This window comes from Cellulomonas humilata (assembly GCF_030814415.1).
GTDB classification, from domain to species: Bacteria; Actinomycetota; Actinomycetes; order Actinomycetales; family Cellulomonadaceae; genus Cellulomonas; species Cellulomonas humilata_A.
The window spans coordinates 282,586-393,868 of the sequence record NZ_JAUSVB010000004.1; the positions used below are offsets into that span (position 1 = coordinate 282,586).

The following is a 111,283-nucleotide window of genomic DNA, read 5'->3' on the forward strand; positions in this document are numbered from 1 at the left end:
CGAGGACCCGCTCGGGTTCCCCTACGAGTTCTTCCACGACGTCCAGCACGTCGAGCGGCTCGCGTGGCGCTACGACCTGTACACGCCGGGCACCCTCGTGCGCCTCGACCACTTCAACCAGGTCACCCCCGACGTGCCGCGCGCCGTGGCCTACATGGAGGACCTCGGGTTCCGGGTGACCGAGGACATCCAGGACGAGGCCGGCACCACGTACGCCGCGTGGATGCGTCGCAAGCCCACCGTGCACGACACCGCGATGACCGGCGGCAACGGCCCGCGCCTGCACCACATCGCCTTCGCGACCCACGAGAAGCACAACATCCTCGCGATCTGCGACAAGCTCGGCGCTCTGCGGCTGTCGGACCGGATCGAGCGCGGCCCCGGCCGGCACGGCGTGTCCAACGCGTTCTACCTGTACCTGCGCGACCCCGACGGCCACCGCATCGAGATCTACACGCAGGACTACTACACCGGCGACCCCGACAACCCGGTGGTCACCTGGGACGTCCACGACAACCAGCGTCGCGACTGGTGGGGCAACCCGGTCGTGCCGTCCTGGTACACGGAGGCGTCCCTCGTGCTCGACCTCGACGGCGTCCCGCAGCCGGTCGTCGCGCGCACGGACACCAGCGAGATGGAGGTCACCATCGGCGCGGACGGGTTCTCCTACACGCGCAAGGGGGACGCCCCCGACGAGCTCCCGAGCTGGAAGCAGGGCGAGTACAAGCTGGGGCACCAGCTGTGACGCTCCCCGCAGAGACCCTGGCAGCGATCGCCGACGAGCTGGCCGCCGCCGAGCGAGACCGGACCACGGTGCCCCTTCTCACCGCCCGCCACCCCGGCATGACCGTCGAGGACGCGTACGCGGTGCAGCGCGAGTGGCGGCGCCGGGGTGTGGCCGCCGGCCGGCGACCCGTCGGCCGCAAGATCGGCCTGACGTCGAAGGTCATGCAGGTGGCGACCGGCATCGACGAGCCCGACTACGGGGCGATCTTCGCCGACATGGTCTACGAGGACGACTCGGTGATCGAGCACGGCCGGTTCTCGAACGTGCGCATCGAGGTCGAGCTCGCGTTCCGGCTGGCCGAGCCCGTCGAGGGTCCCGGCGCGACGCTCGAGGACGTCCTGCGCGCGACCGACCACGTGGTGCCGGCCCTCGAGATCCTGGCCTCCCGCATCCAGCTGGAGGGCCGCACGATCGTCGACACCATCAGCGACAACGCGGCGATGGGCGCGATGGTCGTGGGCGGCACGCCCGTCCGGCCCGACGACGTCGACCTGCGCTGGGTCGCCGCGATGCTGTACCGGAACGGGACCGTCGAGGAGTCCGGCGTGGCGGGTGCCGTGCTCGACCATCCCGCCCGGGGCGTCGCCTGGCTGGCGAACAAGCTCGCCCAGCACGGCGACCGGCTCGAGGCCGGCGAGATCGTGCTCGCGGGCTCCTTCACCCGCCCGATGTGGGTGCACCCGGGCGACACCGTGCTGGCCGACTACCGCGACCTGGGGACGATCACATGCCGCTTCACCTGACACCGACGTTCCGCGACGCGCTCGCGGCGTCCCCACGACCGCTGGTCGGCATGTGGGTCTGCACGGGCAGCCCGCTGGTCGCGGAGATCTGCGCGGGCTCCGGGCTGGACTGGCTGCTGGTCGACATGGAGCACTCGCCCAACGGGCTGGAGTCCGTGCTCGCCCAGCTCCAGGCGCTCGCCGCGTACCCGGTCACGCCGGTCGTGCGGGTGCCGGTCGGCGACGTCGTCACGATCAAGCAGGTCCTGGACCTCGGGGCGCAGAACCTCCTCGTGCCCATGGTGTCCTCCGCGGACGAGGCGAGGGCGGTCGTCGAGGCCGTGCGCTACCCACCCCGAGGTCGCCGGGGCGTCGGCTCGGCGCTCTCCCGCTCGGCCCGGTGGAACCGGGTCGAGGGGTACCTCGACCGCGCCGACGAGCACGTGTCGTTGTTCGTGCAGATCGAGACGGTCGAGGGTGTCGCCGCAGCCGGCGCGATCGCGGCGGTCGACGGCGTCGACGGTGTCTTCGTGGGGCCGTCCGACCTCGCTGCGTCCATGGAGCTGCTCGGCCGGCAGACCCACCCGGACGTCGTCGCCGCGGTCCACCGCACGTTCGAGGCCGTGCGCGGCGCGGGCAAGCCGGTCGGGGTGAACGCGTTCGACCCGGCCCTCGCGCGCTCGTACGCCGACGCCGGCGCCGCGTTCGTGCTCGTCGGCGCCGACGTGACGCTCCTGGCGCACGGGTCCGAGGCGCTCGCCGGCCGACTCGCTCCGTCGGCCGTCGACGCCGACCCGGCGGATTCCTGACAGGGCGCTCTCGGTAGGGTCAGGTATGAGCGTCGTCGACCACCTCACCCCGATGCTGGGCCGCTGGCAGGGCACGAACCGCTTCCGGCTCATGCCCACCGACGAGTACACGTCCTCGATCGCGACCGCGACGGTCGCCATCACCGCCGTCCGCTTCGTCTCGATCGCCTACGCCTGGTCCGACGGGGACACCTCGCACGACGGGCTCCTCCTGCTCGGCGGGGAGGCGGATGCCGACGGCGCCTCGGGGGTGTGGGTCGACTCGTTCCACACCGGTCCGACGTGGATGACCTTCGCCGGCGGGACCCGGGCGGACGGCGAGCTGCAGCTCCGGGGCTCCTACCCGGCGGAGTCGGGGCCGGACTGGGGCTGGCACATCCACCTGCGGCCGCGGGACGCCGTCATCACCATGCACAACCTCGTGCCCGGCTACGACCCGTACCAGGTGGTCGAGCTCGCACTGGCGCCCGCCTGAGCCATTGTCGGACGTGTGTGCCACGCTGGACCGATGGCAGAGATCCTGCTCCTGCACCACGTCCTCGGGCTCACCGACGGCGTCCGCGCACTGGCCGACCGGTTCCGCGCCGCCGGGCACACCGTGCACACACCCGACCTGTTCGAGGGCCGCACGTTCGACAGCATCCCGGCGGGCATGGCGCACGAGGAGGACGACCTCGGCTGGGACGAGATGACGGCTCGCACCCGGCGAGCGGCCGCCGACCTGCCGTCGGAGCTGGTGTACATGGGCATCTCGATGGGTGTCGTGTACTCCCACCTGCTCGTGCAGTCCCGGCCGGGTGCTCTCGGGGCGGTCTTCCTCGAGTCGGCCACGAGCCTGGACGACTTCGGCGACTGGCCGGCCGGTGTCCCCCTGCAGGTGCACGGCCACGCCGACGACGAGTTCTTCGGCGCCGACGGGGCGGACAACGCCCGCGCGCTGGTCGCCGCCGCCGGTGCCGGCGACGTGTTCGTCTACCCGGGCAGCACGCACCTCTTCGTCGACGACACGCTGCCGACGTTCGACGCCGGGCAGACGGCCGAGGTCGTCGACCGGATCCTCGCGTTCGCACCGCTCCGGTAGACGACCGGCGACACCGTCAGCCGCGCGGCAGGACGGCGTCGATGCCAGCGATCGCCTCCGTGAGCGCGCGCGCCTCGGGCGGGAAGTCGGCGTCGTGGTCCGGGCTGTACTGCGGGAGGTTCCCGATGGGCAGCTCGACGAACTCGAGGTCGTCGTGGCTGGCTCACCACGGTAGGACCGGCGCCGACGTCGTGCGACCGAAGTCGGACAAACCGCCGGCGGGTTCGGCGGCGAATCGCGAACCCGCTGGTCAGGGCCGCGGTACGCTCACCGCAGGTCCGCACGGTGCTGACCTCCCGTAGGCGCCAGCTCCCACTTCGTCGTTGTGCCCCAGGAGGCTCGATGGCTGTCCGAGCGGAACGGACCCGCAGGGGCGTGGGCGGACTCGTGCGGGTCTGGTCGTCCGCGGCGGGCGCCCCCCGCCTCCGTCGACCGACCGACATCCTCCTGCTCGTCGGCTCGATCGTCGCCCTGGGACTGCTCGCGCTCGCGGCACCGGGACCGACCGGTGCCGACGATGCGCTGGCCACGCTGCTCGCCTGGCTGCAGCCGTTGTTCGGCTGGCTGTGGAGCGTCGTCTACGCCGTCATGACGCTGTGGGCGTTCGGGGTCGTCCTGCTCGCTGCCGCGAGCCGGGGTCGGCGCCGGCTCCTCGTCGACCAGGCGACCGCCTCGGCGCTCGCGTTCGGCGCCTCGGTCGGGGTCGGTGCCCTGGCCGGGACCCACCCGTCGGACATCGTCACCGGGCTGGTGTCGTCCGGCCCGCCGGTCGTCTACGTCGCGAGCCGGGTCGCCGTCCTCACCGCCATCATCGTCACGGCCTCGCCGCACCTCGCCCGGCCGTGGCGGTACGCGAGCCGCGTCGTCATCGCTCTGGGCGCGCTGGCGGCGATCGGCCTGAACGCGACGAACCTCCTCGGGGCGAGCGCCGGCATCGCCGTCGGGATCGCGGCCGCGGCCATCACCCACCTCGTCCTGGGGTCACCGCAGGGGCGGCTGACCGACGCGCAGGTGCAGGTGGCGCTCGCCGACCTCGGCGTGCCGACCACCGGGGTGTCGGCGTCCCCGGACCCGCAGGCGGTGGACCTGCTGGTCGCCCGCACGGAGCAGGACACCGAGCTGCGGGTCACGGTCTACGGGCGCGACGCGTGGGACAGCCAGCTCGTCGGATCGCTGTGGACGGCCCTGACCCGCCGCGGCGAGCGCGCGCAGATCTGGGGTACGCGGCGGTCCCGGGTCGAGCACGAGGCTCTCTTCACGCTGCTGGCGTCGGAGGCGGGTGTCCCGACGCTCGACGTCGTCGCGGTCGGCGTGGCGGACCAGGGCGACGCCCTGCTGGTGACGTCCAGCCCGCGCGCGTCGCTGGACGACCTGGACGCCGAGACGCTGGACGACGAGCTGCTCGCCGGGATGTGGCGGGCGGTCGTCGGGCTGAACCGCGCCGGGATCGCGCACGGGCGGATCGACGGGAGCCGGGTGGTCGTCCGGCTCGACGGCACCCCCGCGCTGGCCGACTTCGACGCCGCCGGCCGCGCGTCCGACGAGGGTGACGTGCCGACGGACCAGGCCCGGCTCCTCGTCTGCACGGCACTGGTCGTCGGACCGGACCGGGCACTCGCCGCGGCGATCCGTGCCGTCGGAGCCGAGGGCCTCGCCGATCTCCTGCCCTATCTGCAGTCGGCCGCGCTCGGTCGAGGGACGCGCGCCGAGGTGCGCACGGCGAGCTGGACGGTCGACGAGCTGCGCGCCGCAGCGGTCGCGGCCGCCGGGGTCGAGGAACCACCGCTGGAACGTCTGCGGCGCGTGACGCCGAAGTCGATCGGCACCCTCCTGCTGTCCGCGCTCATCATCTACGTCGTCGTCACGATGCTCGCCGGGGTCGACCTCGCCAGCGTCGCCGCCGCCCTCGCGTCCGCGGACTGGGTCTGGCTCGTCGCCGCGCTGCTGCTCTCCCCGTTCATCCAGACGGCGCTCGCCGGAGCGACCCTGGGCGCCGCCCTCGCCCGGCTGCGGTACTTCCCGGTCCTGATGCTGCAGTACTCCATCCAGTTCATCTCGCTCGTGCTCCCGTCGTCCGCCGCCCGCCTCGCGCTCGAGGTCCGCTTCTTCCAGAAGTTCGGGATCCCCGCCGGGTCCGCCCTGTCGTTCGGGCTCATCGACAGCGTCACGGGGTTCGTCGTGCAGGCGTCCCTGATCCTGCTCATCGTGGTGAGCGGACTGCCGGGATTCACCTCGAGCCTCTCCACCGGGTCGAGCAGCGACGACTCCGGCTCGTCGAGCCCGTCCCTCATCGCGGTGCTGGTCGCCGTGCTCGTCCTCACCGCGGTCGTCACCCTGGCCGTCCCCCGGCTGCGCCACCGGGTCACCGCACGGATCCCGAAGATCCGCGCCGCGATCGCGGAGCAGGCGCGCTCGGCGCAGTCCGCGCTCGGCGTGCTGCGCAAGCCCGCGAAGGTGTCCGCGATGCTCGGTGGCAACCTCGGGGCGCAGCTGCTCCAGGCCGGGGTCCTGGCGCTGTGCCTGCAGGCGTTCGGGCAGACCGCGCACTTCTCGCAGCTGATCCTCATCAACACCGCGGTGAGCCTGTTCGCAGGCCTGATGCCCGTCCCCGGCGGCATGGGGGTCACCGAGGCGGGCTTCACGGTCGGCCTGCAGGCCATCGGGGTGCCCAGCGCGATCGCCGTCTCGACGGCCATCACCTACCGGCTCGTCACGTTCTACATCCCCCCGATCTGGGGGGCGGCGGCGATGCGCTGGCTGCGGCGCCAGGAGTACGTGTAGCGGCTCCTACTCGGGCTTGTACTTGAACGACAGCTGGATTCGGGTGCGGTAGAGCAGCTCCCCGGTCTCGCCGACGACGACGTCCTGCTTCGTCACCTCGGCCACCCGGAGGTCGTGCAACGATCCCCCGGCCGTGCTGATCGCCTCGGCCGCGGCCGCCTCCCAGGACGACGCGCTCGTCCCGATGACGTCGATCACTCGGTACACGCTCATGGTGCTGGCCTCTCCTCGCTCGGAATCGACGACTCCATACTGGTCGCGGCCGGTCGACGGCACCACCGTGCAGCCCCGGACGACAGGAGATCGCTGATGCGCCACACACCCCGGTTCCTCATGACCGACCCGGACGACGTCAGAAGGCTCGTCCGGGAGAACCCGTGGGCAACGTTCGTCTCACCGGCTTCGACCGGGCTCGTCGCGTCCCACTACCCGGTCATGGTCGAGGACGGCGACGACATCACGATCGTCAGCCACTTCGGCCGCCCCGACGAGACGCTGCACGAGCTGGGGCAGCACGAGATCCTCGTGATCGTCCAGGGTCCGCACGACTACGTCTCCCCCAGCTGGTACGCGCCGGGCGACCTGGTCCCCACCTGGAACCACGTCACCGCGCACCTCTACGGCACGCCGGAGCTCCTCAGCAACGACGAGAACTACGCCGTGCTCACGCGCCTCACCGACCACTTCGAGCACGGACGGCCCGGTGGTCGGAGCCTCGACGAGGACGAGGAGGGCACTCGCCGCATCGCGCGCGGAACCGTCGGGCTCCGCCTGCGCGTGACGCGGTTCGACGCCCGCGCGAAGCTCAGCCAGAACAAGCAGCCCGACGTCGCCCAGCACGTGATCGCCCAGCTCGAGCCCACCAACCCCGCCCTCGCGGACGAGATGCGCCGGGTGCACGGGAGCTGACGTCCCGTCCGACGGTGCGGGCAGCCGGGACAGGGCTAGCCTGGACGTCGAGGTGAGCGACGATGCACGCAGAGGTCGGTGACAAGGTCGTCATCCATGGCCGGACGGTCGGGACGGCGGATCGCGGTGGCACGGTGGTCGAGGCCCGAGGGACGGAAGGCCCCTACGTCGTGCGGTTCGACGACGGGCACGAGTCACTCGTGTACCCCGGGCCGGACCTGACGGTGGTGCGGTCGACCGCCTGACCGCCCTGCCGCGAGAGCTCAGCGGACACCAGGGAGATCGGCGCGCCCGTCGGGCGTCGTGGTGAACGACACGACCTCGAGACCGAGGTCGAAGAGCTGGTGCAGCACGCCCTGGACGTGGGCCTGGTCGGTGAGCGTCCCGACGAGCTCGGTGCGGCCGTCCGCCGCGGTGAGCGTCATCCCCTCGACGGCGTCGCCGAAGCGGGAGTCGAGCTCACCGGCGACGACGATCGTGCAGAGGATCATCCCGACATCGTTCATGTCGGGACGCCGGCGACGGACCACCCGCGGGACTGCTCACCCGGGTGGTCAGTGCGGTGCGGTCGCGGCGTCCAGCTGGTGCAGGCGCACGATCGCCGCGTCCCGGGACGTGACTCCCAGCTTGCGGTAGGCGGCCTTCAGGTGGGACTTCACGGTGTTGTAGGAGATGAAGAGCTGGTCGGCGATCTCGCGCTGCTGGAGCCCGTCCGCGGCGAGCCGGAGCACGACGACCTCCCGCTCGGACAGCTCCTCGCCGAACTCCGTGGCGTGCCGCGACGGCGCCGTCAGCGCGGCACGCAGGGCCGCCGCGCGCGCGACCAGCCCGCCCGCGTCAGGGACCCGGTCGAGGACCTCCTGTGCCCGGTCGACGGCCTCGAGCGCGCCGGGACCGTGCCCGACGAGTCGCTCGGTCGCGGCGAGCAGGAGGAACGCGTCGGCGAGCCAGGTGCTGCGCGGCATGTCCGCCAGGATGTCGATCGCCAGGCGCAGCTCGACCAGCGCGCCCTGCGGGTCGCCCCGTCGGCGCGCGCGCTCCCCTCCCGCGAGGAGCAGGACGGCGGCGGCCACCGACCGGTCCGCACCCACGTTGCGGAGCACGTCGGCACGACGGTCCAGCAGCGGGTCGGCGTGGGACGGGGCTCCGGCCGACGCCTCCGCCAGGCCGAGGGTCCCGACGGCCAGCGCGAGCATGATCGGGTGGGCGTCGGAGATCTCCCCCACCGCGTGCCGCAGCGTGACGGTGGCCTCCGCACCCTGCCCCGCCAGGTACTGCGCCTGCCCGAGACAGGCCAGCGCGATGCCGTGCCAGGTGGAGTTCGGCGCGGCGGCGACCGCGCCCTGCGCCGACGCCAGCGCCCGCCCCACGTCGTTGACCCCCGTGACGCTCTCCAGGAAGTCGACCCGGAACCCCAGCGGGAGCCCGGTCGCGTCCAGGGCGCCCAGGTCGCCCGTGCGCGCGACGTCGAGCCAGTCCGCCGCGTCGTCGAGCTGGTTCGCCAGGCTCGCCGCCACGGCCCGGACGAACGCGAGCTCCGGATCGCGCAGAGCCTCCGGCCACGAGAGCGCCGCGAGCCAGCGCCCGATGTTCGCCCCGCGCCCGCTCACGGACATCGGCTGGACCTGCCCCGCCACCAGGCGTGACGCGAGGTGCACGTCGCGCGACGCGATCGCGTGGTCCGTCGCGGCCTCGAGATCACCGGCCGCCTCGAGCCACCGGGCGGCCCGCGCGTGCAGCACCGGCACGAGGGTCGGCTTCGACCTCGTCAGCTCGACCCGCAAGGCCTCCGTGAACAGCTGGTGAGGGTGGTACCACTCGCCCGCGCTGTCCACCGAGATGAACAGGTTCGCCCGCTCGAGGTCGGCCAGCAGGGCGCCCGAGCCGGTGGTCCCCGTGACCGCGTCGCACAGCGACCCGGTGAAGCGACCGAGGATCGAGACCTGGAGCAGGAAGTCCCGGGTCTCCGGATCGAGCAGGTCGAGCACGTCCTGCGCGAGGTAGTCGACGACGTGGCGGCTCGCGCCGGAGAACTGCTCGATGAAGGTGGCGCGCCCGCGCTCCGGCATGAGCAGCGAGGCCAGCCGCAGCGGGGCGGGCCAGCCGCCCGTGCGCTCCGCCAGCTGGTGGCCCTCCGTCGGCGTCAGCTCGGGGAGCCCGATGCCGTCGAAGAAGCTCGCCACCTCGGCCTCGTCGAACCGCAGCGCATCGGCCCGGACCTCGACCAGGTCGCCGCCGGCGCGCAATCGCGCCACGCCGAGGGCTGGGTCCGACCGGGTCGAGACCACCAGCTGGACCCGCTCCGGGCGGTAGCGCATGAACTCGGCGAGCAGCGCACTGATCTCGGGCGTCTCCGCGCGGTGGTAGTCGTCGAGGACGAGCACCACGTCGTCGGTGCCGGCGGACAGCGCGTCGAGCAGCCGCGGCAGCGCCAGGTCGCCGATCCGGCGGGGCCGCGCGCGCATCGCGCTCACCGTGACCTCGGTGACGTCGGGCTCCACGCCGGACAGGGCCGCGGCCACGTGCGTCCAGAACCGTCCCGGCTCACAGTCCCCGGCGTCGAGCGACACCCAGGCGAACCGGCCGGGACCGTCGGTCTGCACCCACTCGGCCAGCAAGGTGGTCTTGCCGAACCCGGCCGGGGCGGAGACGAGCGTCAGGCTCCGGTGCCCGCCCGCGCGCAGGGCCCCCAGCAGCCCCGAACGACTCACGGAACCACGGGGCAGACGCGGGGGGACCAGCTTGGCCCGGACCACGCCCCGCTCTGCCGTCTGCCGGAGCGGACGTGCCTGTTCAGAGCCGATGCCGTGCGTCACGAAACTCTCCCCAGGGCTACGTGAATCGCACCCTAGTCCCCGCGGCACCGATGCGGACACACAGGTCATCCAGGACACGCTCACCCGGGTGATCCGTGCCGGGGGTGATCCCGCGACCTGCCCGGCCGCCGCACGATCGCACGGAGGCCCGCACCGTGGGTCTCGCGACCTCGCGGGCGTCAGCTCGACGGTCACGCCACGACGAAGGAGACCGCCATGGGCTTGACGACGACGTTCGGGAGCGGAGACATCCTGCTCTTCATGCTCGAGTTCTTCCTGTTCATCATCTGGTTCTGGCTGCTGATCGCCATCTTCGGGGACCTCTTCCGCGACGACGAGACCGGCGGTGGCGCCAAGGCCCTGTGGGTCGTCTTCCTGATCCTGCTGCCGTTCCTCGGGATCCTGCTGTACCTGATCGTGCGCGGGAAGGGCATGGGCACCCGCCAGGCAGCCCAGATGCAGGCCGCACAGTCCGCGTTCGACGACCGGATCAGGAGCGCGACCTCGTCGTCGGCACCCGCCGACCAGATCGCCAAGGCCAAGGCGCTGCTCGACTCCGGCGCGATCGACGAGGCCGAGTTCGCCAAGCTCAAGGCCTCGGCCCTCGCCTGAGGCCCTGGCACGACAGAGGGATGATCCGATGACAGACACACCGCTGGACCAGCTGGGACCTGTCGACTACGTGGTGGTCGAGTTCCCCGCTGGGCAGAGCAGCTTCACCGGCGAGATGATCGACGAGCTGATCTCGCTCGTCGACGCGGGAACCATCCGCGTGATCGACGTGCTGATCCTCACCAAGAACGAGGACGGGTCGGTCGACGCCCTCGAGCTGTCCGACCTCCCGCAGCTGGGTGAGCTGGAGAAGCTCGAGGCCCAGCTGGCCGAGCTCCTCGCGGCCGACGACGTCGAGCACCTCGCGGCCGCGATGGACCCCGGGAGCACGGCCGGCGTCCTCATCTGGGAGAACCTGTGGGCCGCTGGGTTCGCGTCGGCGGCGCGCCGGTCCGGCGGGCAGCTCATCGCCGACGGCCGCATCCCGATCCAGGCGATCCTCGCCTCGATCGAGGCCGACCTCGCCCTCGACGCACAGGAGGTCTGACATGCCGCTGAGACCAGCACGCATCGGCCGGGTCGGCGTGATCGGCCACCCCGTCGCCAAGACGGCCGTCGTCGCCAAGGCCGTCACACCGGGACCTGCCCCGGTCGCCAAGACCGCGGTGGTGGCCGCCGCGGTCACGCCCGGCCGACGGCGACGCATCTAGGTCCGCCGCACCCGTCCCGCGGTGGCGGCGGCGACGGGCGCAGAACCGTGGCGGCCCGGCGACCAGATCGTCGGGCCGCCACGGCACGGACCGGCCCCGCACACCCCCGATCCGACACCTGGTGGGACCGGTGTCCGCCCAGTGACCCACCGCGGTTGCGGCCCGTCCGAGCGGGTGAAGACTGGGCCGTTCGGCAGGGGCAGCCGAACGGCAACGAGGCTCGCAGGCACCTCTGCACTGCTAGGGGGTGTTCCATGCGTTCTCGTCGTCACCTTGCGATGTCCCGCTCCGCGCACACGTCTGCGTTCGTCGCGCTCTGCGCCCTTGCGCTCGCCGTCCCCGCCGGCGCCGCCTCGGCTGCCCCGGACGATCCCGACGGCGAGGCCGCCGTCACGCAACAGCTCCAGGAGGTGCAGTCGCTCCCGTCGCAGTGGTGGTGGGACGAGTCCGGTCCGGACACCCGGCGGGCGAGGGCGCTGCTGCGGCAGATGACCCTCGACGAGAAGGTGGACATGCTCCACGGGGAGCTGAACAACTTCTACGGCTTCTACAACGGCCCGATCGAGCGCCTGGGCATCCCCGCCCTCACGATGGCCGACGGCCCGGCCGGGGTGCGCATCGCGAACCCCGCCGTGAACGACCAGGAAGCCACCCAGCTGCCCTCCCCGATCGCGCTGGCGGCCACGTGGGACACCGCGCTCGCCGAGCAGTACGGGCAGGTCGCCGGCGACGAGGCCTTCCGCACGGGCCACAACGTCCTGCTCTCCCCCGCCGTCGACATTGCCCGCGTAGCGCAGGCCGGCCGCGCGTTCGAGGCTCTCGGCGAGGACCCGCTGCTGTCCGGGACGATGGGTGCCGCCGAGATCCGGGGCATCCAGTCGCACCCCGTCGTGGCGGACATCAAGCACTACAACGTGTACACGCAGGAGACCAACCGCCTCAGCGGCGGGAACGCCGTGGTCGACGAGCGGGCGCTGCAGGAGATCTACACGCGACCGTTCGCGATCGGCGTCGAGCAGGGCCGACCGGGGTCCGCGATGTGCGCGTTCAACAAGGTCAACGGTGTGTACGCGTGCGAGAGCGACGAGCTGCTCAACCGCATCCTCAAGGCGCAGCTCGACTTCGAGGGCTGGGTGATGAGCGACTACGGCGCCACGCACAGCACCACGCAGGCGATCCTCGGCGGCCTGGACCAGGAGATGCCGGGCAACACCACCCCGCAGACCGGTCCCGGCGCCTGCTTCTTCTGCGGACCGCTCCTCGACGCCGTCCGCGCCGGGCAGGTGCCGGTCTCCCGGATCGACGACGCGGTCCTGCGGATCCTGCGGCCCATGTTCGCGCTCGGGCTCTTCGACAACCCGCCCGTCGTGTCGGCTCTGCCCGAGGCCGAGCACGGCGCGTTCGCGCGACAGGTGGCCGAACGGTCGGCCGTGCTGCTCAAGAACGACTCCGCGGCCCTTCCCTTGCAGGCGAACGTCGGGTCGATCGCCGTCATCGGCGCCGATGCCGACTCGGTCGTCGCCGGAGGGGGCAGCTCGCTGGTCAAGCCGACGTACACAGTGAGCCCGCTCGAAGGAATCCAGGCGCGTGCGGGTGCGGGGGTCCTCGTCCGGCACGTCGCCGGTGCCGACCCCGTGACGTCCGCGTCGCTCATCCCCGGTCCGGACCCCATCCCGTCGGACTTCCTGTCGACGGGCGCGGAGAACGGTCTGCGGGCCGAGTACTTCACCGAGCCGGACTTCACCGGGCCGATCGCCGACCGCACCGACCCCTACGCCGCCATCAACGCGGGGTTCTTCCTGTTCCAGGGGTTCAACGCGCAGTCGCCGCACTTCCCGCTGCAGACGCGGGACATGGCGGGGTCCATCCGCTGGACCGGCACGCTCACCGCTCCGGTCGACGGGACCTACGGCATCGCGGTCACCACGACGGGGAGCGCGACGGTCACCCTGGACGGTGCCGCAGTGCTCATCGCCGAGCCGACCGGTGAGGTGTCCACGACGAGCGTCGACGTGGACCTCGTCGCCGGCGTCGAGCACGAGCTGCTGGTCGAGTACGTCAACGACGGACCCGGCGGCACCGACGCGGGAGCCGTGTTCCAGCTCGGCTGGACCACCCCCGACGGCGTCGTCGCACCGCAGGCGCTCGCGGCGGCGGACCTCGCGCGCTCGTCGCAGGCCGCCGTCGTCCTGGTCCGCGACTACTCCAGCGAGGGTGGCGACAAGCCCGACCTCGACCTGCCCAACGGTCAGGCCGAGCTCATCCGCCAGGTCGCCGCGGCCAACCCCCGCACGGTCGTCGTGCTCGTCGCCGGGGGTGCCGTACAGACCTCCGACTGGGAGTCCGGCGTCCCGGCCATCATCCACTCCTGGTTCGGCGGTCAGGAGCAGGGCAACGCGCTCGCGGGCATCCTGTTCGGCGACGTCAACCCGTCCGGCCGGCTGCCGATCAGCCTGCCCGTCGACGAGGACAGCACCCCGGTGAGCACCCCGGAGCAGTACCCCGGCGTCGGGCTGGACCAGCTGTTCACAGAGGGCATCTACGTGGGCTACCGCGGGTACGAGGAGTTCGACATCACGCCGCAGTACTCGTTCGGGCACGGGCTCTCGTACACGACGTACGACTACCGCAACCTGCGCACCGCGCCGTCCGCGCAGGGGCTCCAGGTCAAGGTCGCCGTGCGGAACACCGGGGCGGTGACCGGCACCGAGACGGTGCAGGTGTACGTGGGCAACCTGCCGACCCGGCAGGTGCAGAGCGCCCCGAAGGTGCTGGCCGGATGGGCGACCGTGACGCTGCAGCCGGGTGAGCGACAGCAGGTCACCGTCGCGCTCAGCCCCGAGTCGGTGTCCTACTGGGACGTGGACCGTGACCGCTGGCGTACGCCGCGCGGTGACATCCCCGTGTACGTCGGGTCGTCGTCGACCGACATCCGCCTCACCGGCACGCTCCGGACCACGGGCCGCCCCGCGCGGTGACCCTGGTGAGAGGGCCCGGTCGTCCTGCAGTGCTCAGCGCAGGAACGACCGGGTCCGCCTCGCGGTCGTCTCCACGGCGCGCAGGCCGCGTGAACCCAGCGTCGGGTGCTCCTGGCGGCGCTCGACCCGCTCGGCCAGCCGACGGGCGATCGACGCCACGACGGGGAGCAGCACGATCACCACGACCATCAGTCGAATGCGACGGAACAGCAGAGCCCACATCGTTCCTCCGGTGATCCGGTGGGTCACCGACGCACGCTGCCCGACGCCGGGCTCCATGGTCCGCCCGGACGCACCCCGTCGCATCTCGGTCAGGAGCGCCGTCCCTCGGCGAGGAACGCCAGCCGGCGCAGCGCCTCGGTGTTGCGCGGGACCAGCGCGGCCGTGCGCAGGGGTCGCGGAACGAGGGTCCCAGGTCCGCGCACGGCGTCCTCGGCCATCTCCACGGTGCAGCCCCCGAGGCGTGGCCGGACCTGGATCCTGACGCGAGCCTCCCCGGCCGGCCACCCGCGTGCCTGCAGGTCGATGCCTCGCTCCGGGTCCCACCCGCGCGCCACCGTGACGTCGTCGAGCAGCGCCGGCCAGATGCCGACCGAGTGCGCGATCCGCGTCCCGGCGGCGGGCCACGCCGGGTCGACAGCCCGGATGCGCGACGTGCCGACGACCCACGTGGCGTAGCTCCAGCCGTCGGCCAGCACGTCCAGGACTGCCGACGGCGGACAGCTGAGGTCGCGGGTGACGGTGGCCATGGCTCGACGGTAGCCACGGTGCCCGCATCGGCAACCCGGCCGCGTCCGACGCGCGCGGGCACGGGGACAGCGGGACACTCGGCACGTGCCCGACTCCGAGCGCCTCGCCGCGTACCGGGCGAAGCGCGACCCCGCGCGGACGCCGGAACCGGTGCCCGACACGGACCCCGACCCATCGACGGCCGAGGGCCGGACGTTCGTCATCCAGGAGCACCACGCCCGCGCCCTGCACTGGGACTTCCGGCTCGAGCGCGACGGCGTCCTGGTGTCCTGGGCGGTGCCCAAGGGGCTCCCGCCGGACCCGAAGGCGAACCACCTGGCGGTCCACACTGAGGATCACCCCCTCGAGTACGCCACGTTCGAGGGCACGATCGGCGAGGGCGAGTACGGCGGTGGCCAGGTCACCGTCTGGGACCACGGCACCTACGAGGAGCTGAAGTGGACGGACCGGGAGGTCCAGGTCGTGCTCCACGGCGAACGGGTCCAGGGCAGGTACGTGCTGTTCGCGACGCGCTCGAAGGGCGCTCCCGACGACGGCCGGAGCTGGATGGTCCACCGGATGGACCCGCCGACGGACCCGGACTGGACGCCGCTGCCGACGCATGTCCTCCCGATGCTCGCGCGGCCGGGTGACCTGCCGCCGGACGACGGGACATGGGCGTACGAGATGGCCTGGGATGGGGTGCGCGTGCTCGCGCTCGTCGACGGTGGCCGCGTCCGGCTGCGCTCCGGCGACGACGATCTCACCGGCGCGTACCCCGAACTGGCCGGGCTGGGCGAGCAGCTCGGCTCCACGGTCGTGGCGCTCGATGGCGAGCTCGTCGCGCTCGACGCCTCCGGCGCACCCGATCACGGTCGGCTGCGCGAGCGGGAGGGCCTCACGGGAAGCGCCGCGCGGCACCTCGCCCGGACGCAGCCGGTGACCTACCTCGTCTACGACGTGCTGCACCTGGATGGGCATCCGACCGTGGAGCGGCCCTACGACGACCGGCGAGCCCTGCTGGACGGGCTCGGGATCGAGGGCCGGTCGTGGCGGGTGCCCCCGACGTTCGACGGGCCGGGTGCGGCGGTGCTGGCCGCCGCTGCGGCGAACGGGTTCGACGGGATCGTGGCGAAGCGGCGCTCGTCGACGTACCGGCCCGGTGTCAGCTCCTCGGACTGGTGCCGCGTGTCCTCGACCTGACGACCCGGACGGGCGGCAGGGGCGCGGGGTCGGCTCGCCCGCACAGGGCGTCCCGAGCGTCCCGAGCGTGCTCTCGCACCGCGCGCGCCCCCGCCGTCCTTCGTCAGGAGCCGGTGCCTGCCTCGGACGTGATCTGGGCGGTGTCGCCCGCGTGCTGGACCTCGATGCGCCGCGGCTTGGCCTCCTCGGCGACGGGGATGCTGAGCGTGAGCACGCCGTCCGCGTAGGTGGCCGAGATCGCGTCGAGGGCGAGGCCGCGGCTCACCGCGAGCTGTCGCGCGTACGTGCCGACGGGCCGTTCCTTCGCCAGCCACTGCACGTCCTGCTCCGTGTGCGGCGTGCGCTGCGCGCGGATGGTGAGCGTGCGGTCCTCGACGTTCACGTCGATGGTGCCCGGGTCGGCGCCCGGCAGGTCCACGTGCAGCACGTAGTGGTCCCCGGAGCGGTACAGGTCCATCGGCATGGTCGTGGACGCGCGCTCGGCGGACACGACCTGGGCGAACAGGCGGTCGAACTCCTGGAACGGGTCGAATCGCGTAGCCATGACCGTCACCTCCTTCACGGCGAGGCGCCGGACCGTCCGGGCCTCGGGTGCTGTCCGACCCCCGTGGCCGGACTGGCTACAACACAAAGAATTAGCACTCTCGAAGTGAGAGTGCCAGCCGTGCTCGGGCGGCGTTCGCGTGCGGCGAACGAGTCGTCCCGGCCGTGGCACGGCGCGCGTGCGGATCGGCGGCGGCGTAGCGTCGGGACGTCATGCGTGAGGCAGCCGCGCTGATCGACGAGCCGTCCACGATCCACACGCCGCGCCGGCGGAGTCCTCCGACGCGCGTGGTCGGACCGTCCGCGGTGGCCCCGGAAGGACACCCCCATGAGCGAGACAACCCTGAGCGGCTACCGAGTCCTGGCGATCGTCACCAACTACGGCGTCGAGCAGGACGAGCTCGTCGTGCCGGTCGAGCACCTGCGTGGGCGCGGCGCCACGGTTGTGGTCGCGGCCGCGTCGAGGGACGCGGTCCAGACCCTCGTCGGCGACAAGGACCCCGGCCGGACCGTGCAGCCGGACGCGACGTACGGCGACGCGGGGTCGGACTTCGACCTGCTCCTCATCCCTGGCGGCACACTGAACGCCGACGCCCTGCGGCTGGAGAGCGGCGCGCTCGACACGGTCCGCGCCTTCGCGTCGTCCGGCCGCCCGATCGCGGCGATCTGCCACGGCCCGTGGGCGCTGGCCGAGGCGGGCGTGGTCGAGGGACGGACGGTGACGTCGTACGCGTCGCTGCGTACCGACCTGCGCAACGCCGGGGCGACGTGGGTGGACCAGCCGGTCTCGATCGACGACGGCGGCCCGTTCACCCTGGTCACCTCGCGCACACCGGACGACCTGGACGACTTCCTGCCCGCCGTCGAGAAGGCGCTCGCCAGCAGCCACGAGGGGTGAGCCCGCCCGCTCCTGTCGCACGGTGGAGGATACGGACGACGAGCTGACCCGACGAACCGCAGAGGGCCGACCGATGCCGAGCCCCGTGCACGCGCTGCACGCGCGGGTCGAGCTGCGGATCCCCGACGCCGGACGTCGGCGGGAGGCACTGGACGTCCTGCACGATCACGAGGACCTCTTCCGTGCACCGGCCCGGCCGACACTCACGCTCGACGACCTCCACCACGCCAACCTCCTGCTCCGGCGGGGCACCAGCGGCTGGACCCTGGCCGGGCACGCCGCACGGCTCCCGAAGGGCGGGTCGGGCAGACTCGGTCCATGGGCTCGCACGCCTGGGTGCTGCACGTCGACCTCGACCAGTTCGTCGCGGCCGTCGAGGTGCTGCGCCGCCCGGACCTCGCCGGCAAGCCGGTCGTCGTCGGCGGCCGTGGTGACCCGACCGAGCGGGGTGTCGTCTCCACCGCGTCCTACGAGGCACGGGTCTTCGGGGTGCGTTCCGGGATGCCGTTGCGCATCGCTGCCCGCAAGCTGCCCGACGCCGTGTTCCTTCCCGTGGACGCCCCGGAGTACGAGGCCGCCTCCGACCGGGTGATGGCGACCTTGCGCACGCTCGACGTCGTCGTCGAGGTGCTCGGCTGGGACGAGGCGTTCCTCGGTGCGCAGACCGACGACCCGGAGGGGCTGGCCCGGGACGCGCAGGCGGCCGTCCTGCGCGAGACGCGGCTGCACTGCTCGGTGGGCATCGGTGACAACAAGGTCCGCGCGAAGATCGCCACCGAGTTCGGCAAGCCGGCCGGGGTGTTCCGGCTGACCGCCGAGAACTGGTTCGACGTCATGGGTCACCGCCCCACGATCGACCTGTGGGGCGTCGGGACGAAGGTGTCGCGCCGCCTCACGACGCTCGGCGTCACCACCGTGCAGGAGCTGGCCGACGCTCCGGCCGACGCCCTGGTCGCCGAGTTCGGGCCGAAGATGGGTGTCTGGTACCACGAGCTCGGGCAGGGCCTCGGGCCGACGACCGTGGACGACGCCCCCTGGGTGCCGCGCGGGCACAGCCGCGAGACGACGTTCCAGCAGAACCTCACGGATGCGGAGCAGGTACGGGACGCGGTCCGGACGATGGCGCGCGAGGTGGTCGACGACACGGCGCAGGACGGCCGACCGGTCGTGCGGGTCGGCCTGAAGGTGCGCTACGCGCCGTTCGTCACCACGACCATGAGCCGCAAGCTCCCCGCCGCCACGCGTGACCCCGAGACGATCGTCGACGCTGTCCTGGCGCTCGCCGACAAGGTCGAGGACCGGGAGATCCGGCTGCTCGGCGTCCGGGCAGAGATGGCGATGCCCGACGACGCGGACCCGGCCGACCGCACTCCGGTGCGCGGCCGGATCTAGGCACGTCCACCATGCGAGAGTCCCGGCCGAACTCTTGACCGTGGCGGACGGCGCGTGCTCGTCTGTGCCCGCCGCGACCGAGCCGACCTGGGAGGAGCCTTCGATGACCGCTGTCCGCGTCACCGCGCTCCCGTCCCGTCGCGCCGCCCTCGCGCTGCGTTCCTGTCCGGCCTGCTGTCAGCAGCACTGACGCTCCCACCCGGCCCGCGCCGGGAGCAGGCCCGTCCGACCCACGCCTCGACGCGTCCGGGTCGGCCCGCAGACGCACCCCCGAGAGGCACCACCATGAGCATCGACCTGTCCCCCCGTCCCGACACCGTCGCCGCCCCGCTCGACGTCGACCAGCTCAGCGCGCTGACCCGTGCGCTCGCCGCGCAGCCCGACCTGTGGCAGCCCCTGGTCCAGTTCCAGGAGAGCGGCCGCTGGTGGACCCGGCTGGACGCCCCGCCCGGGGTCGACGTCTGGCTGCTCACCTGGCTCCCGTCCCAGGGCACCGAGCTGCACGACCACGGCACCTCGGCCGCGGCGTTCACGATCGTCGCCGGCACCCTCACGGAGGTCCGTCCGACCTCCGACGGTGACCTCGTACCGCAGCAGTTCCCCGCCGACCGGACCCAGACGGTCGACCCGGGTGACCGTCACGACGTGCTCAACACCGGGACCGAGGCGGCTGTGAGCATCCACGCCTACTCCCCGCCCCTGACCCGGATGACGTACTGGGCGACTGCCCCGGACGGCACGCTCGTCCCCTCGCGCACGGTCGAGACCGACGAGCCGGAGTCGGACAAGTGACCCGCCGTCGGACCATCGACGACGTCCTGGCGGAGGCCCGGGCAGGGCTGCACCGGCTCGACCCGACCGACGCGTGGGACGCCCTGGCGGCGGGCGCGCTGCTCATCGACATCCGCCCGGCGGCCCAGCGCGCGACCGAGGGCGAGGTGCCGCAGGCGGTCGTGATCGAGCGGAACGTGCTCGAGTGGCGGCTCGATCCGGCCAGCGACCACCGCATCCCGGCCGCGACCGGCTACGACGTCCAGGTCGTCGTGCTCTGCTCGGAGGGCTACACGTCCAGCCTGGCTGCCGCCGCGCTCGCGGACCTCGGGCTGCACCGCGCGACCGACGTCGTGGGCGGCTTCCACGCGTGGGCCGCAGCAGGGCTCCCCGTCGTCGGAGGGACACGCGGCCCGCTCGTCGTGTCGGGAGTGCACGCGCCACGCCTCTGAGAGGAAGGGCTGGGCACCGGCACGGACGAGTGATAGACCGGGTGACAACCGTGACACCCGCTCTCTCGTCCGAGGAGATCTCATGCGATCGTCCAGGCCGACCGGCTCGCTGGTGGCGCTCGTCGCCGCCGTCGCCCTCGCACTGGGGGTGGGCGTCGCGCCCGCCTCGGCTCACCCTCCGCACCCCGGCCAGGGCGACAAGGTGCCGGTGGCCACCGGCACCGGCGGGGCCGTCACCACCGTCGACGCCGACGCGACCCGCGTCGGCCTGGACGTGCTGCGCCGGGGCGGGAACGCGGTGGATGCCGCGGTCGCGGCGGCGGCGACGCTCGGTGTCACCGAGCCGTTCTCGTCGGGCATCGGCGGCGGTGGCTTCTTCGTCTACTACGAGGCGGCGACCGGTCAGGTCCACACCATCGACGGCCGCGAGACCGCCCCGATGGCGATGCAGAGCAACGCATTCGTCGAGAACGGCGTGCCGATCCCGTTCGCCGACGCCGTCACGTCGGGACTGTCCGTCGGCGTGCCCGGCACGCCGCGGACGTGGGCGACCGCTCTCGACCAGTGGGGGTCCATCGATCTCCGCACCGCGCTGCGCGGGGCCACCGACGTGGCGCGTCGCGGGTTCGTGGTCGACCAGACGTTCGTCGACCAGACGACCGCGAACGTCGCGCGGTTCTCCGCCTTCCGGTCCTCGTCGGACCTCTTCCTGCGCCGGGGCGCCCCACCGGCGGTCGGGTCGGTCTTCCGCAACCGCGACCTGGCCGACACCTACGACCTGTTGGCCCGCAAGGGTGTCGACGCGCTCTACACCGGCCGGCTCGCCCAGGAGATCGTCCGGACGGTCCAGGACCCACCCGTCGGTCGCCGCAGCACGCTCGTCGTGCGCCCCGGACTGCTGGAGCTCGGCGACCTCGCGTCCTACCAGTCGCCGCTGCGGGCTCCGACGCTCGTCTCCTACCGCGGCCTCGACGTCTACGGGATGGCGCCGCCGTCGTCCGGCGGCTCCACCGTCGGCGAGGCGCTGAACATCCTGGAGGCCTCCGACCTCGGCGACCCGACGCAGACGCTCCACCACTACCTGGAGGCCAGCGCCCTGGCGTTCGCCGACCGCAACCGGTACGTCGGCGACCCCGCGTTCGTGGACGTGCCGCTCGAGCAGCTGCTGTCCGACGGCTTCGCCGCGGAGCGCGCCTGCCTCATCAACCCCACGGCGGCGCTGACCAAGCCGGTCGCTCCTGGGGTCCCCGACGGCGACTACGCGTCGTGCGCGACCGCCGCCGCGGGCACCGAGGGCACCGACGGCCAGTCCACGACGCACCTGACCACCGCAGACCGCTGGGGCAACGTGGTGGCGTACACGCTCACCATCGAGTCGCTCGGCGGCAACGGCATCGTCGTGCCGGGGCGTGGCTTCCTGCTCAACAACGAGCTGACCGACTTCAACTTCACCGACACCCAGGGCGGCAACGACCCGAACCTGCCCGGCCCCGGCAAGCGGCCGCGCAGCTCGATGTCGCCGACGATCATCCTGGCCGACGGCGCACCGTTCCTGGCGCTGGGCTCCCCCGGTGGGTCGACCATCATCACGACGGTGCTGCAGGTCCTGGTGAACCGAGTGGACCTCGGCATGGACCTGCCGGCCGCCGTCGCGGCGCCGCGCGCGACCCAGCGCAACACCGTCGCGGTCCAGGCCGAGCCCGGCTTCGACCGGGCACCGCTGCAGGCTCTCGGCCACACGTTCGTGGACAACCCGGAGATCGGGGCGGTGACGGCAATCGAGTTCCTCGACGGCGGCGCGCTGCTGGCGGTCGCGGAACCGGTCCGGCGCGGCGGTGGCAGCGCCGCGGTGGTGCACGACAGCTGACATCACGCCGGCTCATTCGTCCGGCATGCAAGAAAGTTGACTAAACCCTCTGGTCAAGTCGGGATTATTGTTATACCCGGTGCATCGAACCCGCGCGGACTGTGCGGCGGGTTCATGAGAACCGAGATCGAGGACCCCGCCATGACCCATCAGACGTCGTCGCATCACCCCGGAGCACGAGTGGTGGTGCTGTCGGGCAACCCACGGGCGGGCTCGCGCACCACGGCCGCCGCGGTGCGCATCGGCGAGGAGACGGCACGGTTCCTCGGGTCCGAGCAGCCGGTCGAGACGATCGAGCTCGCGCGGTTCGCCGCCGAGATCCTGGCCGACGTGCACGCGACTGCCGACGAAGCGCTGCGCACGGTCGCCGAGGCCACGGTGCTCGTCGTCGCGACTCCCGTCTACAAGGCGTCATACACCGGTCTTCTGAAGGCGTTCCTCGACCTCTACGGCCCGGGCGGGCTGAGCGGCGTGGTCGCGGTGCCCGTCGTCGTCTCGGGCAACCCCGCGCACGCGCTCGTCGGCGAGGTGCACCTGCGGCCCCTGCTCGTCGAGCTCGGCGCCGTCGTCCCCACCCGGGCGCTGACCCTGGTCGAGTCGCAGCTCACGGACCTCGACCCCGTGGTCGAGCGCTGGTGGAACGACGGTGGCCGTGCTCTCGCGGCGCAGGTCGCGTCGGTCCCCGCCGACCTCACGGCGGCCCGCGCATGACCGCCGAGACGTTGCACGCCTTGGACCGCCTGCTCCGGGACCAGGACGAGCCGCAGCTGTCGCCCCAGCAGTACAAGGAGGTATTCCGCCTGCACCCCGCGGGGGTCGCGGTCGTCGCGCTGCGCGACGGCGAGCGCCGGATCGGGTTCACGGCGACCTCGGTCATCTCCGTCTCCGCCGCTCCCCCGCTGCTCGCGTTCTCGCTGGCGTCGACGTCCTCGTCGTGGGACGCCCTGTCCCGCGCACGCACCCTCACGGTGAGCTTCCTGTCGGCCGACCAGGACGACGTGTCGGCACGCTTCGCGACGAGCGGCATCGACCGGTTCGCCGCGGGCGGCTGGTACGACCTGGGCAGCGGCGAGCCCGTCATCGAGGGAGCGGTCTCCTGGGTCCGCGGTCGGGTGCTCCAGCGCACCCCGGTCGGCGACAGCTACCTCGTCTCGCTGCGGGCGCTCGAGCACGGCACGTCCGACGACACGACGCCGCTGGTCTACCACGACCGCAGCTACCACCGGATCGGGTCGCACACGGCGATCTGAGACCCAGCCTGCCCCGCACACAAGAGGAGCCCCCCGCCGCAGCGGGGGGCTCCTCTCCGTCTCAGTCGACCGCGGTGAACCCCGCGGGGCGCCGGGCGTCGGCCGGACCCCACAGGTCGGTCTTCACCTCGGCCTTGACCAGCGGGACCACCTCCTCCGCGAACCGCCGCAGGACGTCGTCCTGGTGGGCGGGCTCGAGGACGTGGTTGATCGAGACGGACTGCAGGTCGTGCCGGTAGCTGGCGTGGTAGTCGAGGATCTTCTCCGCGACGCGCTCGGGCGACCCGACGAGCGCCGGACCGCGCTCGACGGCCTCCTCGATGGTCCGGAAGCTGGTCACCTTGCCCACCGCGGCGGGGTCGTGCTTGCGCAGGTCCTGCCGCGCGACCGCCCCTTCGTAGAACGGGCGGTACTGCGCGATGGCCTGCTCGGTGGTGTCCGCCAGGAACAGCCCGCCCGAGCCGGAGCCGACGAACGCGTACGCCGGGTCGTGACCGTGCGCCGCGTACTGCTCCCGGTACCGGTCGATGAGCACCTGGTAGTTCTCGCGGGACTGCAGGGCGTTCGCGCTGACGATCGGGTCGCCGTGCTTGGCGGCAAGGTCGACCGCGAACTGCGAGGTCGCGGAGCCGTGCCAGATCCGGAACGGGCCCGAGAACGGCCGCGGCAGGGTGGTCGCGCCGTGCAGGTCGGGGCGGTGCCGGCCGACCCACTCGACGTCCTCGCGGCTGAGCAGCAGGCTGAGCAGCTCGTAGTTCTCCTCGAGGTACTCGTACTGCTTGTCGAGGTCGAGCCCGAGCAGCGGGTACTGCAGCGCCTCGTTGCCCTTGCCGATGACGATCTCGAGCCGGCCGCGACTGAGCTGGTCGATCGTGGCGTAGTCCTCGGCGACCCGGATCGGGTCCAGCAGGGACAGCACGGTCACCCCGGTGCTGAGCAGGATGCGGGAGGTGCTCGCGGCGAGCGCACCGAGCAGCACGGTGGGCGACGACGAGAGCACCTCGCCGGCGTGCCGCTCTCCCACCGCGAAGGCGTCGATGCCGAGCTGCTCGGCGAGCACGGCCGTCTCGACCACCCGTGCGAGCCGGTCGGCCGGCGGGACCGCCTCACCCGTGACGGGGTGCGGCGGGTTGAAGACGATGTCGAGAACCTGGAAACGCATGCTCTGTCCCTCCTCAGGCCGCGGTTCGCGCGGCGTCGCGGGCGGCGACCTCGTCGCGGACCAGCGGGATGACGTAGCGGCCGAAGTCGATGGCGTCGTCGAGCAGGTCGTACCCGCGGGCGGAGATCACGCTCACGCCCAGGTCGTAGTACGCCAGGAGCGCCTCCGCGACCTGCTCCGGCGTCCCGACCAGCGCGTTGGAGTTGCCGGCTCCCCCGGTGGCCTTCGCCGTCGCCGTCCAGAGGACCGAGTCGAACCGGTCCCCCTGCGCGGCGATCTCCAGAAGCCGCTGCGAGCCGGCGTTCTCGGGCTTGTCGATCGAGTGGCGTCGGCTCAGGACGCCACCGGCGGCCGCCTTGCGGGCCTCGATCGCGCCGAGGATCCGGTGCGCCTTCTCCCAGGCCAGCTCCTCGGTAGGCGCGATGATCGGCCGGAAGGCGGCGTGGATGCGCGGGGGCGTGGTCCGTCCCGCGGCGGCGGCCTCACGACGGATCCGCGCGATCTGCTCGGCGGTCCGGTCCAGCGGCTCGCCCCACACGGCGTAGATGTCCGCCTCGGCGGCACCGACCCGGTACGCGGCGTCGGACGACCCCCCGAAGGAGATCGTGGGCGAACGGCCGTCGACCGCCTTGGCGTCGAGCACGAAGTCGCGGAACTGATAGAACTCCCCGTCGTGGTCGAAGGGCTCGGCGCTGGTCCAGGCCCGCTTGACGATCTGGATGTACTCCTGGGTGCGCGCGTACCGCTGGTCCTTGGTGAGCGTGTCGCCCTCGCGCTGCTGCTCGTGGTCGTTGCCGCCGGTGATGAAGTGCACCGAGAGGCGACCGCCGGAGAGCTGGTCCAGCGTCGCGAACGACTTGGCGGCGAACGTGGGGTACGAGACATTCGGGCGGTGCGCGAGCAGCAGCTCGATCGAGTCGAGGCGCGCTGCCGCGTGGGCGGCCAGCACCGACGGCTCGGGGCCGCTGGAGCCGTACGCGAACAGCACGCGGGTCCAGCCGTTGTCCTCGTGGGCGCGCACGATCCGCTCCAGGTAGCGCAGGTCGAGCGGCGCCGTGGTGGGGACCTGCGTCTCCGAGGCGTTGCTGGTGGTGGCGATGCCGAGGAAGTCGACAGGCACGGTGGGGCTCCTTCTGGTGGTGGGGATCAGGCGCCCGAGGGCACCAGGTCGTGGGCGTCGGCAGACGCGTCGGCAGCTGCCGCGTCGGACATGTCGGCGTGCAGACCCCAGTCGGCCGCGAGCAGCTCGAACGAGCGGACGCGGTCGCGCGGGTCGTGGGTCTCGGTGGTGACCAGGAGCTCGTCGGCCCCGGTCACGCGCTGCAGGGTGGCCAGGCGGGCGACGACCTCGTCGGGCGTGCCGACGATGCGGGTGTCGATCCGGTCGCGCAGCACGTCCTGGTCGGCGGCGCTGCGCTGCTCCCACGGCGTCGTGGTCCCCGGCTCCGGGTACGCGATCGCCCCCTGGGCGCCACGCCGGATCGAGAGCACCCACTCCGCGAACGGGTCCGCGAGGTGCTGCGCCCGCTCGGTCGTCTCGGCGGCCAGCACGTCGGCGGAGACCACGACGTACGGCTCGGCCAGCACGCCCGGCCGGAAGGCAGCGCGGTACGCCTCGACGGTGCCGAGCACGTTCGACGGGCTGACGTGGTAGTTCGCCGCGAGCGGGAGACCGAGGGCGCCGGCGACACGCGCGCTCTCGCCCCCGCTCGAGGCCAGCACCCACAGGTCGAACGCCGCGCCGGCGACGGGCGGGCTGACGTAGGCGTTGCCGGCGCTGTCGACGTAGTCGTCGGCGAGCAGGCCGAGGACCAGCTCGAGCTCGGCGCGGAAGTCGTGGCCGGTGCGGCTGGCGCCGATGACCTCCTTCTGCGCGAGGATGCGGGCCCGCAGGGAGGAGTCCGTGAAGTCGATCGGCGGCGTGCCCGGGACGTGCAGGCCGTGGACGTCGCGCGCCTGGGTGGGCGGCGGCGGGGCGTTCCCCTCCGGGGGCGGTGTGAACGCGCGACCCAGCCCCAGGTCGACGCGGCCGGGGTGCAGTGCCGCGATGGTGCCGAACTGCTCGGCCGCGATCAGCGGGCTCGTCGTCCCCAGCAGCACGGCCCCCGAGCCCACCTTCAGGCGACGGGTGCGCTCGGCGGCGAGGGCTGCGAGGACCGCGGGAGAGGCGGACGCTACGCCAGGCGCAAGGTGGTGCTCCGCGAACCAGAGCCGGCGGTACCCGAGCCGGTCGGCCGCGACGGCGAGGTCGAGCGTGGCGCGCAAGGCGTCGGCGCCCGTCTGGCCGACGCCGACGGTCGCCAGCTCGAGGATGGACAGGGGCACGTTCGTGGTCATGGAAGGTCCTCCGTGGGGGTCGGGGTCAGGCCGGCAGGGCCGCGAACCGGGCGGCAGCGAAGGCGGGGTGCGTCGAGTAGGCGGGCTCGGACGCCAGGTCGGCGAGCACGCGTCCGAGGGCCGGCGCGAACTTGAAGCCGTGCCCCGAGAACCCGGCCGCGACGACCACGCGTCCGCGGCGGTCGAGGACGAAGTCGTGGTCCGGCGTCGTGGTGTACGTGCAGGAGATCGGGACGAGGTGGTCGGGGTCGGCGCCCGGCACCCACTGCGCCACGTAGTCGCGCAGCTGCCGCAGCTGGTGCGGCTCGGGGGTGAACGTCCGCCGGTCGGGATCGGTGCGAGGTCCGACGCCGTGGAAACCCACCTTGATCCCCTCGCCCGGGGTCGCCAGGCCGTAGACGCCGCTGGGCCAGGGGTGCGGGGCGGGCGGGTCGTGCGTGAACGACGGCCACAGATCCGCGGCGGGCGCGTCCAGTCGCAGCGCGAAGTGCGCAGGCTGCTCCTGGGTCACCACCAGCCGGTCGGCCAGCTCGGGGATGCCGGCGAGCAGCCCGGAGGTCCAGGCACCGACCGCCACGACGACGCTCGTCGCCTGCCACGTGCCGGTGTCGGTGACCACCCGCACCCCGTCGCCGGTCTGCTCGACCGCGCGCACGGGTGTCTCGTGCAGCACCCGGGCACCCGCGGCAGCGGCGGCCTGGAGGAACGCCTCGACGGCGCGGTCGGCGTGCACCCGGCCCGCCGTGCTCGTCTCGTGCAGGACGTCACCCTCGAACGCGAGGCCCGGCCAGCGCGCGTGAGCCTCGGCGGCGGACAGCCACTCGTGCGGGATGCCCCGCGCGACGAACGCGTCCGCCACCTGACGGGACGCCACGGAGCCCTGGCTCACGCCGCCGGTGATCGTCAGCAGCTCCCCGACCGCGGGTGCCTCGTCCTCGAGCACCCGCCACAGGTCGAACGCCTCCTGCACCAGGTCCAGGTACTCGGCGCGGGCGTAGGTGTTCCGGTAGATCCGGGACGCACCGTGCGACGCGCCCCACGTGTGCCCGCGCCCGAACCGTTCGAGCAGGACGACCTGCCGTCCGCGCCTGGCCAGCTGCCACGCGGCCGCGGCACCCATGACCCCGCCGCCGACGACGACGTGGTCCACGTGCTCGCTCATCTGCTCCTCCTGCTCGTGTGGGTCGGCCGGCTGGGCGACCCCCGTCCACCCAGCCGGCCGTGTGAGGCGACTCCCCCAGCCGCCTCGTCTGTGGGGTCAGTCCGTCTTGGGCAGACCGGGCGGGTTCGTCTCGGACTGCTCGATGGCCTCGTCCTGCAGGCCCCACCGCTCCAGCACCTCGGTGTAGGTGCCGTCCTCGAACGCGTGGTTGAGCGCCGCGGTGATGGCCGGTGCCAGCCCGTTGCCCTTGAGGGTGCCGACGGCGATCTGCGCGGTCGCGGGCCAGCCGCCGTTGAGCGTGCCGATCACCTTGAAGTCCTGCGGGGACACGGCGGCCTTGTACGCGGCCGTCGCGTTCGGGCCGAACGAGACGTCGATGCGGCCCGACTGCAGCGCGAGGATCGTGTCGCCGTCGTTCTCGAAGTACTCGACCTTGGCGGCCTCGAGCCCGGCCGCCTGGTTCTCCTCGTCCCAGGCGAGCAGGATCTTCTCCTGGTTGGTGCCCGAGCCCACTGCGACCGTCAGGCCGGCGATGTCCTTCGGCTCGGAGATCTCCGTGAGGTCGTCGTTGTCGGCGCGCACGAGCCAGCCCAGCTGGTCGTTGCGGTAGGACGAGAAGTCGTAGAGCTCCTTGCGCTCCTCGGTGACCGTGACGTTCGAGATGACCGCGTCCACGGCGCCGGACTGCACGGCGAGCGGCCAGTCGGCCCACGCCTTGACCTCGTGCTTCAGCTGCAGACCGAGTGCGTCGGCCACCAGCTGTGCGATGTCGGTCTCGTTGCCGATGGGCGTCTTCTCGTCGTCGGCAAGGAACGCGAGCGGGGCCACGTAGGCGCTCACGGCAACCGTCAGCGTGCCCTTCTCCTTGACCCCCGCCGGCAGGAGCGCGATCGCCTCGGCCGACTCGGTCGCGTGGATGCGGTCCTGGTCCGCGGTGGTGTTGACGGTGAGCCCGGCCGCCTGCGCGGCCTCCTGGAGGTCGCCGCCACCGGGCTCGGCCTCGGCGCTCGAGGAGCAGGCCGCGAGCCCTGCGAGCAGAGGCGTCAGGACGAGCGCGGCGAGCAGCCGGGTGCGGGACGAGCGGGCGGTGGTGGTGGTGGACATCATCTTCTCTCTTCGGGGTGGGGTGGTCAGAGGACCTTGTCGAGGAACGAACGGGTGCGGGCGTGCTGGGGGTGGTCGAGCACCTGCGCGGGCGGGCCCTGCTCGACGATCCGGCCGCTGTCCATGAACACGACCGTGTCGGCCAGCTCGCGGGCGAAGGCGATCTCGTGCGTGACGACGACGAGGGTCGTGCCGCTGTGCGCGAGGTCCTTGATGACGTCGAGGACCTCGCCCACGAGCTCCGGGTCCAGCGCGGACGTCGGCTCGTCGAAGAGGAGGACCTCGGGCTTGGTGGCGAGCGCCCGGGCGATGGCGACGCGCTGCTGCTGACCGCCCGACAGCTGCCGGGGTCGGGCGTCGGCCTTGTCGGACAGCCCGACGCGTTCGAGCAGCTCGCGCGCCTCGGCCTCGACCTCGCGCCGCGGGCGGCCCTGGGCGTGCACCGGCGCCTCGACCAGGTTCTCCAGCACGGTCAGGTGCGGGAACAGGTTGAAGCTCTGGAACACGAAGCCGATCCGGGTGCGCTGCCGCAGGACGTCCTTCTCGCGCAGCTCGCGCAGGGTGTCACCGCGGCGCTCGTAGCCGACGACCTCGCCGCCGACCGCCACGAACCCGCGGTCCACGCGCTCGAGGTGGTTGATGATCCGCAGCAGCGTCGACTTGCCGGAGCCCGACGGGCCGATGACGACCGTGACCTCTCCCGGCTGGACCACGAGGTCGATGCCGGCGAGCACCTCGAGCGTGCCGTAGGACTTGTGCACGCCGTGCACCTCGACCAGACCCGCGCTCATCGGTCGCCCCCCGTCCGGAACAGGTGGCCGGCGCCGAGCGTCGAGCGCACCGCGTAGCTGGGCGGGACGCTCGCCGGCAGCGGACGCCCGGTCACCTTGCTCGCGGCGGCCAGCACCGACCAGCGCAGCCGCTGCACCGGCGTCGGCGGCAGCGTGCGCAGGGCACCCTTCGCGTAGTGCCGCTCCAGGTAGTACTGCCCGACGGTGAGCACCGTGGTGACGATCAAGTACCAGATCGCCGCGACCAGCAGCAGCGGGACCACCTTGAGGTTGCGGCCGTAGATCACGCCGACCGTGTAGAACAGCTCGCCGTACGCCAGCACGTAGACCACCGACGTGCCCTTGACCAAGCCGATGATCTCGTTGATCGACGTCGGCACGATCGTCCGCATGGCCTGCGGGAGCACGATGCGCAGCTGCTGGCGGGAGCGCGGGATGCCGAGCGCGGCAGCGGCCTCGTGCTGGCCCTGGTCGACGCCGAGGATGCCGGCGCGGACGATCTCGGCGGAGTACGCGGCCTGCGAGAGCCCGAGACCGAGCACGGCGGCGCCGAACTTGCCGACGATCGACAGGGTGTCCACCTCGGTGAACGCCGGTCCGAACGGGATGCCGAACGAGATCTCCGGGTACAGGTACGCGAGGTTGTACCAGAGCAGGAGCTGGAGGATCAGCGGCACCGAGCGGAACACCCAGGTGTATCCCCACGCGACGCTGCGCAGCAGCGGAGAGCGCGACAGCCGCATCAGGGCGAGCACGGTCCCCAGACCGAACCCGATGACGGCGGCGGCGAACGTCAGGCGCAGGGTCCCCCACAGGCCGGACAGGACCGACGGCCAGGTCAGGTACTGCGTCACCACCGACCACTGCCACCGGTCGTTGGTCACCAACGAGCTGACGACCATCGCGAGCAGCACCGCGACGACGGCCGTGGCGAGCCAGCGCCCCGGGTGCCTGCTCGGGACGACGCGCAGGCCGGCGAGCGTCGCCGCGTCACCGCTGCGCTCGGGCTGGACCGGCGGCGGTGCCAGCAGGCGGGACTCGTCCTGGAAGACGCTCATGAGGTCGCCTCCAGCCACTTCTCGAACGGCAGCGGTCCGGTCGCCTCGGCCGCCGGGTCGAACAGCGGCGTGTACCCGGCGCGCAGGTACAGGCCGACGGCCTCCGGCTGCCGCGGCCCGGTGGTCAGGTACAGCCGCGGGTAGCCCAGGTCCGAGGCGCGCTGCTCGAGCTCGGCGACGACCCGCGCGGCAAGGCCACGGCGGCGGTGCGCGTGATGCGTCCAGATCCGCTTGAGCTCGGCGGTGGGGACCGTCGGGAGCCCGGCCTCGTCACGCCCCTCGGCCCGAGGTCGACGCGCTGAGTCGCCCAGCTCGGGCTCGACGCGGCGACGGAACGCCCCGCCCGCCACCGGCTCCCCGTCCTCGAGCAGCAGGACGAGCGCGCCGTCGGGCGCCGCGAACTCGGCCGCCGGGTAGTGCTCCAGCTCGTCGCGGATCTGGTCGACGGCCAGGATGCCCTGGTACCGGGTGGCGTACTCGTACGCCAGCTCGTCCAGCAGCGGGCGCACCAGCGGGTCGGCGAGGTCGGTCCAGCGGACCGTCAGGGTGGAGGCCGGCGCGGTCACGACGCACGCCCGCGCGGGTCGCGCTCGCCGGCGGTCACCGCGAACGGCAGGTGGTTGCCCTCGACGGGTGCCGGGCACGTCCCGAAGTCGCTGAACGCGTACGGCAGGTTGACCGTGCGGTTGAGGTCGACCCGCAGCGTGCCGGCTGCGCGGTCGGCCACGTCGACGCTGACCACGCGCCACGGCGCCAGGTCCTCGGCCTCGTCGCTGAACAGGACGGTGACCGACCCCGGGTTGTGGCCACCGGACACCCGCAAGGTGTGCTGCACACCGTCGCGCTCGACGTCGATCTCGCCCACGAGCCGCACGTGGTGCACGAGCCCGTGCTGCGCCGCACCGACCGTCACCTCGACGGGCTCGTCGTACCAGCGCACCGGCACGTCGACCACCCAGGAGGGGTCGTACGGGTGCGTCGGGACGCCGTTGAAGCCCGTGCGCGCCGCGGCGCGCGGGTCGCGGACCCGCAGGTACAGCCGGCCGGTCCGGCGGACCAGCTCGACGACGAGGCGGTCCTCGTCGTCGCGGCCTGCCGGCACGTACGCCGCCACCAGCGTCGACAGGCCCTCGCCGACCGTCCGCCGCCAGCTCCCCACGAGCGCCTCGCGCGACTGCGGGTCGGTCACGGCGTCGGCGGCGTCGGTCTCGACCAGCGCGTCGGCGCCGTCGGTCGACCACTGGCCCGGGAACCCCGGGATCGAGCGCGGTGTCGCGGTCAGCGCGTACAGACCGACCGGGCTGAGCCAGCCGTGCGGCTGGCGCAGGACGTCCTCGCGGTCGCTGCGCCAGCGCAGCAGGTCGGCGGTCGGGTCGATGGCGAGCGTGGTCATCGGGTGCTCCTCTCGAGCGGTGCGGCGGTGAGGACGGGAAGATCGGCACGCCGGCCGGGGATCGCCCCGACCAGCTCGGCGGTGTACGGGTCCTGCGGGTGGTCGAACACGTCGGCGGTAGGCCCGACCTCGACCAACCGGCCGTCGTGCAGGACCCCGACCCGGTCGGCCACCTGGCGCACGACGGCGAGGTCGTGCGAGATGAACAGGTAGGTCAGCGCGCGGTCGCGTCGCAGCCGGTCGAGCAGCGCCAGGATCTGCGCCTGGACGGAGACGTCCAGCGCGCTGGTCGGCTCGTCGAGCACCAGCAGGTCCGGCTCGAGCGCCAGCGCACGGGCGATCGCCACCCGCTGCCGCTGGCCGCCCGACAGCTCGCCGGGACGACGCGACGCGTACGCCGCACCGAGGGCGACCTGCTCGAGCAGCTCGACCACGCGGTCCCGCCGCTGCGAGCGGGAACCCACGCGGTGCGACCGCAGGGGCTCGTCGATGATCTTCGCGACCGTGAACCGCGGGTCCAGCGACGCGAACGGGTTCTGGTGCACCAGCTGCGACCGGCGGCGCAGGAGCGCGCGGCCGGCGGCGTCCACGACCGGTGCGCCGTCCAGCAGCACGGTCCCGGAGTCCGGCGTGGTGAGCTGCAGCACCAGCCGGGCGATCGTCGACTTGCCCGAGCCGGACTCGCCCACCAGGCCGAACGCGCCTCCGCGCGGCACCGAGAAACTCACGTCGTCGACGGCCTGGACCGTGCGACCGGCGTGACCGGGCAGGCGGAACGTCTTGCTGACCGACAGGACGTCGAGCAGCGGCGATGCCCCCACGGACGGCGCCCGCGGAGCAACCCGCTCGCGGACCGCGAGCTGCGGAGCGGCCGCCAGCAGGGACCGGGTGTACGGGTGGCTGGGCGCGCCGAGCACCTGCGCGGTGAGCCCCTCCTCGACGATCTCGCCGTCCTTCATGACCACGACCCGGTCGGCGCGGTCAGCCGCCACCGCCAGGTCGTGCGTGATGAACAGGACGGCCGACCCGGTGCGCGCGGTGAGGTCGTCGAAGAGGTCGAGCACACGGCTCTGCACCGTGACGTCGAGCGCGCTGGTGGGCTCGTCGGCGATCACCAGGGACGGTTCGAGAGCGAGCGCGATGCCGATGAGCACGCGCTGCCGCATGCCGCCGGACAGCTCGTGCGGGTACTGGCGGGCACGCGCCTCGGGGTCGCTCAGCCCGACCGACCGCAGGATCTCGACGGCCTGCTGCGCAGCGGCGGCCCGACGCACCCGGCCGTGGATGCGCAGCACCTCCGCCACCTGGTCACCGATCCGGGCCACGGGGTTGAGCGCGATGCCCGGGTCCTGCGGCACCAGGCCGATCCGCGCGCCACGCACCTGCTGCCACGCCTTGGGGGGCAGACCGACCAGCTCGCCGTCGTGCAGCCGGACGCTGCCACCGACCACGCGACCGCCGCCGGCGAGCAGGCCGACCACCGCGTGCGCGGTCGTCGACTTGCCGGAGCCGGACTCGCCGACCAGCGCGACGACCTCGCCGGCGTGCACGTCGAAGCTCACGCCGCGCACGGCCTGGACGGCATGGCCCCGACCCTCGTACTCGACGACCAGGTCGCGAACCTGCAGGACAGGAGCGCTCATCGGTGCGTCCTCCCTTCGAGGAGGCGACCGAGCCGGTTGGCGGCCAGGACGAGGGCGGCGATGACGAGACCGGGCAGGGTGGTGAACCACCACGCGACGGAGAGGTAGTTGCGCCCCTCGGCAACCAGGGAGCCCCACTCGGGCGTGGGCGGCACGGCGCCGAACCCGAGGAAGCTGAGCGACGACACGGCCAGCACGATCACGCCGAGCTGCACGGTGGCCAGCACCAGGATCGGAGCGGCCGCGTTCGGCAGCACGTGCCGGGCGAGCACCGCCGAGCGGCGCGCACCGGCGAGGACGGCCGCCTCGACGTAGGTCGTCGTGCGCACCCGCAGGACCTCGGAACGCATGACGCGGGCGAACGTCGCCACCTCCGCGACCCCGACGGCGATCGCGACCTTGAGCGTCCCGAACCCGAGCGCGGTGACGACCGCGAGCGAGAGCAGCAGGCCGGGGATCGCCAGGAGCACGTCGGTGGTCCGCATGAGCACGGCGTCGACCGCTCCCCCGAGGTAGCCGGCGACGAGCCCGACCAGAGCACCCACGGCGAGGCCCAGACCGAGCGCCAGCAGCGCGGCCTGCAACGAGAGTCCGGTGCCGTGCACGGTGCGGGCGTACAGGTCGCGGCCCAGGTTGTCGGTGCCGAACCAGTGCTCCGCGCTCGGTGCGCTGAGCTTGTCGGCGGGCACGCCCACGAGCGGGTCCGCCGCCGTGAACAGGCCCGGCACGAGCGCCCAGCCCAGGATGACGAGCACGACGGCGAACGACGCGAGCACCCCGGGCGTCGCCAGGGGGTGGCGTCGGCGGCGGCCCGGTACCGGACGTGCCAGGACCACGCTGGGCGCCGCGACGGCGGCCGGAGCCTGCGAGACGAGTGTCATGACGGTTCCTTCCCTGGTCAGGCCGTGGCGGGGATTCGGGCGATCCGCGGGTCGAGTGCCGGGTAGGCGAGGTCGACGACGAGGTTGACGACGACGAACACGAGCGCGCCCACGACGACGACGCCCTGCACGACGGGGATGTCCTGCGCGCGGACCGCCTTCTCCACCAGCCCGCCGAACCCGGCCCGCGAGAACACCGTCTCGACCACCACGGCGCCGGCCAGCAGGTTGCCGACGGCGATGCCGAGCAGCGTCAGTGCCGGCAGGGCCGCGTTGCGGGTGACGTGCCGCCACTGCACCCGCCCCCGGCTGGCGCCCTTGGCCAGCGCGGTCTCCACGTAGGGCGCGTCCCAGGCGGTCCGCATGGACCGGGCCAGGACCTGCGCGACGACCGCGGAGAGCGGGATCGCGAGCGTGACCGCCGGCAGCACCAGGCTCGGGAAGCCCTGGTTGCCGACCGCAGGGAACAGCGGGAGCCGGAACGAGAACAGCTGCAGGAGCAGCAGGCCGATCCAGAACGTCGGCATCGAGACGCCCAGAGGCGGCAGCGCGAGCAACGCACCGCGCAGTCGCGTCGACCGCGACCACGAGGAGACCGCCGCGATCGTGCCCCCGAGCAGCAGCGCGATCCCCAGGGCGAAGCTGGTCAGCGCGAGCGTCTGCGGGAACGCGTCGGCGAGCAGCTGCGACACGGGGGCGCCGGAGCTCACCGAGACGCCCAGGTCACCGGTCACCGCCCGCCCGAGCAGCACCAGGTACTGCTCGAGCGGCGGGCGGTCGAACCCGTAGCGGGCGCTCAGCTCGGCCACCTGCGCCGGGTCGACGGTGCCGCCCGGGTTGGCCGCGTCGAGCATGATGCTCACCGGGTCGCTCGGCAGCAGGTAGAGCACCGCGAACGAGACCGTGAACGCCGCCCAGAGCACCAGGACCGCGGCGCCGAGCCGGCGCAGGACGTACCCCGTCACTGGTCGGCACCGATCCAGGTGTCGTGGAACAGCAGCCGGGACGACGCGTCGAACGCGAGGCCGTGCACGTCGGCGCCGATGCCGATGGACTGCGCGAGCTCGAACAGCGGGATCGCCAGACCCTCGTCGAGGATCGTCTGCTGTGCGGTCGCCAGGTCGTCGTTGCGCTTCGCCGGGTCGCCCTGCGCCAGCTGGGCGTCGAGCAGCGGGTCCAGGACGGTGTCCGCGGGCCGCTTGTTGATGTTGCGGAACTTCGACGAGAACTGCGTCCGCAGGATGTCGCCGTCGGCGCGCGTGACGTTGTAGTAGTAGGTGTCGTAGTCGCCGGCCGCGAGAGCCGCCTGCTGCTCCGCGGGCGTCTGCTGTCGCACCTGGAGGTCGACGCCGACGGCCTTGAGCTGCTGCTGCGTGAGCTCGAGCACCGCCTGGCTGCCCGTGAACAGCGGCGCGTAGACGACGTCGAACGACAGCCTCTCGCCGCCCTTCTCCCGGATCCCGTCCGCACCGAGCGTCCAGCCGGCGTCGTCGAGCGCGTCCGCGGCACCGTCCTGGTCGAACGCCAGCTCGTCGGACAGGTCCACGTAGCCGGGCGTCGTGCTGGCGAGCACGCTGGTGGCCGGCTTGAACGCCTCGCTGAGCACGGTGTCCACCAGCTCCTGGCGGTTGATCGCCACCTGCACGGCGGCCCGCACGTCCGGGTCGGCCAGCGGGCCGGCGGTCACGTTCGGCTGGAGCACGAAGGCGACACCCGGGTTGGTGCGCGTCAGCACCGCACCGCCCGAACCCTCGACCTGCGGCACGTCCTGCGGCAGCACGTCGCCCACGGCGTCGAACTGGTCGGAGGCCAGCCCGCCGGACCGCACCCCGGACTCGGGCACGATCGAGAAGTCGATCTGGTCGAGGTACGCCTCACCGGGGTTCTCGGAGACGTCCGACGGCCACGCGTACCCGTCGCGGCGCACGATCGTCGCGCCCTGGTCCTGCGTGTACTCCTCCAGCTCGAAGGGTCCCGAGCCGACGACCGCGCCCTGGAGACGCGCCGCCGGGTCCGTCGTGGCGGTCGCGTCGGACAGGATCGCCAGCGACACGGTCGAGGACGCCTGCAGGAACTGCGCGTTGGGCGTCGCGAAGGCCACCGTGACCGTGTGCTCGTCGTCGACGGTCGTCGCCTGGTAGCCCGAGAGGTAGGACCCGGCCAGCGGTGCGGAAGCGGCGAGAGGGCCGACGAGGGCGTCGAAGTTTGCCTTCACGGTCGTCGCGGTCAGCGGCGTGCCGTCCGAGAACGTCACGTCGTCGCGCAGGTGGAAGGTGAAGTGCGTCAGGTCGTCGCTGACCTCCCAGCTCTCCGCGAGCCACGGCACGATCTCGCCGGTCTCGGGGTCCTGGTCGGTCAGGGAGTCGGCCAGCTGGCGGGCGATGTAGATGCTCACGTTGGAGCCGACCTGGTGCGGGTCGACACCGCTGGGCGAGGCGCCGAGCGCGAAGCGCAGCGTGCCACCGGGCGTCGCGACTGCCTCCTCGGCGGTGGCAGACCCGGTCGGGTCCGCGGCCGGCGGGTTGCCCGAGCTGCAGGCGGTCAGCAGGAGTGCGGGGACGACGAGCGTGGTCAGGAGCGCGGAGCGGGCACGGGTCGAGCGGAGCATCGCGAAAGGTCCTTCGTTCAGGGGTGGGTGAGGGTAGGGGGACGATCAGCCGACGAGGGCGCGGTCGGCGTGCGAGCCGGTGGCGCGGGGTGCCGGGCGGGTCAGGCCGAGGTGGTCGCGCAGCGTGGAGCCCTCGTACTCGGTGCGGAACGAGCCGCGCTCCTGGAGCAGCGGGACCACCTGGTCGAACACGTCGTCCAGGCCGGCGGGCGTCAGGTGCGGCACGAGGATGAAGCCGTCCGACGCGTCCTCCTGGACGTGCCGGTCGATGGCGTCCGCGACCTGCGTGGCCGTGCCGACGAACCCGCCGCGCGACGTCACCTCGATGACGAGCCGACGGATCGACCAGCCGTTCGCGTCGGCCTGCTCGCGCCACGCCGCCGCGATCGTGCGCGGGTCCTTGACGTGCCGCACCCGGCCCCGGGTGATGTCGAGGTTGTCGACGTCCGGCTCGATCCGCGGCAGCGGACCCTCAGGGTCGTGGTCGGTGAGGTCCCTGCCCCAGACCTGCTCGAGGAACGCGATCGCCGTGGGTCCGGGCACCTGCTGGAGCCGGATCTCGTGCGACCGCTCGGCCGCCTCCTGCGCGGTCGCGCCGAGCACGACCGTGGTCGCGGGAAGGATGAGCAGCTCGTCCGCGGTCCGGCGGTGGGCCGCGAGGCGACCCTTCACGTCGGCGAAGAACGCCTGCCCCGCCTCGAACGTCGAGTGCGCCGAGAAGACGACGTCCGCGGTGGCCGCCGCGAAGTCGCGACCGTCCGCCGAGTCGCCGGCCTGGAACAGCACCGGGTGACCCTGCGGTCCGCGCGGCGTGGTGAACTCGCCGCGCACCTGGAAGTGCGGGCCGTCGTGGCGCACCTCGCGCACGGATCCGGGCCGCACGAACTGCCCGGTGCTCGCGTGCGCGATCACCGCGTCGTCGTCCCACGAGTCCCACAGCGCCCGGGCCACCTCGACCAGCTCGGCGGCCCGCTCGTAGCGCTGCTCGTACGGCAGGAACCCGCCGCGGCGGAAGTTCTCCCCGGTGAACGCGTCCGAGCTGGTCACCAGGTTCCACGCGGCGCGCCCGCCGGACAGGATGTCGAGCGTCGCGAACTGGCGGGCCAGCTCCCACGGCTCGTTGAACGTGGTGTTGATCGTGCCCGCCAGCCCGATCCGGTCCGTGACCGCGGCGAGCGCGGCGAGCACGGGCAGCGTGTCGGGCCGGCCGACGACGTCGAGGTCGTGGATCTGCCCCTTGTGCTCGCGCAGGCGCAGGCCCTCGGCGAGGAAGAAGAAGTCGAACCGGGCGGCCTCGGCGCGGCGTGCGAGGTGCTCGAACGACGCGAAGTCGATCTGGCTTCCGGAGCGGGGGTCGCTCCAGACGGTGGTGTTGTTGACGCCGGGGAAGTGTGCGCCGAGGTGGACCTGCTTGCGGGGGGTGGTCATCGCGCGGCTCAGGCGATCGCGGCGTAGCGGTTGGCCGGGTGGACGAGGCCCAGCTGGTCGCGGAGCGTCGGCCCGTTGTACTGCTCGCGGAACGCCCGCGCGGTGCGCAGCATCGGGACGACATCGTCGACCAGCACGTCCAGGTCGGTGTGCAGCGAGGAGGGCCGCACGACGAACCCGTCGACGGCGCCGATCTCCCACCAGGCCAGGAACGTGTCGGTCAGCTCGCGGGCGGTACCGACGTGGGTGAGCGAGTCGGTGTCCCACCGGACGCCCTCGAGCTCCGTGAGCAGGTCGAGGCGGGCGCGCGCGCTCGCCTGGTCCGGACCTGTCACGACGAACGCGTCGGCGAGGACCCGCAGGTCGCCGGGCTCGCGGCCGGCCGCGGCGGCAGCGGCACGCAGCCGCAGTCGCAGGTCGAGCGCCTCGTCACGGCTCGTGGCGCTGATCCGCACCACGTCGGCGTGCCGGGCGGCGAGGCCGAACGACTCGTCGGAGCCGACCCGCACCACGATCGGCGGCTGACCCTGCGGGGGTCGCGGGGTGATCGACGGGCCCTTGACGGCGAAGTGCACGCCGTCGTGCTCGACGTAGTGGAGCTTCGCGCGGTCGACGTAGCGGTGCGTCGCCTCGTCGCGGATCTCCGCGTCGTCCTCCCAGCTGTCCCAGAGCGCCGAGACCACCTCGACGGCCTCCTCGGCCTCGGCCACCGCAGCGGCCTCGGACGGCGCCGCCCCGCGACCGAAGTGGCTCGCGTCCTGCTCGCCGTGCTCGGCCGAGGACCAGCCGAGCTGCCAGCCCGCGCGTCCGCCGCTGACGTGGTCGATCGTCGCGATCGCCTTGGACACGTGGAACGGCTCGGTGTGCGTCGTCGCGACGGTCGGCACCAGTCCGATGCCCTGGGACCGGGGCGCCAGCCGCGCCGCGACGAGTGCGGCGTCGAGCCGACCCCGCAAGGTCGTGGACCGGGTGGGCTGCAGCGAGAACGAGTCGTCGATGACGACGAGGTCCAGCGTCCCTCGCTGGGCGGTGTCGACCAGGTGCTGGAGCCGTTCGGCGTCGAACGGGCGCTGGGCCTGGGAGCCATGGGTGCGCCAGGCGGCGGGGTGGGCGCCGGCGTCGCTGAGGTCGACGCCGAGGTGCAGGGGCCGGGGGGAAGACGTGGGGCGTGCCATGGGAGTCCGTTCATGAGTCGCGGACGCGCCGCGCGCACAGAGGTGCGACGGACGGTGCGTGGGGGTGCGTGCGGGGTCGAGCGCGCGAGACGGCGGGGCCGTCGATCGCGTGGCCCGTCAGCGGCCGGTCAGGCCGTGGGACGTGTCAGCGACAACAGGTGCCGAGCGCGCCGGAACCGGCGCCGGGACAGCCGGAGGACAGGCGAGAGAGGCCGCCGGGTACCGCAGCGGGCTGTCCGTCCGTGCTCATCGTGCGTCCCTTCATGCCCGCCTGGCGGGCGCTGCGTCGTTGTCGGGCACGAGCTGCTGCTCGTGCAGGACCAGGTCGTCACCCGGGGCACCCCACACGCAGGAGGGTTGCCATCCAGCGAGCCGGGGCTTGTCGCTGGAATTCATGACCTAACAGGTCGGGAAAGTAAACATAAACAGCGGGCGCGTCAACGTTCCGACGAGAAAGTCCAGATGGTGGGACTGGGCGTCCCGCCAGGTGGTGGAAGAATGGGCGGGTGCCTCTGACGATCACCCGCGACGACCCGACCGCACCCGACGTGCTGGCCCTGCTCGGTGAGCACCTCACGGACATGTACGCGACCTCGCCCGCCGAGTCGGTGCACGCGCTCGACCCGACGGCGCTCGCCGCACCCGGCATCATGTTCTGGTCCGCCCGCGACGACGCCGGCGTGCTGCTCGGGTGCGTGGCGCTCAAGGAGCTCGGACCGGCGGACGGCGAGCTCAAGTCGATGCGGACCACCACCGCGGCCCGCGGCCAGGGGGTCGGCGCCGCGATGCTCGCGCACGTCCTCACCGACGCGGCCGAACGAGGCACCCGCACCGTGCACCTGGAGACCGGCACCGAGGACTACTTCGCCCCCGCCCGCCACCTGTACGAACGCGCCGGGTTCGTCGAGTGCCCACCGTTCGCCGACTACGTCCTCGACCCGCACAGCGTCTTCTACCGGTTGACGCTCAGCGCGCCAGCCGCGCCCGCCACCGCTCCCACGGCGGCGCAACCCGCCAGTTGAGCCGCAGCGTGCGCCACGCACGGTCGAACCTGCGGACCCTCTGCGCATGCCCGCGCAGGGAGCGAGCGGACACCCCCACCCGCAGCGACGGGTCGAACCGGATCCGCCGCCCGGGTCCGAGGGCGAATGCGAGGTCGAGGTCGTCGTGCACCTCCGGGTCGAGCCGGCTCACGCGCGAGCGGACGGCCAGCCACGCGTCCCGGCGCATCGCCATCGACGACCCCCACAGCGCGGTGTGGCCCAGGGCGAGGTGCGCCAGGACGTAGTAGGCGCCCAGGTACGCGCCCGAGACACCCGCCCGCAGCACCACCGGGAGATCGAAGAACTGCCCCGAGCCCGTCACGGCGTCGAGGTGCGGGTCCGCGCCCATCGCGGCGACGATCCGCTCCACCCACCGCTCGTCCGGTCGCGAGTCGGCGTCGAGCCGCGCGATCACGTCACCGCGAGCGCTGTCGTACCCGGTCGCCGCGGCGGCGGGGATGCCGATCCGCGGTTCGGGGACCACCCGCGCGCCCCATGCTGCGGCGACCGCGGCGGAGTCGTCGGCCGAGCCGTTGTCGACGACGACCACCTCCCAGGGCGCGACCGTCTGCCGGCTGAGCCGCGCGAGACAGGCTGCCAGCTCGACCGCGTCGTCGCGGACGGGGATGACCACCGAGACGGTCGTCGCGGGCGCGGTGCTCATGGACGTCCGGCCACGACGACGGCTGCCACGGCACTGCCGGCCAGGCCTGCGAGGAGGTCCCCCATGGTGTCGGGGTACCCCACCTGGATGTTCCGGTCGAGCCACGCGTTGCCCGCCCACTCCCCCACCTCCCAGAGCACCGACAGCACCGCTCCGATGCCGACGACGAGCACCGCGGTCTCGCCGCGTGGGCGGCCCGTGCCGATGACGCGCCAGGTCTGCAGGGCCCGGAGGCTGAGCACCGCGATGAGGCCCGTCGCGACGGCGTGCACGACGACGTCCAGCCAGCCGACGGCCACGTACCAGTCGAGCTGCGCGGCCCAGGCGGCGAACAGGATCGTGCTGCAGTACGCGACGTCGAGCACCGCCGGGGCGCCGATCGCCCGCGGCACCATCGTCCCGCCGAGCACGAGCAAGAAGAGCGCTGTCGCGACGGAGCCGGACCACCAGGTGCCGACGACGACGCTGACGAGCGCGAGCACGCGCACGACGTCGCCCGGCACCAGCGGCACGCCGTGCACGGTCGCGGCTGTCATGAGGGGGTGACGAAGCCGATCGCCTTGTGGCTGCCGTCGCAGAACGGTGCGATGGCCGACGTCCCGCACCGGCACAGCGCGACGGTCCGCCGGTGCCGCTCGATGGGCTTGCCGTCGGCGTCCACCAGCTCCACGTCCCCACGCACGAGGAGCGGACCGTTCGGGCACGCCTCGATCGTGGCCGGCTGCGGCGAGCGGCCGGTCACGGCGCACGCAGCGAGGAGGCGCCGGCCGACCACGCGTCGAGCAGGTGCCGTCCCACGAGCTCGTCGAGGTAGAGGCAGGCGGCGGCACCGAAGAGGATGTCGCCCACCAGGTCGGGCTCCTGCTCCGCGAGCCGTCCCGCCAGGTCCCGGCCGGCGATCTGCTCGTGCACCGCGTCGGCCTCGACGTGCTCGTCGAAGTAGTCGGTGGTGCCCTCGTCGTGCCCGAGCCGGCGGAACCCGTCCCCGTAGAGGCGGTTCGGCAGCGACGACGTCATCTCGAAGGCCGCGAGGTGCCCGGCGATCGCCCCGCGCCAGCGACGGTGCAGGCCGAACAGCGACATGACGTTGAGGGCTGCGATCGTGACGGCCGGAAGCCGGTCGACGTAGTACCCGTACTCGTCGACGAGCCCGGCGCCGCGCATCGTGCAGGCGAACAGCGCGCTGTGCATGCGGTCGGGCCGACCGCCGCCGTACTCGTCGGACTGGACCTCGACCATCGCCGCCTTCGGCGCCCCGGTCAGCCGCGGGATGGCCCACGTGTGCGGGTCGGCCTCCATGAGCGTGTACAGCGACCGGTGGACGAGGAACTCCTCGGCCTGCGTCGCGTCGGCCGACCTGCTGACGTAGCGGGCGACGCTCGGCCCGGGCACCGGGGCCGTCATCGCGAACAGTGCGGCCGCGACAGCCTCGAGCTCAGGAGCCGTCGGCGCCGGGACCGGCACCTGGTCGAGGAGGGCCGACTCGAACGCGTCCTCCAGCACGCGCCGGAGGCGGAGCAGGTCCGGGTCCCACTCCCACGCGTCGTCCACGCCGTCGAACCCGCGGTAGTGCAGGGCGTAGAGCGTCCAGAGCGTCAGCTGCAGGTCGTCGTCCGTGATCGGGTCGGTGGTCGTCGCGGCGTCGCGCCAGCGGGTGAGCACCTCCTCGTCGACCGCGTCCGTGTCTCGCGGTGGGTGGACGAGGAGGTCGGTCAGGGACGCCCCGAGGGGGCCCCGTGGTGCGGGCAGCTTCATGGTCGAGATCCGTCCTGGTGCGTGCACCCGCCCGGTTCTGGAGCAAGCCGTCGGGTTCACGGTCGCACGCGTCGGCCGATGCGCAACCGGAGGGCGGTGCCGCTGCGGCTCAGGTCCGGGACAGGCTGTCCAGGGTCACGTCGTCGAGCTGCCCACCGGCGACCGTCGCCGTCAGGAAGGTCGCGAACGGCTGGCGTCGGCGGTCCGTGGGCGAGCCCGGGTTGAGCAGCCGCATCCCGCGCGGGGTGACGGAGTCCCACGGGATGTGACTGTGCCCGAACACGAGCACGTCCAGGTCCGGGTGCTCGGCGTCGCACCTGCGCTCGCGCCCGCCGGCCGGTCCGGTCTCGTGCACGACGCCCAGCCGCAGCCCGTCGAGCTCAACCCGCGCGACCCGGGGCAGCCGCGCACGCAGCCCCGGACCGTCGTTGTTGCCGTAGCAGCCGACGAGCCGGCGCGATCGCTTGTCCAGCACGTCGAGCATCTCTTCCGAGACCCAGTCCCCGGCGTGCACGACGACGTCCGCCTCGTCGACCGCCGCCCAGACGGCGGCCGGGAGGTCCCGGGCGCGGCGCGGGACGTGGGTGTCCGCCAGCAGGACGAGTCGCACGGATCCTCCTCGTGGTCGATCCACCCGACCGTAGGACGTCCCTCCCGCCGGCGCGCGGCGGATAAGTCTCGTATTCCGACCAGCCTTGTCCACAATAAGAGACGGTCCTGTCGCCGACGCCCGCGGACGGCCATCCTCGTCTCATGCAGACCTGCCGCGCCGCCTCGACGTGCTGTCACGCCGTCCTGGCTTCCGCGCGCCCCTGCTGTCCGCGGAACGTCTGAACGCGGCCCGTCCCCCGGCCGCGCGTCCGACGCCCGGCCCTCGTCGATCCCCACGACGACTCGGTGCGACGCGCGTGCCTCCACCCCCGTCCCCCGCGGAGGACCCACCCCATGGCGTCCAGCCAGCCTCACCTCGTTCAGCACCCGCGCACCGAGCCCGCGCGGCGATGTCGTCGATGACGACCGCCCGCCCACTCGACCCGCGACCCCCAAGGACCTGACATGACCGCCCGTCCCGCCCGCCTGACCGCCGCCCTCGTCGCCGCCGGCCTCCTCGCCTCCCTCGCCGCCTGCTCCTCCTCCGCGGCCGAGGAGCCCGGTGCCGAGTCCAGCGCCGACGCGTCCACCGCACCGGCCGAGCTCGCGGAGGCGCCTGAGCTCCGCCTCGGCTACTTCGCCAACCTGACGCACGCCGTCGCCCTCGTCGGTGTCGACGACGGCACCTACCAGGAGGCGCTGGGCGACACCACGCTCACCACCTCGATCTTCAACGCCGGCCCGGCCGCGGTCGAGGCGCTCTTCGGCGGTGCGATCGACGCGACGTTCATCGGCCCCAACCCGGCCATCAACGCGTTCGCGCAGTCGAACGGCGAGGCGGTCCGCATCGTCTCCGGTGCCACCTCGGGCGGTGCGCAGCTCGTCGTCCGCGAGGGCATCGACTCTCCGGAAGACCTGGTCGGCACCACGCTCGCGACCCCGCAGCTGGGCAACACGCAGGACGTCGCGCTGCGCGCCTGGCTCGCCGACGAGGGTCTGGAGACGTCGCTGACCGGCGGCGCCAGCGACGTGACCATCACGCCGCAGGAGAACTCGCAGACGCTCGACCTGTTCAAGGCCGGGCAGCTGGACGGCGCGTGGCTGCCGGAGCCGTGGGCGTCGCGGCTCGTGGTCGACGCCGGCGCGCACGTGCTGCTCGACGAGAAGGAGCTGTGGCCCGAGGGCGACTTCGTCACCACGCACCTGATCGTCGCCACCGAGTACCTGTCCAAGTACCCCGGCACCGTCAAGAAGCTGCTCGAGGCGGAGTACGCGACGTCCGAGTGGATCGCGGCGAACCCCGACGAGGCCAAGACCCTGTCGAACACCGTGATCGAGAAGCTCAGCGGCAAGCCGCTCTCGGCGGAGGTGCTGGACCGCGCGTGGGGGAACCTGCGGATCACGCTCGACCCGATCGCATCCAGTCTCCAGACGTCCGCCGACCACGCCGTGGCCGCAGGCACCTCCAAGGAGACCGACCTGCACGGCATCTACGACCTGACCCTGCTCAACGAGGTGCTCGCCGCGAACGACCAGGAGCCCGTCTCCGACGGCGGCCTCGGGGCGTCGGGCAAGTGACCACCACCGTGACGGCGGTCGGCGGCCAGGGCTCCACGGCCCCGGCCGCCGTCGCGGCGCGCCTGACCGGGGTGACGCACCACTTCGGCGAGGCGTCCCGACCCCCGGTGCTCGACCGCATCGACCTGACCGTGGCGCCGGGCGAGTTCGTCTGCCTGCTCGGGGCGTCCGGCTGCGGCAAGTCGACCCTGCTCTCCCTGGTCGCGGGGCTGGACGAGCCCGTCTCCGGCACTGTCGAGGTGCCGGGCGGCCGGCCCGCGCTCATGTTCCAGGAGCCCGCGCTCTACCCGTGGCTCACCGCTGCGGGGAACGTCGAGCTCGCGCTGCGGCTGCGGGGCATCGACCGCGCGGAGCGACGCGAGGAGGCCCAGCGCCTGCTCACCCTCGTCCGGCTCGAGGGTGCCGGCCCCAAGCGCGTGCACGAGCTGTCGGGGGGCATGCGGCAGCGCGTCGCCCTGGCCCGGGCCCTGGCGCAGGAGGGCGACCTCCTGCTCATGGACGAGCCGTTCGCGGCGCTCGACGCCATCACGCGGGACGTGCTCCACGAGGAGCTCACCCGCATCTGGACGGAGACCGGTCGAGCCGTCATCTTCGTCACGCACAACGTGCGCGAAGCGGTGCGGCTCGGGCAGCGGGTCGTCCTGCTCTCGTCGCGGCCCGGACGCGTCGCCCGCGAGTGGGCGGTGGACATCCCCCAGCCACGCCGCATCGAAGACCCCGCGGTGTCCCGGCTCAGCGCCGAGATCACCGAGGACCTGCGACAGGAGATCGCCCGCCATGGCCACTGACACGACGGCACCTCCTGCACGGAGGACCACCGACGACGACCTCGCCGCGGGCCTCGACGCGCTCGAGACCCCGGTCGCCGCACCCCGCGGCTCCGCCTGGCGCGGCGCGTGGCGGGCGATCTGGCCCGTGCTCGCCGCCCTCGGCGCCCTGCTCGTCGTGTGGCAGGTCGCGTACCTGCTCGAGCTCAAGCCGCCGTACGCGCTGCCCAGCCCTGCGGACACGTGGCAGACCCTCCTGGGGACCATCCAGGACGGCTCGGCGTGGCGCGCGGTCTCCCTCAGCGTGCAGCGCGCGGCGGTCGGCTTCTCGATGTCGGTCGTCGTCGGCGTGGCGATCGGGATCGCGCTCGCCGCCTCCCCGCTGCTGCGCCGCGCGTTCGGCCCGATCATCACCGGTCTCCAGTCGCTGCCGTCGGTCGCCTGGGTGCCGGCCGCGATCATCTGGTTCCAGCTCACCGACGCGACGATGTACGCGGTGATCCTGCTCGGCGCGGTGCCGTCGATCGTCAACGGGCTGCTCGCCGGGACCGACCAGGTGCCGCCGCTGTACCTGCGCGTCGGCCAGGTGCTCGGCGCCACGGGGTGGACGCGGATCCGCTTCGTGCTGCTGCCCGCCGCGCTGCCCGGGTTCCTCGGCGGTCTGAAGCAGGGCTGGGCGTTCGCGTGGCGCTCGCTCATGGCCGCCGAGCTCATCGTCCAGACGGGTCTCGGCACCGGGCTCGGGCAGATCCTCGACCTCGGCCGGGTCACCAGCGACATGTCCCTGGTGATCGCGTCGATCGGGCTCATCTTCCTCGTGGGCATCGTCATCGAGCTCGTCGTGTTCGCGCCGCTGGAGCGCCACGTCCTGCACTCCCGCGGCCTCACCGGGCAGGCCTCGACCCGCTAACCGTCCGCCCGGCTCGGGAAGCACACGTCGCACCAGTGGTACCCGGCCGGCCGCGCGCCGACGGGCCACCGGTTGCGCGCCGCGATCCTCGACACCCACACGCACGGGTGGTCCAAGGAGTGCGTCTCGCGCGTGCGGCGGTTGGCGAGCAGGCGCTCGGTGTCGGACGACACCGTCACCCCGCACTGCGGCTTGCCACCCAGGCGGTGGAAGCCACCGAGGAACCCGCCGGCGAAGAACTCCTGCTCCGGCGTGAGGTCCAGCTCGGGCGGCACCAGCGACGACGGCACCTCGACCGCGAGGTTGGTCGCCAGCTCGGGCGGCAGGTAGCGGGCGAAGAACATGGTCACCAGGTCCGCCGTCGCGCCGGCGATCTCCGTGCACGCGCCGGGACCCGGACGGCACGGGAGGTCCGCGTTGCCGAGGTAGTCCCAGTGGGTGCCCTCGTCGAACACGACGCGATGCCGTGGCCGGCGCATCGCCTGCCACTGCGCCTCCGTGAGCTGGCTGAACAGGTCCAGGTCCAGGCCCCACAGCAGCAGCGTCGGGAGGTCCAGCAGCGGCAACGGGAAGGGTGACCCGCCGAACCAGTCCTGCCAGCCGCCGCTCAGCCCGGCGAAGGCGCTGATCTCCCGCCCGAGCGCGAACCGGGCACCCAGCATCGCGCCGAAGCTGTGCCCGACGACGCCCGTCGCCGGAGGCGGGAGGAGCACGTCCGCGTGCTCCCACCCCGTGCGCACCCAGTCGAGCACCGCGTCCAGGGTGGCCTCGTCGGGGTGCTCAGGCACGGACGGGTTCTGGCCGCCCTCGATCCCGGCCAGGCGCGGGACGACCACCACGTACCCGCTGCGCGCGAGCATCGCCGGGACGAGGAACCAGCGCCGGTAGTGGTCGGTGTCCTGGTGGCAGTGCCCGTGCGCGAACAGCACCACCGGGTACCGCCCGCACCCCTCGAGCAGCGGCGCGGTCTCGACGGCACCGTCGAGGCTCGGGAAGAAGATCCGCAGGTCGACCGGCGCACCGTCGGCCGGCCCGAGTGAGCGGACGCCCCAGAAGACGGGCGCGAGCGCTTGCGGCTGCCACCCGATCGGGCAGCTGGCTGGTGGTGGGACCGCGCTGTCGACCACGCGACCAGTGTGGCCCGGCCGATAGCATGCGTCGATGCGCAGCTCACTCTTGCAGAACGCGGAACTGTCCACCGAGCCCGGTAGCTTCGTGCTCCAGAACGGGCGGATGCTCAAGGTCGATCTCGCCGGCACCGGCGGCTTCTTCTACGCCAAGCAGGGGTCGATGGTTGCCTACCAGGGCGAGGTCGACTTCAACTACCAGGGCAGCGGCGGCGTCGCCAAGATGTTCAAGAAGGCCTTCACCGGCGAGGGCATGTCCCTCATGAAGGTCTCGGGCAGCGGCGACGTCTTCCTGGCCCAGGAGGCGGACGAGATCTTCATCGTCCACCTCGAGGGCGAGAGCGTGACGGTCAGCGGCTCCGCGATCCTCGCGTTCGAGAGCACCCTGACCTGGGACATCAACCGGGTCGAGGGCGCCTCCATGCTCAGCGGCGGACTCTTCAACACGACGTTCACCGGGACCGGTGCACTGGCCGTGACCGCGTTCGGGACCCCGGTGGTCCTGCAGGTCGACGTGCCGACCTACGTCGACATGCAGGCGGCGGTGCTCTGGTCGACCTCGCTGAAGTCGACGGTGCGCAAGACCGCCAAGCTCGGAGCCGCCATCGGCCGCGGCTCCGGCGAGGCCTACCAGCTCGGACTGAGCGGCCAGGGGTTCGTGGTCGTGCAGGCGTCCGAGGGCCACCCCGTCGTGAACCAGGGCTAGAAGACCGGCTTGCCGCCGGTGACCCCGAGCACGGTCCCGGACACGTAGGACGCGGTCGCACCGGCTGCCAGGAACACGAACGCGGGCGCGACCTCGGCCGGCTGCCCCGCTCGTCCGAGCGGGGTGTCCGAGCCGAACTTCTGGACCTTCTCCGTGAACTGCGTGGCGGGCTGCAGCGGCGTCCAGATCGGACCGGGGGCCACCGCGTTCACGCGGATCCCGCGCGGGCCCAGCTCGGCGGCCAGGTTGACGGTCACGTTGTTGATCGCGGCTTTCGTCGATGCGTAGTCGAGCAACGTCTCGGACGGCTGGTACGCCTGGATCGAGGAGTTGTTGAGGATGACGCCGCCCTCCCCCATGTGCTCCAGGGCGGTCTGCGTGACCCAGAACAGCGCGTACAGGTTCGTCTTGAAGGTCCGGTCCAGGTCCTGCGACGTGATGTCCGCGATCGACTCCCGACGTGCCATCTGGAATCCCGCGTTGTTCACCAGGATGTCGAGGCCGCCCAGCTCGGTCACAGCCCTCTCCACGGCACCGCGTGCGGCGTGCTCGTCCGTCAGGTCGGTCGGGATCTGAACGCAGCGACGCCCGGCCCGCTCGACCCACCGCGCGGTCTCGTCGGCGTCCGCCTGCTCCTCGGGGAGGTACACGATCGCGACGTCGGCACCCTCCCGGGCGTACGCGATGGCGACCGCGCGCCCGATGCCCGAGTCACCGCCGGTGATCAGCGCTCGCCGGCCGGCCAGGAGTTCGTGGCCCTCGTAGCTCGACTCGCCGTGGTCCGGGGTCGGGGTCATCGGCTCCGTGAGCCCGGGTGGTTGCTGCTGCTGTGCGGGGAATGACACGACTGCTCCTGCGGGTCCGTCCATCTCCAGCCGGCTGCTTCGGCTGCTTCATCGTCGGTCCCGAGAACGCGGCGCGCATCCCGACATGACGGGAGCGGCCCACCGGCCGGTGGACCGCTCCCGTTGGACGCCGTCGGGTCAGCGACGACGACCCGAGCCCGCGACGATCGCCACACCGATCGCGGCGAGGACCACCTGGAACAGCAGCTCGATCCAGTCGATGCCGTCGGTCGTCTGGACACCGACCAGGCCGGCGAGCCAGGTGCCCAGGAGCGCGGCGACGATGCCGACGATGATCGTCACGAGGATGGAGATGTTCTGCTTTCCGCGGACGACCAGGCGGCCGAGGACGCCGATGATGGCGCCGATGATGATCGCGGAGATGATGCCTGCGGGGGTCATGGTGGGGCTCCTCGGGGGGTGAAGGTGCGCCGGGTACGGCGACGAGTGAATCTAGGGGTGATTCGTCCGGACCGCGCGCTGAAACGAGAAGGCCCTGGGTTGAGCATCCGCATCGGCACCTCCGGATGGTCGTACGACCACTGGGAGCACGTCCTCTACCCGCCCGGGCTCCCGTCGTGGGAGCGGCTGGGGCGGTACGTCCAGGAGTTCGACACCGTCGAGCTCAACGCGAGCTTCTACCGCTGGCCCCGGGACGCGACCTTCGCCGGCTGGCGGCGGCGGCTCCCCGACGGCTTCCGCATGTCCGTGAAGGCGTCGCGCGGGCTCACCCACGCCAAGCGCCTCTACGCACCGGAGGGCTGGTCGGACCGCATGGCTCGCTCGTGGCACGAGCTCGGCGACCGGCGCGAGTCGCTGCTGGTCCAGCTCCGGCCGGACCAGGAGCGCGACGACGCCCGGCTGGACTGGTTCCTGGGCTCGTTGCCCGACTGGGTCCGGGTCGCCGTCGAGCTCCGGCACCCGTCGTGGCAGCAGGACGAGGTGTTCACGCTCCTGGAGCGGCACGGCGCGGCGAACGTGGTGATGAGCGGCGCCCACCTGCCGTGCGTCCTGCGGGCGACGGCGCGGACCGTCTACGTGCGGATGCACGGGCCGGACCACCAGCACCTCTACGGCGGCTCGTACTCCGACGACGACCTGCGCTGGTGGGCGGACCGCGTCCGTGAGTGGTCGCAGGGCGGCCACGACGTCCTCGTCTACTTCAACAACGACGGCGGCGGCAACGCCGTGCACAACGCCCGCACGCTGCGTCGGCTCGTGGGCGCCTGACCTGGAGGTCCGCCGCTCGACGCGCGCCGGCGTCGTGCCGGACCTACGCTCGCCTCCCGCACGAAAGGCTGAACGACGAGGAGGTCGAGATGCACAGCGACGACAGGATCGTCCACGACACCGGCGACGACGCCCCGGTGGTCCGCGACGTCGAGGCAGAAGCCGAGGCGCAGCTGACCGACGCCGAGAAGATCAAGGCCGACGGGATCGACGAGCAGAACGTCGAGCCCCGCTAGGACCCGCACCGCACGGAGGCGCCGCAGCCCTGGGGCTCGGCGCCTCGCGCCTGCTCCCCCTGAGCGCGACGGCTCCCGCGGTGTCGGACAATCGTCCCCGTGATCGCACCGGACGAGCCGACCGCACCCCAGCCGACCCGCCCCCGACGAGATCGCCCGTCACGTGCCGCGCTGGCGCTCGGCCTGGTGCTCGCACCCCTGCTGCTGGCGGCAGTCGTCGGGATGATCCTGACGTGGCCGCACGACGACGGGGGCACCGGGCAGCGGGCCGGGCTCGTCGACGTCGGCGTCGAGCACGTCACCGCGGAGGTCACCGGGACCCGTACCGAGCAGTGCGAGTCGACCGTCGAGGACCGCCTCCCGGACGGGTCGCAGCCGGACCAGGTCCCGTGCCTCCAGGTCCTCGCCACCGTCACGTCCGGTGCACAGGCCGGGACGGAGATCGAGGTGTGGGCGACGGCGACGCTCACGGCATCCGACGTCCCGGACGGGACCCGGATCGTCGTCCAGCACTACCCGGCGGCGGACGGCGCCCCGGAGGTCTGGGCGTGGTCCGACTTCGCCCGGGGCGTCCCGCTGGCCACCCTCGCGCTCGCGTTCGTGCTGGTCACCGCCCTGGTCGCCGGGTGGCGAGGCCTGCGCGCCATCGTCGGCCTGGCCCTCGCGTTCGTGGTCCTGTGGCAGTACGTCCTGCCCGGGCTGATCGCCGGGGAGAACGCCGTCGTCCTGGCGCTGTGCGGGTCGGCGGTGATCATGGCCGTCGTGCTGTACCTGGCGCACGGGTTCTCCCTGCGCACCAGCACGGCGCTGCTCGGCACGCTCACCGGGCTCCTGCTCGTCGGCGTGCTCGGCACCGTCGGGGCGGACGCGGCCCACCTGACCGGCGCGACGACGGAGGAGGACTACCGGCTGGCGGCGCTCCTCGGCGACAACGGGGCGGCGGCGCTGCGGGGTGTCTTCCTGTGCGGCGTCGTGCTCGCCGGTCTCGGCGTGCTGAACGACGTCACCATCACTCAGGCCTCGGCGGTGTGGGAGCTGCGCGCCGTCGACCCCCGCGCGACGTGGCGTGGCCTGTTCACCGGTGGGATGCGGATCGGCCGGGACCACATCGCGTCGACGATCTACACCATCGCCTTCGCGTACGCCGGCGCCTCGCTGCCGGTCCTCCTGCTGCTGCAGATCTACGAGCTGCCGCTGGGCCAGACCCTGACCAGCGGGCAGTTCGCCCAGGAGATCGTCCGCACCCTGGCGGGCGCCATCGGCCTCATCCTCGCGATCCCGTTCACCACGGCGATCGCGGCCGTCGTGGCGCACGCGCAGGCTCCGGCGGAGCTGCGGCGGGCCTCAGGGCACTCCCACGTCCACTAGCTCGGGCTCCACCGCGGTGGTCGGAGCCGGCCGCCCGGAGCGCACCACCCACGCGGCGATCGCCGTCGTGAGCGGGATGGCCAGCACCAGGCCGATCGACCCGACGAGCGTCCGGGCGACCTCCTCGGCAAGCTCCCCGCTGGTCAGGGCGTCGAGCATCCCGCGGTCGGAGATGCTGACCAGCAGGACGAGCGGCAGGGTGGCACCCACGTAGGCGAACACGATCGTGTAGACGGTCGAGGCGATGTGGTCGCGGCCGATCCGCATGCCCCGCCCGAACAGCTCGCGCCAGCCGGCGTCCGGGGAGCTGCCGTGCAGCTCCCACACCGCGGACGCCTGCGTGATCGTCACGTCGTTCAGCACGCCGAGCCCGGCGATCACCATGCCGCACAGGAGGATCGCGCTCATCCGCGCCTGCGGGGCGTACGACAGCAGGTCGAGGGCGTACTCCCCCGACAGCCCGGTCAGGTGCGCCGCGCCGCTCGCCCACGTCGCCAGGAACCCGGTGGCGAGCAGCCCGAGCAGGGTGCCGACGAGCGCGGTCGACGTGCGCAGCGTGAAGCCGTGCGCCAGGTAGAGGACGACGAACATGATGGCCGACGACGTCACCAGGGCCACCGGCAGCGCGGGCTTGCCCTCGAGCAGCGCCGGCAGCATGAACGCGCCGATGACGCCCATCGAGATGCCGAGCCCGAGCAGGGCCGCGAACCCCCGCCACCGGGCCACCGCGACCACCAGCACCGCGAACACCGCGGCGAGCAGGCCGAGCGGCGGCCCGCGGACGAAGTCCGTGAAGACGAGGCCCGTCTCCGGGGTCCCCAGGGATCCCAGGTCGGCGGCGATCACCCGGTCCCCCGGATCGATCTCGGGCAGGTACTCCGGTGGGACCTGGACCCAGGCGCTGGACCCGTCGGCCATCGTCGCGCGGACCTGGCGCAACGGGTCCGCGGCGTCCGGGAACACCTCCACCACCGTCACCGTCGGGAAGGTCATGCCGGGCGGTGACGTCTCCAGCACGGGCCGCTCCCCCGTCGGCCACAGCACCCACGCGCCCAGCAGCGTGACCAGGAGAGCGGGGACCAGGATGGCCGTGAACACCCTGCGTGCGTGCCGACGGACCTGCGGCGAGGCCGGGACGACGTCGTGCGTGTGCGCACTCATCGCCCCAGGATCCGTCGACGGACGCCGGGGCACGGCCCGGACACGCCGTCGCACCCTGTCCCGTCAGGCTCGGCACTGGCAGGGTGACGGCATGGGGTCTCCGGACGGCATCGCGGGCGTGTTCGACCGAGCTGCGGACACGTACGACCGCGTCGGCGTGCCGTGGTTCGAGCCGATCGCCGCGGGCCTCGTCGCCGCGCTGGCGGTCCGTCCCGGCGAGCGCGTGCTCGACGTGGGCTGCGGACGAGGTGCGGCGCTGCGGCCGCTCGCTCACGCGACCGGGCCCGACGGGTACGCACTGGGGATCGATCTCGCCCCGCGGATGGTCGAGCTGACGAGGCAGGACCTGTCGGACCTGCCGCAGGTCGAGGTGCGGGTCGGCGACGCCCGCGCACCCGGGCTGCCGTCGGGGTCCTTCGACGTCGTCGCGTCGTGCCTGGTGCTGTTCTTCCTGCCGGACCCGGCCGCGGCGCTGCGTGCGTGGACGGACCTCCTTGTTGGTGGCGGACGCCTCGGCGTGACGACCTTCGGCGGCCAGGACGAGCAGTGGCGCCGCGTCGACGCCCTCTTCGATCCGTACCTTCCTGCGGCGATGCTCGACGCCCGCACCAGCGGCCGGCGCGGACCGTTCGCCTCCGACGACGGGATGCAGGACCTGTTCCGCGTGGCCGGGTTGGCCGACGTCCGGACGGTCGCGGACCAGGTCGAGGCGAGGTTCGACGACCCGGAGCACTTCTTGCGGTTCTCGTGGTCGCACGGACAGCGGGCGATGTGGGAGTCCGTGCCCGAGGCGGACCGCGCGGCACTGCGCGCCGAGGTCGTCGACACCCTGGACGGGATGCGCGACGACGCCGGTCGCCTCACGTTCGCGCAGCACGTCCGGCACACGCTGGGCGTGCGCGCCTGACGCACCCGTCCGGCAGGTCCCGGCCGAGTGTCACGTCTGCACGCCCTGCTCGGTCGAACGTGTGACCAGCGCGTCGCTGGGTCACCGACACGGAGGTTCACCCATGAAGATCGTCGTCATCGGAGGCACGGGCCTCATCGGCTCGAAGCTGGTCGCGCTGCTGGCGGCCGACGGCCACGACGCCGTCGCCGCGTCGCCCGGCACGGGCGTCAACACCCTGACCGGCGACGGGCTGGCCGAGGTGCTGACGGGCGCCGACGTCGTGGTCGACGTCTCGAACTCGCCGTCCTTCGAGGCGGCGGCGGTCCTGGAGTTCTTCACGACCTCGACCCGCAACCTGCTGGCCGCCGAGACGGTCGCAGGCGTCCGGCACCACGTGGCGCTGTCGGTCGTCGGCACGCAGCGGCTCCCCGAGAGCGGGTACTTCCGCGCGAAGATCGCGCAGGAACAGCTCATCGAGAGCTCCCCGATCCCGTTCTCGCTCGTGCACGCGACCCAGTTCTTCGAGTTCCTCGCCGGCATCGTCGACTCCGCGACGGACGGCTCCACGGTGCGGCTGGCGCCCGTGCTGATCCAGCCGATGGCCGCCGACGACGTCGCCGCCGAGCTGCGTGACGTCGCGGTGGGCGCGCCGACGAACGCCCGGGTCGACATCGCCGGCCCGGAGCGGTTCCGGCTCGACGACCTCGGCCGTCGCTTCCTGGCCGCACGCGACGACGCACGCGAGGTCGTCACGGACCTCACCGCGCCGTACTTCGGTGCCGTGCTGCAGGAGGACACGCTGGTCCCGCTCGGCGAGGCGACGCTGGGGAGCACCCACCTCCAGGACTGGGCCGCCCGGTGACCCCTATCTTGTGACGGTGACCAGGGACACCGCCGACAACCCGAGCGCGCCGGCTGCGGGGTCGAACACCAACGTGCCGGACTCGGACCTGGCCGCGTTCGAGGACGTGCGGCCGCGCCTGTTCGGCCTCGCCTACCGGATGCTGGGCAGCGTCGCGGAGGCCGAGGACGTGGTTCAGGACGCGTGGCTGCGCTGGCAGGGCACGGACCGCCGCGCGGTCCGCAACCCCGCGGCGTTCCTCACCACCACCACGACACGGCTCGCCATCAACGCGACCACCTCGGCGCACGCGCGGCGCGAGACCTACATCGGTCCCTGGTTGCCGGAGCCGGTGGACACCAGCGCGGACCCCGCTCTCGGCGCCGAGCGGGCGGAGGCTCTCGGGATGGCCGTGCTGCTCCTGCTGGAGAAGCTCGGCCCGACGGAGCGTGCCGCCTACGTGCTGCGTGAGGCGTTCGGGTACTCCTACCGGGAGATCGCCGACGTGCTGGACACGTCGGAGGTCAATGCACGGCAGGTCGCCCGACGGGCGCGCGAGCACCTCGACTCCGAGCGCTCGGCGCCCGCGTCGCCGGCCCAGCAGCGCCGGCTGCTGGAGTCGTTCGTCGCTGCTGCACGGGTCGGGGATCTCGACGGGCTGGAGCGGCTGCTCGTCGACGACGTCGTCGTGCGGCCCGACGGCGGCGGCGAGGTGCACGCGTCGCGCGTCGAGCTGGTGGGCGCCGCGCGCACGGTGACGTTCCTGGACAACATCCTGCGCAAGTACTGGCAGGACTCGACGCTGCGGATCGTCGAGGCCAACGGTGGCGCTGCCCTTCTGGTCACGTCGGACACCGGCGAGCCGCAGGCGATCGTCGCGCTGGACGGCTCGGACCGTGGGATCGAGCATGTCTACATCCAGGTCACCCCGAGCAAGATGCGGCAGTTCGCCCCCGCCGCCTGACCGGTGGTGTCACGTTCCGGCGCCCTGCGTGGTCGAGAGGGAGTGGCACACATGAAGAAGATCGTGATCGTCGGCGGTGGCTACGCGGGCTTCTACGCCGCGTGGAACCTGGAGAAGGCGCTGCGCCCGGACGAGGCGGAGATCACCGTCATCGACCCGCGGCCGTACATGACGTACCAGCCGTTCCTGCCCGAGGTGATGGCCGGGTCGGTCGAGGCCCGGCACGCCGCGGTCTCGCTGCGCAAGCACCTGCGCCGCTCGAAGGTGGTCGCCGGCGAGGTGACCCGGGTCGAGCACGCGCGCCGGGTGCTGCAGGTCCGCCCCGCCGACGGCGACGACGTCGAGCTCGACTACGACGTCATCGTGATCACCGCCGGGGCGGTCACGCGCACGTTCCCCATCCCGGGGATCGCCGAGCAGGCCATCGGGATGAAGCACGTCGAGGAGGCCGTCGCCATCCGCGACACGCTCCTCACGTCGTTCGACCGCGCCTCCGTCCTGCCGCCCGGACCCGAGCGGCAGCGGCTGCTGACCGTGACGTTCGTGGGCGGCGGCTTCTCGGGCGTCGAAGGGTTCGGGGAGCTGCTCTCGCTGGCCACGTCGCTGCTGCGCTCCTACCCCGAGCTCTCGCTCGCGGACCTGAGCTTCCACCTCGTCGAGGCGGCGGGCCGGATCCTGCCCGAGGTCACCGACGAGCCCGGACGGTGGGTGGTGCGCGCGCTCGAGGAGCGTGGCGCGCACGTGCACCTGAACACGCAGCTGGTCTCCGCGGTGGGCGGGCACGTGGTGCTCTCCACGGGCCAGGAGTTCGACTCCGAGCTGATCGTGTGGGCCGCGGGCAACGCCGCGAACCCGGTGGTCGCCCAGCACACGGACCTCCCGGTCGACGACCGCGGCTTCCTCCGCGTGCGCACGGACCTGCGCATCGGCACGGCACAGGCTGCCGTGCCCGACGCGTGGGCCGCCGGGGACGACGCCGCCGTCCCGGACATCGCCGTCGGCACGCCCGGTGCCCGGACCGTCCCGAACGCCCAGCACGCCGTGCGCCAGGGCAGGCACCTCGCGGCGAACATCGCCGCCGTGCTGCGGGGCGGGACTCCGCGGGACTACGTGCACCAGAGCCTCGGCGTCGTGGCCACCCTCGGCCTGGGCCAGGGCGTGTTCCAGTACCGGCGCCTGGTCATCACGGGCTTCCCGGCGTGGGTCATGCACCGGGGTTACCACGTGCTGGCGGTCCCCACGTGGGAGCGAAAGATCCGGGTCGCGGCCGTGTGGCTGGCCGCCGCGGTCTTCGGGCGGGACATCGTCTCGCTCGCGAGCGTGCAGCACCCGCGCGAGGCGTTCGTGCGCGGCGGCACGCCCCGCTAGCCGGGCCCTGCCAGGATGACCCCGTGACCACACCTGCGCCCGGACTCGTCGCTCGACGCTGGCGCAGCCGGCGGTCCGCCGCGGTCGCGGGGATCGTCTTCGCGGTGCTGCTCATCGCCGCGCTCGTGATGATGCGGCTCGCCGTCGCGGGTGAGACCGTCGGCCAGATCGAGCTCGACCCCGGCCGACGCACCCTCGTGCGCCTCGCCCTGAACCTCGTGCCGTTCGCCGGGATCGCGTTCCTCTGGTTCATCGGCGTGGTGCGCGACCAGCTGGGCGAGGTCGAGGACCGCCTGTTCTCGACCGTCTTCCTGGGCAGCGGCCTGCTCTTCCTCGCGATGCTGTTCCAGGGTGCGGTGACCGCGACGAGCCTGGTCGCGATGGTGTCCGGATCCGACCTCGACGCCGGTGTCTGGACGTTCGGCCGCGGCACCACGGAGGCGCTGATCTCCGTGTACGCCATGCGGATGGCCGCCGTGTTCACGCTGTCGGTGAGCACGGTCGCGCTACGCACCGCCGCCGTCCCTCGCTGGGTGCCGTTCAGCGGCTACGCGGTCGCGCTGGTGCTCCTCCTCGTCGCGGGCGAGAACAAGTGGGCGCAGCTGGTGTTCCCCGCCTGGGTGCTCGTGCTCAGCGTCGCCATCCTGCTGACCCCCGGCCGCGCTCGCTCCGCGGCCGCTGCGTGAACCGGCGCTTCGTCATCAGCTCCGACGTCACGGACGCGTAGACCCGGCGGCGGCCTGCCGCGCGGCGGTCTCGAGCTGCTCGCGGTAGGCCGGCCAGTCGATCGTGGGGATGTTCGGGTCGTCCCGCCGGCTCCCGACGGAGCCGTCGACGAGCTCGCGCACGATGTCGGCGTGGCCGGCGTGCCGGGCCGTCTCGACGCACATGTGGACGAGCATCTGGTGCAACGTCACGTCCCGGCGGTCCCCCCACCACGGCACCACCCCGGGCGCGTCCAGCGGCAGCGCCTCGATCGTCGCGTCGGTGTGGGCCGCCGAGAACTCGTGGAGCTCCAGGATCTCCTCGCGGGACTCGTCGGCGGTCGCCCACATGTCCGCGTTGACCTCCGCATTCTCGGCGTCCCACGGGAGGTCCCGTCCGCTCGGGCGCCCGAACACGACCCCGAAGTAGCCGAGCTGGACGCTGGCGACGTGCTTGACCAGCCCGAGCAGGTTGGTCCCGGTGGGGGTCATGGGCCGTCGGATGTCGTACTCACCGAGACCGTCGAGCTTGCCCGCGAGGCTGGTGCGCTGAGCGCGCAGGTACCGGTGCAGCGTGTCCTTGTCGTCCATCCCGCCACTATGCCGTGCACGCTGCGTACTGTCCGGGTGTGGAGACCCTCCGGTACGGCACCCACCCCGACCAGGTCGTCGACGTCACCCTCCCGCCGGGAACGACCCGACCGCCGCTCGTCGTGCTGCTGCACGGCGGCTTCTGGCGCGTCGCGTACGACCGGGCACATCTGGGCGCCGTCGTCGACGCGCTGACGGCCGAGGGTCTCGCCGTCGCGAACGTCGAGTACCGCCGGGTCGGCGGTGGCGGGGGCTGGCCGTCGACCTTCACCGACGTCGCCGCGGCGATCGATGCGGTGCAGGTCGCGCTCGCCGACCGTGTCGACCTGGGGTCCGTCGCCTACGTCGGGCACTCGGCCGGTGGCCACCTGGCCCTGTGGGCCGCCGTGCGGAACCAGCTCCCCGCCGGTGCGCCCGGGCGCACGGGACGCGCACCGCTGGTCCGCGCGGTGGTGGCCCTGGCACCGGCCGCCGACCTGGCTGCGGTGGACCGGCTCGGCCTGAGCGACGGGGTGGTCCGCGAGCTGCTCGGCGGCAGCCCGACCGCCGTGCCCGACCGGTTCGCCGCCACCGACCCCGCCGCGATCGGCAGCCCGGCCGCCACCACCGTCGTCGTGCACGGCCCCCTCGACGACGTCGTGCCCATCGAGGTGGCGCGGAGCTACTGCGACCGGGCCGGGGTCTCGCTCGTCGAGGTCCCCGGCATCGGGCACTTCGAGCTGATCGAACCCGCCTCGGCGGCGTGGCCGGTCGTCCTCGCCGTGCTGCGGGACGTGATGGGCTGACGCAGCCCCGCGCACAGGGCCAGACTCGGGAGATCTGCGCATCGCCGGGAGGAACCATGAGCACCGACCTGTTCGAGACCCCAGCTGCCGACGCCGAGGCCGCGGCTTTCGCCGACAGGCTCCTGGCCGCCACCCTCGGCGGGATGGACCTGGTCGCGATCCATCTCGGCCGCAGCCTCGGCTGGTACCAGGCGCTCGTCGACGACGGGCCGCTCACCTCCGTCGACCTGGCAGCCAGCACGGGCACCCAGGAGCGCTACGCGCGTGAGTGGCTGGAGCAGCAGGCCGTGGGGGGCTGGTTGCTCGTGGAGGACGACCCGGCTCTCGGCGCGACCCTGCGTGGGTACCGCGTCGCACCCGGGGTTGTCCCCGTCCTGACCGATCCCGACAGTCCGCTGCACGTGGCACCCGTCGCCGGGTTCGTCATCGCGGCGTGCCGTCGGATCGACGACCTCGCGGCCGCCTCCCGGACGGGCGGCGGTGTCAGCTGGTCGCAGTTCGGGGACGACGCCCGCACCGCCCAGGCCGCGCTCAACCGCCCGCTCTTCCTGGACGAGCTGCCCCGTCAGATCGTCCCGACGATCGCCGAGCTGCACGCCCGCCTCCAGGGAGCGGCGCGTGTCGCGGACATCGGCACCGGCGAGGGATGGTCGTCGATCGGCCTGGCGGCCGCGTTCCCGACGGCGACGTTCGAGGGGTTCGATGTCGACGAGCCGTCCGTGGCGGCCGCGAGCAGGCACGCCGCCGACCGCGGGCTCGACGGCCGCGTCGCGTTCTCGGCCGTCGACGCCGCCCGGCTGCGCGAGAGCCGCGCGGGCGCGTTCGACGTCGTGATGGCCTACGAGTGCGTCCACGACATGCCCGACCCGGTCGCTGTCCTCGCGGCGATGCGGGCGATCGCGCGCGACGACGGCTACGTGCTGGTCATGGACGAGCGGACCGCGGAGTCCTTCGCGGCACCCGCCGACCCCGTGGAGCGGCTGCTGTACGGGTACTCGATCGTGTGCTGCCTGCCGGACGGTCTCTCGACCCCGGGCGGCGTCGGGACGGGGACCGTCATGCGCCCGTCCGTGCTCGCCGGCTACGCCGCGTCAGCCGGGTTCTCGAGCGTCGAGGTCCTCCCGGTCGACCACGAGATGTTCCGGTTCTACCGGCTCCACCTCTGACGGCGTCCCGTCGGGTGGCGCGGCCGCGCCGGCCGGTTCCGACCCCACCGGTGCGGTGGGCAGCAGGCGCGAGAAGTAGAGCGCGAGGGCCGCGATCACGGCGAGCACGGCGAGGCTCGCGCGCAGGGCGTCGATCCGCGCGGACTCGTTCTCGGCGACCACGGCGTCGACCTCGTCGGCCGGGAGCCCAGCCTCCTCGAGCGCCGTCTCCAGCTGCGCGTCCGAGACGAAGGGCACGCCCGACGCCAGCTGCACGCTCGCGGTCTGAGATACCTCGGCACTGACCTCGGGGTTGGAGCCGAGGCCGACGAGCAGGGTCGAGGTCAGCGTCGCGATGAGGATCGACCCGGCGACCGCGGTCCCCAGCGACGCCCCCAGGTTGGTCATCGTGTTCTGCACGCCGCCGACGTCGCCCGCGTCCTTGTCCGCCACGGCCGAGACGGTGATCGCCCCGAGCTGCGACGACAGCGCACCGACGCCGAACCCGGCCAACAGCAGCGGGACGGCGACGATCTCCGCGCCGGCACCCACCTCGAGCGCACCCATGAGCGCGACGATGCCCAGCAGCATGCTCACCAGGCCCCAGCGGACCACCTCGCGCGGGGAGGCGGTCGGGAAGAACCGCGGGATGCCCACGGCGGCGACCAGCAGCGACACCGACAGCGGGAGCAGCCGCACGCCCGTCTGCAGGGCGGTCAGGCCCAGCGCGATCGACAGGAAGAGCGGCACCACGAAGAACAGCCCCGCCTGGATCATGAACTGGAAGAAGAACATCGTCAGGCCGCCGGCCAGCCGGGCGTTGCGCAGCATCGCGGGACGCACCAGCGGTTCACGACCGCGGGCGACCATCCGGTTCTCCCACGAGAAGAACAGCCGCAGCACCACCATGCCGGCCACGACCAGCCAGATGGTGGGTGAGAGTCCGAGCCATGACGGGCCGCCCTCACGCGTGAGCACCCACCCCCACTCCCCCGAGCGCAGCACACCGAAGACCGCCAGCCCGAGGCCCAGGGCGGACAGGACGGAGCCGACGTAGTCGAGCCGGAACCGTGCCTCCGGCTCGGCGTCCGCCACCTTCCGGGTGAGCGCGAGGATGCCGATGACCAGCACGACCTCGCCCGCGAACACGTAGCGCCAGGTCCAGTAGGTGGTGACGAACCCGCCGATCAGCGGCCCGGCCGCCACCGCGATGGCGCCCGCAGAGGCGACCAGCCCGTAGGCCCTCGGTCGGTCCTTCGACGCGAAGTTCGACGCCACGAGCGCGACGATCGCGGGCATGATCAGCGCCGCCCCGAGCCCCTCCAGCACCGACCAGCCGATGATCAGCACCGTGAGGCTCTGCGCGATCGACGTGACGAACGAGCCGCACGCGTAGATCACGCACCCGATGGCGAACGCCCGCCGTCGGCCGATCAGGCTCCCGATCTTCCCGCCGGTGATCATCATGCTGGCCATGACGAGCGTGTAGAGCGTGATGGCGGTCTGGATGCCCGTCACGGTCGTCCCGACGTCCTCGGCCACCTGGGCGATGGACACGTTCATCACCGAGCTGTCGAGCGTCATGAGGAACTGCGCCGTGGCGAGCGTGAACAGGACGAGCCCTGCAGCTCCGCCGGTCTTCTGGGTCATCGGGCACCGCTCCCCATCTGCACCACGTCCTCCGTGCCCGGACGACTGGACCCCAGAGGTATCACCACCAGCCCGTTCACCGCTACGGACCAGGCGCTACGCTGCCGGAAACCGAGGGGGTGGGCAGTGGGCGAGACGGCTGAGCCTGCGCAGGTCACAGAGTCCGGCTGGTATCGCCATCTCGACCTGATCGCGACGATCCTGCTGGCCGTCGCGACGGTTCTCACCGCCTGGTCGGCGTTCCAGAGCAGCCAGTGGGGCGGCGTCCAGGCGATCGCCTACAGCGCCGCCGCACGCGAACGCGCCGAGTCGAACCAGGCCGCGACCCTCGCCGGCCAGCAGACGACCATCGACGTGCTGCTGTTCACGGACTGGCTCGCTGCCCTGCACGCCGAGGGTGACGCGGTCCTCCCCGAGCCGTACGTGCCCGACCCGGACCAGTACTCCGGGTTCCTGTTCGAACGGTTCCGGGCCGAGTTCCAGCCCGCCGTGCACGCCTGGTTGGCCGAGGACCCGCTCACGGACCCCGACGCGCCCCCCAGCCCGTTCGCGATGGACGAGTACGTGCTGGCCTCGACCACCGAGTCGGTCAGGCTCGACAAGGCGTCCGAGCGTTCCGCCGCCGAGGCCCGGCTCGCCATCGAGCGCAAGGACCGCTACGTGCTGGCCACCGTCCTGTGCGCGTCGGTGCTCTTCTTCTCCGGCATCGGCTCCAAGCTGGGCTCCCCGCGCAAGCGCACCGCGATGATCGCGATCGGCGGCGTCGTCCTGCTCACCACCGTGGCTGTGCTCGTGACGTTCCCCGTCCAGGTCTGAGACGCGCCCCGGACGGCGTTCGGCCCCGCGTACGGGGCGCGGGGCCGAACGGGTCGTGCGACGAGGCGAGAAGGCGTCAGGCGATGCGCCCGGTCACGTTCTCCTCGTCACCGATCTTGTGCACGACGATCGAGTTGGTCGAGCCGACGACGCCCACCGGAGCACCGGCGACGACGACGACGTAGTCGCCGACCTCGGCCAGACCGTTGGCGCGCAGCGTGGAATCCACCTGGCTCACCATCGCGTCGGTGTTCTCGACCGACGGCACGCGGTACGTCTGCACACCCCAGCTGAGCGACAGGACGTTGCGCACGTCGTCGACCGGCGTGAACGCCAGCAGCGGGATCGCGGAGCGCAGACGCGACATGCGCCGCGCCGAGTCGCCCGACTGCGTGAACGTCACCAGGTACTTGACGTCGAGCGTCTCGCCGATCTCGGCGGCCGCCCGGGTGATCGCACCACCGCGGGTGTGCGGCGTCGAGCCCAGGGGCGCGATGCGCTCGCGGCCCAGCTCCTCGGTCGCCTCGATGATCCGCGCCATCGTGCGCACGGTCTCGATCGGGTAGTCGCCCACGCTGGTCTCGCCCGAGAGCATGACCGCGTCGGCACCGTCGAGCACCGCGTTGGCGCAGTCCGAGGTCTCGGCGCGGGTGGGCCGCGGGTTGTTGGTCATGGACTCGAGCACCTGCGTGGCCACGATGACGGGCTTGGCGTTGCGGCGGGCCAGCTCGACGGCGCGCTTCTGCACCAGCGGCACCTGCTCGAGCGGCAGCTCGACGCCCAGGTCACCACGGGCCACCATGATGCCGTCGAACGCCGCGATGATCTCGGCGAGGTTCTCGACGGCCTGCGGCTTCTCGATCTTGGCGATCACCGGGACGACCCGGTTCTCCTCCTCCATGATCCGGCGCACGTCGTCGTAGTCGGCGGCGGAGCGAACGAACGACAGCGCGATGATGTCGGCGCCGACGTTGAGGGCCCAGCGCAGGTCGTCCGCGTCCTTGTCGCTCATCGCGGGCACGGAGACGGCCACGCCCGGCAGGTTGAGGCCCTTGTTGTTGGAGACGGTGCCGGGGACCTCGACGCGGGTGACCACGCGGGGGCCCTCGACGGCGGTCACGCGGACCAGGACCTTGCCGTCGTCGATGAGGATCGGGTCGCCGACGCGCGCGTCGTCCGTGAGCCCCTTGTGGGTCGTGGAGACGAGCTCCTTGGTGCCCTCGACGTCCTCGGTCGTGATGGTGAAGGTGTCACCGACGGCGAGGTCGTGCTTGCCCTCGGTGAACCGGCCGAGGCGGATCTTCGGACCCTGCAGGTCGACCAGCACGGCGACGGAGCGCCCGGACGCCTTCGCGGCGGCGCGGACGTTGTCGTACACGCGCTTGTGGACCTCGGTGTCGCCGTGGCTGCGGTTGAGCCGCGCCACGTCCATCCCGGCGTCGACGAGGGCCTGGATCTGCTCGGCAGACTCTGTGGCGGGGCCGATGGTACAAACGATCTTTGCTCTACGCATGACAGCGAGCCTATGCCTTTCGTGTTTTCACGGGACGGACCGAAAGTCCCGGTCCGACCCTGTGGCCGGCCCGGTACGCGACTCGGTCGGGGGTGGGTTCAGGGGCGCAGCGCCACGGTGCTGGCGGTGACGGGGGCCGGCAGCTCCGTGCTGCCCGACAGGTAGGTGTCGACGGCGGCCGCTGCTGCGCGGCCCTCGGCGATCGCCCACACGATGAGTGACTGCCCACGACCGGCGTCTCCCGCGACGAACACGCCGGGGACCGTCGTCGCGTAGTCGTCGGTCCGCGCGACCAGCCCGCGAGAGGTCAGCTCGATGCCGATCTGCTCCGTGAGCGGGTCGACCTCGGGGCCGGTGAAGCCCATCGCGACCAGGACCAGGTCCGCCGGGATCTCGCGCTCCGTGCCCGGCGTGGGCACGCGGCGACCGTCGGAGAGGTACTCGGTCGTCGCCAGCGTCAGCGCGCGCACCGTGCCGGACTCGTCGCCGACGAACTCGACGGTGGACGCGAGGTAGTCGCGGTCCCCGCCCTCGGCGTGCGAGGACGAGACCTCGAACAGGATCGGGTCCGTGGGCCAGGGCTGGTGCTCGGGACGCTCCTGCGGCGGGCGCTTGCCGATGGCGAGCGTCGTCACCGACGCCGCACCCTGACGGAGCGCGGTGCCGAGGCAGTCCGAGCCGGTGTCGCCGCCGCCGATGATGATGACGTGCTTGCCGGTGGCCGTGATCTGGTCCGCGACCGGCTTGCCCGCCGCCACCGCGTTGGCCTGGTGCAGGAACTCCATGGCGACGTGCACGCCGCCCAGCTCCTTGCCCGGCACCCGCAGCTCGCGGGGCACGGTCGCGCCCGTGGCGATCACGATCGCGTCGTACCGCGCCTGCAGCTGCGGCCACGTCACGTCCCGACCCACCTCGACGCCCGGGCGGAACCGGGTGCCCTCGCCCTCCATCTGGGCCAGACGGCGGTCGATGTGGACCTTCTCCAGCTTGAAGTCCGGCACGCCGTAGCGCAGCAGGCCGCCGATGGCGTCGTCCCGCTCGTACACCGCGACGGTGTGCCCCGCCCGGGTCAGCTGCTGCGCGGCGGCCAGGCCGGCCGGGCCGGAGCCGACGACCGCGACCGTGTGACCGGTCAGGCGCTGCGGGACCTGCGGGGTCACGTAGCCACGCTCGAACGCCTCGTCGATGATCGAGACCTCGACGTTCTTGATGGTCACGGCCGGCTGGTTGATGCCCAGCACGCAGCTCGACTCGCACGGAGCCGGGCAGATGCGGCCCGTGAACTCCGGGAAGTTGTTGGTCGCGTGCAGCCGGTCGATGGCGTCCGACCACTGCCCGCGCCACACCAGGTCGTTCCACTCGGGGATGAGGTTCCCGAGCGGGCAGCCGTTGTGGCAGAACGGGATGCCGCAGTCCATGCAGCGCCCCGCCTGCTCCTTGAGGTACGGCTGGCCGTCCTGCAGGTTCTCGTGGACGTCCTTCCAGTCGCGCAGCCGGACCTCGACGGGGCGGTTGGGCGGGAGCTCACGGTCCCGCACCTTCAGGAAGCCGCGGGGGTCAGCCACGGGCCACCTCCAGGATCTGGTCCCACACGCCGGGCGCGGCAGGGTCGAGGCCGTCGGCCTCGGCCTGCGCGAGCGCACGGCGGACGCGGGCGTACTCGGTGGGCAGCAGGCGCGTGAACCGCGCCCGGGTCGAGGGGAAGTCCTCGAGCAGCTGGGCGGCGACCGGCGAGCCGGTCTCGTCGAGGTGCGCGCGCAGGAGCGTCTCCACCAGCGCGGCGTCCTCGTCGTCGAGCGGGTCGAGCGCGAGCTCGTTCGTCCGCAGGGCGTCGACGTTCACCAGGGCGGGCACCAGGTCGAGCACGTACGCCGTGCCGCCCGACATGCCCGCACCGAAGTTGCGGCCGGTCCGGCCGAGCACCAGGACGGTGCCGCCGGTCATGTACTCGCACCCGTGGTCGCCCACACCCTCGACGACGAGCGTGGCGCCGGAGTTCCGGACGCCGAAGCGCTCGCCGACCAGGCCGCGCAGGAAGATCTGCCCGGTGGTCGCGCCGTAGCCGATGACGTTGCCGGCCACCACGTTGTGCTCGCTGGACAGGGCCGCGTTGCGGTCGGGGCGCACCACGATGCGCCCGCCCGACAGCCCCTTGCCGACGTAGTCGTTGGCGTCGCCGAACAGCCGCAGCGTGATGCCCCGCGGCAGGAACGCGCCGAACGACTGCCCCGCCGAACCCGTGAGCGTGACGTCGATGGTGTCGTCCGGCAGCCCGGCGCCGCCGAACCGCTTGGTCACCTCGTGGCCGAGCATCGTGCCGACGGTCCGGTTGACGTTGCGGACCGGCAGGTCGATCCGGACAGGCTCGCTGCGCTCGAGGGCGTCACCGGCCAGCGCGATCAGCCGGTTGTCGAGGGCCCGGTCCAGACCGTGGTCCTGGTCCTTCGTGTGGTGCAGCTCCGTGCCGGCGACGGGCGACGGGACGGCGAGCACCGGCGCGAGGTCCAGACCCGAGGCCTTCCAGTGGTCGATCGCCGCGCGCGTGTCCAGGAGCTCGACGTGGCCGACAGCCTCCAGCAGCGTGCGGAAGCCCAGCTGCGCGAGCAGCGCCCGGACCTCCTCCGCGATGAACTCCATGAACGTGACGACGAACTCGGGCTTGCCGGTGAACCGTGCGCGCAGCTCCGGGTTCTGCGTGGCGACGCCCACCGGGCAGGTGTCGAGGTGGCAGACGCGCATCATGACGCAGCCGGACACGACGAGTGGCGCGGTGGCGAAGCCGAACTCCTCGGCGCCCAGCAGCGCACCGATGATCACGTCGCGGCCCGTCTTGAGCTGGCCGTCCACCTGGACGACCACGCGGTCCCGGAGGTTGTTCAGCACGAGGGTCTGCTGCGTCTCCGCGAGGCCGATCTCCCACGGGGTGCCCGCGTGCTTGAGCGACGTCAGCGGGCTCGCCCCGGTGCCGCCGTCGTGACCCGAGATGAGCACGACGTCCGAGTGCGCCTTGGCGACACCGGCGGCGATGGTCCCGACACCGAACTCGCTGACGAGCTTGGTGTGGATCCGGGCGCGCGGGTTCGCGTTCTTGGCGTCGTGGATCAGCTGCGCCAGATCCTCGATCGAGTAGATGTCGTGGTGCGGCGGCGGCGAGATGAGTCCGACGCCGGGCGTCGAGTGCCGTGTGCGGCCGATCCACGGGTACACCTTGTTGCCGGGCAGCTGACCGCCCTCGCCCGGCTTGGCGCCCTGGGCGAGCTTGATCTGGATGTCGTCGGCGTTGGTCAGGTACTCGCTGGTCACACCGAACCGACCGGACGCGATCTGCTTGATCGCCGAGCGGCGCACCGGGTCGTGCAGACGCTCCGGGTCCTCACCGCCCTCGCCGGTGTTCGACTTGCCACCGATGCTGTTCATCGCGACCGCGAGCGTCTCGTGCGCCTCGATCGAGATCGAGCCGTACGACATGGCGCCCGTGTTGAACCGCTTGACGATCTCGCTGACCGGCTCGACCTCGTCGAGCGGGACCGGCGTGCGCTCGCCCTCCTTGAAGGCCAGCAGGCCGCGCAGCGTCATCAGGCGCGACGACTGCTCGTCGACCCGGTTGGTGTACTGCTGGAAGACGTCGAACTGCCGCGTCCGCGTCGAGTGCTGGAGCCGGAACACGGTCTCGGGGTCGAAGAGGTGGTCCTCGCCGTCGCGGCGCCACTGGTACTCGCCGCCGACCGCGAGCCGCAGGTGCGCCTGCCGGTTGCCGCTGGCCGGGTAGGCGTCCGCGTGGCGTGCCGCGACCTCGGCCGCGATGACGTCCAGACCGATGCCGCCCAGGCGGCTCGTCGTCCCGGTGAAGTACTTGTCCACCAGCGGCTGCGACAGCCCGATGGCCTCGAACACCTGCGCACCGCGGTAGGACGCGATCGTGGAGATGCCCATCTTCGACATGACCTTGAGCACGCCCTTGCCGAGCGCCTTGATCAGGTTGGCGACGGCCTTCTCGGGCCCGACGCCGGGGAGGTAGCCGGCCCGCGCGAGGTCCTCGACGGTCTCCATCGCGAGGTACGGGTTGACCGCCGCCGCGCCGTAGCCGATGAGCAGCGCGACGTGGTGCACCTCGCGCACGTCACCGGCCTCGACGACCAGCGAGATCTGCGTGCGCGTGTGCCGGCGCAGCGTGTGGTGGTGCACCGCGCTGAGCAGCAGCAGGGACGGGATCGGCGCCAGGTCGGCGTCCGAGTTCCGGTCCGACAGGACCAGGAAGCTGACCCCGTCGGCCACGGCGGCGTCCACCTCGGCGAAGATCTCCTCGAGGCGCGCCTCGAGTGCCTCTCCCCCGCCGCTGACCTTGTAGAGCCCGCGGATGATGGTCGACCGGTAGCCGAGCGACGGCTGCTTGGCCACGTGCACGATCTTGGCCAGCTGGTCGTTGTCGATCACGGGGAACGGCAGGATCAGCTTGCGGGCGTGCCCGGGGCCGTCCTCCAGCAGGTTGGGCTCCGGACCGATGGCGCCGCCGATGGCGGTCACCAGCTCCTCGCGGATGGCGTCCAGCGGCGGGTTGGTCACCTGCGCGAACATCTGCGTGAAGTAGTCGAAGAGCATCCGCGGCCGGGTGGAGAGCACCGCGACCGGCGTGTCCGAGCCCATCGCACCCAGCGGCTCCGCACCCGCGGCGGCCATGGGGCTGAGCAGGATCTTCAGCTCCTCCTCGGTGTACCCGAAGGCGCGCTGCCGTCGACGCACCGACGCTGCCGAGTGCGCCACGTGCTCACGCTCGGGCAGCTGCTGGAGGAACACGGAGTTGTCGCGCACCCAGTCCGCATACGGACGCTGCGCCGCCAGGGAGGACTTGATCTCCTGGTCGTCGATGATCCGGCCCTTGCCGGTGTCCACCAGGAACATGCGGCCGGGCTCGAGACGGCCCTTGGCGACGACGGTCGCCGGGTCGATGTCCAGCACGCCGGCCTCGGACGCGCAGACGACCAGACCGTCCTCCGTCACCCAGTACCGGCCGGGACGCAGCCCGTTGCGGTCCTGCACCGAGCCGATCAGGGTGCCGTCGGTGAACGTGATCGCCGCGGGTCCGTCCCACGGCTCCATCAGGGTCGAGTGGTACTCGTAGAACGCACGGCGCGACGGCTCCATCTGGGCGTGGTTCTCCCACGCCTCCGGGATCATCATCATGACCGCGTGCGGCAGGGTCCGGCCCGACAGGTGCAGCAGCTCGAGCACCTCGTCGAAGCTGCCCGAGTCCGAGCCGCCCGGCGTACAGACCGGCAGCAGCGGCGTCAGGTCACCGAGCTCGTCGCTGGCCAGCGTGCCCTCGCGGGCGGCCATCCAGTTGCGGTTGCCGCGGACGGTGTTGATCTCACCGTTGTGCGCGATCATCCGGAACGGCTGCGCGAGCGGCCACGACGGGAACGTGTTCGTCGAGAAGCGCGAGTGCACCAGCGCGATCTCGGAGGCGTACCGCGGGTCCGACAGGTCCGCGAAGAACGGCTCGAGCTGCCCGGTGGTGAGCATGCCCTTGTAGGCGATCGTGCGGGCCGACAACGACGCGAAGTACAGGCCGTGCTCCCGCTCCGCACGCTTGCGCAGGCGGTAGGCGCGGCGGTCCAGGTCGATGCCGGACAGCTCGCGCGACGGGTCCGCGACGACGAGCTGGCGGAACACGGGCATGGACGCACGCGCGGTCGGGCCCACGAGGTCCGCCGTCACCACGACCTCACGCCACGCGAGCACGTCGAGCTTCTCCTCGGCGGCGATGGACTCCAGGGCCGCGACGGCGACGCGCTGCTCGGTCTCGTCGACCGGCAGGAAGGCCATGCCGATCGCGTAGAAGCCGGCGGGTGGGAGCTCGGCGTCGACCACGTCGCGCAGGAACGCGTCGGGGATCTGCGTGAGGATGCCGGCGCCGTCACCGCTGTCCTCCTCGGCGCCGACGGCACCGCGGTGGTCGAGGTTGAGCAGCGCGGTCAGGCCCGCGTCGACGATGTCCCGGCCGGGTGTGCCGCGCAGCGTGGCGACGAAGGCGAATCCGCACGCGTCGTGCTCGGCAGCGGGGTCGTAGAGACCCTGCGGCAGCGGCGCGCGTACTGCGCCAAGGCTCGCGGGCGACGTCGACATCTGCACCGTCCTCACGGTCCCCGACAGGGTCGGGGAATTGCACGAACAAGGGGGGAACGGGGACGTCGTCGGCCCAGTCATGGTGACGATACAGCGCGGTGGATGGACCGCCCGCATCGGTGTGCGGAGCAGGGTGACCGTTCGCCCGCGGGTCAGCGGGCGGGATCGGTCGCGATCTCCTCGTCGTCCTGCACTGTCGGGGGTGCCAGCAGGAGGGTCGTGTCACGTCCTGGGTGCCGGCGCCCGACCACAACGAACGCTACCAGCGCCCCGAGGCCGACGATGATCGACGTCCAGACGTTGATCCGCAGGCCGCCGATCTCGTGCGCCGGGTCGATCCGGAGCATCTCGATCCAGAGCCGCCCGCTGGTGTAGATCACGACGTAGAGCAGGAAGACGCGCCCGTAGCCGAGCTGGAGCTTGCGGTCGAGCCAGATCAGCAGGGCCGCACCGGCGAGGTTCCAGACCATCTCGTAGAGGAACGTCGGGTGGTACAGCGTGCCCGCGGGGTCACCGACGGGCATGTGGTCGGCGTCGATGCGCAGCCCCCAGGGCAGCGTGGTCGGGCTGCCGAACAGCTCCTGGTTGAACCAGTTGCCCAGCCTGCCGATCGCCTGGGCCACGAGCAGGCCGGGGGCCAGCGCGTCGGCCCACGGGGCGAGCCTGACGCCCTGTCTGCGGCAGCCGATCCAGGCTCCGACTCCCCCGAGCGCGACGGCGCCCCAGATGCCGAGGCCGCCCTCCCAGATGTACAGGGCGCGGATGGGCTCCCCACCGACGCCGAAGTACGCGTCGGGCGAGGTGATCACGTGGTAGATCCGGCCGCCGACGATGCCGAACGGCACGGCCCAGAACGCGATCTCGAGGGTCGTGTCCGGCTCGCCGCCGCGCTCGACCCACCGACGCCGCGTCATCCACAGGGCGACGACGATGCCGAGCAGGATCGCGAACGCGTACGCGCGCAGCGGGAACGGTCCGAGGTGCCAGACGCCGGCCGGCGGGCTCGGGATCGCCAGCGGCAGCAGGGCGCTCACCGTGCGCACCGGGTGGCGGACCGGACGCCCTCGGCGAGGTCGGCCGTCAGACGGGCCAGCGCTCCTCGCCCGGCTGCGTCGTCGGCCGCGTCCAGCAGCGTGCGCACGAGGGCCGAGCCGACGATCACGCCGTCGGCGTACCGGGCGATCTCGGCGGCCTGCTCCGGGCGGGAGACGCCGAGCCCGACGCACACGCGCTCGGCACCGGCCGCGCGCGTGTTCGCGACGAGCTCCTCCGCCTTGGAGCCGACCGTCGCGCGCTCGCCCGTCACGCCCATGGTGGAGGCCGCGTAGACGAACCCGCGGGAGGCTGCCGCGGTGGAGGCCAGCCGCTCGGGCGTCGAGCTGGGCGCGACCAGGAACACGCGGTCCAGGCCGTGCGCGTCCGAGGCGGCGATCCAGTCGCCTGCCTCGTCGGGGATGAGGTCGGGGGTGATGAGCCCGGCGCCGCCCGCGGCAGCGAGGTCCCGCGCGAACGCGTCGACGCCGTAGCGCAGGACCAGGTTCCAGTACGTCATGACGAGGATCGGCGCACCCCGTCCGGCCACCTGCTCGACCGCGCGGATGGTGTCGCCCACCCGGGTCCCCCCGGCCAGCGCCGCGTCGACCGCGCGCTGGACGGTGGGACCGTCCATCACGGGGTCGCTGTACGGCACGCCCAGCTCCACGACGTCGGCGCCGGCGTCGATCATCGTGCGGACGGCCGCGACGGACCCGTCGACCGTCGGGTAGCCCACAGGCAGGTAGCCGATGAGCGCCGAGCGCCCGAGGGCGTCGAGGTGCTCCGCCACCTGGGACCGGACCGCGACCGTGCTCACAGCTGTTCTCCTTGGTCGGCCAGCACCACGGGCTCGTCCTCGATCAGGTCGAACCACGCCGCGGCGGTGGCCACGTCCTTGTCCCCGCGTCCCGACAGGTTGATCAGCAGCACCGGCTCGTGGCCGTCGTCGCCGGTCCAGCCCGACAGCTCGTCGCCCAGCTGGATCGCACCCGCCAGCGCGTGCGCGGACTCGATCGCCGGGATGATCCCCTCGGTCCGGCACAGGATGCGGAAGGCCTCCATGGCCTCGACGTCGGTCACCGGCCGGTAGTCCGCGCGTCCGATGTCGTGCAGCCAGGCGTGCTCCGGACCGACGCTCGGGTAGTCCAGACCGGCCGACACCGAGTGGCTGGGCAGCGTCTGCCCGTCCTCGTCCTGCAGCAGGTACGACTTCGCGCCGTGCAGCACGCCGGGCTGCCCGCCCGAGAACCGTGCGGCGTGCCGGCCCGACGAGATCCCCGCGCCGCCCGCCTCGAAGCCGAAGAGGCGCACGCCCGGGTCGTCGAGGAACGCGTTGAAGATGCCCATCGCGTTCGACCCGCCACCCACGCACGCGGCGACCGCGTCAGGAAGCCGCCCGATCTCCTCGAGGAGCTGGGACCTGGCCTCCTCGCCGATGATCTTGTGGAAGTCGCGCACCATCTCGGGGAACGGGTGCGGTCCCGTGACGGTGCCGAGCAGGTAGTGCGTGGTGTCGACGTTGGCCACCCAGTCGCGCAGCGCCTCGTTGATCGCGTCCTTGAGCGTCCGCGTCCCGATGGTCACCGGGATCACCTCGGCGCCGAGCAGGCGCATGCGGGCGACGTTGAGCGCCTGCCGACGGGTGTCCTCCTCGCCCATGTAGACGACGCACTCGAGGTCGAGCAACGCAGCCGCGGTCGCGGTGGCGACACCGTGCTGACCGGCGCCGGTCTCCGCGATCACGCGCGTCTTGCCCATGCGCTTGACCAGCAGGGCCTGCCCCAGCACGTTGTTGATCTTGTGCGAGCCCGTGTGGTTGAGGTCCTCACGCTTGAGGAACACCCGCACGCCCGGCGCGACGTGCTGCGCGAACCGCGGGACCTCCGTGAGCGGGCTCGGGCGGCCGGTGTAGGTGCGGTGCAACCGCGCCAGCTCACGGCCGAACGCCGGGTCCGTCAACGCCTTGTGGTACTCCGTGTCGAGCTCGTCGAGCGCCGCGATCAGCGCCTCGGGCACGAACCGGCCGCCGAACTCGCCGAAGTACGGCCCGGCGTGGGTGGACAGCGGGCCACCTGCCGTGGCCTCGAGCAGCTTCTCCGAGAGGGCCTCGACGGTCGGCCGACCGGTCACTGGCGCACCGCCCGCAGGGACGGGTGCGCACCCGCTGCCACGAGGTCGGCGACCGACTCGCGCGGAGCGTCGTCCGTGACCAGCGCCTCGCCGACGAGCACGGCGTCAGCACCAGCACGGGCGTAGTCCATGACGTCGTGCGGTCCACGGACCCCGGACTCGGCGATCTTGACGATGTGCGACGGGATGGCCGGCGCCACCCGCGCGAACGTGGTGCGGTCCACCTCGAGCGAGCGCAGGTCGCGGGCGTTGACGCCGATCACGCGGGCGCCCGCGTCGGCTGCCCGGGACACCTCCTCGGCGTCGTGCACCTCGACCAGGGCGGTCATGCCCAGGGAGTGCACGCGCTCGACCAAGGACTCGAGCACGGTCTGCTCGAGCGCGGCGACGATGAGGAGCACGAGGTCGGCGCCGTGCGCACGGGCCTCCCACACCTGGTAGGGCGTGACGACGAAGTCCTTGCGCAGCACGGGGATGTCCACCCGGGCGCGGACGGCGTCGAGGTCCGCCAGCGAGCCGTGGAACCGGCGCTCCTCGGTGAGCACCGAGATGACGGCAGCGCCGCCCTTCTCGTACTCGGCCGCGAGGGCGGCGGGGTCCTTGATGGTGGCGAGCGCACCCTTGCTGGGGCTCGAGCGCTTCACCTCGGCGATCACACGGACCGCGTCCTCGGCGCGCAGGCGACCCACGCACTCGATCGCGGACTCTCGGCGGCGGGCCCGCTCCTTCACCGTCGCGAGCGGCGTGGCCTGCTCCCGGACGGCGAGGTCCTGCCTGACGCCCGCGACGATGTCGTCCAGCACGGTCATCGAGAACTCACCTTCTCCCCCGGTCGGTTCCGGACCAGCTGCTCGCCGTCGATCGTGGCGGCGGTCCAGTGAGCCATCGTAGAACGGTCCCGGAGTGACCCCGACCACAGGCCGGTGGCTGGGACGGCCGCCTCACGGGGCCAGCCACGGGGCGAACGCCGGGACGTTGCGGAGCACCCCGAACCCGACCACCACCACCATGAGCAGCCAGGCCGCCCACGCGGGTGCCGGCCCGATGCGTCGACCCTGCGTGGCCAAGGCGACCCAGCGGCCCCACAGCACGATGACCACGGGCACGGCGAGCACCCACAGCGGGTTCATCGACCAGGCTCCGGCCAGGTCGGCGTGCGCCAGGTCGTGCGTCGCCCGCAGGCCGCCGCACGCGGGGCACAGGATGCCGGTCAGTGCGTACAGCGGGCAGCCCCCGTAGCTCCCGGTCACGTGCGGGTCCCGCACGGCGAGCAGCGCGGTGGCGAACACGACCACCCCGCCTGTGACGAGCGGAGCGGTCAGGGACGCACGACGGCCCGCTCCGTCCGGCGCGGGTGCGGCGGACGGGAGCGGGCCGGTCGGCAGTGCCTGCGGACCGTCGTCGACGGTCGCCACGTCAGTAGCTCGTGTTGTAGCCCTCGTTGAACGCGTCCCGGAAGTCCGCGTTCGAGAACAGGATGGCGAACAGGATGATGCCGAGAATCGAGAGCACGATCGCGATCCAGCCGAGGATGATCCCGGCCGTCGCCATGCCGCCGTTGTTCGCCTCGCCGCGCGCGACCGCCTTCTTGGCGTTGTTGCCGACGATCACCGCGGGGATGCCGGTGAGCAGGCCGCACGAGAGCACGAACGAGACGATGCCCAGCACCAGCGACCAGACCGCGAGGCTGTTCTTCGGATACGCGGCGCCGTAGCCGGGGCCCGGCTGCGGGTAGCCGCCCGGAGCGGAGCCGTACGGGGCTGCCGCCGGGTACTGCGGCGTGCCGGCCGCACCGGGGTACTGCGGCGCACCGGCGCCCGGGTACGGAGGCGGGGCGGGCGGTCCCTGCGGGTACGGCGGCGGGGCGGCGGGGTACTGCGGGGTCCCACTGGGGTCCTGCGGCGGCTGCGGCTCTCCGCTCCCGTACGGGTTCTGCGGCTCGTTGGGGGTCGACATCGGTCCTCCTCGGTCGCGTGCGCTCGCCCGGACCGGGCGGCGGTCGAGCTGTGCGGGTCAGTGCCCGCCGGTGCGTGCCTGACGGGCACGCGTCTTGTCGCCGCCCTGACCGTGGCCGGAGGCCTGGAGCACCTTGCCGGTCACGAGGCCGGCGACGACGAGCGCCATGCCGAGCCAGAAGAGCCAGACCATCGCGAACAGGACGCCGAGACCGGCGATGGTGAAGGCGATGACGACCGTGTACGTGGTGACCCAGGCCGCGAGCGTCTTCCCGTGGTTGGTCGGGGCGGCCGTCGGCGGCAGGTGCATCGTCTCGGTCGTCGTGGCGTTCTGCGCGCGGTGCGCGAGCGTGTTGTCAGCCATCAGTGGGGTGCCCTTCGTGCTCGGTTCTGCGCTCACCCTATCGGACCGTCCCGGTGCAGCCCGGCACGGACCGCCGCACGTCAGGACGGGTCGTCACCACGGCTGAGCGCGTCCCAGTCGGACCGTTCGTCCGGCTCCTTCACGGCCGGCGTCGCCGTGCTCGCAGGTGTGGCCTCGTGCCGCTGGGACGGTCCCGACCACGTCCGCGAGGCGCGCACGAACCAGATGCCGGCCAGGGCGACGAGGGCCCCGGTGCCGACGGCGAGCCACGGCCAGACGGTCGTCGTGACAGGACCGGCCAGCGTCCCCACGCCGGTCTCGGCGGCGACCACCGGGGTGACCGCCGCGACCGGGTCCGTCGTCGCACCGAGCGTCGTGGCCACGACCAGCACGCCGCACGCGAGGACGACGGCGGCCACCACCCAGCGGCCCACGCGGCCGACCAGCCCGACGGCCGCAGCCGCAGCGAGGATCGCGACCGCGGCGGCGAGGACGGCCGGCGCCGCCTGGGAGCCGCTGACCTCGATCGTGACGGTGCCCTGCAGCGCGGTCGTGCCCGTCGTCGTGAACCAGGTGGGCACCGTGACGACCGCGGTCAGGCCAGCCAGGACGAGCAGCACACCCGCCGCGCGCCCTCGTCCTGCGCGGCGACGGCCGGCTGCCGGCGGGACCGTCACGCGCCCGCTCGACGCAGCCGGGACGCGATCTGCACGGCCCGCACGGCCGCGGCCGCCTTGTTGCGCGACTCCTCGTACTCCAGCGCGGGCACCGAGTCCGCGACGATGCCGCCGCCCGCCTGGACGCTCGCCCGCCCGTCCCGGATCAGGGCCGTGCGGATGGCGATGGCCATGTCCATGTCACCGGCGAAGTCGAAGTAGCCGACCGTGCCGCCGTAGATGCCGCGGCGAGCGGGCTCGATCTCGTCGATGAGCGCGATCGCCCGCTGCTTGGGTGCCCCGGAGAGCGTCCCGGCGGGGAACGTGGCGACGAGCGTCTGGAGGGCGGTCGCACCCTCGCGCAGGCGCCCGACGACCGTCGAGCAGATGTGCATGATGTGGGAGTAGCGCTTGACCGCCATGAACTCGACGACCTCGACGCTGGCCGGCTCGCACACCTTGACCAGGTCGTTGCGGGACAGGTCGACCAGCATGATGTGCTCGGCGCGCTCCTTGGGGTCGGCGAGCACCTCGTCCTGCAGGCGGCGGTCCTCGTCCGGGGTGGCGCCGCGCGGACGCGAGCCGGCGATGGGGAACGTCACGACGCGGCCCGAGGTCACCTTCACCAGGGTCTCCGGGCTCGACCCGACGACGGCGAAGTCGCGGCCGTCGGCGTCCTGGAGCTGCAGGTAGTACATGTACGGGCTCGGGTTGATGGTGCGCAGCACCCGGTAGACGTCGATCGGCTCCGCGGGGCAGTCGAGGTCCAGACGCTGGGAGATGACCACCTGGAACACGTCGCCGTCGCGGATGGCCTCCTGGCCGGTGCGCACGGCGTCCTCGAAGTCCTGCCGCGTGGACCGGAACGACAGCTCCGGCTCGGTGACGTCCGCCAGGACCGCGACCGCGGACTCGGTCGGCCGCAGCAGCGCCTCTTCCATCGCGTCGATCCGCGCGACGGCGTCGGCGTGCGCGTCGTCCACCCGCTCGTCGGTGTCGTCGAAGTTGATGGCGTTGGCGATGAGCCAGACCGACCCGTCGTGGTGGTCGACGACCGCCAGGTCCGTGGCCAGCAGCAGCGTCAGCTCGGGCACGCCGAGCTCGTCGGGCGCGTTCGCGGGCAGCGTGGGCTCCCAGTGCCGCACGATGTCCCAGCCGAGGGCACCCACGAGCCCGCTGGTCAGCGGCGGCAGCCCGGCGATCGCGGGCGTGCGGAGCGCGTCGAGGGTGCGCTCGAGCACGTCGAGGGCGTCGCCGTCGGTGGGGACGCCGACGGGGACGTCACCGACCCAGACGGCCGACCCGTCCCGCACGGTCAGGGTGGCGCGCGAGCGGACGCCGACGAACGAGTACCGGTCCCAGCTCCCGGCGGCCTCCGCGGACTCCAGGATGAACGTGCCCGGACGACCGGCCGCGAGCGTGCGGTACAGGCCGACAGGCGTCACGTCGTCGGCGAGGAGCCGCCGCGCCACGGGGATGACGCGACGGTCGCGGGCCAGGCCGCGGAACACGTCGAGCGACGGCCACGTGCCGCCCCAGGGAACCTCCGCCGCGGTGACGTCCGCGGGGAACACCGTGGGCAGGGCGGCGGTCATGCCGGGTCTCCGTTCTCGGTGGGGCGGGTGCCGACGACCGCGGGCAGCGGGCCGCCGGCGTCGAAGCAGGTGTGTGCGCCGGTGTGGCAGGCCGCGCCCACCTGGTCGACCTCGACCAGCAGGGCATCGCCGTCGCAGTCGATGCTCACGGACTTCACGTACTGGGCGTGACCGGAGGTGTCGCCCTTGCGCCAGTACTCCTGGCGCGAGCGGCTCCAGAACACGACCCGGCCGGTGGTGAGCGTGCGGCGCAGGGCCTCGTCGTCCATCCAGCCGAGCATCAGCACCTCGCGCGAGTCGTGCTGCTGCACGATCGCTGCCACCAGACCGTGGTCGTCGTGCGTGAGGAGCGCGGCGACGGCGGGATCGAGGGTCGATGCGGGGGGGCTGGAAGACACGGACCGATCCTGCCACGCAGGCGCGCGCGGGACGGACCCGTCCCACCTGCCGTCAGCGGGTCTGGGAGACCCACGCGGCGTGCATCGCGGCGTAGTGGCCGTCGCGTGCGACGAGGTCGGCGTGGTGCCCGACCTCGACCACGCGACCCGCGTCGACCACCACCACCGTGTCGGCCGCCTCCGCCGTGGAGAGCCGGTGGGCGATCGTCAGGGTGCTGCGGCCGCGCGTGAGCGAGTCGAGCGCGCGCGCGATCCGGACCTCGGTGGCAGGGTCCACCGCCGAGGTCGCCTCGTCGAGCAGCAACAGGTCCGCCTCGGCCAGGTACGCCCGGGCGAGCGCGACCAGCTGCCGCTCCCCCGCCGACAGCGACTCGCCCCGCTGACCCACCGGGGTGTCGAGCCCGTCGGCCAGCTCGTCCACCCAGCCGTCCAGGCCGAGCGCCTCGATGGCCGCGCGGATCCGCACGTCGTCGTCCTGCGCCGCGGTCGTCCCGTCCTCGTGGCGCAGGCCGTAGGCGACGTTCTGCGCGAGCGTGCCGTCGAACAGGAAGCCCTCCTGCGGCACCAGCACCACGCGGCGGCGCAGGTCGGCGACCGCGATGTCCCGCAGGTCCACCCCGTCCAGCAGCACCGACCCGCGCGTGGGGTCCATGAACCGCGCGACGAGCTTCGCGATGGTGGTCTTGCCCGACCCGGTCGCGCCGACGACCGCGACCGACGTGCCGGCCGGGATCGCGACGTCGACCTCGCGCAGCACCGGCGGACCGTCCGGGTAGGAGAAGTCCACCGCCCGCAGCTCGACGTGCGCCGGGCCGCGCGGGCTGGGCACGCCGTCCGCGCCGGCGTCGACCACCTCGACCGGTGTCTCCAGGACCCCGAGCACGCGGCGCCACCCGGCGACCGCGTTCTGCAGCTCGTTGAGGATCTCCGTGGCCATCTGCACCGGGCCGGTGAAGAGCTGCACGAGGAAGAGGAAGGCGAGCAGCCGGCCCACCGACATCTCCCCCGCGATGCCCAGGTACGTGCCGGCGACGACGACGAGCGCCAGGACGAGGTTGGCGACGAGCACGCCGCTGGAGAACACGAGGGCGACCAGGTTCTGCGCGCGCACCATCGCCGCCCGGGTCGCGGCGACCGCGGCGTCGATCCGGCGCTGCGTGCGCTCGGCGACCCCGTACGCGCGGATCGTCTCGGCGCCGACGACGGCCTCCGAGATGGCACCGAGCATCCCGCCGACCCGCTCGCGCACGGCGGTGTACCGGGCGTTCACGCGCTTCTGCAAGGGCTGGAGCAGCACGAACAGCGGCACGAAGCCCGCCCACACGATCAGGGTCAGCTGCCAGGAGTAGACCGCCATGAGGACCGTGGCCACCGCGATCTGCAGCACGGAGACGAGCAGCATGATCCCGCCCCACTGCACGAACAGCGAGATGGTGTCGACGTCGGAGGTCACGCGGGAGACCAGCGACCCGCGCCGCTCCGTGTTCTGCGTCAGCACCGACAGGTCGTGCACGTGCCGGAACGCCCGGGTGCGCAGCGCCAGCAGCCCGCTCTCGCTCGAGCGGAACAGCCGCACGTTGACGTAGGCGGAGCACACGGCACCGATCACGAGCCCGATCGCGGCGAGACCGGCGAGCGCGGCGACCCGCGACACGTCCGGGCCGCCGTCCGCCAGGATCCCCGTGTCGACCGTCTGCTGCACCGCGATCGGCACCAGCACGCGCCCGATCGACGCGATCACCGCCAGCAGCACCGTGAGCTGCCAGCCGACCAGCAGCTGTGGGGATACCTGCACGCCGCGGCGCAGCGTCGCCAGCACGCCCAGGGTGCTGGCGGGCGCGACGCGGTGGCCGCCGTTCTCCGCGGTCATGCCAGGTCCTCCACAACCTCGAGGGCGTCCTCGTCCGCCGCCTCGGCGGCGCGGCGCGCGGTCTCCTGCTCGTAGGCCGTCGCCAGGGCGCGGTATCCGGGGTCCCGGGCGAGGAGCTCGTCGTGCGTGCCGCGGTCGACCACGCGGCCGCCGTCGATGTGCACGACCTCGTCGGCGAGCAGGACGGACGACATCCGGTAGGCGACGAGCAGCACCGTCGGGCTGGACGTACCGCCATCACCGCGCAGGCCGCGCAGGATCGCCTGCTCGATGCGGGGGTCCACCGCGGAGGTCGCGTCGTCGAGCACGAGGACGGCCGGCCGCCGGACCAGCGCGCGGGCGAGGGCGAGGCGCTGGCGCTGGCCACCCGAGAGGTTGGCGCCGCGCTCGCCGAGGGGCGCGTCGAGGCCACCGGGCAGGGCCCGCACGACGTCGTCGACCCGGGCCAGGCGCAGCGCGGCCCAGACCGCCTCGTCGTCGGGTGCTTCCGGTGCCCCGTCGTCCGCGAGCGTGACGTTCGAGCGCACGGTGTCCTCGAACACGAACGTCGACTGGGCCACCAGCGCGACGTGGCGCGCGAGGTCGGCCGGTCGCACGTCCCGCAGGTCGAGGCCGTCGACGTGGACCGAACCGCGGGACGGGTCGTACAGCCTGCTGACCAGCGAGACGAGCGTCGTCTTGCCCGCGCCCGTCGGACCCACCACGGCGATCGTCCGGCCGGCAGGCACGTCGAGGTCGACGTCGTGCAGCAGCTCCAGTTCGCCGCCGCCGGGCAGGGCGACGGAGCGGCTCACGTCTCGCAGCTCGACGCGCGCCCCACCGACGGGCGCCCACGCGGTGCTGCCCACGCTCAGCGCCCCGTGCGAGTCGATCACCCGGGCGATCCGGTCGTACCCGACGAGCGCCCGCGGCAGCTCACCCAGCACCCAGCCGAACGCCCGCACCGGCACGGCCAGCAGGGTCAGCAGGTAGGCCGCCGCGACGACGTCCCCGGTCCCCACCCGGCCCTCGCTGATCTGCACGGTCCCGACCACCAGGACGAGCAGGGTCCCGAGGCTCGGCAGCAGGTCGATGACCGGGTCGAACAGTGCGCGCACGACCCCGACGCGGACGTTCGCGTGCCGCAGCTGCGTGGCCCGCTCGGCGAACCGTGCCTCCTCGCGTGCCTCGGTGCCCAGCGACGTGACCAGCACGGCCGCCTCGAAGCTCTCGTGGGCGATGTCCGCCACCTCGGCGCGCAGCTGCTGCGCCCGGATCGCCGCGGGCGACATCCGGCGCTGGAACACGACGTTGGCGATCACGGCGAGGGGCAGGACGAAGAGCGCGGCGACCGCCAGCCAGATGTCGGTGCGCACCAGCTCGAACGTCGCGACGACCATCATCACGACGACGCCGAGCGCGAACGGCAGCGGGTTGAAGATCGAGGTCGCCGCCTCGACGTCCGCGCTGGCGTTGGAGAGCAGCTGACCCGTCGGGTGCTGGCGGTGCCACGACATCGGCAGCCGGAGGTACTGGCGCGTGACGGCGGTGCGGTGGTCCTCCTGGAGCAGCGCGAACCCTCGGCCTGCGTAGATGCGGCGGGCCGCGACGGTCAGGCCGAGCGACACGGCGACGAGCGCGATCGCACCACCCGCGAGCCAGATCCGGTCCTGCGCCTCGCTCGAGCCGGCCAGCGCGGGGACGACGACCTGGTCCGTCACGGCACCGAGCACCCGGCTGACGCCCACCGTCAGGGCACCGAAGAGCGCGGCCGTCCCGATGGCCAGCGCATAGGTGCGGGGATGAGAGCGCAGCCCCCGACCCAGCAGCTGGACGGCGCGTCGGGGCACCGAGCCGGTGAGCGCCATCGACCGGGGCGGCTCGTCTCGCGTGGGCACGACAAGGACCTTCCGTGGAGCTGGTGGGGTGATGACGATTCTCTCATGCGGGTGCGAGCGCTTACCCGCGCTGCGGTCGGGACGCAGGTGGCAGCGGCGCGTGGCATCCTGCGGTCATGACCTGGCACGAGATCGAGCGCGCGCAGCTGGCGGAGGCCCTCCTGGACGTCGCTCCCGACGCGCCCACCCTCTGCGAAGGCTGGGAAGCACGCCACCTCGCTGCGCACGTCGTGCTGCGGGAACGCTCGCCGATGGTCGGTGCGGGGGTCGCCGTCCCTGCCCTGTCCGCCCGCGCCGAGGCCGCCATCGCGAAGCTCGCCGACCAGGCCGTGACCGAGGGCGCGTACCGGGACCTGGTGGCTCGGGTCGCCGACCGGCCGGCGCGCTGGCACCCCGCCTCCTGGGTCGGGGAGTCGATGAACGTCATCGAGTTCTTCGTGCACACCGAGGACGTCCGCCGCGGAGCCGGTCCGGTCCCGGCACGCGAGCTCGACGCGGGGCTCGTCGAGGCGCTGTGGTCGCACCTGCCGCGTGCCGGCGCAGGACGGCTGCGCACCGTCCCCGTCGGCGTCGTGCTCGTCCGCGACGACGGCATCCGGCACCACCTGCGGACACCGAAGCCCGACTACGGCACGGTCGTCGTCCGCGGCGACACGGGCGAGATCGTCCTGTACCTCCTCGGCCGTGGCGCAGCGGCCGACGTCCGGGTCGAGGGCGAGGCCGACGACGTCGCGACGATCGAGGCAGTGCTGCCCTCGCGCTAGCCCGCTGCCTGCTCGGGGTGCCCGGTGGCCAGGATGTCCACGACGAAGACGACCGTCTGACCGGCCAGCTCCTCGCTCTCGGTGACGCCGAGGGCGTACGTGGGCGGGACGACGAGCATCACCTGGCTCCCGACCGGCTGGTCGACCAGCCCTTCGGCCCACGCCTGCACGTCCTGCAACGAGAACGACACCGGCAGGCCGTGCGTCCACGTCGAGTCGAACGGCTCGCCGGTGGTCCACGCGAACCCGGTGTACTGCACGGTCACGACGTCGCTCGCGGCCACCTGCTCGCCGCTGCCGCGGATCAGCGGCTGCGCGACGAGCGTCGCGGGCGGTTCGGTGCCGGTCGGCGTGATCGTCGGCGCGCCGGACGCGTCCAGCGTGACCACGGGCAGATCGGCCCGAGGAGGCTTCGCCTCGCCGTCCGCGCGGGTGGGCAGCACGTCCACCACCGTCACCGTGGGGTAGTCCGTCGCCCCCGCGCCGCTGCCGGGGCTGACCTGGAGCATCCGCGCACCGACCTGCTGGCCCCGCAGCGTCTCGTAGAGGTCCGTGCCGAGGTCCTCCTCGGTCAGGAGCATCGCGGTCGGGTTGGTGGAGTAGCTCTCCTTGACCAGGGTCGCGTCCGTCGCGTCCTCCAGCCAGAAGTCGATGAGCACCGGTGCACCCTCGACCAGCTCGGCGCCCGTGCCCGGCCAGATCTGCTCCGTCCGGGTCTTGTCCACCTGCAGCGGGGTCAGGTATGTGATCGTCGGCGCCGCGCCGGGCTCCCCTGACACCGTCACCGTGGCCGGCTCCGAGACGGGGTCGCTGCATCCGGCAAGGGTCAGCAGCGCGATCGCCAGACCGGCGACCAGGGCTCGGCCCTGAAGTCGTCGCACGTCGTTCCTTCCAGCTCCGGGGTCCTGGCAGGTGAGCAGGACCGCCACACTGTACGGCCCGGCGCTGTCAGGCCGGTGCTACATGGACTCGATCAGCCGGTCCACGCGCTCGTCCACGCTGCGGAACGGGTCCTTGCACAGGACCGTGCGCTGGGCCTGGTCGTTGAGCTTGAGGTGGACCCAGTCGACGGTGTAGTCGCGGCGGGCGTCCTGGGCGGCCCGCACGAAGTCGCCGCGGAGCTTGGCGCGCGTCGTCTGCGGCGGGACCGCGGTCGCCTCGAAGATCTCCAGGTCAGTGGTCACCCGCTCCACCAGGCCCTTGGCGGCCATGAGGTTGTACAGGCCCTCGGTGCGGGAGATGTCGTGGTACGCCAGGTCCAGGCGCTGCACCCGCACGTCGGACATCTCCAGGCCGTGCTTGGCGCGGTACCGCTCGATCAGCCGGTACTTGATCACCCAGTCCAGCTCCCGGTCCACCAGCGACAGGTCCCCGGTGCGCATGGCCCGCAGCCCGCGCTCCCACAGGTCCAGCACCTGCTTGTTCTCCGGGCTCGGCCCGCCCTCGGAGGCCAGGAAGTCGGTCACCCGCGTGAGGTACTCCTCCTGCAGGTCGATCGCCGTGACGGTCCGGCCGTTCGCCATCGTCACCGGGTGCATGCCCGTGAGGTCGTGGCTGATCTCGCGGATCGCGCGGATCGGGTTCTCCAGGGCCATCTCCCGCATCGGGACGCCGGCCTCGATCATCCGCAGCAGGAGGTCCGTCGTGCCGACCTTGAGCATCGTCGTCGCCTCGGACATCGACGAGTCGCCGACGATCACGTGCAGGCGGCGGTAGTGCTCGGCGTCCGCGTGCGGCTCGTCGCGCGTGTTGATGATGGGACGCGAGCGGGTCGTCGCGCTGGAGACCGCCTCCCAGATGTGGTCCGCGCGCTGCGACAGGCAGTAGACCGCCCCCCGCGGCGTGGTGAGCACCTTGCCGGCACCCGTGAGGATCTGGCGGGTGATCAGGAACGGCACCAGGACGTCCGACAGCCGGGAGAAGTCGCCCTGCCGGCGCACGAGGTAGTTCTCGTGGCAGCCGTAGGAGTTGCCCGCGGAGTCCGTGTTGTTCTTGAACAGGTGGATGGTGCCCGGCAGCCCCTCGTGCTCGAGCCGCTGCTGCGCGTCGGCCACGAGCCCCTCGAGGATGCGCTCGCCCGCGCGGTCGTGCGTGACCAGCTGCCGCACGTCGTCGCACTCGGCGGTCGCGTACTCGGGGTGGGAGCCCACGTCGAGGTACAGGCGCGAGCCGTTGCGCAGGAAGACGTTGGACGACCGTCCCCACGCGACGACCTTGCGGAACAGGTACCGCGCGACCTCGTCGGCGGAGAGCCCACGACCGTCCTGGGCGGCGCACGTGACGCCGTACTCCGTCTCGAGACCGAAGATCCGCCTGTCCATCGCCGTGCTCCCTCCCTCGCTGCGTACGGCCCGTCTCCGTCAGTCTGCGCCCAGCAGGTCCTCCAGCAGCGCACCGGCCAGCCGTCGGAACGTCCTGCGGGGACGTGTGCGGTCCAGGACCGCGACCTCCAGCTGCGGGGCGGGGATCGACCGCGGCTCGCCGCCGTCCTCCACCGCTCCAAGGGTGCGCACGGCGAGCGCCAGCACCTCGGGCAGCGTGAGCCCGGCCCGCCACTCCTGGGCCAGCAGCCCGCCGAGCCGCTCCGCCTGGCCGCCCATGACGACGTAGCCGTGCTCGTCGGTCACCGAGCCGTCGTACGCGAGGCGGTAGATCTGGTCGCCCGCGGCCGCACGGCCGACCTCCGCGACGACGATCTCGACCTCCAGCGGCTTGGACTCCGTGGTGAACGACGTGCCCAGCGTCTGCGCGTACGCGTTGGCCAGGCCACGGGCTGTGACGTCCTCGCGGTCGTAGGAGTAGCCGCGCAGGTCGGCGTAGCGCACCCCGGCCACGCGCAGGTTCTCGAACTCGTTGTACTTGCCGACGGCCGCGAAGCCGATCCGGTCGTAGATCTCGGAGATCTTGTGCAGCGCGCGCGACGCGTTCTCCGTGGCGAACGCGATCCCGTCGTCGTACTGCAGGACCACGACGGACCGCCCGCGCGCGATGCCCTTGCGCGCGTAGTCGGCCCGGTCCTTCATCAGCTGCTCGGGCGAGACGTAGAACGGCATGCTCATCGCGCACCGCCACTCGAGTCGCGGTGACCCGCGTGCGTCCGCCGACGTTCCTGCTCGATCTGCTCCGACACCGCGCCCAGGTCGGCGTCGCTGACCCGCAGGTACCCGGACTCGGTCACGGTCGCGACCACCGGCCAGATCCCCCGGGTGTGGTCCGGTCCACCGGTCGCCGAGTCGTCGTCCGAGGCGTCGACGAGCGCCTCCACGGCCACCTTCACGGCGGCGTCAGCATCGAGGCCGGGCCGCCACAGCTTCTTGAGCGAGCCGCGCGCGAACACCGAGCCCGAGCCGACCGCGTGGTGGTCGTGCTCCTCGTAGCGGCCGCCCGTGACGTCGTACGAGAAGATCCGGCCGAGTCGTCGGTCCAGGTCGAAGCCGCCGAACAGCGGCACCACCGCCAGCCCCTGCATCGCCATGCCGAGGTTCCCGCGGATCATCGTCGCGAGCCGGTTGGCCTTGCCGTCGAGCGAGAGCAGGCTGCCCTCGATCTTCTCGTAGTGCTCGAGCTCGAGCTGGAAGAGGCGGACCAGCTCCACGGCGAGACCCGCGGTGCCGGCGATGCCGACCGCCGAGTACTCGTCGGCCGGGAAGACCTTCTCGATCTCCCGGCTCGCGATCATCGAGCCCATGGTCGCCCGACGGTCCCCCGCCATGACGATCCCGCCCTCGAACGCGAGCGCGAGGATCGTGGTGCCGTGCGGCGCGTGCACGTCTCCGACCGGCCGGTTACCCGGCAGCAGCTGCGGGGCGTGGCTGGACAGGAACTCCATGAACGACGACGAGCCGGGGGTCGTGAAGGCGTGCGGCAGCCGCCCGGAAGCGGACGTGTCGGGTGAGCTCATCGGCGGTCACTGACCGCCCTTCTGGACGAAGCCGCGCACGAACTGCTCGGCGTTGGACTCCAGGACGTCGTCGATCTCGTCGAGCAGCGCGTCCACCTCCGCGTCGCGCGCCTGGGCGGCCGGCGCGACGGGAGCGGGCGTGTCCGGTCCGTCGTCCGGCTCCGCGTCCTCGCGGCGCGGGCGTACGTGTTCCTGACCAGCCATGGTGACCTCCCGAAGTACCGAGCCGACGTGCTGTCGCCCACCCTAGGCCCATCTTCCGACGGTCCCGGTCCCCACGCCCACGGTGCGGACGACGTGTCAGGCGCCGAGCGCGTCCAGCAGCGCGGCGGCGTCGGGGCTGCGGTCCAGCAGGTCGCCCACGTGCGCGTGCGTCCCCCGCAGCGGGTCGCGCATCGGCACCCGCTGGAGCGTCGCCGCGCCGGGCACGTCGAACACGACCGAGTCCCAGCTGGCGGCCGAGATCTCGCCGCCGTATCGCGCCACCGCCTCGCCGCGGAAGTACGCCCGGGTGTCCCGGGGCGGGTGCAGGACCGCGTCGGCGACGTCCTCGGCACTCACCAGGAGCTCGACCGCGTCCGCCTGGACCAGCCGGTGGTAGAGGCCCCGCTCGGGTCGCACGTCTGACCACTGCAGGTCCATCGCCGCCAGCCGAGGGTGGTCCCACGCCAGGTGGTCGCGGCGACGCATGCCTTCGAGCAGGCGGAGCTTGGCCAGCCACTCGACCTCGCGGGCGCACGACGCCGGGTCCGAGCCCAGCCGCTCGAGCACCGAGCCCCAGCGTGCGAGCACGTCGGCGGTCTGCGTGTCGGGCTCGTCGCCGGTGTGCTCCAGGGCCGCGAGGACCGCGTCGAGGTACTCGCGCTGGACCTCGAGAGCGGTCAGCCGGCGACCGTCCGCGAGCTCCAGCCGCGCGGTGAGCGTCACGTCGTGGCTGACCACGTGGACGGCGTGCACCGGGTCGCGCAGTGTCAGCCGGTCGACCGCCGCCAGCGCTCCCCCGGACCCGCTCTCGGCGACCGCGCGCTCGATGAGCCACAGGACCAACGACGTGGTGCCCAGCCGCAGGTAGGTGGCGACCTCGAGCATGGTCGCGTCGCCGATGATCACGTGCAGGCGACGCCACCGGTCCGGGTCGGCGTGCGGCTCGTCGCGCGTGTTGATGATCGGGCGGCGCAGCGTGGTCTCCAGCCCGATCTCCGCCTCCATGTAGTCGGCGCGCTGCGACAGCTGGAAGCCGGGCTCCTCACCGCGCTGCCCCAGCCCCACCCTGCCCGCACCGGTGAACACCTGGCGGGTGACGAAGAACGGGATCAGCCGCGCGGCCAGGTCGTGGAACGGGACGGCCCGGTCCACGAGGTAGTTCTCGTGCATGCCGTAGGTGGCGCCCTTGCCGTCCACGTTGTTCTTGTAGAGCGCGACGTCCGGCAGCGCCGCCGTCGACGCGAGCGCCCGCACGGAGGCGAGCATCACGCGCTCGCCGGCGCGGTCCCAGCGGACGGCGTCGAGCGGGTTGGTGACCTCCGGCGAGGAGTACTCCGGGTGGGCGTGGTCGACGTACAGGCGCGCGCCGTTGGTGAGGATCACGTTGGCGGCGCCCGGGTCCTCGTACTCCTCGGTCGTGGCGCGCGGCAGCGCCTGCGGCCCGTCGCCGGACGGGGCCGGCTTCTCGGGGTCGTCCGTGAGCAGCGACGGGTGTGCCGACGCCCGCTGCAGGTGGAAGCCGCGGGCGTCGTGCAGCGGGTCCTCGTCGTCGTAGTCCCAGCGGGCCTTGGTCCGCGCACCGTCGCGCGCCGCAGCGTGCACGGCGACGACGTGGCTGGACAGCAGCATGGGGTTGGCCAGCGGGCGTCCGGGCTGGAGGATCCCGTACTCGGTCTCGATCCCCATCACACGGCGCACGGTCACAGGACCACCCTAGGGTCCTGTGACCGTGCCTCCGTGCGAGCGTCCAGCCTCAGAGGTACTGGCCGGTGCTCGTGACGTTCTCGATGGTGCGCGAGCCCTCGGCACCCTTCTTGCCCTGCACGATCGTCCGGATGAACACGATGCGCTCACCCTTCTTGCCGGAGATGCGCGCCCAGTCGTCCGGGTTGGTCGTGTTGGGCAGGTCCTCGTTCTCGCGGAACTCGTCGACGCACGCCGTGAGCAGGTGCTCGACGCGGATGCCGCGCTGGCCGTTCTGGAGGAGGTCCTTGATCGCCGACTTCTTCGCACGGTCGACGACGTTCTGGATCATCGCGCCCGAGTTGAAGTCCTTGAAGTACAGGACCTCCTTGTCGCCGCTCGCGTAGGTGACCTCGAGGAACCGGTTCTCGTCGCTCTCGGTGTACATCCGCTCGACGACGCGCGTGATCATCGCCTCGACGGCCGCCGAGGCGGAACCGCCGTGCTCCGCGATGTCGTCCGGGTGGATCGGGAGCGTCGGCACCAGGTACTTGCCGAAGATCTCGCGGGCACCCTCGGCGTCCGGACGCTCGATCTTGATCTTCACGTCGAGCCGCCCGGGCCGCAGGATGGCCGGGTCGATCATGTCCTCGCGGTTCGAGGCGCCGATGACGATGACGTTCTCGAGCCGCTCGACGCCGTCGATCTCGCTGAGCAGCTGCGGCACGATCGTCGTCTCGACGTCGCTGGAGACACCGGTCCCGCGGGTGCGGAACAGCGACTCCATCTCGTCGAAGAACACGACGACGGGGTGACCCTGCGACGCCTTCTCGCGGGCCCGGGCGAAGATCAGCCGGATGTGCCGCTCGGTCTCGCCGACGTACTTGTTGAGCAGCTCCGGGCCCTTGACGTTGAGGAAGAAGCTCTTGGTGTCGGCCGTGGTCTCGCCGCGCGCCGCCGCCGCGGTGGCCGCCAGCGAGTGGGCGACGGCCTTGGCGATGAGCGTCTTGCCGCATCCCGGCGGGCCGTACAGCAGCACGCCCTTCGGCGGCTTGAGCCCGTGCTCCCGGAACAGCTCGGGGTGCAGGAACGGCAGCTCGACGGCGTCGCGGATCGCCTCGATCTGCGGTCCGAGCCCACCGATGTCCTTGTAGTCGATGTCCGGCACCTCTTCGAGCACCAGCTCCTCGACCTCGGCGCGCGGGATGACCTCGAACACGAAGCCGCTGCGCGAGTCGATGGTCAGCGCGTCGCCGATCCGCACGTGCGCGTCACGGACCTGACCCGCGAAGCGCACGACGCGCTCCTCGTCGCCGCGACCGACCACCAGCGCGCGGTCGGTGCCCAGCAGCTCCTTGACGGTGACGAGCTCGCCCACCTCCTCGTACCCGCCGGCCTCGACCACGGTCAGGGCCTCGTTGAGCATGACCTCCTGGCCGGGCTGGAGGCGCGAGACGTCGAGCGACGGGCTGGCACCCACGTGCATCTTGCGTCCCGACGACACGATGTCCACGGTCCCGTCGGCCCGGGAGCCGAGGAACGTCGCATAGGTCCCGGGGGGCTTGGCCAGGTCGTCGACCTGGCGCTTGAGGTCGATGATCTGCTCGCGCGCCGCCACGAGCGCGTCGCTGAGCCGCTCGTTCTTGGCCGCGAGCACTGTGAGCTCTCGGTGCAGGTCCCGTCCAGGGGCTGCCGAATCCGTCATCTCGTCGGCCTCCGTTCCGCGTCGCGCGTGGTCGTCACTCCGTCCCCACCGTGCACGGCTCTGTGCCTGCTGGTCCGACGACCCTAACCACCAGTGTCAACACCCGCGGTCCGACGCGCGCAGGCGTTCTCGACCAGCGGACAGGGACCATGGTCGGCCTGTGCCTGCGCTCCGCTCCGGGCGCGTGCCGCTGGCGCGACCCCCACCCTGCGCTGCGCTCCGGCTCAGGCCTCTGGCGGGTCAGTCAGTGCTGGTGCTCTCCGTCGGGGCGGGCGCCTGGCCGACGTCGCGACGCGCACGGCGCAGCTTCTTGTCCGAGACGAGCCGCTCGCCCATGGCCTCGGGCGACCAGAGCTCGGAGTCGTCCACCGCAGGCGCACCGTCGGGTGCCACCGGGTAGGCGCCCTTGGCGGGCCGACGACGACGCTGCGGGGCCTCGACGCCGTCCGCGAGCCGGCGCGTGGTGAGCAGGAAGCCGGTGTGGCCGATCATCCGGTGCTGCGGCCGCACGGCGAGCCCTTCGAGGTGCCAGCCGCGCACCATCGACTCCCACGCCTCGGGCTCGGTGTACCGGCCGTCGGTGCGGATGTCCTCGGCCAGCCGGGACAGCTGCGTGGTCGTCGCGACGTAGGAGATGAAGACGCCACCGGGCGCGAGCGCGTCGGCGACGGCGTCGAGGTTCTCCCAGGGCGCGAGCATGTCGAGCACGACGCGGTCGACGCTGCCGGGCTCCGCCACGGTCGGCAGCACGTCCGAGAGGTCACCGACGGACAGCTGCCACGCCGGGTGCGGTCCGCCGAAGAACCCCTCGACGTTGCCACGGGCGATCGCCGCGAAGTCCTCGCGCCGCTCGATGGAGTGCAACGACCCGCCGTCGCCGACCGCGCGCAGCAGCGACATGGTCAGCGCGCCGGAGCCGACGCCGGCCTCGATGACGCGCGCACCGGGGTAGATGTCCGCCATGGCGACGATCTGGCCGGAGTCCTTGGGGTACACGACCGCGGCACCGCGCGGCATGGACAGCACGTAGTCGGCGAGCAGCGGGCGCACCGCGAGGTACTCGATGCCGGCCGTGTTGCGGACCACGGACCCTTCGGGCGCGCCGAGGAGCTGGTCGTGGTTGAGGTAGCCGCGGTGCGTGTGGAACGAGGCGCCCTCGGCGAGCGTGATCGTGTGCAGCCGCCCGCGCGGGTCGGTGAGCTGCACGCGGTCGCCCGCACGGAAGAGGCCGCGGCGCTGCGCGGCCCCGGTGGACGTCTGGTCGGGGTTCACGGTGCCCGAGTCTAGGAGCGGATGGCGGCGACGACGTCCATCGCGCGGATCAGACCGACCACGCGACCGTCCACGACGGCCACCACGACCGGGGAGTGCTCGGTGGCGCGACCGACGGCGGCCACCAGCTGCTGCCCGGTCAGGAGCCCGTCGACCACCGCACCGCCGGGCAGCGGGACGGCGACGGCGGTCACCGGGGTGGTGCCCGCGGCGTCGGCGGGTACGGACGCCGCCGCGGCACGGTCGACGTACGCGGCCGGTCGGCCGTCGGGCGACAGGATGACGACCTCCTCGGCACCCGCCGCGGCGGCCAGGGCTGCGGCGTGCGCGAGGGACTCCGTGTGCCCCACCCCCGTCGCCCGGCGGCCGACGGAGGCCACGGTGATGAGGCCGACGGCCTTCTGGGTGCGGCCGCCGCGCACCGCCGCGGAGGCGCCCGACCACAGGAAAGCCCCGATGAGCGCGGCCCAGACGACGTCGTAGATCTCCGGCTGGCGGCCCTGCACCAGCGGCAGCACGAGCGCCCAGGCGAACACTCCGACGGCGACCACGCGCCCCACCCACCCGGCCGCCACGGTCCCCGTGTGCCGGTTCTTGGTGACCGCCCAGACGGCCGCCTCGAGCAGGTACCCGCCGTCCAGCGGGAGCCCGGGGACCAGGTTGAACAACCCGACGAACGCGTTGGTCAGGCACCCGGACCAGACCAGCAGCCCGATGAGGCTGTTCGTCTCGACGCCCTGCGCCACCGCGAGGAACCCCGCCGCGAGCAGCAGGTTGGCGATCGGGCCGACCACCGCGATGAGCGCGCTGCTGGCGGGCGTCGGCGTCGCACCACCGAACGCCGTGTGCCCGCCCCACAGCGTGAGCACGAACTCGCGCGGCTGCTGCCCTCGGGCGCGGGCCATGAGGCCGTGCGCGAGCTCGTGCACCAGCACGGAGGCGAAGAGCAGGACCACGAACGCCAGCGCGACGACGTACACCAGCGGACCGAGGTCCGCCCGGGCGCGGATGGTCGGGGCGAAGATCAGGGTGAGCACGACCGCGGCGATGAGCCAGCTGGGGGCCAGGATGATCGGGGCGCCGACCGCGCGGCCGATCACCCAGCCGGAGGATCGTCGTGCCGGGGGTCGGGAGGCGCTCACCGGTCAAGAGTAGGTGGGTCGGTGGTCGGTCGTGTGGGCGCCCCCGCCTACGCTCGACACGTGACAGTGCAGCACCTCGACCAGGACACCCCCGACCTCCCGTCGGCCACGCTCGCCGACGACGCGGTGGAGGAGGCGGTCGAGGTCGCGGTCGAGGCGGCCGCCACCGAGCGACCCCCGTCGCGCCCCGGGCTGTCGCCGTCGCGGGCCAACGACTTCCTGCAGTGCCCGCAGCTGTTCCGCTTCCGCGTGATCGACCGGCTCCCGGAGCCGCCCAGCTCGGCCGCCGCGCGCGGCACGCTGGTGCACGCGGTCCTGGAGCACCTCTTCGACCTGCCGGCCGCCGAACGGACACTCGCGGCGGCGCACGCGCTGCTGCCCGATCAGTGGGCCACCCTGCTCGAGCGCTCCCCCGCGATCGGTGAGCTGTTCGCGGACCCGGCCGACCTCGCGGAGTGGCTGACCAGCGCCGAGGCGCTGCTCGGCACCTACTTCACGCTCGAGGACCCCACCCGCATCGAGCCCCGGGAGCGCGAGCTGCTCGTGTCCACCGAGCTCGACGAGGGCGGTCCCCAGCTGCGCGGCATCATCGACCGGGTCGACGTCGCGCCCAACGGCTGGGTGCGGGTGGTCGACTACAAGACCGGCCGCTCACCACGGGCCGGGTACGAGAGCTCGGCGCTGTTCCAGATGCGCTTCTACGCGTACGTCATCTGGCGCACCCGCGGGGTGCTCCCCAAGCGACTCCAGCTCGAGTACCTGGGCGACGGCGTGATCCTCACGCACGAGCCGACCGAGGCGGAGATGGCGACCGTCGAGGCGCGGGTGCGCTCCATCTGGGGCGGCATCGAGGACGCGGCCCGGTCCGGCGACTGGCGGCCGCGCACCTCGAAGCTGTGCGACTGGTGCTCGTTCAAGGCGCTGTGCCCGGCGTTCGGCGGTACACCCCCCGAGATCCCCGAAGGTGCGATCGAGCGGTCGATCGGGGTCGTGCCCGCCGCGTGACCTGCTAGCTCGCGCGGCGCAGGTCGAGCACGTCCCCGCCGACGATCCGGGCGAGGGCCGGGAGGGTCAGGTCGGCCAGCGACGCGATCCGGCTCAGCCCGGGGCGTGCCGTGACGTGCTGCATGACCTCGATCGCCACGGTGCGCGCGCCCGAGGCGAGGGCGGACGTGATGCCGGACGCCGAGTCCTCCACCGCGACGCAGTCGCCGATGTCGACGCCGAGCAGCCGGGCCGCGGTCAGGTACGGCTCGGGGTCCGGCTTGGCTCGCGTGACCTCGTCACCGCTCACGACGACGTCGAACAGGCCGGCCGCCGCGGCGAACGGCTCCGCGAGCATGCGGAACGACGACGTGACCAGCGCCATCGGCACGCCCGCGTCATGCAGGTCGGCGAGGACCTGCTGGGCGCCCGCCTGCCAGGGGATCCCCGCCGCGACGCCCTCGGCGACCCGGCGGTTGAGGAAGTCGACGATGTCCTCGAGCGGCAGGTCGACGCCGCGCTCCTGGAGCCGGGCGGCCGAGACCATCATCGGGTTGCCCACCAGCGACAGACCGTCCTCGTGCGTCCAGATGCCCCCGTGCGACTCGACGAGCTCGGTCTCGGCACCCATCCAGTAGGGCTCGGTGTCGATGAGGGTGCCGTCCATGTCCCACAGGACGGCCGCGGGCAGGACGAGGTCGGGGAAGGCGCTGGGCATCGGTCCATCGTACGAGGCGGTGCCGACACGCCGACGGCGCAGCCGGGGCCGTCGCCCGCGCCTGCCTCCGACGCGCGCAGGCGGGCCGTCCGCAGCCGTCGCGACGCCGCGCCTTACGCTGGGCCGATGAGCGAGACCCCCTCGGCCGACCTCCCCGTCCGCGAGACCGTGCTGCTCGCGGCGTTCGAGGGATGGAACGACGCGGGGTCGGCCGCCACCCAGGCGCTGGAGCACCTCCACGAGGTCTGGGACGCCGAGCAGGTGGACGAGCTGGACCCCGAGGAGTACCACGACTTCCAGGTCAACCGGCCGGTGGTCGGGCCCGGTGCCGACGGACGCCGGGAGATCACGTGGCCGACGACCGCGGTCGCCGTCGCGACCGCCCCGGTCAGCGGACGACGCGTGGTCCTGGTGCACGGGATCGAGCCGTCCATGCGGTGGCGCCGGTACTGCACCGAGCTGCTGGACATCGCCGCGGGGCTCGGCGTGGACACGGTGGTCACCGTCGGCGCCCTGCTGGCGGACGTGCCGCACACGCGCCCCATCCCCGTGAACACGACGAGCGAGGACGCAGGCGTCCGGGACGACTTCCGGCTCGAGCCGAACACGTACGAAGGACCCACCGGCATCGTCGGCGTGCTCCAGCACGAGGCCGCGGCGCGCGGGATGCGGGCGATGTCCCTCTGGGCGGCGGTCCCGCACTACGTCGCGCACCCGCCGTCCCCGAAGGCGACGCTCGCGATCCTGCACCGCATCGAGCAGCTGCTCGGCGAGCCCGTGCCCCTGGGAGAGCTGCCCGACGACTCGGCCGCGTGGCAGCACGGGGTCGACGAGCTGGCCGCGGAGGACGCCGAGATCGGCGAGTACGTGCACCAGCTGGAGGAGGCCAAGGACACGGCCGACCTGCCGGAGGCGAGCGGCGAGGCCATCGCCCAGGAGTTCGAGCGCTACCTGCGCCGCCGCGACAAGGGCACCGGCGGCTGACTTCTCGGCGACGTCCGCACTCCGGAGGCCTCAGGCCCGCTGGAGTGCGGCCGTCGCGGGCTAGAGGCGGATGCCCAGGAGGGCGTCGAGGGTGCGGCCGATGACGCCCGGGGCACCCTCGACCGGCGTCGGTGTGCCGGCCAGGGACAGGTCCGCCCAGGCGTCGATCGCGGCCAGTGCGCCGGGCGTGTCCAGGTCGTCGGCGAGCGCCGCCCGCACGGCCGCGAGGGTGCTGTCGGCGTCCGGGCCCCCGTTGCCGGAGACGGCCGCACGCCAGTGCTCCAGGCGCTCCTGGGCGGCGCGCAGGCCCTCGTCGGTCCAGTCCCAGTCGTCGCGGTAGCGGTGCGCCAGGATGGCGAGGCGGACGGCCATCGGGTCCACGCCCTGCTCGCGCAGGCGGGAGACGAGCACGAGGTTGCCGAGCGACTTGCTCATCTTGTGCCCGTCGAGACCGACCATGCCCGTGTGCAGGTGGACGCGTGCTCCGCGGCCCTGGTCGAGGAGCCGCGCGTGCGACGTGCTCATCTCGTGGTGCGGGAACTGCAGGTCCGACCCGCCGCCCTCGACGTCGAACGGCAGCCCCAGCGCGTCCCGGGCGATGACCGCGCACTCGATGTGCCAGCCCGGACGACCACGGCCGAGCGAGCCCCCGTCCCAGGCGGGCTCGCCCGCCCGCTCGCGGCGCCACAGCAGGGGGTCGAGCGGTGCGCGCTTGCCCGCCCGCTCGGGGTCACCCCCGCGCTCCGCGGACAGGCAGCGCATGGTGTCGTCGTCGAGGCCGGCGACCGCGCCGAAGTCGATGTCGGCGGTGAGGTCGGCGTACACGTCGCCCAGGCCGTCGTCGGTGAGCGCGTCGGGCGTCGGCACGCGGTACGCGGCGCCGGCGGCGAGCAGCACCTCGACGGCCTCGACGACCGCGGGGATGACCTCGACCACGCCGGAGTAGACGTCGGGCGGGATGACGGCGAGCGCCGTCATGTCCTCGGCGTAGAGCTGGGTCTGCTCGGCCGCCAGGTCACGCCAGTCGATGCCGAGCGACGCCGCGCGCTCCAGCAGCGGGTCGTCGACGTCGGTGACGTTCGACGCGTACCGGACCCGGTGGCCCGCGTCGCGCCACGCCCGCCCGAGGATGTCGAACGCGACGTAGGTCGCGGCGTGGCCCAGGTGGGTGGCGTCGTACGGCGTGATGCCGCAGACGTACAGGGTGGCGTCGGTCCCCGCCGCGGCGACGACCAGCTGGTCCGTCGAGGAGTCCCTGACCTGGACCGGGAGGCCACGTCCGGGGAGCTGCGGGATGTACGGGGGCGGCCAGGTGAGCACGCCGGAAGCCTAACGGCGTCGCGAGGTCCACAATGCGCAGGTGACGCACCAGACAACGACCGACGACCACCACGAGCGAGTCTGCGTGGAGACGTCCGACGGGTGGGAGCTCGCCGAGGACGGCGCCCGGACCCGCGGGGCCCGGTGGGTGATCGTGGACTCGATGGACGACCTGTCGGACGCCGCACGTCGGTACGGCATCAGCGATCGAGCGATCGCGCTCCTCGAGCACCGCATCCCCGGCGCCCACCCACCGGCCCCGAACCACGCGCAGCGCGCGCGCCTCGACCGCTCCCCCGACGGCGAGCTCATCCTGACGACGCCGACCCTGTCCTACGACGAGGCCACGCAGGACGTGCACACGGGCGCCCTGACGAGCGTCGTCGGCAAGGACGTCGTCCTCATGGCAGAGCTCGGAGACGCGCACGTGCTCGACCGCGCGGTCGCCAAGCTGACCGGCGGCTACCCCGTCCCCGACCAGGGCGTCCACCAGGTCCTCGCCGTCGTCGTCCTCACGCTCGTCGCCGAGGCGTCCGACGTCGAGATCGGCCTCGGGGACGCCGTCGCGGACGCCGAACGGCTGGTGTTCTCCACGGCTCGGCACCGCAACCCGCTCGAGGAGATCTACGACCTGAAGCGCGAGATCGCCGAGGCTCGTCGCGCGCTCAGCCCGGTCACGTCCGTGCTGCCCGAGCTGATGGCGGAGGCCGAGGAGGGACCCGGTCGCCGGAGCTCGCAGCCGTGGCTCCGGCGGGCGGAGGCATGGGTCGACCGCCTGGACAAGCACCTCGACGGCTACGACGACCTGCTCAGCGACATGCTCTCGGTGCACCTGTCGCAGGTGTCGGTGCGGCAGAACGAGGACGTCCGCAAGATCTCGGCGTGGGCGGCCATCGCGGCCGCACCCACCCTGGTCGCCAGCATCTACGGGATGAACTTCGAGCACATGCCGGAGCTGACGTGGACGTTCGGCTACCCGTTGTCGATCGCCGCGATGGGTGCCGTCTGCTACTCGCTGTACCGGCTGTTCCGTCGGTCCGGCTGGCTCTGACGCTACGTCGTGACGGGTGCGCTGTTGGCGTCGAGGACCCCGGTCAGCAGCAGGATCACCACGAGCGCGGCCAGGCCGAGCCGGTAGTACACGAACGGCTTGTAGCTGAACGTCGAGACGATCTTCAGGAACACGATGATGACGAGATAGCCGACGACGAACGCGACGAGCGTGGCCACCAGCGTCGCGCCGAAGCCCGGCGTGCCGCCCTTGCCGAAGTCGTCGACGCTCTTGGCCAGCTGGAACAGCCCCGACCCGAAGACCGCGGGGATGGCCAGCAGGAACGAGTACCGGGCGGCAGCCTCCCGCGTGTAGCCCATGAGCAGTCCGCCGGTGATGGTGCCGCCGGACCGCGAGACGCCGGGGACGAGGGCGAGCGCCTGCCAGAACCCGAACTGGAGCGCGTGCCTGCCGGTCAGCTCGGTGAGCTCCCGCTTCTTGGCCCCCCGGCTGTCCGCCCAGCCGAGCACGAGCGCGAAGCCCGCGAGCGTCAGGGCGACGAGCCACAGGTTGCGGAACGTCTGCTCGATGGAGTCCTGGAACGCCAGGCCGAGGATGACGATCGGGAGCGAGCCGAGCGCGATGAACCACGCCATGAGCGTGTCGTGGTCGGACCGCCCCAGCGGCATCCCCAAGCGGGCGCGCCAGTCCGTGCCGTGGTCCCCCCGCACCGACCGCCACCAGGCGGTGGCGATGCGCGCGATGTCCCGCCGGAAATAGAGGATCACCGCGGTCTCGGTGCCCAGCTGGGTGATCGCCGTGAACGCGGCGCCCGGGTCGGAGCCGAGCAGGTCACCGATGATGCGCAGGTGCGCGCTCGACGACACCGGGAGGAACTCGGTCAAACCCTGCACGAGCCCCAAGAGGATCGCTTCACCCAGTCCCATGGCCTCTGTCACGAGCGGACACGATAGCCGGGGTGCGTTGCCGCAGAGGACGTGGCCGCGCCGATTAGTGTTGCGCCTCATGGAACAGCGCCACCTGGGCCGCACGGGTCTGCGGGTCTCCCGGCTCGGGCTCGGCACGATGACCTGGAGCCGCGACACGGACGAGCACGACGCGACCGAGCAGCTGCGGGACTTCACGGACGCCGGCGGGACGCTGGTGGACACGTCCGCCTCCTACGCCGACGGCGGCGCCGAGGAGCTCCTCGGTCAGCTGCTCGGCGACGTGGTCCCGCGCGACGACGTCGTCCTGTGCACGAAGGCCGGCATCCGCCGCACCAGCAACGGCGGCGTGGTGGACGCCTCGCGCGGCGGGCTCCTGGCGTCGCTGGACGGCTCCCTGCGTCGCCTGCAGACCGACCACGTCGACCTGTGGCTCGTCCAGACGCCCGACCCGCGCACCCCGCTCGACGAGACGGTGTCCGCGCTGCGCCTCGCCGTCACCAGCGGGCGCGCCCGCTACGTCGGCCTGGCCAACCACGCCGGCTGGCAGGTGGCCCGTGCGGCGAGCCTGCTCGAGGGCGAGGTCGGCCTCACCGCGGTCCAGGCCGAGTACTCGCTGCTGCAGCGCGGGATCGAGCGCGAGGTGGTCCCCGCCGCCGTCGCGCTCGGCGTCGGCGTCCTCGCGTGGTCCCCGTTGGGGCGCGGTGTCCTGACCGGCAAGTACCGCCGGACCATCCCGGCCGACTCCCGGGCCGCGTCGCCGCACCTCGCGGGCTTCGTCGAGCCCTACCTCGCCCGGGCGTCCGCGACGATCGTCGAGGCGGTCGCGACCGCGGCCACCGGCCTGGAGCGCACCCCGCTCGAGGTCGCGCTCGCGTGGGTGCAGGGGCGAGGGGTGGCGTCGGCCATCGTGGGTGCCCGTACCGCGACCCAGCTGCGCGCCTCGATCGCGGCGCAGGACCTGGTGCTGCCCGACGAGCTGCGCAGGGCCCTCGACGAGGTCAGCGCCCCGACGCTCGGCTACCCCGAGCGCTTCTAGCTACCGGCTGGCCTCGTCGGCGAGGTCGTCGACGTCCGCGTCGTCGTAGTCCTCGTCGTCCTCGTCCTCGTCGTCGTCCTCGTCGTCCTCACCGTCGTCCTCCTCGGCGAGGTAGAACGGCGTGGCCTCGCCGTGGACGGTGCCCAGCGCGTCGTCGTACACCTCGAACGCGTCGGCCAGGATGTCGTAGGCGTCGTCGACTGCGGGGTCGTCCTCGCCGTGCGGTGCGGCGACGGCGGTGTAGTGGGCCTCGAGGGCTGCGATCAGGCGGTCCAGCGCGGCACGCGGGTCGACGGTCATGCGACGACCGTAGTCGTCTGCGAGGCACAATGGCAGCGCGTAAGGTTCTCCGGCACCAGGCTCTGGCTCTCTATCGTCGCGGCGCGAGCGCCGTCACGGGACGGGGTGGCGAATGGCAAACGGTCAGACACGGACGAAGCGACCCGACTGGGTCGCGCAAGGCGGTCAGTACGAGTACCGGGTGCTGCGGATCCCGGCGGAGACGTCCCGGAACGACGCGCGGCGGATGCTGACCGAGCAGGCGGAGCTGGGCCGCTGGGAGCTGTCCAGGACGCTCTTGTTCGCCGGTGGCGAGCGCAAGGTCTGGCTGCGGCGCAAGATCATCCGCGTGCGCAGCACCCTCGCGGAGACGTCGGGCTAGAGCGCGTCGAGCGGCACGTCCTGGGCGGCCAGCCGAGCGGGCTCGATCTGCCGCCCGACGAGCGCACGCAGCTGCTCGTTGACGTCCCAGACGTTGACGTTCATCGCGGCTCGGACGCGCCCGTCGCGCAGCCAGAACGCGATGACCTCACGGGCACGCAGGTCCCCGCGGAGCACCACGGAGTCGTCCGCGTCGGCGTGCCCGACGTACTCCATGCCGAGGTCGTACTGGTCGGTGTAGAAGTACGGCTGCCAGTCGTGGACCGCGTCCTGAGCCAGGATCGACCGCGCGGCGAGGGCACCCTGGCGGATCGCATTGTCCCAGTGCTCGACGCGCAGGCCGTGCCCGAGCGCGGTGTTGTAGGCGTGGGCGACGTCCCCCGCCGCGAGCACCGCGGGATCCGCGGTCCGCAGGTGCTCGTCGACGGTGATGCCGGCGACGGGGTCCGCCGCGAGGCCGGACGCCGCGGCGAGCCCGATGTTCGGTGCCGCGCCGACGCCGACCAGGACGACGTCCGCGGGGACCACCTCGCCGCCCACCCGGACCCCGGTGACGCGACCGGCGGAACCCTCGAACGCCTCGATCCCGGCACCGGTCCGCACGTCGACCCCGTGCGCCCGGTGCAGGTCCGCGAAGAACGCCCCGAGCTCCGGGCCGAGCACCCGCAGCAGCGGCTGGGCGGCGTACTCGAGGACCGTGACGTCGAGCCCGGCCAGTCGAGCGGCCGCCGCGACCTCGAGGCCGATCCACCCACCGCCCGCGACTACCAGGCGCGAGCGGACGGCCAGCTCGTCGCGCAGGACGTCGCTGTCGCCGAGCCGACGCAGCGTGTGCACACCGTCGAGCCCCGCTCCGGGCACGTCGAGGGTGCGTGCGCTCGACCCGGTGGCGATCACCAGGTGGTCGTAGCCGAGCGTCAAGCCGTCCGCGAGTGCCACGGCGCGCGCTGCCCGGTCGACCGCCGTCGCGGCGGTGCCGAACCGTGTCTCGACGCCGTGGTCGGCGTACCAGCCGTCCGGGTGGACGAACACGTCGTCGCGCGGCGCCGACCCCTGCAGGTACGCCTTGGACAGCGGTGGCCGTTCGTAGGGCCGGTCGACCTCCTCGCCGACGAGGGTCACGGGATCGGCGTACCCCGCCTCGCGCAACGTCGCGACGACGTGCGCCGCCGCGAGCCCGGCTCCGACGACGACGGTTCCAGCCATGTCGACCTCCTACGAACGCACCGCGCTAGGAACGGACCGCGGCGAAGAACTCCGCGCGGGTGGCTGGCGAGTCCCGCAGGACGCCGGAGAGCGCCGACGTGGTGGTCACGGCCCCGCCCGCGCGGACCCCTCGCATGCTCATGCACAGGTGCTCGGCCTCCACGACGACGCCGACGCCCTGTGGCGCCAGCTCGGCGTCGATCCAGTCCGCGACCTGGCGGGTGAGGCGTTCCTGCACCTGCGGGCGGCGCGCGAACATCTCGACCACCCGGGCGAACTTCGAGAGGCCGAGGATCCGGCCCGCGGGCAGGTAACCCACGTGGGCGACGCCGATGAAGGGCAGAAGGTGGTGCTCGCACAGCGACTGGACCGGGATCGTGCGGACCACGACGAGCTCGTCGTACTGCTCCTCGTTCGGGAACGTCGTCATGGCGAACGGGCGCGGTGTGAGCATCGCGGCGTACGCCTCCGCCATGCGGCGCGGGCTCCGCTCGGTGCTGGGGCCGTCGCACGGGACGCCGAGCGCCTCGAGGAAGGCGCGCGCGGCCTCGGTCGCGGCATCGATCCCGACGTCGGGGAGAGCGGGGGCGAGGGTCACCGGTGGGCCTCATCTCTATCGGTCACTTCTCTGTACGTTAGAAACCTCCGCCGGTAGTGTCAAGGCGATGGACGGCACGGGATCGGAAACGTTCGCCGGCGACGCGGAGCGCGTCGGAGCGCTCGCCGACCCCGTCCGGCTCGCGCTCTACCGGTTCGTCTGCGCGCAGGCCGAGCCGGTCAGCCGCGACCACGCGGCCGAGGGTGTCGGCGTCCCCCGCCACCAGGCCCGGTTCCACCTCGACCGACTCGCGTCGGACGGCCTGCTCGAGACGAGCCACGCCCGGCTGACCGGACGGTCGGGTCCCGGCGCCGGCCGGCCTGCGACGCTCTACCGGCGCGCGACCCGGCAGATCGCGATCTCGCTGCCCGACCGCGAGTACGAGCTCGCGGCGCGGCTGCTCGGCGACGCGGTCGCCGAGTCGGCGCGGACCGGCTCACCGGTGATCGACGCGGTGAACGGGTCCTTCGCGGCGTACGGGGCGGCGGCCGGACGTGCGGCCGTCGTCGCGGCGGCGGACGCGGACGCGATCGACACCACCGTCCGGGTCCTGGCCGAGCACGGCTACGAGCCGCGCCGGCTCGCGGACCACGTCGACCTGCACAACTGCCCGTTCCACGCGCTCGCCCAGGTGCACACCGACCTCGTCTGCGGGGCGAACAGGTGCCTCGTCGAGGCGCTGGCCGACGGGATCGCGCCCGACCGGCTCGACGCGCGGCTCGAGCCGCAGCCCGACCGCTGCTGCGTCGTCCTCGACGCGCGCCCCGGCTGAGTCAGCAGGTCCGCAGGAGCCGGTCCAGGACGCGGGTGCCGAAACGCAGGGCGTCCGACGGCACGCGCTCGTCGACGCCGTGGAACATGCCGGCGAAGTCGAGGTCCGCGGGCAGGCGCAGCGGCGCGAAGCCGTAGCCCCGGATGCCCAGACGGGACAGCGACTTGTTGTCCGTGCCGCCCGACAGCGTGTACGGCAGCACGGTGGCGTCCGGGTCCTCGGCCAGCAGCGACTCGACCATGCGGTCCACGAGGTCTCCGCTGAACGGCACCTCGAGCGCCGTGTCGTGGTGCAGCCGCTCGATGCGCACGTGCTCACCCGCCAGCTCGGCGACCGTCCGCACGAACTCGTCCTCCAGACCGGGCAGGTAGCGACCGTCGACCGTCGCCTCCGCGGACCCGGGGATGACGTTGGCCTTGTAGCCCGCAGTCAGCTGGGTCGGGTTGGTGGTGTGGCGCAGCGTGGCGCCGACGAACTTGGCCGCCGGGCCGAGCGCGGCCACGAGCCGGTCGACACCCTCGGGGTCCTCCGGGTCGAACGGCAGACCGGTGAGCTGGGCGACGCCCTCGAGCAGCGCGTGGACCGTGGGGGTCAGCTGCAGCGGCCACGGGTGGCGGCCCAGCCGTGCGACCGCCTCGGCCAGGTGCGTCACCGCGTTGTCGGCGTTGACCTGGCTCCCGTGCCCCGCGCGGCCGTCGGCGATGAGCCGCATCCACGACAGGCCCTTCTCGGCGGTCTGCAGCAGGTACGCGCGGCGACCGTCCACGTCGACCGAGAACCCGCCGACCTCGCTGATCGCCTCGGTGGCGCCCTCGAACAGCTCCGGGCGGTGGTCGACCGCCCAGCGCGCCCCGAGGCTGCCGCCGGCCTCCTCGTCCGCGAACATCGCGACGACGACGTCCCGCGCCGGCTTGCGCCCCTCGCGGGCCATCTGCCGGACGACGGACAGGATCATCGCGTCCATGTCCTTCATGTCCACGGCACCGCGGCCCCAGACCAGGCCGTCGACCTCCTCGGCGCCGAACGGGTCCACGGACCAGTCCTCGGCCCGCGCCGGCACGACGTCCAGGTGACCGTGCAGCACGAGCGCGGGACGCGACGAGTACTCGCCCTCGAGCCGCACCACGACGCTGGCCCGGCCGGGGGCGCTCTCGAACAGCTCGGGATCCAGCCCCACCTCGGTGAGCAGGCCCATGACGTGCTCGGCCGCCGCCCGCTCCCCCGGCCCGGAGTCGTCCCCGTAGTTCGACGTGTCGATGCGGATGAGGTCGCGGCAGATCTGCACGACCTCGTCCTGGGCGGAGAGCTGAGCGGGCGCGCCGGAGGCCGGGTGGGTGACGGGCATGCCGTCCACCGTACCGGCCGTCCGGCGCGCCCCGGGCGTCAGGCGGTGGCCGCCCCGGTCAGGCCTCGGCGTGCCAGCAGCGGGTCGATCAGCGGGTCGCGTCCGCGCAGGTCACGGAACGCCTGCATCGGGTCGAGCGACCCTCCGCGCGACAGCAGCCGAGCCCGGAAGGTGTCGCCGTTGGCGCGGTCCAGCCCGCCGTTCTCCCGGAACCACTCGACGGTGTCGGCGTCGAGGACCTCGGACCAGATGTACGAGTAGTAGCCCGCCGAGTACCCGCTGGCGAAGATGTGGTTGAAGTACGTGGTCCGGTAGCGCGGCGGCACCGGGGCGTAGTCGACGCCGGCGCGCCGCAGTGCGGCCGCCTCGAACGCCTCGACCTCGTCGACGTCCGTCGGGACCTCGTCGGGCGACAGCCGGTACCAGGCCTGGTCGAGCAGCGCGGCCGCGAGGTACTCGGTGGTCGCGAACCCCTCGCCGTCCTGGCGGGCCGCCAGCAGCGTGTCCACCCACTCCGACGGCATGGGCTCGCCCGTCTCGTGGTGCCGGGCGAACGCGCGCAGGATCGACGGGTCCCAGGCCCACATCTCGTTGACCTGCGACGGGTACTCCACGAAGTCCCGCGGGACGGCGGTGCCGGACTGCGAGGGCCACCGCACCGCGGAGAGCAGGCCGTGGATCGCGTGGCCGAACTCATGGAACAGGGTGATGACGAGGTCCCACGTGAGCAGTGTGGGCTCGCCCTCGGGCGGCTTCGGGGCGTTGAGGTTGTTGACCACCACGGGACGCTCGTCGAGCAGCGTCGACTGGTCGACGAGGTTGTTCATCCACGCGCCGCCGCGCTTGGACTCGCGCGTCCAGAAGTCGCCGAGGAACAGGCCCAGCTCGCTCCCGTCCGCGTCGAACACCTCGAACACGCGCACGTCGGGGTGGTAGCCCACGAGGTCGTGGCGCTCCGCGAACGTGAGCCCGTAGAGCTCGTTCGCCGCGCGGAACACCCCGTCGGCCAGCACCCGCTCCAGCTCCAGGTAGGGGCGCAGGATCGCGTCGTCGAGCGAGCGGCGCTCCTTCTTGACCTGCTCGGCGTAGAACTGCCAGTCCCACGGCTCCAGCCGGGCACCGGGGTGGTCGTGCCCGAGCGCCTCGGCCAGGTCGGCACCCTCGGTGCGGGCGTTGGCGACGGCGACCGGGGCGAGCCGCTCGAGGATGTCCGAGACGGCCTGCGCGGTCTTGGCGGTCGCGTCCGCGGCGACGTACTCCGCGTGGTGCGCGTACCCGAGGAGCTGGGCGCGCTCGGCGCGCGTGCGGGCCAGGCTCAGCAACGTCGCGCGGGTGTCGTGCGGCCCGGACGCCCCGCGCCCGGCCGACGCGCGGAAGACCCGCTCGCGCAGGCCACGGTCACGCAGCGCGGCCAGCGGCGCCTGCTGCGTCGGCAGCGCGAGCTCGAGGAACCAGCCCTGCTCGTGGCCACGCGAGCGCGCCGCCAGTGCCGCGGCGTCGCGGGCGTCCTCGGGCAGGCCGTCCAGCTCGTGCTCGTCGGTGACCAGGACGCCGGCCGCGTTCGTGGCCGCCAGGAGGAGTCGACCGAACTCGGCCTCGAGGCTCATGATCTCGGCGTTCAGCGCGCGCAGACGATCCTGCGACGCATCGTCGAGCCCGACGCCCGAGCGCACGAACTTCGTGTGCGTGCGGTGCAGCAGCCACGCGGTGTCCGGCTCCAGCTCCAGCGCACCGGAGTCGACGTCGGCCTGCAGCGCGGCAACCCGGGTGAACAGTCGAGGATCGAGGTAGATCGCGTCGAGGTGGGCGGAGAACTGCGGTGCGAGCTCCTCCTCGATCGCATCCAGCCCGGGGCTGGAGTCGGCGCTCGACTGGTTGTAGAAGGCCTCGACCGCGCGGTGCAGCAGGCGGCCCGAGCGTTCGAGCGCCTCGAGCGTGTTCTCGACGGTCGGCGCGGCGGGGTCGGACGCGATCGCGTCGATCTCCGCGCGCTGCTGGGCCATGCCCGCGAGCAGGGCCGGGCGGTAGTGCTCCTCCCGGATCCGCGTGAAGTCAGGGAGACCGTAGGGAAGGGTGGACGGGGTGCCGAACGGGTTGTCGGCGGCGAGGTCGGTCAGCTGCATGGCGCTCATCATGGCCGACGGGTCCGACGTCCGCCGCCCCTCACCGCGTGCGGGCCAGGAACGCGTCCTCGGCGGCGTACGCGAAGAAGTCGCCCATCGCCTCCATCCGGACGAACCCGGGGAACGCCTCGCGCCAGTCGCGGGCCGCCGCGGCCTCGACCAGCCACCGCACGCAGGCGCCGACGGTGTCCTCGTAGCCGCCGGGGGCGACGTACCCGAGCTCGTCCGCCGCGCGCTGCATGTCGAGCACCATGGGCCGCGGCACCGCCCAGGGCGTCAGCCCGACGCCGTCCACCGGGTCCCCCGCGACGGTCACCAGGCGCGACGTGACCCCCATGGCCGCGTCGACCGCCGCGGCGATCTCGGCGACGGTGAGCGCCTGCGGGTCGGCGGCGTTGAGCACGCGGTGCCCCGGCTGCTGCGCCGCCAGGCGGACCAGCTCGCCCAGGACCGAGGTCGCGGTCGTGTGGAACCTGCTGAGCCCGTCGTAGGCGAGCACCCGCACGTCACGGCCGTCGAGCACGCGCTTCACGAAGGTCCACTCCCGCGGCTGGACGCAGCCGGGGCCGTGGATGGCACCCGGCCGCAGGACCGTTGTGGGCACGGAGGACGCCGACCACGCCTGCTCGAGCGCCACCTTGCCGGTCGCGTAGGTGTCGCGCCCAGGTCCGACGGTCGCCTGGTCCTCCGTGACCGGGACGGGGAAGCTCCCGAACTCCTCGGACTCGAACCCGTCGCCCGCGTCATCGACGTAGACGGCCGCGCTCGAGACGACCACCGCCGACCCGATCCGGTCGGCGCGCTCGATCAGCGGGGCGGCCTGCCGGTCGTCGTACGCCACGACGTCGACCAGGACGTCCACGCCGCCGGCGAGCGCCTCGTCGAGCACGTCGGGGTCCTGCCGGTCCCCCCGCACGAGCTGCGCGCCGCCGACGTCTGCCGCGTGCCGGACCAGGACGCGCACGTCCCAGCCGTCCTCGAGCAGGGCGGGCACCACGGCCCGGCCGATCTGCCCGCTGCCACCGATGACCAGCGCCGTCGCCATGGTCCGAGGCTAGGCCAGGGCGCCCGCCGCGGCCGTGTGGGTCGGGTAGCCGTGCGACCGGGCGACCGCGGCGTTGTAGAGCTGCCCGTCGTGCGTGGTCAGCCCGGCGCCCAGAGCAGGGTCGGCGGCCGTCGCGGCGGTCCAGCCGAGGTCGGCGAGCGCGTTGAGGTACGGGAGCGTCACGTTGGTCAGGGCACGGGTGGAGGTGACCGGGACGGCGCCGGGCATGTTGGCGACGCAGTAGAAGACGGAGCCGTGCACCAGGAACGTCGGGTCGTCGTGGGTGGTGGCCCGGGTGTCCTCGAAGCAGCCGCCCTGGTCGACGGCGACGTCGACGAGGACGGAGCCGGGGCGCATGCGGGAGACGAGCTCGTTGGTGACGAGGTGCGGTGCGCGTGCGCCGGGAACCAGGACGGCACCGATGACGAGGTCGGCGTCGAGGAGCTCGCGCTCGATGGCGTAGGCGCTCGACGCGATGGTGCGGACGCGTCCGCCGAAGGCCGAGTCCGTGTCCCGCAGCCGCGGCATCGACAGGTCGAGCACGGCGACGTCGGCGCGCATCCCGACGGCGATCTCGGCCGCGTGCCGGCCGACCACCCCGCCGCCGAGGACGACGACCTTCGCGGCGTCGACGCCGGGGACCCCGCCGAGCAGGACACCGGCGCCGCCCTCGTTCTTCATCAGGTGGTAGGCGCCGACCTGGGTGGAGAGCCGACCGGCGACCTCGCTCATGGGCGCCAGCAGCGGGAGCGAGCCGTCGGGGAGCTGCACCGTCTCGTAGGCGATGGACGTCGTCCCGGCCGCGAGCAGCGCGTCCGTGGCGGGGCGGTCGGCTGCGAGGTGCAGGTAGGTGAACAGGACCAGGTCGTCGCGCAGGTGGCCGTACTCGGACGCCACGGGTTCCTTGACCTTGCAGACGAGGTCGGCGCTCCCCCAGACCTCGGCGGCGTCGGCGAGGATCGTTCCCCCGGCCGCGGCGAACTGCTCGTCGGTGATGGCCGACCCCACCCCGGCACCGGCCTGGATCAGGACCTGGTGCCCGGACCCGACCAGCTGGTGCACCCCCGCGGGCGTGAGGGCGACGCGGTACTCGTGGTTCTTGACCTCACTGGGGATGCCGACCTTCATGGTGGTCTCCGTCCGGGGTGGTTGCGGCAGTTCTCAACATTCTGAACTTCCTGTGTTGCAAACGGATGACGACGATCGATCATTCGCTAGATTCGCCAGATGTCCGTCGCGGATTCACAGATGTCGCCGTCCACCGGTCCTCGCCGAACCGCGTTCGGCGCCGTCGAGCTCGATGACGTCGACCGGCGCCTGCTCAGCGAGCTCGAGCGGGACGGGCGGATCTCCAACAAGGAGCTCGCCGCGCTCGCGGGGATCGCGCCGTCGACGTGCCACGCCCGCGTGCGGGCCCTGCGCGAGTCCGGGGTGCTGCGCGGCTTCCACGCCCAGGTGGACCCGGAGGCGGTCGGTCGCGGGCTGCAGGCGATGATCGCGGTGCGGCTCCAGCCGTCCGCGCGGGCACGCCTGGCCGAGGTCGCCCACCGGCTGGCGCAGCGGCCCGAGGTGCGAGACGTGTACCTGCTCGCCGGGGTCGACGACGTGCTCGTGCACGTGGCGGTGCGCGACTCCCCGGAGCTGCGGGCGTTCGTGCTGGAGCACCTGAGCACCCGCCCGGAGGTCGCCCACACGCAGACCAGCCTGGTGTTCGAGCACGTGCACGCCCCGGGCACGGCCTCGATCTGATCAGCCGGCCACGCGAGCCCAGACGGCGGCCTGCCCGAGGATCGCTCGCGCGCCGGGCTCGTCGACGAGCTGGTCCCACACCCAGAGGGCGGACTCCGTGCAGCGCGCGAACGCCCAGGCGGCGACCCGGGCCGCGTCGAGGTCGAGGAGCCCCGCGAGCAGCGCCACCCGTTCGCGCAGCACGGCCGCGGGGGCGGGGTGCTCGAACGGGTCGTCGATCTGCTCGAGCAGCGGCCACAGGTCGTACGCGGGGTCGCCGCGCATCGGCTTGGGGTCGATGGCGAGCCAGCGGGACTCTCCCGCGGCCAGCAGGTTCCCGGGGTTGAGGTCGCCGTGCACCAGCGTGTCCGACCATCCCGGGAGCGTCCGCAGCAGCTCGGCGGCGCCCCTGACGTCGACCCCGTGCCGCGACCCGCGCTCCTCCAGCAGGTCGGCCCAGCCGGCGCAGACGTCGGCCATCGCCGGGACCTCGACCTGACCCCCGACGGACCACAACGACCGGGCCACGTCCGCGGCCGCGGTCAGTCGCTCGCGCGCGCTCCCCGGCGCACGGGACAGCGGCGTACCGGGCTCGACGCGCTCGAGCAGCAGCGCCCAGTCGTCGTCGTCCACGCCGAGCAGCTCCGGGACCCCGTGCCCGTGCCACGCACGCAGCGCCACGGCCTCGTGGCGCGCCTCGTCGTGCGGGAAGGAGACCTTCAGGACCAGCGGCCGACCGTCTGCACGGGTGGCCGGTGCGCACCACGAGGCCGCCCCGTCGGTGAACGGAGGCCCGAGGCGCAGCCCCCACCGTGCCCCCGCTCGGGCGACCAACGTCGGCAGCCGCTCGATCCACTCGGCACCGGCCGGCGTGCGGCCGACGCCGTCGCGCAGGATCGCGGGCACGACC

The 111,283-nt window shown here is 72.8% G+C and carries 111 protein-coding genes and 1 riboswitch (2 of these 112 running past the window's edge); of the genes, 44 read left to right on the plus strand and 67 right to left on the minus strand.

All coding sequences use genetic code 11. From position 1 onward, the window contains the following. The 6 genes from hpaD to J2X26_RS15385 all read left to right on the plus strand — a co-directional run. Positions 1-745 carry the 3' portion of a 3,4-dihydroxyphenylacetate 2,3-dioxygenase gene (hpaD, locus tag J2X26_RS15355; protein WP_439897863.1) on the plus strand. Its footprint begins 416 nt before the window's first position, so only the last 745 of its 1,161 coding nucleotides appear in the window; the start codon falls outside the window, past its left edge; the stop codon is at positions 743-745. Next, a complete protein-coding gene (locus J2X26_RS15360) occupies positions 742-1,530 on the plus strand; it encodes a 2-keto-4-pentenoate hydratase (RefSeq protein ID WP_307493576.1) in 789 nt (262 codons plus the stop codon). The genes hpaD and J2X26_RS15360 overlap by 4 nt, the downstream gene beginning before the upstream one ends. Beyond that, the gene (locus J2X26_RS15365) at positions 1,515-2,318 is read left to right on the plus strand and encodes an HpcH/HpaI aldolase family protein (protein WP_307493577.1); all 804 of its coding nucleotides are present in this window, start codon (positions 1,515-1,517) and stop codon (positions 2,316-2,318) included. Before J2X26_RS15360 ends, J2X26_RS15365 begins: the two co-directional genes overlap by 16 nt. A gap of 25 nt (positions 2,319-2,343) precedes the next feature. Continuing rightward, the gene (locus tag J2X26_RS15370; protein ID WP_307493578.1) at positions 2,344-2,793 is read left to right on the plus strand and encodes a DUF1579 family protein; all 450 of its coding nucleotides are present in this window, start codon (positions 2,344-2,346) and stop codon (positions 2,791-2,793) included. A gap of 33 nt (positions 2,794-2,826) precedes the next feature. Continuing rightward, positions 2,827-3,399 (plus strand): dienelactone hydrolase family protein, encoded by a 573-nt coding sequence (locus tag J2X26_RS15375; protein WP_307493579.1) that lies wholly within the window; start codon positions 2,827-2,829, stop codon positions 3,397-3,399. Positions 3,400-3,741: 342 nt separating this feature from the next. Further along, the gene (locus tag J2X26_RS15385) at positions 3,742-6,180 is read left to right on the plus strand and encodes a lysylphosphatidylglycerol synthase transmembrane domain-containing protein (RefSeq protein ID WP_307493580.1); all 2,439 of its coding nucleotides are present in this window, start codon (positions 3,742-3,744) and stop codon (positions 6,178-6,180) included. Positions 6,181-6,186: 6 nt separating this feature from the next. On the opposite strand, the gene J2X26_RS15390 is transcribed toward J2X26_RS15385, so the two are convergent. Further along, positions 6,187-6,393 carry a dodecin domain-containing protein gene (locus tag J2X26_RS15390; protein ID WP_307493581.1) on the minus strand — a complete coding sequence of 69 codons (207 nt, stop codon included), beginning with the start codon at positions 6,391-6,393 and terminating at the stop codon, positions 6,187-6,189. A 96-nt stretch (positions 6,394-6,489) separates the two neighbouring features. Between J2X26_RS15390 and J2X26_RS15395 the strand changes: the two genes are divergently transcribed. Together J2X26_RS15395 and J2X26_RS15400 are read left to right on the plus strand one after the other, a co-directional pair. After that, positions 6,490-7,089, plus strand: a complete 600-nt coding sequence (locus tag J2X26_RS15395) for an FMN-binding negative transcriptional regulator (RefSeq protein ID WP_307493582.1) — start codon at positions 6,490-6,492, stop codon at positions 7,087-7,089. A 62-nt stretch (positions 7,090-7,151) separates the two neighbouring features. Next, entirely contained in the window at positions 7,152-7,334 is a 183-nt protein-coding gene (locus J2X26_RS15400) for a DUF1918 domain-containing protein (protein WP_307493583.1), read from the plus strand. Positions 7,335-7,352: 18 nt separating this feature from the next. Here J2X26_RS15400 and J2X26_RS15405 read toward each other — a convergent pair whose 3' ends face one another. Then, positions 7,353-7,580: a hypothetical protein gene (locus tag J2X26_RS15405; RefSeq protein WP_307493584.1), complete on the minus strand. Its 228-nt coding sequence runs from the start codon at positions 7,578-7,580 to the stop codon at positions 7,353-7,355. A gap of 63 nt (positions 7,581-7,643) precedes the next feature. Further along, positions 7,644-9,800 (minus strand): LuxR C-terminal-related transcriptional regulator, encoded by a 2,157-nt coding sequence (locus J2X26_RS15410; RefSeq protein ID WP_307493585.1) that lies wholly within the window; start codon positions 9,798-9,800, stop codon positions 7,644-7,646. A 321-nt stretch (positions 9,801-10,121) separates the two neighbouring features. Between J2X26_RS15410 and J2X26_RS15415 the strand changes: the two genes are divergently transcribed. The 4 genes from J2X26_RS15415 (at position 10,122) to J2X26_RS15430 (ending at position 14,145) form a co-directional block, all read left to right on the plus strand. Beyond that, the gene (locus J2X26_RS15415; protein ID WP_307493586.1) at positions 10,122-10,517 is read left to right on the plus strand and encodes an SHOCT domain-containing protein; all 396 of its coding nucleotides are present in this window, start codon (positions 10,122-10,124) and stop codon (positions 10,515-10,517) included. A gap of 28 nt (positions 10,518-10,545) precedes the next feature. After that, positions 10,546-11,004: a DUF6325 family protein gene (locus J2X26_RS15420; RefSeq protein WP_307493587.1), complete on the plus strand. Its 459-nt coding sequence runs from the start codon at positions 10,546-10,548 to the stop codon at positions 11,002-11,004. A gap of 1 nt (position 11,005) precedes the next feature. Continuing rightward, complete coding sequence (locus tag J2X26_RS15425) at positions 11,006-11,167, plus strand: hypothetical protein (protein ID WP_307493588.1); 162 nt, start codon at positions 11,006-11,008, stop codon at positions 11,165-11,167. A 254-nt stretch (positions 11,168-11,421) separates the two neighbouring features. After that, a complete protein-coding gene (locus J2X26_RS15430; RefSeq protein WP_307493589.1) occupies positions 11,422-14,145 on the plus strand; it encodes a glycoside hydrolase family 3 C-terminal domain-containing protein in 2,724 nt (907 codons plus the stop codon). Between the two features lie 33 nt (positions 14,146-14,178). Here the strand turns inward: J2X26_RS15430 and J2X26_RS15435 are convergent, their stop codons facing one another. Both J2X26_RS15435 and J2X26_RS15440 read right to left on the minus strand, forming a co-directional pair. Then, the gene (locus J2X26_RS15435) at positions 14,179-14,334 is read right to left on the minus strand and encodes a hypothetical protein (RefSeq protein WP_307493590.1); all 156 of its coding nucleotides are present in this window, start codon (positions 14,332-14,334) and stop codon (positions 14,179-14,181) included. Positions 14,335-14,456: 122 nt separating this feature from the next. Beyond that, positions 14,457-14,894, minus strand: a complete 438-nt coding sequence (locus J2X26_RS15440; RefSeq protein WP_307493591.1) for an SRPBCC family protein — start codon at positions 14,892-14,894, stop codon at positions 14,457-14,459. 85 nt (positions 14,895-14,979) lie between these two features. Between J2X26_RS15440 and J2X26_RS15445 the strand changes: the two genes are divergently transcribed. Continuing rightward, positions 14,980-16,077 (plus strand): DNA polymerase ligase N-terminal domain-containing protein, encoded by a 1,098-nt coding sequence (locus tag J2X26_RS15445; protein WP_307493592.1) that lies wholly within the window; start codon positions 14,980-14,982, stop codon positions 16,075-16,077. A 103-nt stretch (positions 16,078-16,180) separates the two neighbouring features. Here J2X26_RS15445 and J2X26_RS15450 read toward each other — a convergent pair whose 3' ends face one another. Continuing rightward, positions 16,181-16,621: an Hsp20/alpha crystallin family protein gene (locus tag J2X26_RS15450; protein WP_307493593.1), complete on the minus strand. Its 441-nt coding sequence runs from the start codon at positions 16,619-16,621 to the stop codon at positions 16,181-16,183. 327 nt (positions 16,622-16,948) lie between these two features. On the opposite strand from J2X26_RS15450, the gene J2X26_RS15455 reads away from it, so the two are divergent. The 7 genes from J2X26_RS15455 (at position 16,949) to J2X26_RS15485 (ending at position 23,250) form a co-directional block, all read left to right on the plus strand. Further along, entirely contained in the window at positions 16,949-17,518 is a 570-nt protein-coding gene (locus J2X26_RS15455; protein WP_307493594.1) for a type 1 glutamine amidotransferase domain-containing protein, read from the plus strand. Positions 17,519-17,836: 318 nt separating this feature from the next. Next, positions 17,837-18,910, plus strand: coding sequence for a DNA polymerase IV (locus J2X26_RS15460; RefSeq protein ID WP_307493595.1), 1,074 nt, complete (start codon positions 17,837-17,839; stop codon positions 18,908-18,910). A 285-nt stretch (positions 18,911-19,195) separates the two neighbouring features. After that, positions 19,196-19,702 carry a cysteine dioxygenase gene (locus J2X26_RS15465; protein WP_307493596.1) on the plus strand — a complete coding sequence of 169 codons (507 nt, stop codon included), beginning with the start codon at positions 19,196-19,198 and terminating at the stop codon, positions 19,700-19,702. Next, positions 19,699-20,133 (plus strand): rhodanese-like domain-containing protein, encoded by a 435-nt coding sequence (locus J2X26_RS15470; protein ID WP_307493597.1) that lies wholly within the window; start codon positions 19,699-19,701, stop codon positions 20,131-20,133. The genes J2X26_RS15465 and J2X26_RS15470 overlap by 4 nt, the downstream gene beginning before the upstream one ends. Before the next feature lie 82 nt (positions 20,134-20,215). Beyond that, positions 20,216-22,000, plus strand: coding sequence for a gamma-glutamyltransferase (gene ggt, locus J2X26_RS15475; RefSeq protein WP_307493598.1), 1,785 nt, complete (start codon positions 20,216-20,218; stop codon positions 21,998-22,000). A gap of 141 nt (positions 22,001-22,141) precedes the next feature. Continuing rightward, a complete protein-coding gene (locus J2X26_RS15480; RefSeq protein WP_307493599.1) occupies positions 22,142-22,711 on the plus strand; it encodes an NADPH-dependent FMN reductase in 570 nt (189 codons plus the stop codon). Beyond that, positions 22,708-23,250 (plus strand): flavin reductase family protein, encoded by a 543-nt coding sequence (locus J2X26_RS15485; RefSeq protein ID WP_307493600.1) that lies wholly within the window; start codon positions 22,708-22,710, stop codon positions 23,248-23,250. The genes J2X26_RS15480 and J2X26_RS15485 overlap by 4 nt, the downstream gene beginning before the upstream one ends. A 61-nt stretch (positions 23,251-23,311) precedes the next feature. On the opposite strand, the gene J2X26_RS15490 is transcribed toward J2X26_RS15485, so the two are convergent. The 15 genes from J2X26_RS15490 to J2X26_RS15560 all read right to left on the minus strand — a co-directional run bounded on the left by J2X26_RS15490 (position 23,312) and on the right by J2X26_RS15560 (position 39,992). Then, a complete protein-coding gene (locus tag J2X26_RS15490; protein ID WP_307493601.1) occupies positions 23,312-24,412 on the minus strand; it encodes an LLM class flavin-dependent oxidoreductase in 1,101 nt (366 codons plus the stop codon). A 13-nt stretch (positions 24,413-24,425) separates the two neighbouring features. Then, positions 24,426-25,532, minus strand: a complete 1,107-nt coding sequence (locus tag J2X26_RS15495; protein WP_307493602.1) for an LLM class flavin-dependent oxidoreductase — start codon at positions 25,530-25,532, stop codon at positions 24,426-24,428. Between the two features lie 26 nt (positions 25,533-25,558). Further along, a complete protein-coding gene (locus tag J2X26_RS15500) occupies positions 25,559-26,749 on the minus strand; it encodes an LLM class flavin-dependent oxidoreductase (RefSeq protein ID WP_307493603.1) in 1,191 nt (396 codons plus the stop codon). A 25-nt stretch (positions 26,750-26,774) separates the two neighbouring features. Continuing rightward, the gene (gene solA / locus J2X26_RS15505; protein WP_307493604.1) at positions 26,775-27,911 is read right to left on the minus strand and encodes an N-methyl-L-tryptophan oxidase; all 1,137 of its coding nucleotides are present in this window, start codon (positions 27,909-27,911) and stop codon (positions 26,775-26,777) included. A gap of 96 nt (positions 27,912-28,007) precedes the next feature. Next, on the minus strand, positions 28,008-29,015 hold the full coding sequence (locus J2X26_RS15510) for an ABC transporter substrate-binding protein (RefSeq protein ID WP_307493605.1): 1,008 nt from the start codon (positions 29,013-29,015) through the stop codon (positions 28,008-28,010). Positions 29,016-29,041: 26 nt separating this feature from the next. Then, positions 29,042-29,806: an amino acid ABC transporter ATP-binding protein gene (locus J2X26_RS15515; protein ID WP_307493606.1), complete on the minus strand. Its 765-nt coding sequence runs from the start codon at positions 29,804-29,806 to the stop codon at positions 29,042-29,044. Further along, a complete protein-coding gene (locus J2X26_RS15520; RefSeq protein ID WP_307493607.1) occupies positions 29,803-30,864 on the minus strand; it encodes an amino acid ABC transporter permease in 1,062 nt (353 codons plus the stop codon). The genes J2X26_RS15515 and J2X26_RS15520 overlap by 4 nt, the downstream gene beginning before the upstream one ends. Next, the gene (locus J2X26_RS15525; RefSeq protein ID WP_307493608.1) at positions 30,861-31,430 is read right to left on the minus strand and encodes a GNAT family N-acetyltransferase; all 570 of its coding nucleotides are present in this window, start codon (positions 31,428-31,430) and stop codon (positions 30,861-30,863) included. Before J2X26_RS15525 ends, J2X26_RS15520 begins: the two co-directional genes overlap by 4 nt. Then, positions 31,427-32,257: a DUF1684 domain-containing protein gene (locus J2X26_RS15530; RefSeq protein ID WP_307493609.1), complete on the minus strand. Its 831-nt coding sequence runs from the start codon at positions 32,255-32,257 to the stop codon at positions 31,427-31,429. The genes J2X26_RS15525 and J2X26_RS15530 overlap by 4 nt, the downstream gene beginning before the upstream one ends. Further along, positions 32,254-33,900: a dipeptide ABC transporter ATP-binding protein gene (locus J2X26_RS15535; protein ID WP_307493610.1), complete on the minus strand. Its 1,647-nt coding sequence runs from the start codon at positions 33,898-33,900 to the stop codon at positions 32,254-32,256. The genes J2X26_RS15530 and J2X26_RS15535 overlap by 4 nt, the downstream gene beginning before the upstream one ends. Further along, positions 33,897-34,781, minus strand: coding sequence for an ABC transporter permease (locus J2X26_RS15540; protein ID WP_307493611.1), 885 nt, complete (start codon positions 34,779-34,781; stop codon positions 33,897-33,899). The genes J2X26_RS15535 and J2X26_RS15540 overlap by 4 nt, the downstream gene beginning before the upstream one ends. Positions 34,782-34,798: 17 nt before the next feature. Continuing rightward, positions 34,799-35,746: an ABC transporter permease gene (locus J2X26_RS15545; protein ID WP_307493612.1), complete on the minus strand. Its 948-nt coding sequence runs from the start codon at positions 35,744-35,746 to the stop codon at positions 34,799-34,801. Then, positions 35,743-37,389, minus strand: coding sequence for an ABC transporter substrate-binding protein (locus tag J2X26_RS15550; RefSeq protein ID WP_307493613.1), 1,647 nt, complete (start codon positions 37,387-37,389; stop codon positions 35,743-35,745). The genes J2X26_RS15545 and J2X26_RS15550 overlap by 4 nt, the downstream gene beginning before the upstream one ends. Before the next feature lie 45 nt (positions 37,390-37,434). Beyond that, positions 37,435-38,817 carry an NtaA/DmoA family FMN-dependent monooxygenase gene (locus tag J2X26_RS15555; RefSeq protein ID WP_307493614.1) on the minus strand — a complete coding sequence of 461 codons (1,383 nt, stop codon included), beginning with the start codon at positions 38,815-38,817 and terminating at the stop codon, positions 37,435-37,437. 8 nt (positions 38,818-38,825) lie between these two features. After that, a complete protein-coding gene (locus J2X26_RS15560) occupies positions 38,826-39,992 on the minus strand; it encodes an LLM class flavin-dependent oxidoreductase (protein WP_307493615.1) in 1,167 nt (388 codons plus the stop codon). A 280-nt stretch (positions 39,993-40,272) separates the two neighbouring features. Next, a riboswitch (SAM riboswitch) is annotated at positions 40,273-40,392 on the minus strand. A gap of 106 nt (positions 40,393-40,498) precedes the next feature. On the opposite strand from J2X26_RS15560, the gene J2X26_RS15565 reads away from it, so the two are divergent. Further along, entirely contained in the window at positions 40,499-41,014 is a 516-nt protein-coding gene (locus J2X26_RS15565; protein WP_307493616.1) for a GNAT family N-acetyltransferase, read from the plus strand. On the opposite strand, the gene J2X26_RS15570 is transcribed toward J2X26_RS15565, so the two are convergent. The 5 genes from J2X26_RS15570 to J2X26_RS15590 all read right to left on the minus strand — a co-directional run bounded on the left by J2X26_RS15570 (position 40,959) and on the right by J2X26_RS15590 (position 44,064). Next, entirely contained in the window at positions 40,959-41,699 is a 741-nt protein-coding gene (locus J2X26_RS15570) for a glycosyltransferase family 2 protein (protein ID WP_307493617.1), read from the minus strand. The genes J2X26_RS15565 and J2X26_RS15570 overlap by 56 nt on opposite strands. Continuing rightward, complete coding sequence (locus J2X26_RS15575; protein WP_307493618.1) at positions 41,696-42,235, minus strand: hypothetical protein; 540 nt, start codon at positions 42,233-42,235, stop codon at positions 41,696-41,698. The genes J2X26_RS15570 and J2X26_RS15575 overlap by 4 nt, the downstream gene beginning before the upstream one ends. Further along, positions 42,232-42,441, minus strand: a complete 210-nt coding sequence (locus J2X26_RS15580; RefSeq protein WP_307493619.1) for a CDGSH iron-sulfur domain-containing protein — start codon at positions 42,439-42,441, stop codon at positions 42,232-42,234. Before J2X26_RS15580 ends, J2X26_RS15575 begins: the two co-directional genes overlap by 4 nt. Beyond that, on the minus strand, positions 42,438-43,454 hold the full coding sequence (locus J2X26_RS15585; protein ID WP_307493620.1) for an iron-containing redox enzyme family protein: 1,017 nt from the start codon (positions 43,452-43,454) through the stop codon (positions 42,438-42,440). The genes J2X26_RS15580 and J2X26_RS15585 overlap by 4 nt, the downstream gene beginning before the upstream one ends. A 109-nt stretch (positions 43,455-43,563) precedes the next feature. Further along, positions 43,564-44,064, minus strand: a complete 501-nt coding sequence (locus J2X26_RS15590) for a metallophosphoesterase family protein (RefSeq protein WP_307493621.1) — start codon at positions 44,062-44,064, stop codon at positions 43,564-43,566. A gap of 446 nt (positions 44,065-44,510) precedes the next feature. Between J2X26_RS15590 and J2X26_RS15595 the strand changes: the two genes are divergently transcribed. From J2X26_RS15595 to J2X26_RS15605, 3 genes are all read left to right on the plus strand, one after another. After that, positions 44,511-45,623, plus strand: coding sequence for an ABC transporter substrate-binding protein (locus J2X26_RS15595; protein ID WP_307493622.1), 1,113 nt, complete (start codon positions 44,511-44,513; stop codon positions 45,621-45,623). A gap of 62 nt (positions 45,624-45,685) precedes the next feature. Beyond that, entirely contained in the window at positions 45,686-46,411 is a 726-nt protein-coding gene (locus tag J2X26_RS15600) for an ABC transporter ATP-binding protein (RefSeq protein ID WP_307493758.1), read from the plus strand. Next, positions 46,401-47,300 (plus strand): ABC transporter permease, encoded by a 900-nt coding sequence (locus J2X26_RS15605; RefSeq protein WP_307493623.1) that lies wholly within the window; start codon positions 46,401-46,403, stop codon positions 47,298-47,300. The genes J2X26_RS15600 and J2X26_RS15605 overlap by 11 nt, the downstream gene beginning before the upstream one ends. Here J2X26_RS15605 and J2X26_RS15610 read toward each other — a convergent pair. Further along, positions 47,297-48,427, minus strand: a complete 1,131-nt coding sequence (locus J2X26_RS15610; RefSeq protein ID WP_307493624.1) for an alpha/beta hydrolase family protein — start codon at positions 48,425-48,427, stop codon at positions 47,297-47,299. The two genes, J2X26_RS15605 and J2X26_RS15610, sit on opposite strands and share 4 nt — an antisense overlap. Before the next feature lie 34 nt (positions 48,428-48,461). Here J2X26_RS15610 and J2X26_RS15615 point away from each other — a divergent pair, with 34 nt between their 5' ends. Beyond that, positions 48,462-49,133 (plus strand): AIM24 family protein, encoded by a 672-nt coding sequence (locus tag J2X26_RS15615; RefSeq protein ID WP_307493625.1) that lies wholly within the window; start codon positions 48,462-48,464, stop codon positions 49,131-49,133. Here J2X26_RS15615 and J2X26_RS15620 read toward each other — a convergent pair. Then, a complete protein-coding gene (locus J2X26_RS15620) occupies positions 49,130-50,002 on the minus strand; it encodes an SDR family oxidoreductase (protein WP_307493626.1) in 873 nt (290 codons plus the stop codon). The genes J2X26_RS15615 and J2X26_RS15620 overlap by 4 nt on opposite strands. A gap of 114 nt (positions 50,003-50,116) precedes the next feature. Next, positions 50,117-50,380, minus strand: coding sequence for a GlsB/YeaQ/YmgE family stress response membrane protein (locus J2X26_RS15625; RefSeq protein WP_055915150.1), 264 nt, complete (start codon positions 50,378-50,380; stop codon positions 50,117-50,119). Between the two features lie 99 nt (positions 50,381-50,479). Here J2X26_RS15625 and J2X26_RS15630 point away from each other — a divergent pair, with 99 nt between their 5' ends. From J2X26_RS15630 to J2X26_RS15640, 3 genes are all read left to right on the plus strand, one after another. Next, positions 50,480-51,208, plus strand: coding sequence for a DUF72 domain-containing protein (locus J2X26_RS15630; RefSeq protein WP_307493627.1), 729 nt, complete (start codon positions 50,480-50,482; stop codon positions 51,206-51,208). 89 nt (positions 51,209-51,297) lie between these two features. After that, positions 51,298-51,444 (plus strand): hypothetical protein, encoded by a 147-nt coding sequence (locus J2X26_RS15635; protein WP_307493628.1) that lies wholly within the window; start codon positions 51,298-51,300, stop codon positions 51,442-51,444. Between the two features lie 99 nt (positions 51,445-51,543). Beyond that, the gene (locus J2X26_RS15640; protein ID WP_307493629.1) at positions 51,544-52,812 is read left to right on the plus strand and encodes a YibE/F family protein; all 1,269 of its coding nucleotides are present in this window, start codon (positions 51,544-51,546) and stop codon (positions 52,810-52,812) included. Here J2X26_RS15640 and J2X26_RS15645 read toward each other — a convergent pair. Continuing rightward, positions 52,789-53,973: a YibE/F family protein gene (locus J2X26_RS15645; RefSeq protein ID WP_307493630.1), complete on the minus strand. Its 1,185-nt coding sequence runs from the start codon at positions 53,971-53,973 to the stop codon at positions 52,789-52,791. The two genes, J2X26_RS15640 and J2X26_RS15645, sit on opposite strands and share 24 nt — an antisense overlap. A 91-nt stretch (positions 53,974-54,064) precedes the next feature. Here J2X26_RS15645 and J2X26_RS15650 point away from each other — a divergent pair, with 91 nt between their 5' ends. From J2X26_RS15650 to J2X26_RS15670, 5 genes are all read left to right on the plus strand, one after another. Continuing rightward, the gene (locus J2X26_RS15650; RefSeq protein WP_307493631.1) at positions 54,065-54,880 is read left to right on the plus strand and encodes a class I SAM-dependent methyltransferase; all 816 of its coding nucleotides are present in this window, start codon (positions 54,065-54,067) and stop codon (positions 54,878-54,880) included. A 103-nt stretch (positions 54,881-54,983) separates the two neighbouring features. Then, on the plus strand, positions 54,984-55,724 hold the full coding sequence (locus J2X26_RS15655; protein ID WP_307493632.1) for an SDR family oxidoreductase: 741 nt from the start codon (positions 54,984-54,986) through the stop codon (positions 55,722-55,724). A 16-nt stretch (positions 55,725-55,740) separates the two neighbouring features. Further along, positions 55,741-56,667, plus strand: coding sequence for an RNA polymerase sigma-70 factor (locus J2X26_RS15660; protein WP_307493633.1), 927 nt, complete (start codon positions 55,741-55,743; stop codon positions 56,665-56,667). A 51-nt stretch (positions 56,668-56,718) separates the two neighbouring features. Next, positions 56,719-58,035 (plus strand): NAD(P)/FAD-dependent oxidoreductase, encoded by a 1,317-nt coding sequence (locus J2X26_RS15665; protein ID WP_307493634.1) that lies wholly within the window; start codon positions 56,719-56,721, stop codon positions 58,033-58,035. A gap of 23 nt (positions 58,036-58,058) precedes the next feature. Next, complete coding sequence (locus J2X26_RS15670) at positions 58,059-58,721, plus strand: hypothetical protein (RefSeq protein WP_307493635.1); 663 nt, start codon at positions 58,059-58,061, stop codon at positions 58,719-58,721. 27 nt (positions 58,722-58,748) lie between these two features. On the opposite strand, the gene J2X26_RS15675 is transcribed toward J2X26_RS15670, so the two are convergent. Continuing rightward, on the minus strand, positions 58,749-59,330 hold the full coding sequence (locus J2X26_RS15675; RefSeq protein ID WP_307493636.1) for a DinB family protein: 582 nt from the start codon (positions 59,328-59,330) through the stop codon (positions 58,749-58,751). 38 nt (positions 59,331-59,368) lie between these two features. Here J2X26_RS15675 and J2X26_RS15680 point away from each other — a divergent pair, with 38 nt between their 5' ends. Both J2X26_RS15680 and J2X26_RS15685 read left to right on the plus strand, forming a co-directional pair. Next, positions 59,369-60,115, plus strand: a complete 747-nt coding sequence (locus J2X26_RS15680; RefSeq protein ID WP_307493637.1) for an alpha/beta hydrolase family protein — start codon at positions 59,369-59,371, stop codon at positions 60,113-60,115. A gap of 56 nt (positions 60,116-60,171) precedes the next feature. Beyond that, a complete protein-coding gene (locus tag J2X26_RS15685; protein ID WP_307493638.1) occupies positions 60,172-61,281 on the plus strand; it encodes a class I SAM-dependent methyltransferase in 1,110 nt (369 codons plus the stop codon). Here the strand turns inward: J2X26_RS15685 and J2X26_RS15690 are convergent. Then, positions 61,207-62,910 carry an MFS transporter gene (locus J2X26_RS15690; protein ID WP_307493639.1) on the minus strand — a complete coding sequence of 568 codons (1,704 nt, stop codon included), beginning with the start codon at positions 62,908-62,910 and terminating at the stop codon, positions 61,207-61,209. The two genes, J2X26_RS15685 and J2X26_RS15690, sit on opposite strands and share 75 nt — an antisense overlap. Before the next feature lie 126 nt (positions 62,911-63,036). Here J2X26_RS15690 and J2X26_RS15695 point away from each other — a divergent pair, with 126 nt between their 5' ends. Beyond that, the gene (locus J2X26_RS15695) at positions 63,037-63,726 is read left to right on the plus strand and encodes a hypothetical protein (protein WP_307493640.1); all 690 of its coding nucleotides are present in this window, start codon (positions 63,037-63,039) and stop codon (positions 63,724-63,726) included. A 76-nt stretch (positions 63,727-63,802) separates the two neighbouring features. Here the strand turns inward: J2X26_RS15695 and pyk are convergent, their stop codons facing one another. The 15 genes from pyk to J2X26_RS15770 all read right to left on the minus strand — a co-directional run bounded on the left by pyk (position 63,803) and on the right by J2X26_RS15770 (position 83,212). Then, complete coding sequence (pyk, locus tag J2X26_RS15700; RefSeq protein WP_307493641.1) at positions 63,803-65,239, minus strand: pyruvate kinase; 1,437 nt, start codon at positions 65,237-65,239, stop codon at positions 63,803-63,805. Positions 65,240-65,337: 98 nt separating this feature from the next. Next, a complete protein-coding gene (locus J2X26_RS15705) occupies positions 65,338-66,804 on the minus strand; it encodes a glutamate synthase subunit beta (RefSeq protein ID WP_307493642.1) in 1,467 nt (488 codons plus the stop codon). Next, a complete protein-coding gene (gene gltB / locus J2X26_RS15710) occupies positions 66,797-71,362 on the minus strand; it encodes a glutamate synthase large subunit (protein ID WP_307493643.1) in 4,566 nt (1,521 codons plus the stop codon). The genes J2X26_RS15705 and gltB overlap by 8 nt, the downstream gene beginning before the upstream one ends. Before the next feature lie 152 nt (positions 71,363-71,514). Further along, entirely contained in the window at positions 71,515-72,396 is an 882-nt protein-coding gene (lgt, locus tag J2X26_RS15715) for a prolipoprotein diacylglyceryl transferase (RefSeq protein ID WP_307493644.1), read from the minus strand. Continuing rightward, on the minus strand, positions 72,393-73,214 hold the full coding sequence (trpA, locus tag J2X26_RS15720) for a tryptophan synthase subunit alpha (protein WP_307493645.1): 822 nt from the start codon (positions 73,212-73,214) through the stop codon (positions 72,393-72,395). Before trpA ends, lgt begins: the two co-directional genes overlap by 4 nt. Beyond that, the gene (gene trpB, locus J2X26_RS15725; protein WP_307493759.1) at positions 73,211-74,488 is read right to left on the minus strand and encodes a tryptophan synthase subunit beta; all 1,278 of its coding nucleotides are present in this window, start codon (positions 74,486-74,488) and stop codon (positions 73,211-73,213) included. Before trpB ends, trpA begins: the two co-directional genes overlap by 4 nt. A gap of 35 nt (positions 74,489-74,523) precedes the next feature. After that, positions 74,524-75,336, minus strand: coding sequence for an indole-3-glycerol phosphate synthase TrpC (trpC, locus tag J2X26_RS15730; protein ID WP_307493646.1), 813 nt, complete (start codon positions 75,334-75,336; stop codon positions 74,524-74,526). Between the two features lie 132 nt (positions 75,337-75,468). Further along, a complete protein-coding gene (locus tag J2X26_RS15735) occupies positions 75,469-75,942 on the minus strand; it encodes a DUF2752 domain-containing protein (protein WP_307493647.1) in 474 nt (157 codons plus the stop codon). A 1-nt stretch (position 75,943) separates the two neighbouring features. Beyond that, complete coding sequence (locus J2X26_RS15740) at positions 75,944-76,483, minus strand: DUF4190 domain-containing protein (RefSeq protein ID WP_307493648.1); 540 nt, start codon at positions 76,481-76,483, stop codon at positions 75,944-75,946. A gap of 57 nt (positions 76,484-76,540) precedes the next feature. Further along, positions 76,541-76,846: an HGxxPAAW family protein gene (locus J2X26_RS15745; RefSeq protein WP_307493649.1), complete on the minus strand. Its 306-nt coding sequence runs from the start codon at positions 76,844-76,846 to the stop codon at positions 76,541-76,543. A gap of 80 nt (positions 76,847-76,926) precedes the next feature. Then, positions 76,927-77,523, minus strand: coding sequence for a Trp biosynthesis-associated membrane protein (locus tag J2X26_RS15750; RefSeq protein ID WP_307493650.1), 597 nt, complete (start codon positions 77,521-77,523; stop codon positions 76,927-76,929). After that, a complete protein-coding gene (locus tag J2X26_RS15755; protein ID WP_307493651.1) occupies positions 77,520-79,097 on the minus strand; it encodes an anthranilate synthase component I in 1,578 nt (525 codons plus the stop codon). The genes J2X26_RS15750 and J2X26_RS15755 overlap by 4 nt, the downstream gene beginning before the upstream one ends. Beyond that, positions 79,094-79,495 (minus strand): phosphoribosyl-AMP cyclohydrolase, encoded by a 402-nt coding sequence (gene hisI / locus J2X26_RS15760; protein ID WP_307493652.1) that lies wholly within the window; start codon positions 79,493-79,495, stop codon positions 79,094-79,096. The genes J2X26_RS15755 and hisI overlap by 4 nt, the downstream gene beginning before the upstream one ends. Positions 79,496-79,547: 52 nt before the next feature. Beyond that, the gene (locus tag J2X26_RS15765) at positions 79,548-81,365 is read right to left on the minus strand and encodes an ABC transporter ATP-binding protein (protein WP_307493653.1); all 1,818 of its coding nucleotides are present in this window, start codon (positions 81,363-81,365) and stop codon (positions 79,548-79,550) included. Next, a complete protein-coding gene (locus J2X26_RS15770) occupies positions 81,362-83,212 on the minus strand; it encodes an ABC transporter ATP-binding protein (protein WP_307493760.1) in 1,851 nt (616 codons plus the stop codon). Before J2X26_RS15770 ends, J2X26_RS15765 begins: the two co-directional genes overlap by 4 nt. A gap of 146 nt (positions 83,213-83,358) precedes the next feature. On the opposite strand from J2X26_RS15770, the gene J2X26_RS15775 reads away from it, so the two are divergent. After that, a complete protein-coding gene (locus J2X26_RS15775; protein ID WP_307493654.1) occupies positions 83,359-84,006 on the plus strand; it encodes a TIGR03085 family metal-binding protein in 648 nt (215 codons plus the stop codon). On the opposite strand, the gene J2X26_RS15780 is transcribed toward J2X26_RS15775, so the two are convergent. The 9 genes from J2X26_RS15780 to J2X26_RS15820 form a co-directional block, all read right to left on the minus strand. Then, a complete protein-coding gene (locus tag J2X26_RS15780) occupies positions 84,003-84,887 on the minus strand; it encodes an FKBP-type peptidyl-prolyl cis-trans isomerase (RefSeq protein ID WP_307493655.1) in 885 nt (294 codons plus the stop codon). The two genes, J2X26_RS15775 and J2X26_RS15780, sit on opposite strands and share 4 nt — an antisense overlap. A gap of 78 nt (positions 84,888-84,965) precedes the next feature. Further along, positions 84,966-86,327 carry a Pup--protein ligase gene (gene pafA / locus J2X26_RS15785; protein ID WP_307493656.1) on the minus strand — a complete coding sequence of 454 codons (1,362 nt, stop codon included), beginning with the start codon at positions 86,325-86,327 and terminating at the stop codon, positions 84,966-84,968. Between the two features lie 39 nt (positions 86,328-86,366). After that, entirely contained in the window at positions 86,367-87,065 is a 699-nt protein-coding gene (gene prcA / locus J2X26_RS15790) for a proteasome subunit alpha (RefSeq protein ID WP_307493657.1), read from the minus strand. After that, the gene (gene prcB / locus J2X26_RS15795; RefSeq protein WP_307493658.1) at positions 87,062-87,907 is read right to left on the minus strand and encodes a proteasome subunit beta; all 846 of its coding nucleotides are present in this window, start codon (positions 87,905-87,907) and stop codon (positions 87,062-87,064) included. The genes prcA and prcB overlap by 4 nt, the downstream gene beginning before the upstream one ends. Positions 87,908-87,913: 6 nt before the next feature. Beyond that, positions 87,914-88,111 (minus strand): ubiquitin-like protein Pup, encoded by a 198-nt coding sequence (locus J2X26_RS15800; protein ID WP_146845072.1) that lies wholly within the window; start codon positions 88,109-88,111, stop codon positions 87,914-87,916. Positions 88,112-88,207: 96 nt separating this feature from the next. Next, positions 88,208-89,815, minus strand: a complete 1,608-nt coding sequence (gene dop, locus J2X26_RS15805; RefSeq protein ID WP_307493659.1) for a depupylase/deamidase Dop — start codon at positions 89,813-89,815, stop codon at positions 88,208-88,210. A 49-nt stretch (positions 89,816-89,864) separates the two neighbouring features. Continuing rightward, complete coding sequence (arc, locus tag J2X26_RS15810; protein ID WP_307493660.1) at positions 89,865-91,499, minus strand: proteasome ATPase; 1,635 nt, start codon at positions 91,497-91,499, stop codon at positions 89,865-89,867. Positions 91,500-91,739: 240 nt separating this feature from the next. Then, the gene (locus tag J2X26_RS15815) at positions 91,740-92,771 is read right to left on the minus strand and encodes a tRNA (adenine-N1)-methyltransferase (protein WP_307493661.1); all 1,032 of its coding nucleotides are present in this window, start codon (positions 92,769-92,771) and stop codon (positions 91,740-91,742) included. Between the two features lie 11 nt (positions 92,772-92,782). After that, positions 92,783-93,913: a site-2 protease family protein gene (locus J2X26_RS15820; protein WP_307493662.1), complete on the minus strand. Its 1,131-nt coding sequence runs from the start codon at positions 93,911-93,913 to the stop codon at positions 92,783-92,785. A gap of 60 nt (positions 93,914-93,973) precedes the next feature. On the opposite strand from J2X26_RS15820, the gene J2X26_RS15825 reads away from it, so the two are divergent. Further along, positions 93,974-94,918, plus strand: a complete 945-nt coding sequence (locus J2X26_RS15825) for a RecB family exonuclease (RefSeq protein WP_439897864.1) — start codon at positions 93,974-93,976, stop codon at positions 94,916-94,918. A 4-nt stretch (positions 94,919-94,922) separates the two neighbouring features. On the opposite strand, the gene J2X26_RS15830 is transcribed toward J2X26_RS15825, so the two are convergent. Beyond that, on the minus strand, positions 94,923-95,615 hold the full coding sequence (locus J2X26_RS15830) for an HAD family hydrolase (protein ID WP_307493663.1): 693 nt from the start codon (positions 95,613-95,615) through the stop codon (positions 94,923-94,925). Positions 95,616-95,741: 126 nt separating this feature from the next. Between J2X26_RS15830 and J2X26_RS15835 the strand changes: the two genes are divergently transcribed. Next, on the plus strand, positions 95,742-96,599 hold the full coding sequence (locus J2X26_RS15835) for a PAC2 family protein (protein ID WP_307493664.1): 858 nt from the start codon (positions 95,742-95,744) through the stop codon (positions 96,597-96,599). Positions 96,600-96,659: 60 nt separating this feature from the next. Here J2X26_RS15835 and mshC read toward each other — a convergent pair whose 3' ends face one another. Beyond that, positions 96,660-97,919: a cysteine--1-D-myo-inosityl 2-amino-2-deoxy-alpha-D-glucopyranoside ligase gene (gene mshC, locus J2X26_RS15840; RefSeq protein ID WP_307493665.1), complete on the minus strand. Its 1,260-nt coding sequence runs from the start codon at positions 97,917-97,919 to the stop codon at positions 96,660-96,662. A gap of 40 nt (positions 97,920-97,959) precedes the next feature. Here mshC and J2X26_RS15845 point away from each other — a divergent pair, with 40 nt between their 5' ends. Beyond that, complete coding sequence (locus tag J2X26_RS15845; protein ID WP_307493666.1) at positions 97,960-98,970, plus strand: CorA family divalent cation transporter; 1,011 nt, start codon at positions 97,960-97,962, stop codon at positions 98,968-98,970. A gap of 2 nt (positions 98,971-98,972) precedes the next feature. On the opposite strand, the gene J2X26_RS15850 is transcribed toward J2X26_RS15845, so the two are convergent. Continuing rightward, positions 98,973-99,857: an undecaprenyl-diphosphate phosphatase gene (locus J2X26_RS15850; protein ID WP_307493762.1), complete on the minus strand. Its 885-nt coding sequence runs from the start codon at positions 99,855-99,857 to the stop codon at positions 98,973-98,975. Positions 99,858-99,936: 79 nt separating this feature from the next. Here J2X26_RS15850 and J2X26_RS15855 point away from each other — a divergent pair, with 79 nt between their 5' ends. Further along, positions 99,937-100,896, plus strand: a complete 960-nt coding sequence (locus J2X26_RS15855; RefSeq protein WP_307493667.1) for an aldo/keto reductase — start codon at positions 99,937-99,939, stop codon at positions 100,894-100,896. Here J2X26_RS15855 and J2X26_RS15860 read toward each other — a convergent pair whose 3' ends face one another. Continuing rightward, positions 100,897-101,196, minus strand: coding sequence for a primosomal protein (locus J2X26_RS15860; protein ID WP_307493668.1), 300 nt, complete (start codon positions 101,194-101,196; stop codon positions 100,897-100,899). A gap of 112 nt (positions 101,197-101,308) precedes the next feature. Between J2X26_RS15860 and J2X26_RS15865 the strand changes: the two genes are divergently transcribed. Continuing rightward, positions 101,309-101,557, plus strand: coding sequence for a DUF5703 family protein (locus J2X26_RS15865; protein WP_307493669.1), 249 nt, complete (start codon positions 101,309-101,311; stop codon positions 101,555-101,557). On the opposite strand, the gene J2X26_RS15870 is transcribed toward J2X26_RS15865, so the two are convergent. Both J2X26_RS15870 and folE read right to left on the minus strand, forming a co-directional pair. Next, positions 101,554-102,762: an NAD(P)/FAD-dependent oxidoreductase gene (locus J2X26_RS15870; RefSeq protein ID WP_307493670.1), complete on the minus strand. Its 1,209-nt coding sequence runs from the start codon at positions 102,760-102,762 to the stop codon at positions 101,554-101,556. The genes J2X26_RS15865 and J2X26_RS15870 overlap by 4 nt on opposite strands. A 25-nt stretch (positions 102,763-102,787) precedes the next feature. Next, positions 102,788-103,360 carry a GTP cyclohydrolase I FolE gene (folE, locus tag J2X26_RS15875; protein ID WP_307493671.1) on the minus strand — a complete coding sequence of 191 codons (573 nt, stop codon included), beginning with the start codon at positions 103,358-103,360 and terminating at the stop codon, positions 102,788-102,790. 67 nt (positions 103,361-103,427) lie between these two features. On the opposite strand from folE, the gene J2X26_RS15880 reads away from it, so the two are divergent. After that, positions 103,428-104,132 (plus strand): helix-turn-helix transcriptional regulator, encoded by a 705-nt coding sequence (locus tag J2X26_RS15880; protein WP_307493672.1) that lies wholly within the window; start codon positions 103,428-103,430, stop codon positions 104,130-104,132. A gap of 1 nt (position 104,133) precedes the next feature. On the opposite strand, the gene J2X26_RS15885 is transcribed toward J2X26_RS15880, so the two are convergent. The 4 genes from J2X26_RS15885 to ald are packed head-to-tail and all read right to left on the minus strand — an operon-like array spanning position 104,134 to position 109,773. Further along, positions 104,134-105,477 (minus strand): M20/M25/M40 family metallo-hydrolase, encoded by a 1,344-nt coding sequence (locus J2X26_RS15885; RefSeq protein WP_307493673.1) that lies wholly within the window; start codon positions 105,475-105,477, stop codon positions 104,134-104,136. Between the two features lie 38 nt (positions 105,478-105,515). Beyond that, positions 105,516-107,600, minus strand: a complete 2,085-nt coding sequence (locus J2X26_RS15890; protein WP_307493674.1) for a M3 family metallopeptidase — start codon at positions 107,598-107,600, stop codon at positions 105,516-105,518. Between the two features lie 40 nt (positions 107,601-107,640). After that, positions 107,641-108,645 (minus strand): NAD-dependent epimerase/dehydratase family protein, encoded by a 1,005-nt coding sequence (locus J2X26_RS15895; protein ID WP_307493675.1) that lies wholly within the window; start codon positions 108,643-108,645, stop codon positions 107,641-107,643. 9 nt (positions 108,646-108,654) lie between these two features. Next, on the minus strand, positions 108,655-109,773 hold the full coding sequence (gene ald, locus J2X26_RS15900) for an alanine dehydrogenase (protein WP_307493676.1): 1,119 nt from the start codon (positions 109,771-109,773) through the stop codon (positions 108,655-108,657). 120 nt (positions 109,774-109,893) lie between these two features. On the opposite strand from ald, the gene J2X26_RS15905 reads away from it, so the two are divergent. Continuing rightward, positions 109,894-110,394 (plus strand): Lrp/AsnC family transcriptional regulator, encoded by a 501-nt coding sequence (locus J2X26_RS15905; RefSeq protein ID WP_307493677.1) that lies wholly within the window; start codon positions 109,894-109,896, stop codon positions 110,392-110,394. Here J2X26_RS15905 and J2X26_RS15910 read toward each other — a convergent pair whose 3' ends face one another. Further along, positions 110,395-111,283: the 3' portion of an aminoglycoside phosphotransferase family protein gene (locus J2X26_RS15910; protein ID WP_307493678.1), read on the minus strand. It continues 23 nt past the right edge of the window; only the last 889 of its 912 coding nucleotides appear in the window; its start codon lies beyond the right edge, outside the window; the stop codon is at positions 110,395-110,397.

Excerpts from the sequence above, each read along its gene's own strand:
- J2X26_RS15425 (WP_307493588.1), top strand. The coding sequence starts at position 11,006 with ATGCCGCTGAGACCAGCACGCATCGGCCGGGTCGGCGTGATCGGCCAC.
- J2X26_RS15420 (WP_307493587.1), top strand. The coding sequence starts at position 10,546 with ATGACAGACACACCGCTGGACCAGCTGGGACCTGTCGACTACGTGGTG.
- J2X26_RS15390 (WP_307493581.1), bottom strand. The coding sequence starts at position 6,393 with ATGAGCGTGTACCGAGTGATCGACGTCATCGGGACGAGCGCGTCGTCC.
- J2X26_RS15775 (WP_307493654.1), top strand. The coding sequence starts at position 83,359 with ATGACCTGGCACGAGATCGAGCGCGCGCAGCTGGCGGAGGCCCTCCTG.
- J2X26_RS15755 (WP_307493651.1), bottom strand. The coding sequence starts at position 79,097 with ATGACCGCCGCCCTGCCCACGGTGTTCCCCGCGGACGTCACCGCGGCG.
- J2X26_RS15550 (WP_307493613.1), bottom strand. The coding sequence starts at position 37,389 with ATGCTCCGCTCGACCCGTGCCCGCTCCGCGCTCCTGACCACGCTCGTC.
- J2X26_RS15905 (WP_307493677.1), top strand. The coding sequence starts at position 109,894 with ATGTCGCCGTCCACCGGTCCTCGCCGAACCGCGTTCGGCGCCGTCGAG.
- J2X26_RS15575 (WP_307493618.1), bottom strand. The coding sequence starts at position 42,235 with ATGACAGCCGCGACCGTGCACGGCGTGCCGCTGGTGCCGGGCGACGTC.
- J2X26_RS15455 (WP_307493594.1), top strand. The coding sequence starts at position 16,949 with ATGAGCGAGACAACCCTGAGCGGCTACCGAGTCCTGGCGATCGTCACC.
- J2X26_RS15665 (WP_307493634.1), top strand. The coding sequence starts at position 56,719 with ATGAAGAAGATCGTGATCGTCGGCGGTGGCTACGCGGGCTTCTACGCC.
- J2X26_RS15650 (WP_307493631.1), top strand. The coding sequence starts at position 54,065 with ATGGGGTCTCCGGACGGCATCGCGGGCGTGTTCGACCGAGCTGCGGAC.
- J2X26_RS15370 (WP_307493578.1), top strand. The coding sequence starts at position 2,344 with ATGAGCGTCGTCGACCACCTCACCCCGATGCTGGGCCGCTGGCAGGGC.
- J2X26_RS15440 (WP_307493591.1), bottom strand. The coding sequence starts at position 14,894 with ATGGCCACCGTCACCCGCGACCTCAGCTGTCCGCCGTCGGCAGTCCTG.
- gltB (WP_307493643.1), bottom strand. The coding sequence starts at position 71,362 with ATGTCGACGTCGCCCGCGAGCCTTGGCGCAGTACGCGCGCCGCTGCCG.
- J2X26_RS15485 (WP_307493600.1), top strand. The coding sequence starts at position 22,708 with ATGACCGCCGAGACGTTGCACGCCTTGGACCGCCTGCTCCGGGACCAG.
- J2X26_RS15635 (WP_307493628.1), top strand. The coding sequence starts at position 51,298 with ATGCACAGCGACGACAGGATCGTCCACGACACCGGCGACGACGCCCCG.
- J2X26_RS15605 (WP_307493623.1), top strand. The coding sequence starts at position 46,401 with ATGGCCACTGACACGACGGCACCTCCTGCACGGAGGACCACCGACGAC.
- J2X26_RS15500 (WP_307493603.1), bottom strand. The coding sequence starts at position 26,749 with ATGACCACGAACGTGCCCCTGTCCATCCTCGAGCTGGCGACCGTCGGC.
- arc (WP_307493660.1), bottom strand. The coding sequence starts at position 91,499 with ATGACGGATTCGGCAGCCCCTGGACGGGACCTGCACCGAGAGCTCACA.
- prcB (WP_307493658.1), bottom strand. The coding sequence starts at position 87,907 with ATGAGCTCACCCGACACGTCCGCTTCCGGGCGGCTGCCGCACGCCTTC.
- J2X26_RS15375 (WP_307493579.1), top strand. The coding sequence starts at position 2,827 with ATGGCAGAGATCCTGCTCCTGCACCACGTCCTCGGGCTCACCGACGGC.
- J2X26_RS15625 (WP_055915150.1), bottom strand. The coding sequence starts at position 50,380 with ATGACCCCCGCAGGCATCATCTCCGCGATCATCATCGGCGCCATCATC.
- J2X26_RS15450 (WP_307493593.1), bottom strand. The coding sequence starts at position 16,621 with ATGGCTACGCGATTCGACCCGTTCCAGGAGTTCGACCGCCTGTTCGCC.
- J2X26_RS15385 (WP_307493580.1), top strand. The coding sequence starts at position 3,742 with ATGGCTGTCCGAGCGGAACGGACCCGCAGGGGCGTGGGCGGACTCGTG.
- J2X26_RS15675 (WP_307493636.1), bottom strand. The coding sequence starts at position 59,330 with ATGGACGACAAGGACACGCTGCACCGGTACCTGCGCGCTCAGCGCACC.
- J2X26_RS15890 (WP_307493674.1), bottom strand. The coding sequence starts at position 107,600 with ATGCAGCTGACCGACCTCGCCGCCGACAACCCGTTCGGCACCCCGTCC.
- J2X26_RS15685 (WP_307493638.1), top strand. The coding sequence starts at position 60,172 with ATGAGCACCGACCTGTTCGAGACCCCAGCTGCCGACGCCGAGGCCGCG.
- J2X26_RS15770 (WP_307493760.1), bottom strand. The coding sequence starts at position 83,212 with ATGGCGCTCACCGGCTCGGTGCCCCGACGCGCCGTCCAGCTGCTGGGT.
- J2X26_RS15865 (WP_307493669.1), top strand. The coding sequence starts at position 101,309 with ATGGCAAACGGTCAGACACGGACGAAGCGACCCGACTGGGTCGCGCAA.
- ggt (WP_307493598.1), top strand. The coding sequence starts at position 20,216 with ATGCGATCGTCCAGGCCGACCGGCTCGCTGGTGGCGCTCGTCGCCGCC.
- J2X26_RS15830 (WP_307493663.1), bottom strand. The coding sequence starts at position 95,615 with ATGCCCAGCGCCTTCCCCGACCTCGTCCTGCCCGCGGCCGTCCTGTGG.
- J2X26_RS15515 (WP_307493606.1), bottom strand. The coding sequence starts at position 29,806 with ATGAGCGCGGGTCTGGTCGAGGTGCACGGCGTGCACAAGTCCTACGGC.
- solA (WP_307493604.1), bottom strand. The coding sequence starts at position 27,911 with ATGAGCGAGCACGTGGACCACGTCGTCGTCGGCGGCGGGGTCATGGGT.
- J2X26_RS15510 (WP_307493605.1), bottom strand. The coding sequence starts at position 29,015 with ATGTCCACCACCACCACCGCCCGCTCGTCCCGCACCCGGCTGCTCGCC.
- J2X26_RS15555 (WP_307493614.1), bottom strand. The coding sequence starts at position 38,817 with ATGACCACCCCCCGCAAGCAGGTCCACCTCGGCGCACACTTCCCCGGC.
- J2X26_RS15880 (WP_307493672.1), top strand. The coding sequence starts at position 103,428 with ATGGACGGCACGGGATCGGAAACGTTCGCCGGCGACGCGGAGCGCGTC.
- J2X26_RS15595 (WP_307493622.1), top strand. The coding sequence starts at position 44,511 with ATGACCGCCCGTCCCGCCCGCCTGACCGCCGCCCTCGTCGCCGCCGGC.
- J2X26_RS15400 (WP_307493583.1), top strand. The coding sequence starts at position 7,152 with ATGCACGCAGAGGTCGGTGACAAGGTCGTCATCCATGGCCGGACGGTC.
- J2X26_RS15855 (WP_307493667.1), top strand. The coding sequence starts at position 99,937 with ATGGAACAGCGCCACCTGGGCCGCACGGGTCTGCGGGTCTCCCGGCTC.
- J2X26_RS15885 (WP_307493673.1), bottom strand. The coding sequence starts at position 105,477 with ATGCCCGTCACCCACCCGGCCTCCGGCGCGCCCGCTCAGCTCTCCGCC.
- J2X26_RS15560 (WP_307493615.1), bottom strand. The coding sequence starts at position 39,992 with ATGGCACGCCCCACGTCTTCCCCCCGGCCCCTGCACCTCGGCGTCGAC.
- J2X26_RS15490 (WP_307493601.1), bottom strand. The coding sequence starts at position 24,412 with ATGCGTTTCCAGGTTCTCGACATCGTCTTCAACCCGCCGCACCCCGTC.
- J2X26_RS15690 (WP_307493639.1), bottom strand. The coding sequence starts at position 62,910 with ATGACCCAGAAGACCGGCGGAGCTGCAGGGCTCGTCCTGTTCACGCTC.
- J2X26_RS15870 (WP_307493670.1), bottom strand. The coding sequence starts at position 102,762 with ATGGCTGGAACCGTCGTCGTCGGAGCCGGGCTCGCGGCGGCGCACGTC.
- J2X26_RS15620 (WP_307493626.1), bottom strand. The coding sequence starts at position 50,002 with ATGGACGGACCCGCAGGAGCAGTCGTGTCATTCCCCGCACAGCAGCAG.
- J2X26_RS15395 (WP_307493582.1), top strand. The coding sequence starts at position 6,490 with ATGCGCCACACACCCCGGTTCCTCATGACCGACCCGGACGACGTCAGA.
- J2X26_RS15540 (WP_307493611.1), bottom strand. The coding sequence starts at position 34,781 with ATGACACTCGTCTCGCAGGCTCCGGCCGCCGTCGCGGCGCCCAGCGTG.
- J2X26_RS15430 (WP_307493589.1), top strand. The coding sequence starts at position 11,422 with ATGCGTTCTCGTCGTCACCTTGCGATGTCCCGCTCCGCGCACACGTCT.
- J2X26_RS15835 (WP_307493664.1), top strand. The coding sequence starts at position 95,742 with ATGAGCGAGACCCCCTCGGCCGACCTCCCCGTCCGCGAGACCGTGCTG.
- pyk (WP_307493641.1), bottom strand. The coding sequence starts at position 65,239 with ATGCGTAGAGCAAAGATCGTTTGTACCATCGGCCCCGCCACAGAGTCT.
- J2X26_RS15800 (WP_146845072.1), bottom strand. The coding sequence starts at position 88,111 with ATGGCTGGTCAGGAACACGTACGCCCGCGCCGCGAGGACGCGGAGCCG.
- J2X26_RS15740 (WP_307493648.1), bottom strand. The coding sequence starts at position 76,483 with ATGTCGACCCCCAACGAGCCGCAGAACCCGTACGGGAGCGGAGAGCCG.
- J2X26_RS15850 (WP_307493762.1), bottom strand. The coding sequence starts at position 99,857 with ATGGGACTGGGTGAAGCGATCCTCTTGGGGCTCGTGCAGGGTTTGACC.
- J2X26_RS15585 (WP_307493620.1), bottom strand. The coding sequence starts at position 43,454 with ATGAAGCTGCCCGCACCACGGGGCCCCCTCGGGGCGTCCCTGACCGAC.
- J2X26_RS15645 (WP_307493630.1), bottom strand. The coding sequence starts at position 53,973 with ATGAGTGCGCACACGCACGACGTCGTCCCGGCCTCGCCGCAGGTCCGT.
- ald (WP_307493676.1), bottom strand. The coding sequence starts at position 109,773 with ATGAAGGTCGGCATCCCCAGTGAGGTCAAGAACCACGAGTACCGCGTC.
- pafA (WP_307493656.1), bottom strand. The coding sequence starts at position 86,327 with ATGGACAGGCGGATCTTCGGTCTCGAGACGGAGTACGGCGTCACGTGC.
- J2X26_RS15465 (WP_307493596.1), top strand. The coding sequence starts at position 19,196 with ATGAGCATCGACCTGTCCCCCCGTCCCGACACCGTCGCCGCCCCGCTC.
- J2X26_RS15415 (WP_307493586.1), top strand. The coding sequence starts at position 10,122 with ATGGGCTTGACGACGACGTTCGGGAGCGGAGACATCCTGCTCTTCATG.
- J2X26_RS15745 (WP_307493649.1), bottom strand. The coding sequence starts at position 76,846 with ATGGCTGACAACACGCTCGCGCACCGCGCGCAGAACGCCACGACGACC.
- J2X26_RS15860 (WP_307493668.1), bottom strand. The coding sequence starts at position 101,196 with ATGACCGTCGACCCGCGTGCCGCGCTGGACCGCCTGATCGCAGCCCTC.
- J2X26_RS15460 (WP_307493595.1), top strand. The coding sequence starts at position 17,837 with ATGGGCTCGCACGCCTGGGTGCTGCACGTCGACCTCGACCAGTTCGTC.
- J2X26_RS15535 (WP_307493610.1), bottom strand. The coding sequence starts at position 33,900 with ATGAGCGCTCCTGTCCTGCAGGTTCGCGACCTGGTCGTCGAGTACGAG.
- J2X26_RS15530 (WP_307493609.1), bottom strand. The coding sequence starts at position 32,257 with ATGACCACGCTCGCCATCGACCCGACCGCCGACCTGCTGCGCTGGCGC.
- J2X26_RS15365 (WP_307493577.1), top strand. The coding sequence starts at position 1,515 with ATGCCGCTTCACCTGACACCGACGTTCCGCGACGCGCTCGCGGCGTCC.
- J2X26_RS15520 (WP_307493607.1), bottom strand. The coding sequence starts at position 30,864 with ATGAGCGTCTTCCAGGACGAGTCCCGCCTGCTGGCACCGCCGCCGGTC.
- J2X26_RS15405 (WP_307493584.1), bottom strand. The coding sequence starts at position 7,580 with ATGATCCTCTGCACGATCGTCGTCGCCGGTGAGCTCGACTCCCGCTTC.
- J2X26_RS15480 (WP_307493599.1), top strand. The coding sequence starts at position 22,142 with ATGACCCATCAGACGTCGTCGCATCACCCCGGAGCACGAGTGGTGGTG.
- J2X26_RS15570 (WP_307493617.1), bottom strand. The coding sequence starts at position 41,699 with ATGAGCACCGCGCCCGCGACGACCGTCTCGGTGGTCATCCCCGTCCGC.
- J2X26_RS15765 (WP_307493653.1), bottom strand. The coding sequence starts at position 81,365 with ATGACCGCGGAGAACGGCGGCCACCGCGTCGCGCCCGCCAGCACCCTG.
- trpC (WP_307493646.1), bottom strand. The coding sequence starts at position 75,336 with ATGACCGTGCTGGACGACATCGTCGCGGGCGTCAGGCAGGACCTCGCC.
- J2X26_RS15655 (WP_307493632.1), top strand. The coding sequence starts at position 54,984 with ATGAAGATCGTCGTCATCGGAGGCACGGGCCTCATCGGCTCGAAGCTG.
- prcA (WP_307493657.1), bottom strand. The coding sequence starts at position 87,065 with ATGAGCATGCCGTTCTACGTCTCGCCCGAGCAGCTGATGAAGGACCGG.
- J2X26_RS15435 (WP_307493590.1), bottom strand. The coding sequence starts at position 14,334 with ATGGTCGTGGTGATCGTGCTGCTCCCCGTCGTGGCGTCGATCGCCCGT.
- J2X26_RS15895 (WP_307493675.1), bottom strand. The coding sequence starts at position 108,645 with ATGGCGACGGCGCTGGTCATCGGTGGCAGCGGGCAGATCGGCCGGGCC.
- J2X26_RS15615 (WP_307493625.1), top strand. The coding sequence starts at position 48,462 with ATGCGCAGCTCACTCTTGCAGAACGCGGAACTGTCCACCGAGCCCGGT.